The organism is Stenotrophomonas sp. 112478_Sma, assembly GCF_056479905.1.
This window is the reverse complement of sequence record NZ_CM151072.1, coordinates 3,200,442-3,315,040: the sequence shown is the minus strand read 5'-3', so window position 1 is coordinate 3,315,040 and position 114,599 is coordinate 3,200,442. Positions and strand designations below refer to the sequence as shown.

Genomic DNA, 114,599 nt, shown 5'->3' with positions numbered 1-114,599 from the left:
CCATGACAAGGCCGCGGGCGGCCTGCTCAAGGTCGGCCTCTCGCAGTATGGCGAGGGCAAGGTCGATCAGGCCCAGCAGACGCTGGAGACCGTCGTGGCGCAGTACCCCGGCTCGGACGCCGCGCGCACCGCGCAGGACCGCCTGCAGTCGATCCGCCTGGGCCAGCAGATCCGCTGACCGGGCGTACAATACGTGTCCCGTAGCGCCGAGCTCATGCTCGGCTGCTTTCGTTTCCGGATCGGCCAACCCGCCCGGATCCGGTAGCGCCGGGCCATGCCCGGCGGCTCGCATCACCGGCTGGGCCATGCCCGTCCGGTTGCTGTTGTAGAGCCGAGCCATGCTCGGCTGCTTTCGTTACCGGCCACGGTAGCCCATCCGCCACGTGTCCCACAAAGAAGCTCCCGCCATGACCGCCGTTATCCCGTCCAACGCCGTCGCCACCCCCAGCGACATCGTGCAGTCGCCCCTGCCGCGCCTGAAGATCACCGAGATCTTCACCTCGCTGCAGGGCGAAGCCGATACCGCCGGCTGGCCGACCGTGTTCGTGCGCCTGACCGGCTGCCCGCTGCGCTGCCAGTACTGCGACACCGCCTACGCCTTCCACGGCGGCACCTGGTGGGATATCGACGACATCGTGGCCGAAGTGCTGGCCCAGGGCGTGCGTCACGTCTGCGTGACCGGCGGCGAGCCGCTGGCGCAGAAGCGCTGCCTGGTGCTGCTGCAGAAGCTGTGTGACGCCGGCCTGGACGTCTCGCTGGAAACGTCCGGTGCGCTGGACGTCAGCGCGGTGGACCCGCGCGTATCACGCGTGGTCGACATCAAGACCCCGGGTTCGGCCGAGGTGGCGCGCAACCGCTGGGAGAACCTGCCGCTGCTGACCGCACGCGACCAGATCAAGTTCGTCATCTGCAGCCGCGAGGACTACGACTGGGCCAAGGCCCTGCTGGCCGAGCACGAGCTGGTGAAGCGTTGCACGGTGTTCTTCTCGCCCAGCAAGGGGGAGATCACCGCGTGCCAGCTGGCCGACTGGATTGTTGAAGACCGGCTTCCGGTACGCTTCCAGATGCAGCTGCACAAGATTCTGTGGAACGATGAGCCGGGCCGCTGAGGCCACCCTTGTTTCCTGATGCAACTCCGGCGCGGGACAGCGTGCTGGCTTTCCTCCCCCAACCGGAAGATTTTCCATGAAGAAGGCAGTCGTGCTTCTCTCCGGCGGCATGGATTCAGCCGCCGTCATCGCCATGGCCCAGGAACAGGGCTTTGCCGTGCATGCCCTGAGCGTGCGCTATGGCCAGCGCCACACCTCCGAACTGGACGCGGCCGCGCGCGTGGCCAAGGCCCAGGGCGTGGTCGCGCACAAGACCGTGGATGTGGACCTGCGCAGCATCGGCGGATCGGCACTGACCGATGACATCGACGTGCCCGAGGCCGGCGGTGCCGGCATTCCGGTCACCTACGTGCCGGCACGCAACACCATCATGCTGTCGCTGGCCCTGGGCTGGGCCGAAGTGCTGGGCGCCAACGACATCTTCTGTGGCGTCAATGCCGTGGATTACTCCGGCTACCCGGACTGCCGCCCCGAATTCATCGCCGCCTTCCAGACCCTGGCCAACCTGGCGACGAAGTCCGGCGTGGAAGGCGCGGGCATCAAGGTGCACGCGCCGCTGCAGTTCCTGAGCAAGGGCCAGATCGTCAGCGAGGGCGTGCGCCTGGGCGTGGACTTCGGCCTGACCGTGTCCTGCTACAACGCCGATGCCAACGGTGCCGCGTGCGGCCACTGCGATGCCTGCCGCCTGCGTGCACAGGGCTTCGCCGACGCCGGCGTGGCCGACCCGACGCTGTACGCCTGAGGTGATGGGGGCTGATGCCCCAATGGTGGGTGCCAACCTTGGTTGGCACTGTGCGCCGGGCATGGCCCGGCGCTACCGCTGCTGCAACCAACCCGAAGCTTCGATGAAGGCCCGCACCGCCTTGGGATCGGCGTAGTCCAGCTCGATCATCCGCGCGATCCCCGCCTTCTCATCGGCCTGCCGGCGCATGTACTCCTGCGCGATGCGATAGCCGGCGTAGTAGCCCACGTCGCTCACGCCGAACGGATTGCGGGCACTGTTGTACAGCCAGTTGTCCAGGTCATCGCCGTCCATCTCGGCGATGAACCGGGTGCGTATCTCCGCCTCGTGCAGCGGGCCGTAGTCATAGAGCGGCAGGGCAGGGCGCCTGCCGCTGATGCGCTCGGCGATGTACTCGGCCACACCCTCGCGCACCGCGTACTGCGCCAGATTGCCGGTGGTCTCGCGTTGCTGGGTGTGCACATACTCATGCAGGTTGTTCTGCGCGTTGTTCGCGCCGGGGCGGCTGTCATAGAAGATGCGCAGGCGGCTGCGCATCGGCTCCGGCAGTTCGCTGACATCCACGCGCTCGTCGCCCAGTGCCAACTCCGCACCGATCAGCACCTGGTCGCCCAGCGTGGTGCCGCCGGTACGCAGCACGCCCACCGCATAGGTGATCGTGGCCGGGCGCAGGGCGGGGTAGAGCGTGCGGAAGGCCATGAGATCCTGTTCCAGCGTCGCGCTGGCACTGCGGGCGTTGGCTGTCAGTGGCCTTACCGAGTTCCAGAAGCGCGGCCACGCGCGCATGGCATCGGCATACTCGCGCGCGGTGTAATTGCGGACCTGCATCAGCGCATGCAGGCCGGGACTGCCCGGGTCGACGTAGCGCTGCTGCACGAGCGCCACCCGGCGCTCGGCATCGGGTTCGGCGCGCACCGCATCGTAGGTGGCCCAGAAGCGGGCGATGTCGTCGCTACGCACCGGGGACGGCGCTGCCAGCGCGGCGCCGGGCAACAGCAGTGCGGCGATCAGGGGCAGGCAGCGGCGCATCCAGGCTCTCCAGTGGGGATCAGGGATGGGATGCGCGGTGCGGGCGGAAGGTTTAAGCCGGTTCAAGCCGGCTGCCCGGGCGCTTGATTGCCCGGGCTGCGGGTATGGGGTTTCGCGTCGCGTGGCAAAGTGGGGTAGAATGCCCACCCCCGCCACGCGGCTGGGGCAGTGCACCGGGCCGTTAGCTCAGTCGGTAGAGCAGAAGACTTTTAATCTTTTGGTCGTAGGTTCGAATCCTACACGGCCCACCATTGCACTCAGAGACTTAGGCGTCCTTGGGGCGCCTTTTTTCTTTGGATCGTCCTCCGCCTCAAGGCCAGAGGCAACGCGCTTCATTCTCCATCTGCGCCCCATTCTGCGGCTGCGCGCAGACGTTGCATGGGGCTGACGATTGCGTGTCGCTCACGACTTCACTTTCTGGCTTCGGAACAGCACATAGGCAAGGACAGCGGCGATCCCGGCCGGGATCAGCACGGCCGCAAGCACGATCATCCAATGCCAGAAGCTGAAGCTGCTCATACGGTTGGACCCTGGACTGGTGGCTTGAATCCTGGCACCGCGCAGTCAACGCTGCGGCGGCCTGTTTTGATGCATGTGCGGCATGGAGCGGAGATGCTGGACGAAAATCCGACGCAGATCGCGGAGCATTCCAGGGCCGTACAGGAGTGCAAAGCGGAACTGGACTAGTTCATGCTCTCGGGGCTGAAGCCGCGCTTGAAGTGATACTCAACCAGCATCCACCCGCTGTCGATCCCTGTATGGGCCCAGGTTTCGATGGAGCCATCTGCCTGGCGATTCGTGATCGTGATCGCCTCGCCCTGCCGCCCTGAGGCGGGCAGCTCCACAGTTGAGCCGCTGGATGTTCGAGTCAGCGGCTGCGGCTCAATCTGCCTGCGGACAATAGAAATCTCTCCCCCAGAGGTGATGGGCGCATGGCCGGGAAACCGTGCCTTGACCCACGCCAGAATGGACGCGGCCTCGACGGAGCCTGCCGGCCAGGTCGTCCGCGATTCCACGGTGGTGCGCGCCTTTACGGGGGCGGCTTGTGCACCGGCCAGTGCCGGGCCGACAGACACACTCGTCAACAGCGCGATGCCGAAAGCAAGCGACTTCATCTGCATGGGAGTTCCATTCCTTGGACAACAATCAGCGGACGCGTTCTGCGCGTCCTGTGGAGGCTACTTCGCCGTCGCAGCCTTGGCCTCTGCTGCCTCGCGTTCCGCCGCCACGGTGGCAGCCACATTCGCAGCGCGAGCGGCAGCATTCGCGGCCCGCTCTGCCGCGGCACGATCTGCATCGAACCGCGCCTGCCGTTGGACGCTGTATCTGCGCTCCAGTTCCACCGATGCAGCGAAGCTGTCGGGATGCTTCGCGGCGCAGGCCTGCTGCACCAGTTGCACCGCACGGTCGGACAGCCCGGGCTGGAGGTTAGCGAGCAAGCAGTCGCCATACGGAGCGGATGCGGTTGGGCCTGCGGCCAGTGCGACGACGATCATTGCATTCAACATGCGTACCTCCTTGTAGGTTTGAACATGACGATGGACCGGTCCGGCCCGAGTATGGACCGCTTTGCGGCAGCGGGCTACTCGGCCCGCACATCCCGGCACACCAGCTCGGCCAAACTGCGGCAGGCGAAGAACAGCCCTTCCACTACCCCGGCGTCCAGATGCCGGTCCGGCGTGGCCATTTCCCGGCAGCGGTCGGCGGCGTGCAGCATTTCCGCCACGGTGAGCATGCCGATGGCCGCCCGCTCCACCCGCGACAGGGAAACCCCACGCCCCGGGGAAACGTCGGCCTCAGGCCAGGGCAGACCATCGGCACCTTCACCCGCGCGGATGCGTTTCAGGCAGCCCAGGAAGGTGCTCAGTTCGGGCGATGGGTTGTCGTCGTCATCATCGATGCTGGCGGCGTGTGAAGCATAGGGCGGACGTTCGGTCATCTCGGCTTCCTCGGCTCTTGCGTGGACGTGCCACCGCGCAGCGCGGGTGGCGGGCGATGCGTGGCTGCAAGCCGGAATGACATCACGCAGTAACCGGCGGATCCGAAAACCCCCACGCACCGCCCGCCATAACGGCCGACGGATCACCCGCCGGCACCATCCAAAGACGGCGTCGGCCGGTGAGCGCAAACAACAGCGTGAATGTCATTACGAGCTTGCAGGCCCGGTGCCACCCGTTGTCGGTGGCGCTGCATGGTGTTCACGCACGCGCTTGGATTTCAATGAGGATTCTCCGAAGAGAAATGCGGAACCAAGGCGCGCGACGATGGTGTCGCAGGCGCATCTGATGCGGCAAGCGACAGCACGCGACGTGTTGATGCTTACGCCCGGTTTATCGCGTTGGAAGTTGTCGAGAACAGCGGGTGGCGGCGACCATGCCGTGATGTGTCGCGTGGAAAATGGGCGTGACTTTCGCCTGCAGCGGTGGCAAGGCCTGCGAGTCGTACCCTCGAAAATCGGTGCATTTGCGACGACCGAGATGTTGGCGTCTGCGCCGGGGCGAGGTGTTGTAGAGCCGAGCCATGCTCGGCTGCGGCTCGCGTCAGGGCCAAGCCGAGCGTGGGCTCGGCTCTACAGTGATCCATCCACGCTTGGCGTGGATCTACAGCGACCTCGCGCTATGCTTGGCCTCTTTCCCAGGACGGGTTCTCCCATGCGTCTCATCGTGCTGTCGCTGTTGTTGTCCGCCGTCTCCGCCGCGCCACTGATGGCCGCCGAACCCGCGCCGTCCGCGCAGACAACGCCGGCCGCGCCGCTCGTCATCGGCGAGACCTTCACCGTGCAATCGAAGGCGCTGGGCGAGACCCGCCGCATCAATGTCTACCGCCCGCAGCCCTGGGGGCTGGACCCGAACACGCCGCTGCCGGTGCTCTACATGCCCGACGGCGGCATCGGCGAGGATTTCCTGCATGTGGCGGGGCTGGTGCAGGTGCTGACCGGTAACGGCAGCATGCGCCCGTTCCTGCTGGTTGGCATCGAGAACACCGAGCGCCGCCGCGACATGACCGGCCCCAGCAAGGACCCGCAGGACCAGAAGATCGCGCCGCGCATCGGCGGTTCGGCGGCCTACCGCACCTTCCTGCGCGATGAACTGATGCCGCAGGTGCGCCAGCGCTACCCGACCACCGACGAGCGTGCGTTGATCGGCGAATCGTTGGCCGGCCTGTTCGTGGTTGAAACACTGCTGCAGGAACCGACCCTGTTCAACAGCTACATCGCGCTCGATCCCAGCCTGTGGTGGAACCGTGGCACCTTGCTGGCCGGCGCAGCCATGCAGCTGCCGGCGGTGACGCAGGCAAAGCTACGCGTGTTCCTGGCCAGCAGTGGGCAACCGGAACTGGCCAGTTCCACGGCGCAGCTGGCTACATTGCTGCAACAGGCGTCGCCGTCGCCCCTGGTGAAGTACCTGCCGCTGCCGGAAGAAACCCACTCCACGATCTATCACCCGGCCGCATTGCAGGCGCTGCGCACGCTGTTCCCCGCGCCGCCAGCTTCGCCCTGACCGCACTGGCACCGGCGTGCACCGCATGCAAGGATGCGGCAGCGGCGCCATCGGGTGCGCCGCCCGTAACGGGAGCGTGTGGATGCAGCGTGTGCGTGGATGGAGTGTGGCGGCCTGTCTGGCCGTAAGTGGCTGTGCGATGTCGGTGGCGCCACCGGCGGCGCAGAGTGAGGCAAAGCAAAGCGCGTCTACCGTCGCGCCGGGTGTGGTGCTGCCGGATACCGAGGCGCTGCGCGTGCACGATCCGGTCGGCCGCGATTACCCGGTGTGGGTGGCGTTGCCGGCCGACTACGCCGCACATCCGGAAAAGCGCTATCCGGTCCTGTACGTGACCGACGCGCTGTACAGCTTCCCGCTGGTACGCAGCGTGCGACACATGGTGGGGCAGCAGGGCGTCAACATCGAAAACTTCATCCTGGTGGGGCTGCCGCCGCAGGAGGGGCTGACCTCCAGGCAGAGCCGCTCGCGCGATTACACGCCCAGCGACCCGGCACGTACCGATCCGCGGGACTACAGTGATGACGTCAGCTACGGCGGTGCCGCGCACTATCGCGACTTTCTTGCCGAACAGGTGCTGCCGATGATCGATGCGCGCTACCGCACCGATCCGGCGCGGCGTGCCTATGCAGGCCATTCCTATGGTGGCCTGTTCGGTGCCTATGTGCTGACCACGCGCCCGGACATGTTCCGTAGCTATATCCTGTCCAGTCCGTCGCTGTGGTTCGATGATCATCGCGTGCCGCGCATGCAGGCGGAGGCCAAGGCGCCGACGCAGCCGACCACGGTGGTGCTGTCGGTAGGCAGCTTTGAAACGGTCAAGCCCGAGCCGCGTTATTTCACCCGCAACGACATGCTGCGCGACAACGCCGAGTTCGCCGAGCAGCTGCGCAGCAGCGGGCGTTCGTTGAAGGTGGAGAACATGGTGATCGATGACGAGGACCACTTCACGGTCTACCCGGACGTGATCACGCGCGCGCTGCTGAGGGTGTTCCCGGGCACCGGGCCGTACAGCAGCGGTTGACGGCGGAGGTCATCCACGCAGGGCGTGGATGGATGCTTCACGCCGCCTGTGCATCCGGCCCGGTCAATACGCCCACATCCGCGTGGCGGAAGCACAGGCGGATCGCATCGAGCAACTCGCTCATGTTGTACGGCTTGGGCAGGAAATGGATGCCGTCGCGCAACTGCGGCAGGACGGCGTGCTGGTCCATGCCCGATGTCACCAGGATCGGCAGCTGGGGATGCAGGCCGCGGACCCGGTTGGCGGCTTCGATGCCGCTGATCGGGCCCAGATTGACGTCGGTGAACAGCAGGTCGAAGCGCTCGCCGGCGGCCAGCAGGCCCAGTGCCGCTTCGGCAGAGCTCACCCCCACCACGTGGCAGGCCTGGCTTTCCAGCGCCATGCGGCTCAGTTCGCGGGTCTCCTCCGCGTCCTCGATCAGCAGGACGCGCGGTTCAACGTGGCGCTTGGACAGCAACATGACGCGACAACTCCGGACAGCGACGGTGAAAAGGCGCGCAAGTATGCGCAATCCGGTAGTGATCCCAGCGTGCACGGCAAGCCACGTGGATGTTACAGACGGCGGCGCCGGCGCATGTCCCAGGCCAGGACCGCGACCGCCAGCAGAGCCGTGCCGATGCGCAGGCTGGTGGCCTGCCAACCCAGCGCCACGGCGTCGTCCAGGCTGAACACGTTCCAGGCCAGGTTCATCGACACATGCAGCACCAGGCCGCACCACAGGGTGTTGCCATCCAGGCGGTCCAGCCAGGCGAAGACGAAGCCGCCCAAGGCGATCACCGTACCGACGAACAGCGCCACCCCGCCGCCATCGAAACCGCCGAATCCAAGCCAGTGCACCATGCCGAACAACAGGGCCTGCGGCAGTGCGAGCATGGGCCACGGGCCGCGCACGATCTTCACCAGCAGAATGAAGCCCAGGCCGCGGAACAGAATCTCTTCGGCCAGCGGAAACAGAACGGCCAGCATCGTCGCATCGAGGGCGGTCAGCGCCGTGTTGGGTCGGCCGAGCACGGCCAGACCCACCCAGCAGGGCAGGCTGGCCAGCAGCACCCATAGCGGTCCGCGCATCCCATTGCCGCGCAGGCCGAGGCTTTCGGCCAACCCCATGTGGCGCGGACGCAGCAGCAGGGCCAGCAGCACGGCCACCAGCACCGCCAGGGCGTTGTCGAGCAGGCTGCCGCCATAGGGGATCGGCAGGCCGGGGATGGGCCGCCCCAGCGCCGCCGCGATGTCACGTACGTTCAGCCCCAGGCCCGTTCCCAGCAGGACCAGCAGGATCCGGGCGGCAGTCGGCAGGCGGGACAGGACACTCATCAGCGCATTCCATGCGGGACCAGGCCACAGTGTGCGAGGCGGCGTGACGCAGGGCACGCGCCGGAAGTCCCCCTGCCATCGGTCATGCGTTGCCGGACAGTCATCGCAGAGCAGGTAGAGTCCAGAGCAGACCTGACAGGAGCAATGCCGATGCTGTGCCCCGTGTGCAAGACCCAGACCCTGCAGATGGCCGAGCGCCATGGCATCGAGATCGACTACTGCCCGAATTGCCGTGGCGTGTGGCTGGATCGTGGCGAACTGGACAAGATCATCGAGCGCGCCAATGCCGGTGCGGCGGTGCCGCCACCGCCGCCAGCACAGGCACAACCGGCGGCAGTGCCACCGCCGGTGATGCACCGCGATACCCGCCACCTTGGCCAGCGTCACGACGAAAACCGTGGCCAGCACGGTTACGGCTACAAGAAGAAGAAGAAGGAAAGCTTCCTGTCCGACCTGTTCGATTTCTGACAGGCCCACGGGGCAGCGGCGATCCCGGGGGCGTCAGGCCCGGCGCAGGATGAACTCGCGATCGCGGCTGTCGCCGACGATGAAGTCGTATTCGCCGGCCTTGCTGCAACCGTAGCGCGCGTAGAAGCGCTGTGCGCCGAGGTTCTCCTCCCAGACGCCGACCCACAGGGTGCGGCGCTGCGGCGTATCCAGCCAATGCAGGAACGCCTCCATCAGGCGCGCCCCGTGGCCGCCGTTCTGGTACGCCGCCAGCACATACAGGCGCTTGAGTTCGATGTCGCCGTCGCGGGCGTCGACATGCGGCAGGGTGTTGGCTCCTGCGGCCAGATAGCCAACCACCGTATCGCCATCGAGCAGCAGCCAGACCGCGCTGCGTGGATCGGACAGCTCGATGCGCTGCGGCTGCGTGCTGTAGTGTGCGTGCAGGAACGCATGCAGATCCTGCGGCGGATAGGAGTCGCCCCAGGTTTCGGTGTAGGTGGCGATGGCGATCGCTGAGAGCGCTTCAGCGTCGGCGAAGGTGGCGCGGCGGATCTGCAAGGCCATGATGCAAGCTGCGAAAGAACGTGCCGCAGTGTAGCCGGCCCCGGTCTGAACCGGGGCCGGCTGCTGCACGCAGTGTGCCGACTAGAACCACATGCGCACGCCCGCTACCCAGCGCGTGTCGCGCGCGTGGTCGCCGGCATAGTCGGCGGTATCGCCGAAACTGCGCTCATGGGTGATACCGATGTAAGGCGCGAAGCGGCGGCTGAACTCGTAGCGCAGGCGCAGTCCGGCCTCGACCTTGTTCAGGCCGCGCCCGATGCCGTACTCCGGTTCGTCCTTGCTGGCCACGGTGGCCTCCACCAGCGGCTGCAGGATCAGCCGGTTGGTCAGCAGCACGTCGTACTCCACTTCGGCCTTGGCCAGCAGCTGTCCGCCGGAGCCGGCATAGAGCGTGGCCGAACTCTCGAACTTGTACGGCGCCAGGCCCTGGATGCCGATGGCCGCCCAGGTTCGGGAATCGGCGGGGCGGAAGTCCTGGCGGACACCCACCAGTAGATCCCACCAGGGCGACACGCTGCGCCCGTACAGTGCTTCCACCGCCGAGGATTCGGTGCGGCCCTCACTGCGCTCGCCATCGGTGCGCAGCCACAGGCGGTTGATGTTGCCGCCGATCCAGCCGGTGGCCTCCCAGGCCTGGCCGTTGCTGTTTTTGCCGTCCCAATGCTCCAGGCGGTCGATCAGCAGCAGGCTGTTGATCTCCGGCGCATGCTCCATCGCGCCATGGGCGATGGGCGGGAACGCGGCGGCACGATCGGCGTCGGTGGGCACTGGAATCGGCTCGCGCGGCTCGGTCGGTGCGGACGTGCCGTGACCCATCGCCGCGTGATCCATCTGCGAGTGATCCATCTGCGAGTGATCAACCGCGTCTTCGGCAGTGGGCTGCTTGGTCTTCGGCGCCGGTGCCGGCGCCGGTGCCGGTGCGGGCGTGGGCATGTCATGGCCCGCGTGCGACTGTGCGAAAGCAGGCAGTGCGACAGTCAGGGCCATTGCCAGCAGGCTGGGGGAGAAAAGGGAGCGTCTCATTCTTCGATCCTCACTTCGCGCATCATCCCCGCTTCCATGTGGTAAAGCAGGTGGCAGTGATAGGCCCAGCGGCCGAGCGCATCGGCGCGCACGCGGTAGCTGCGGCGGGTGCCCGGCGGCATGTCCACCGTGTGCTTGCGCAGCTGGAAGTTGCCCTGCGCGTCCTCCACATCGCTCCAGACGCCATGCAGGTGGATCGGATGCTGCATCATCGTGTCGTTGACCAGCACGATGCGCATGCGCTCGCCGTAGTTCAGCCGCAGTGGCTCGGCGCTGGCGAATGGAATGCCGTCGAACGACCAGGAGAACTTCTCCATGTGGCCGGTCAGGTGCAGCTCGATCTCACGGCTGGGCTCGCGGCCATCGGGGTCCTCGAACAGGCTGCGCATCGCGCCGTAGGTCAGCACCTGGCGGCCGTTGTCGCGCAGGCCGATGCCGGGATCGTCCAGCTTGGGATCGGTGGCCGAGCTCTGCATGTCCACCAGCGGATTGTTGCGTTCGCTGGCCGGGTGCTGCGGTGCCTTGCCGGTGGTCGTCGCGCCGCCATGCGCGCCGTGCCCCATGCTGGCGCCGCAGCCGCCTTCCATGCCTTTCATCGCGGCCATGTCATGACCGCCGTGACCGCCGCCCATGTCGTGACCCATATCGCTCATCGTCAGCAGCGGGCGTGGGTCGCGGGCGGGAACCGGCGCCTGCAGGCCGTGGCGCACGGCCAGGGTGCCGGCCGCGTAGCCGGTGCGGCCCATGTCCTGGCAGAAGATGGTGAACGCATCCTGCCCGCTGGGTTCGACCAGCACGTCGTAGGTCTCGGCGGGGGCGATGCGGAACTCATCGATGCTGACCGGATGAATGTACTGGCCATCGGCAGCGACCACGGTCATCTTCAGGCCGGGAATGCGCACGTCGAAGTAGGTCATCGAGGCGCCGTTGATGAAGCGCAGCAGCACCTTCTCGCCAGTGCGGAACAGCCCGGTCCAGTTGCCGGCCGGCGCGGTGCCGTTCATCAGGTAGGTGTACGTATGCGCGTTGATGTCGGAGATGTCGGTGGGTGTCATCCGCATCCGTCCCCACATGCCGCGGTCGGACAGCGCCGCAGACCAGCCATCGCGGCGCACATCGCGCACGAAGTCGGGCAGGGTGCGCTTGTAGTAGTTGTCGTGCTCGGCGAGCTTCTTCATGCGCCGGAACAGTGCACCCGGGTCCATGTCGGTCCAGTCCGACAGCATGATCACGTGCTCGCGGTCGTGCCGGTACGGGGCCGGCTCGGCCGGGTCGATGATCAGTGCGCCATACAGGCCGGCCTGCTCCTGGAACATCGAATGGCTGTGATACCAGTACGTGCCCGACTGCTTGAGCTGGAAGTGGTAGTGGTAGGTCTCGCCGGGACCGATGCCGTTGAAGCTCAGGCCCGGGACGCCGTCCATGTTGGCCGGCAGCAGGATGCCGTGCCAGTGGATCGAGGTCGGGTGGCGGTCCAGCGTATTGCGTACGAACAGATCCACGGTCTGGCCCTCGCGCCAGCGCAGGATCGGTGCCGGCAGTGAGCCGTTGACGGTGATCGCCGGCCGGGTGCGACCGGTGAAGTTGGCCAGCGATTCGCCGATGGCCAGTTCCAGGCGGGTATCGGTCAGCACGGCCGGTGCGCCGGCCAGGCGCGGGGCGGCACTGGCCGCAGCGAGCGCGCGCTGCGGCACGCCGACCGCGGCGATGCCGGCAACCACGCCGCCAGCGGCGAGACCCTGAACGAACAGGCGGCGCGACGGCATGGGCAGGGCGCCCGGGCCGGGGGGAATGCGGGTATTCATGGTGGTGACTCCAGACACGGTAGGACGCCGGCAGCGGGCCGGCTTGAGTGCGCGTGGCGCACGACGCGTGTGGATCAGGCGATGGGGGGGCGGGAAAGTGGCGGCAACGGCGGCGCCGGGCGGCCGTTGGCCGGCATCGGCTGCGGTGTCAGCGACAGGCCGGGACCGGCCATGAAGGGCAGCGCCTGCACCGCCAGCAGGGGATGCTGGGCACAGCTGCGCAGGCAGTCCTTGATCTGGCAATGCGCATCGTGGGCCGCCGGTTGGGCCTGCGGCGCCTCGTCGGCGGACATGGCGGCGTGGTGATGGCAGTCGGCGTCGCCCGCCATCGTCGCCATCATCACGTGGGCCATGCGGCCCATCTCCTCATGACCGCTGGCCATGGCCGCGTTCAGCCCGTTGAGCAACAGGCTGAGCATGAGCACGACGCGGAGCAGGGTCGAGGCCAGGGACATGGCGCTAATCTAGCCGCAAGCGGGCCCGGATGCACTTCCGGCTGAATGGCCGGTTCAAGATTGGAGCGGCACCAATGTAGAGCCGAGCCCGCGCTCGGCTGCTTCTGCGGCAACAGCCGAGCGTGGGCTCGGCTCTACAGGAGGCCCGGCGCTACCCCTCTTCGCGCACGATTTCCACCAGGCGCGGACCATAGCGGCTCAGCTTGGTGCCACCGATGCCGCCGACCCGGGCCAGCTCGTCCAGGCTGGTGGGGCGCTGTTCGGCGATGTTGCGCAGGGTACTGTCGTGGAAGATCACGAAGGCCGGCACGTTCTGCTCGCGGGCCAGTTCGGCACGCAGGCCGCGCAGGGCATTGAACAGGGCCAGATCCTGCGGGGGGACCGACAGGCCGGTGCGCTGCGCGCTGCGTTCGCGGCCGGCGCTGGTCGCAGCCTCGCGGCGCATGTTCACCGTGCGGCGGCCCTTCAGTACGTCGCGGCTGGCATCGGTCAGGCGCAGGCCGCCGTGGCCTTCGCTGTCCACTTCGAGCAGGCTGGCGGCCACCAGCTGGCGGAACACGCTGCGCCAGGTCCTTGCATCCAGGTCGCGGCCGATGGCGTAGGTGCTGAGCTGGTCATGACCTTGCTGGCGCACCTTCTCGTTCTCGCTGCCGCGCAGGATGTCGATCAGGTGGCCGACGCCGTAGCGCTGGCCGCTGCGGTAGACGCAGCTCAGCGCCTTCTGCGCGGGAACCGTCGCGTCCCATGCCGCTGGCGGGGTCAGGCAGTTGTCGCAGTTGCCGCAGGGGCGGGGATAGGTCTCCCCGAAGCCGGCCAGCAGCACCTGGCGGCGGCATTGCATGGATTCGCAATAGCCGAGCAGGTGGTCGAGCTTGGACCGCTCCAGCTGCTTGCGTTCCTCGCCGGCTTCGGACTGCTCGATCATCTGCTTGAGCAGCACGACGTCGCCCAGGCCGTAGCACAGCCATGCTTCGGCCGCTTCGCCATCGCGGCCGGCGCGGCCGGTTTCCTGGTAGTAGCCTTCCATCGACTTGGGCAGGTCGGTATGCGCAACGAAGCGCACGTCCGGCTTGTCGATGCCCATGCCGAAGGCGATGGTGGCGCACATGACGATGCCGTCCTCGCGCAGGAAGCGGCGCTGGTTGTCCGCGCGGACGTCGGCGGGCAGGCCGGCGTGGTAGGGCAGGGCGTTGAAGCCCTGTCCGCGCAGGTACTCGGCGGTTTCCTCGACCTTGCGCCGCGACATGCAGTAGACGATGCCCGCCTCGCCGCGATGGCCGCGCAGGAAATCGGTCAGCTGCTTGCGTGCGTTGTCCTTCTGCACCACGGTGTAGCGGATGTTGGGGCGGTCGAAGGAGCTGACGAAATGGCGGGCATCCTGCAGGTCCAGGCGCTCGGCGATCTCGCGCTGGGTCGGCGGATCGGCGGTGGCTGTCAGGGCAATCCGGGGAATCTGCGGCCAGCGCTCGTGCAGCACCGTCAGCTGGCGGTACTCGGGGCGGAAGTCATGGCCCCATTGCGACACGCAATGGGCCTCGTCGATCGCGAACAGGGCGATCCGGCTGCGCGAGAGCAGGGACAGGAAGCGACCCGTCAGCAGGCGCTCGGGTGCGACATAGAGCATGTCCAGCTCACCGGCCAGCAGTTCGCGTTCGACGCGGCCGGCAGTGTCCGCGTCCAGCGTCGAGTTCAGGTATTCGGCGCGCACGCCCAGCTGGCGCAGGGCTTCGACCTGGTCCTGCATCAGTGCGATCAGCGGTGAGATGACAATGCCGCACCCGTCACGCAGCAGGGCGGGCACCTGGTAGCACAGCGACTTGCCACCGCCGGTGGGCATCAACACCAGGGCGTCGTGACCGGCAGCCACGTGCTCCACGATGTCCTGCTGCGGACCACGGAAATCGTCGTAACCAAAGACGCGGTTGAGCAGGTCGTGCGCGGGACGGGAAGCCATCGCGCTAGTTTACCCCGGAGGGAGGGGTAGGGGTTCGGCAGGGCTGCGCCCTGCACCTGCTGCAAGCCAGTGCAACGTCAAAGGCAACAGCCGGCTCTGGGCTGATCCGCGGTCTGGTGGGGCGGTGTCGGAGTGCGGGGACGCCGCAAGTACGTCCGTGTAGGCTTGGCAGCCGCATCCATGCGGCTGACACCCCGCACTCCGACACCGCCTCACCTTCGACAGTTTCCCGGTGACGGTGGGGCCATCCACGCCCTGCGTGGATGAAATCTGTCAGATATCGACAAACAGAATGGGGTCGGATCCGTTTTCCTGCGGAAAACGGATCCGACCCCAAGGCATGTCCTGACAGCTCGCGGAGATCTATCGAAGGCGGGGTGGGTCCGGTTGCGGGGGCGTGAGCGCCATGGATGGCGCGACCGAGCCTACAGGGACGTACTTGCGGCGTCCCCCGCAACCGGACCCACCCCGCCAACCCACAGGAAACCCGCTTTTGCTCCGGCCGTTGCCGTTGCCGTTGCAGTTGCTTCTGCGGGTGCAGGGCGGAGCCCTGCCGAACACCCCCCAACCCTTACTGGAGCAGGGAGCGCAACATCCACGCATACTTCTCGTGGGTCTGCAGGCGCTGGGTCATCAGATCCTCGGTCGGGGCATCATCGCCCTTGGCCGCCACCTCCAGCACTTCACGCGCCGTACGGCAGACCGCTTCGTTGGCGACCACCAACTGGCGTACCATTTCCCGCCAGTCCGCACTGTCGGTCAGGCCCGGCTCCTCGGCGATCGAGGTCAGCGCAGCGAACTCCCGGTAGGAGCCCGGGGCATTGAAGCCCAGCGCGCGGATGCGCTCGGCCACATCGTCCAGGGCCGCCCATTGCTCGGTGTACTGTGTTTCAAACATGGTGTGCAGCGAGTTGAACATCGACCCGGTCACGTTCCAGTGGAAGTTGTGCGTCTTCAGGTAGAGCGTGAACGCGTCAGCCTGGAAGCGCGACAGACCGTCGGCGATCTTCTTGCGGTCGCCCTGGGTGATCCCGATATCGATATTGGGGGCCGACGGCGCCGCAGCGGCAAGCTTCTGCTTGCCGGTCTTGGCCTTGGTCGGGCTCTTGGTCTTCGCCATGGGTTTCCTCCTTGTGGAATCGTTGGTCTTCACAATAAATCAGTCTTGACGACTGTTTGCTTTCAAAGTTTTAAACGAACCGATTGATGAACGCTATCGACAAAATGCCGCAGTCTCGCCTGCGCCAACTGCGCGCCGCCATCGACGGCGCAATGAGCCGCGACCGGGGCCGTTTGCTGGGGATGCTCTCGCGTTGCCAGGCCAAGCCACAGGATGCGGCACTGGCTGCTACCTTCGAGCAGGCCTTGCAGGCGTCGGTGCAGCGCCGGCAGAAACGGGCGCAGCAGCAACCAGCCATTACTCTGGACCCCCAGCTGCCGATTGCGCGTGAAGCCGATGCCATCATCGCGCTGATCCGGGATCATCAGGTGGTAGTGATCGCGGGCGAAACGGGCTCGGGCAAGACCACCCAGCTGCCCAAGCTGTGCCTGGCCGCCGGCCGTGGCCAGGCCGGCATGATCGGTTGCACCCAGCCGCGCCGGATCGCCGCACGCGCGGTGGCCAGCCGCGTGGCACAGGAGCTGCACAGTGAGCTGGGCCAGCTGGTCGGCTACCAGGTGCGCTTCAACGACAAGGTCAGTGAGGACAGCCGCATCAAGTTCATGACCGACGGCATCCTGCTGGCGGAGATCGCCAGCGACCGCTGGCTGTCGAACTACGACACGATCATCGTCGATGAAGCGCATGAACGCAGCCTCAACATCGACTTCCTGCTCGGCTATCTGAAGCAGCTGCTGCGCAAGCGGCCGGACCTGAAACTGATCGTCACCTCGGCCACCATCGACACCGACCGTTTCGCCCAGCATTTTGACGACGCGCCGGTGATCAGCGTGGAGGGCCGTACCTATCCGGTCGAGGTGCGCTACCGCGCGCTGGAAGGCGAGGGCGAGCAGGAGGGCGAACGCACCGTCAACGATGCGATCGTGTCGGCGATCGACGAGATCACGCGCCTGGACGCGCGGGGCGATGTGCTGATCTTCCTGCCGGGTGAACGTGAGATCCGCGACGCCCACCAGTCGCTGGAGCGACGCCGGTACCGCAATACCGACGTGCTGCCGTTGTATGCACGGCTGTCCAACCAGGACCAGGACCGGGTGTTCAACCCCGGGCCGAACCGGCGCATCGTGCTGGCCACCAACGTGGCCGAGACCTCGCTGACGGTGCCGCGTATCCGTTATGTGGTCGATCCGGGCTTCGCTCGCGTCAAGCGTTACAGCCCGCGCAACAAGCTTGACCGCTTGCACATCGAGCCGATCTCGCAGGCCAGCGCCAACCAGCGCAAGGGCCGCTGCGGCCGTATCGCCGAGGGCATCTGCTACCGCCTGTATGCGGAGGCCGATTTCCAGGCCCGGCCGGAGTTCACCGATCCGGAAATCCGCCGCTCCAGCCTGGCCGGGGTGATCCTGCGCATGCTGCAGTTGGGTCTGGGCCGCATCGAGGATTTTCCTTTCCTGGAAGCACCGGACGAACGTGCGGTGGCCGATGGCTGGCAGCAGCTGACCGAGCTGGGCGCGATCGACAGCGAGCGGCGCATGACCGCGATCGGCAAGCAGATGGCGCGCCTGCCGGTGGATGTGAAGCTGGCACGCATGCTGGTGGCGGCACAGGCGGCCGGCTGCCTGCGGCCGATGCTGGTGATCGCCTCGTTCCTGGGCATCCAGGACCCGCGCGAGCGACCGGCCGAGGCACGGGGGGCCGCCGACACCGCGCATGCCCAGTTCGCCGACGGCCGCTCCGAGTTTGTCGGCGTGCTGCGCCTGTGGGATGCCTACCGGCAGGCCCATGAAGACCTGACCCAGTCCAAGCTGCGCGACTGGTGCGGGCGGCATTTCCTTGGATTCCTGCGCATGCGCGAGTGGCGCGAGCTGCATCGCCAACTACGCCTGCTGTGCGAGGAGCTGGGCTGGAAGGAAGAGCCCGTGGAAGCATCGATGGCACCGTTGCTGGCGGGCAGCAGTGCGCCGGCGGCCGCACGTGATGACGCGGCAGCGGTGAAAGCCACGCGGGGCCAGCTGCACCGCGCTGCCCGCCTGGCCCGCGAGAGCAAGGCAGACGCCGTGCCGGCGCCGGTGGCGGCGCGGGCGCAGAAAGAGCAGGCGCCTGCCGGCGGCGGCTTCAGTGAACGCGTGCGGGCTTCGGCCTATCAGACGCTGCATCGTGCACTGGTGGCGGGCCTGCCTACGCAGATCGGCCATCGCACCGAGAAGGGGGATTTCCTCGCGCCGCGCCAGCGCCGCTTCCTGCCGTTCCCCGGTTCCGTGCTGTCCAAGCGGCCACCCCCCTGGTTGCTGGTGGCCAACCTGCTCGACACGCAGAAGGTGTGGGGCATGACCCTGGCGGCGATCGAGCCGGACTGGGTGATTGCCGAGCTGCCGCACCTGCTCCTGCGCAAGCACTTCGACCCGCATTGGTCGCGTGCGCAGGGCCAGGTGCTGGCATCGGAACAGATCAGCCTGTTCGGTCTGGTGCTGGCGCCGAAGAAGCCGGTGCATTATGGACGCATCGCACCCGGCGAGGCGCACGACATCTTCGTGCGGCAGGCGCTGGTGACCGGCGAGATCAACACCCGCGCCAGTTTCGTGGCAGACAACCAGAAGGTGCTGGAGGTGGCGCGCGAGGAAGAAGCGAAGCTGCGCCGGGCTGGCATCGTTGCCGATGAAAACTGGCAGGCGCGCTGGTATCTGGACCGGGTTCCCCCCCACATCCATTCGGCATCCGGCCTGGACGCGTGGTGGAAGGAACTGCCGCCCGCACAGCGCAAGGGGCTGCACTGGACGCTGGCGGACCTGCTGCCGGGCGAAGGCAGCGAACAGGAGCGTTATCCGAAGTATCTGCCGCTGGGCCAGGCAAGGCTGCCGCTGCACTACCGTTTCGAGCCAGGTGCCGAAGATGATGGTGTCACCCTGGAGGTGCCGCTGCACCTGCTCAACGCGCTCGATCCAGTGCAGTTGGGCTGGCTGGCGCCAGGCTTCGTCGCCGACAAGGCGGCAGCGCTGATCCGCAGCCTGCCCAAGGCGATGCGCCGCAATTATGTGCCGGCCCCGGATTTCGGCCGTGCGTTCCATGAGGCGTTCCCCAATGCCAGTGCCGATGCGATCACCGGCGAACTGGCACGCTTCCTGTCGCGCGCGACCGGCGCCCCGGTCGCGGCGACTGATTTCGAGCCGGATTCCATCGAGCCGCATCTGCACATGAATCTGCGCCTGCGCGATGAGCAGGGCAAGGTGCTGGCCACCTCACGTGACCTCGACGCGTTGCGGGCGCGATTCGGCGGCCGTGCCGGCGATGCCTTTGCCGCGCGTGCCGGTCGCGAAATGGCGGCCGATGGGCTGCGCACCTTCCCGGCTGCGCCGATTCCACTGCAGGTACCCGGTGAGGCGGGCGTGCCTGCCTATCCAGCGCTGCTGGACGAGGGTGACAGTGTGGCCCTGCGCATCTTCGCCGACCGCCAGCAGGCTGAAGAGGCCCATCCACTGGGCGTGCGCCGGCTGCTGGAGATCGCCCTGGCCGACAAGGTCAAGCAGGCCCGCAAGCAGCTGCCGGTCGGTGCCAAGACGGGCCTGTTGTATGCGGCGATCGAATCGCAGGAGCGCCTGCGAGGCGATCTGGTGGATGCGGCGATGAACGCCGTGCTGGCCGAAGGACTGGAAGACATCCGCGATGCGGCGGCCTTCGAACAGCGCCGCGAGCATGCAGCCAAGGCCCTGTTTGGCGAGGCGATGTCGCGGCTGAAGCTGGCCGAGACCATCCTGGCGCTGGTGGCGGAACTGAAGCCGATGCTGGAAGCGCCGTTGATGGGCTGGGCACGGGGCAACCTGGACGACATGGAAGCGCAGCTGGCGGGATTGATCCACCCCGGCTTCCTGCGCGACACACCGGCCGATGCGCTGGCCCAGTATCCCCGTTACCTGAAGGCGATGATCCTTCGCACCGAACGCGCCAAGCGTGACCCGCCACGTGACCAGGCGCGCATGCTGGAACTGCATCCGTTCCTGGAGGCGCTGGCGGCCGGTGAACAGCAGGGCCTGCGCGAGCGGCCACAGTGGCAGGCGCTGCGCTGGGATCTGGAGGAGCTGCGGGTTTCGCTGTTCGCCCAGGAACTGGGGGCGCGCACCGGCATCTCGGCCAAGAAGCTGGCGCAGCGGGTGGCGGCACTGCGCCAGGCATGAAGCGTGCAGCCGGGCAGTGCCCGGCTGCATTCGGACGGATTGCGCGTTACTTGGTGCGACGGACCTTGGGCTGGGTATTGACGCCCTCGACCTTCAGGTACCACACACCCATCACGCCCGGGGTGATGCTGACCTTGGGTGATTGCCTGCGGACACCGGAAATTGACGTCGTGTCGGTCTGTTCCCATTGCTGGCCGTTGTCCAGCGAATAGACGCGGCCCTTGCCAAAGCCGCGGAACTCGCCCTGCAGCACACCGGTGATCGGCTCATTGCTGCCGAAGTCGAAGAAGCCACGGTTCTTGCGGATCACTTCCTGTCGCCCCTCCTCGCGCGCTTCCTCGCGCACGGCGGCAACCGCCTCGGTGGCAGCGGCTTCGACCTTGCCCTGCAGCCAGCGGTTGAGCGAGGCCAGTTCGGCGGCGCTGAGCTTGTCCAGGCCGGCGGCCTTGAACTCGGCCGGTGACATCTGCTGCTGCAGATCGCCCTCCACCACGCGCTGCGCCAGGGCGGGCGCGGACAGGGACAACAGCACGGCGGCACAGGCCAGCAGCCGTGGACGGGCGCGCAGGACAATGGAAGGCATGACAGGTCTCTCCGGGGTTTGCCCGCGAGTGTAGCGGCATGTGCTCATGCCCGGCGATGCAGCGGTGGCGATTGTCCCTGAACGGTGCCGGCGCTAGTGTAGGGGCCTCTGTCTTGCCTGCTCGATGCTGTGAACCGCGCTTCCGTCCCCGGCCTGGATGCCTTGTTGAACCGTCCCTCGGCAGCGGTGCTGCCCGCTCCGCTGCGCCAGGCCCTGCGCGAGTACTGGGAAGCTGACGGGACTGACACGCAGATGCGCGCCAGCTGGTCGGTGCTGGGCGACACCCTCGATGCCCTGTCAATGCTCTCGGCGGACGAAGGCGCGGTGGTCGCGGCCCTGCTGTTCGACCTGCCCGGCCTGCGCGCCCACCTGGAGCAGTTGCCGCTTGGCAGCCACCGGGCGGCGGTGATCGGCCTGCTCGACGGCCAGGACGCGGCCGACCCGGTATGGGCGCTGCACGCCGGTCGCGAGGCAGGACGCAACAGTGAGGGCCTGCGCCGGCTGCTGCTGGCGATCATCCGCGACCTGCGGGTGGTGCCGATCCTGCTGGCGCGGCAGCTCGCGCGCATGCGCGCGGCCGACAGGCTGGAGGAGGAGCAGCGCCGCGCGCTGGCCCAGCTGACCCGCGACATCCATGCCCCGCTGGCCAACCGCCTGGGCATCTGGCAGCTGAAGTGGGAGCTGGAAGACCTGGCGTTCCGCCATCTGGAGCCGGACACCTACCGGCGCATCGCCCGCGAGGTGGATGAAACGCGCATCGCCCGCGAACGTTACGTCGAGAACGTCAAGAAGGTGCTCTCGCGCGAACTGTCGGCCCAGGGCATCAAGGCCGAGGTCAGCGGGCGGCCGAAGCACATCTACAGCATCTGGCGGAAGATGCAGAAGAAGCGACTGGCGTTCGACCAGCTGTATGACATCCGTGCGGTGCGGGTGATGGTCGACGACGTCGCGGCCTGCTACGCCGTGCTGGGCGTGGTGCACGCGCTGTGGGCGCCGGTGCCGAGCGAGTTCGATGATTACATCGCCCGACCCAAGGCCAACGACTACCGTTCGCTGCACACCGCCGTCGTCGGCCCGGAAGGGCGCACCATCGAAGTGCAGATCCGCACCCACGAGATGCATGCGCAGGCCGAACTGGGCGTGGCTGCGCACTGGAAGTACAAGGAAGGTGGCAAGGGCGCCGAAAAGTCCTTCGACCGCAAGATCACCTGGATGCGCCAGCTGCTGGAGCAGGCGCAGGACGGGCAGGGCAATGAACTGGCCGGGGCACTGGATGCGGAGCTCACCGAGGACCGCGTCTATGCGCTGAGCCCGAAGGACGAAGTGCTGGATCTGCCGCAGGGGGCCACGCCGCTGGACTTCGCCTACCAGGTGCACACCATGGTGGGACACCGCTGCCGCGGCGCCAAGGTGAACGGCCGCATCGTGCCGTTGACCTACCGCCTGCGCAGCGGCGACCGCGTGGAGATCCTTACCGGCAAGGAGGCCGATCCGCGCCGCGACTGGCTGATACCGGCCAACGGCTTCCTGGCCAGCAACCGCTCGCGCGAGAAGGTACGCAGCTGGTTCCACAAGCTTGACCGCGCGCGCAACGTGCAGGCCGGCCGCGAACTGCTGGAGCGCGAGCTCAAGCGGCTCGGGCTGCAGCATTCGGATCTGGCGGCCGCGGCGAAGAAGTTCCATGCCGACAGCGTCGACGACCTGTACATCCAGGTGGCGCTGGGCGATACCGGCCCCAACCAGATCAGCCGCGCGCTGCTGGAGGCCGAACGTGCGGCCAGCCAGCCAGCGCCGCCGCCGACCCTGCCACGCCCGACCGCACGGCGCGAGAACCTGGGCAAGTCCAAGTTCACCGTGCAGGGCGTGGGCAACCTGCTGGTGCAGCTGGCACGCTGCTGCCAGCCGGTGGCGGGCGAACCCATCGTCGGCTACCTGACCCGTAGCCGGGGTGTCACGGTGCATCGCGCAGACTGTGCAGCGCTGGCCCGCCTTGCCGCGGCCAGCCCGCAACGCATCCTGCCGGTGGAATGGGGGCAGGCGGGCGGCGGTTACGAAGTGGACGTGGTGGTCGATGCGGTCGATCGCCGCTGGCTGCTGAAGGACATCACCAACCTGATCGCCCAGGAAGACGCCTACGTGCTCGACATCCACAGCGACAACGTGCGCAACAGCGGCCGCGCCCACCTGCGCCTGCGGCTGAAGGTGAGCGATTACGGACAGCTGTCGACGCTGCTGGGCAAGCTCGATGCCTTGCCCGGTGTCAGCGAGGCACGTCGCCTCGGCTGAGCTTCACGCCACGCCGGCTACCCTGCACGCATGGAACGCGAGCCTCCGCATCGCCCTCACGGCGCCGAACATCCTGCGCTGGACCGCGTCCGCCGTGAAGGCCGTTGGTGGTGGCTGCAGGCGCGGCATGCGCGCCGGGTCTGGCGCTGGGCGCTGGTGGCGGCGATGGCGGTGTTCGTGCTGCTGGTGCTGCTGCGCAAGCCGCTGGCGGACTGGTTCTGGGACGAACCGCAGATCGAACAGCTGCTGGCCGAAGGTGATCGTGCGCTGGCGGCAGGACGGCTGAGCGCCATCGATGGCAGTGGTGCGCGCGAGCGCTACCAGGCCGCGCTTGCGCTCGACGGCGATCGCCCGCAGGCGCGCGAGGGCCTGGCACGGACCGGTGCCGCTGCGTTGCAACAGGCGCGGGACCGGCTGCAGGCCGGGGATCTGGACGCCAGTGCGCAGGCCTTGGCGCTGGCACGCGAGCTGCAGGTGCCGCAGAGCCAGACCGATGCGCTGGCGCGCCAGCTGCAGGCACGTCGCACGGCCGGGGCAGGGATTGGCGCGATGCTCGCGCAGGCGCGCAACGCACTCGCCGCCGGGCGCCTGGATGACGGCGACAGCAGCGCCCTGCCGATGTTCCAGCGCATTCTGGCCCTGCAGCCGGACAACCTATCGGCGCTGGAAGGTCGCGAGGATGCACTGAGTGACCTGCTGCAGCAGGCGCGTGCCCTGGCCGCGCGAGGTGATCTGGCCGACGCGGCCGCGGTGGTGCAGCGGGCACGTCAGTTCGATGCCGGGCACGCCGACCTGCCGGCCAGCCAGGAAGCATTGGCGCAGGCGATGGATCAGCGATTGCGGCAGGCGCAGCGTGCGTTGAAACGACAGCAGCTGGAAGCGGCGGCGGCGGGCTTCCAGGCGGTCCTGGCGGTGGCGGCGGACGATCCCAGTGCCCAGCGCGGCCGGGAGCAGACGTTGCAGGCGGTCCTCGCACGCAGCCAGAAGCGGGCCGATGATTTCCAGTTCGAGGCGGCGCAGCGCGATGCCGCATTGGCAGCGTCGCTGGGGGCCTCGGCAGCGGCACGGCAACAGCTGGAGCAGCGCTTGCAGCGTGCACGGCAGGCGCAGCAGGCCCTGCAGCAGCCGTCGATCAGCAACAGCCAGCGCGAGCGCCAGCTGCGTGATCACCTGCGGCGGGTCGAACGCGCCGAGCGTGCAGGGCAATGGATCAGCCCCCCCGGGCACAGCGCCTTCGATGCGCTGCGCGAAGCGCAGTCGCTGGCCCCACGGGACACCCGCGTGAAAGCGGCCGCCACGCGGCTGCTGCCGGCCAGCCGCCAGTGCTTCGACGACAACCTGCGCCAGAACCGGGTGCAGGCCGCCGGCGCCTGTCTGCAGGCGTGGCAGACGCTGGCGCCGACCGACGCCGGGTTGCCGACCGCACGGCTGCGCCTGGCCCAGCGCTGGCTGGCGATCGGCAGCGAACGGCTCGGCAGCGGCGATCTGGCATTTGCCTCGCATGCCGCCGAGCAGGCGCGGCGGCTGCAACCGGACCTGGCCGAACTGCCGCCATTCGAGGAGCGGCTGCGGCGCGCAGGTGGCGAGCCGCAGCCGCGCTGATGCGACGACCATTCGTGCCGGTGGTGCCAGTCGGGTATAGTCCAGCCGCTCCGGCCGCTCCCCAGAACATGTCCAGCGTCGCACCCACCGTCTCCGTTGCCTTGTGTACCTGGCAGGGTGAGCGCCATGTCGCCGCCCAACTGCGCAGCATCGCCGCGCAGAGCGTACTGCCGACACAGGTGGTGGCGGTCGACGATGCTTCTGTCGATGGTACCTGGGCCGTGCTCCTGCACGAGGCCGAAGCACTGCGCGCGGCCGGCATCGAGGTGGTGCTGCGGCAGCAGGAGCAGAACGTCGGTTACGTGCGCAATTTCGAAACCGCGTTGTCGGCCTGCAGCGGCGACATCGTCTTCCTGTGCGACCAGGACGATGTGTGGCATGCGGACAAGGTCGCCACCTTCCTGCAGGCGTTCGCCGTGCGGCCCACGGTACAACTGCTGCACAGCGATGCACGGCTGGTCGATGCGCAGGGCCGGCCGCTGCCGGCGACCCTGTTCCAGGCGCTGTCGATCAGCCGCCGCGACCTGGACCGGGAACACCGCGGTGAAGGCTTCGAGCTGCTGATGGGCCGCAATCTGGTGACCGGCGCCGTGACCGCGCTGCGGCGTGGCCTGATCACGCAGGCGCTGCCGGTGGCCAAGGGCTGGATCCATGACGAATGGCTGGCGCTGGTGGCGGCGGCAAGCGGTGGACTGGACAGCATCGAAGCGATCACCACCGACTACCGGCAGCATGGCGACAACCAGGTGGGCGCGCGCCAGCGCGGGCTGCTGGAGCGGGCCGTGGGCAGTGGTTCCGCGCGCCGCACCTATCTCGCGGCGGCGTTGGCCCGCCTGCGCTCGTTGCAGGAGCAGGCGCGGCTGGGCCGGCCGGCACTGGATGCCGCACAGTTGGCGACACTGGACCAGCGTCTGCGCCATGCCGAGGCGCGGGCCTGCGCGCCAACCCGGCTGCCGTCCCGCATGCTGCACATCGCCCGTGAGCTGGGCAGTGGCCGCTATCATCGTTTTTCCAACGGCCTGCGTTCGGCGGCCAGCGACCTCGTGCAGGGAATCCAATGACTTCGCAGATGCCGGCAGCGCGTGCTGCCTTCGACGCGCACCGCGTCTGCGCCGTGATCGTTACTTATGGCCCCGATCCGGAGTTGCTGCGGCGGGTGGTCGACAGCGTGCTGCAGCAGGTCGGGCATCTGGTGGTGTTCGACAACGGCAGCCGTGGTGTGGATGTGGAAGCGCTGCTGGGCGCGGCGCCCGGCATCAGCCTGTTGGCCTCGCCGCACAACGTCGGGCTCGGCAGTGCGCTGAACCGGTCGTATGAGCAGGCCCAGTCATTGGGGTTCGACTACGTGCTGCTGATGGACCAGGACAGCGTGCTGGAGCCGGGCATGGTCGACGTGCTGGGCACCGCGCTGGTCGAGCTGGCGGGCAATGAGCGGATCGCTGCGGTGGGACCGCAGTTCCGCGACGCACGCAGCGGCATGCTCGCCCCGTTCGTCCGCTTCGGCTTCCCCTTCAACCACAAGCTGCGTGGCGGCCCGGGCCAGCGCATCTCCTGCGACTTCCTCATCACGTCCGGATCGCTGGTGCCGATGTCGGCGCTGCGTGACATCGGTGCGATGGACGAAAGCCTGTTCATCGACAACCTGGACATGGACTGGTGCTTCCGCGCCAAACGCAGTGGCCACGCGCTGTACGGAATCTGCGATGCGCAGATGAGCCACAGCATCGGCGAGGAACTGCTGCCGTCGCGGGCGAAGCCGGACGGCGTGATCGTGCACAAGCCGTTCCGCCTGTATTTCATCATGCGCAACCGCGTGCTGCTCTACGGGCGCGCCTATACGCCGCGGGTCTGGATCGCGCAGGACGTGCCACGCCTGCTGCTGAAGCTGGTGGGCAACGGGCTGTTCCTGGCGCCGCGCTGGATTCGGTTGCGGTTCATGTTGAAGGGGCTGTGGGACGGCATCCGCGGCCGGGCCGGTCCGCTGCCGCCGGGCCATCGCTGAACGGACGACCGATCGAACCTGTCTTGGGGAAAGGGCTGGGGTAGACTCCGCTGACGCCCCTGCCATGCTTTTCCCGTGCCCCGACGCTACGATTCCGACGACCACGACGATTTCGACGACGACGACCAGGAGGGCGGCAGCTCGCCCTGGCGACGCAGGCTGATCACCTGGAGCATGGCAGCGGTCGCACTGGGACTGGGTTTCCTGATCCCGTACACCCTGTACCTCAACCAGCAGGTGACCCAGCGTTTCGGAGAGCTGCGCTGGCAGATCCCGACCCGTGTCTACGCCCGCCCGCTGGTGCTGACGCCCGGCAAGGCGATGGATGCGGCGACCCTGAAGACCGAACTGGCCGCGTCCGCCTACCGCGATGACGGCGAAGGCAGGGAGCCGGCCACCTACGCGGTGAAGGGTGGCCGCTTCGTTATTGCCAGCCGTGGCTACGCCGACGTCGATGGCCGGGTGGCCGCGCGTCGCGTCGAGCTGTCGCTCGCTGGCGGCACCGTCGCGTCGCTGCGCGATGCCGACAGCCGCAAGGCGCTCAAGGCCGCCCGCCTGGATCCGGCACGCATCGCCACGCTGTACGGCCAGAAGCAGGAAGAGCGTCGCCTGATCCGCATGGACGAGGCGCCGGACCTGCTGGTGACCGGCCTGCAGGCGGTGGAGGACAAGGACTTCAACCGCCATCACGGCATCGACCTGTCGGGCATCGCCCGTGCGGTCTGGGTGACCGTCCGTTCCGGCGGGCAGAGCCGGCAGGGTGCGTCCACGCTGACCCAGCAGCTGGCCCGCAGCGGCCTGCTCGGCATCGGCAAGGAGCAGACCCTCACCCGCAAGTTCAATGAAGTGCTGTATGCGTTGATCATGGAAGCGCGTTACGACAAGCGCACCATTTTCGAGGCGTATCTGAACCAGGTGTACCTGGGCCAGCGCGGCAGCCAGGCGATCCATGGCATGTCCTCCGGCGCCGAATTCTGGTTCGGCCGCGACCTGTCGTCGCTGGAAACCGAGCACATCGCGCTGTTGATCGGCCTGGTCAAGGGCCCGTCCTACTACGACCCGCGGCGCAACCCGGAACGCGCGCTGGATCGTCGCAACTTCGTGCTGGGCAAGCTGCGCGAAGCGGCGCTGATCGACGATGCCGAATACCAGCGGGCGCTGAAGGCTCCGCTGGGGGTGCCGAAGACACCGGGCCTGGTCGCCGCCAACCGCTTCCCGGCCTATGTCGATCTGGTCCGTCGCCAGCTCGGCCACGATTATCCCGAGTCCGCACTGCAGGGCGCGGGCCTGAGCGTCATGACCGGCATGTCGCCGTCCGCGCAGGCCTACGCCGAAGGCGCTGTGACCCGTACCATCAAGTCGCTGGAGAGCAAGCGCCGTCCCGAGCTGCAGGCCGGCATGGTGCTGACCGACGTGCATAACGGCGACGTGCTGGCAGTGATCGGCAGCCGCGAGGTCTCCGAGGTCGGCTTCAACCGCGCCATCGAGGCGCAGCGCCCGGTCGGCTCGCTGCTCAAGCCGTTCGTATACCTGCTGGCGCTGGCCCAGCCAGACCGCTACTCGCTGGCGAGCTGGGTTGACGATTCGCCGGTGACCGTCCAGTTGAGCCGTGGCCGCAACTGGAGCCCGGGCAATGCGGACAACCGCAGCCATGGCACCGTGCGGCTGATCGATGCGCTGGCCAATTCCTACAACCAGGCCACGGTGCGGGTCGGCATGCAGGTCGGTCCAGAGCGTGTGACCCAGCTGATCCACGTGCTGGCCGGCATCAAGGCCGAACCGAATCCGGCCGTGATTCTCGGCTCGACCGACCAGAGCCCGTATGCGATGGCGCAGCTGTACCAGTTCCTGGCCTCGGGCGGCGAGATCCAGCCGTTGCACGCGGTGCGTGGCGTGCTTGATCCGCAGGGCAAGCTGCTCAAGCGCTATGACAAGTCGCCTGCGCCGGCACAGGAAGGCGATTCGATCGCGGCCAACCTGATCAGCATCGGCCTGCAGCAGGTGGTTGCCAGCGGCACCGCGCAGCGCCTCAACGCAGACGGCCTGGGCCGCCTGCAGCCGGCCGGCAAGACCGGTACCACCAATGATGGCCGCGACAGCTGGTATGCCGGCTACACCGGCGACCACCTGGCGGTGATCTGGATGGGCAACGACCAGAACGAGCAGGCCGGGCTGTATGGCGCCACCGGTGCGATGCGCGTGTGGTCGGGCATCTTCCAGCGCCTGCCGAGCGCGCCGCTGCGGGTCAGCAACAAGGGGCTGGACTGGCAGCCGATCGCCGCCAGCGGCACCAACAGTACCGATGAGGGCTGTCCGGGCGCGCGGCGCTTCCCGTTCGTGGTCGGCTATGCGCCGGCATATGCGCCCTGCGCGCCGGCGGTTTCGCCCGAAGCCCAGGACGGCGCCGGCAGCGAAGGCGGTGGCTGGCGCAGCTGGTTCGGCCTGGATCGCAAGCCGGAACCGGCGGAAGAACCCGCAGCCGCGCCGGCGGCGAACACTCCTCCTCCGAGTCGATGAATCCGATGACGCTTCGAACTTTCCTGCATCCGCTCACCCTGGCCGGCCTCACTGTGGTGCTGGCCGCCTGTGTCAGCAGCGCGCCGCCGGTGGTCAAGCCGGTCGCCGCTACCACCACGCCGGTGCAGCGCCTGGCTGCGGTCGAAGCGGCGGCGGGACCGGATGACAAGGAACTGTCGGTGCAGCCGCTGCGCGATCCACAGGTTGAGGATCTGCGCCAGACCGCGCTGACGCAGCGCCAGGCCAACGATCTGCCGGCCGCCGCCGCCAGCCTGGATCAGGCTCTGCAGATCGTCGCCGCAGACCCCGCAGTGCTGCAGGAGCGGGCCGAAATCGCCCTGCTGCAGGGCAAGTGGTCGGAGGCGGAGACGTTCGCGCGCAAGGCCATCGATCTGGGGTCGAAGACCGGGCCGCTGTGCCGGCGCCACTGGGCGACGATCGAGCAGTCACGGCTGGCGCGCGGGGAGAAGGAGAACGCGGTGTCGGCGCATGCACAGCTGGAAGGGTGCACGGTACCGGGCATCAAGCGGTACTGAGGTATTCCCCTCCATCGGGCGCGTCACACGCCGCGCGGGCCGCGGGCGAGAACAGAAAGATCAGAAGCCGGTCGCGCGCTCGCGATGGGGTCAGAGCCGTTTTCCGAAAGGAAACGGCTCTGACCCCTTCCAGTTCAGTCGAGCAAGCTCGACGCTACAAACGGGTGCCGGGCAGCGCCCGGCCCGGTATCCTTTCCGTCTGATGTCCGACCTTGTCCACGCCAGCCGCGAAGCACTCAGCGCAGGCGGCGCGCTTGCCTCGCACCTGGATGCCTTCGTCCCGCGTCCGGCACAGCTGCGCCTGACCGAGGCCATCGCCGATGCGCTGCAGCAGCGCGACCTGCTGCTGGCCGAGGCCGGCACCGGCACCGGCAAGACCTTCGCCTACCTGGTGCCGGTGCTGCTGTCCGGCCTGCGCACGATCATTTCCACCGGTACCCGCGCGCTGCAGGACCAGCTCTACCATCGCGACCTGCCACGCGTGCGCCAGGCACTGGGGGTCGGCCTGCGCAGCGCGCTGCTGAAGGGGCGTAGCAATTACCTGTGCCGTTACCGCCTGCAGCAGGCGCGTGGCGAGCCACGCTTCTCCAGCCCGGAGCAGGCGGCGCAGTTCCAGCGCATCCTGGCCTGGTCCGGTCGTTCCGAACATGGCGACATCGCGGAACTGGAAGGCCTGGCCGATGACTCACCCTTGCTGCCGATGGTTACCTCCACCGTCGACAACTGCCTGGGCACCGAGTGTCCGTTCTGGGATGACTGCTTCGTGGTGCGCGCGCGGCAACGCGCTCAGGCTGCGGACGTGGTGGTGGTCAACCATCATCTTCTGCTGGCCGATCTTGCGCTGAAGCAGGAGGGCTTCGGAGAGCTGCTGCCGGGCGCACAGGCCTTCGTCATCGATGAGGCGCACCAGTTGCCTGAACTGGCAGCGCAGTTCTTCGGTGAGGGCTTCGGCATGCGACCCTGGCAGGAGCTGGGCCGGGACTGTCTGGCCGAGGCGCGCGGTGTCGGTGGCGCACAGTCAGCGCTGCAGGCGTCGGTCGATCAGCTGCAGGAGGCACTGCGTGCGCTGCGCTCGGCCATGGATGGCCTGCCATCCCGTGGCACGCAGTGGCGCGCACTGGCGATGCCGCAGGTGCGCGATGGCTTTGATGCGGTCATGACCGGTCTGGTGAATCTGGAGCAGGCGCTGCAGCCGCTGCGCGAAGCCGCCGCAGGCCTCGACGCTTGCCACGCACGGGCGCGCGAGGCGGTATCGCGTCTGGGGCGCTGGCTGGGCGATGACGAACCGGCGCTTGATTTCGATGCCGACCCTGCGCAGGCGGCGAGCGCCGATGTGCTCTGGTACGAACTTACCCCGCGCGGATTCCGCTGCCAGCGCACGCCGATGGATGTGTCCGGTCCGCTGCGCGAGCATCGCGAGCGCAGTCGTGCCGCATGGATCTTCACGTCGGCGACGCTGACCGTCGGTGGTGGCTTCGATCACATCGCCCGCCGGCTCGGCCTGGATGATCCGCAGACACTGGTCCAGTCCAGTCCATTCAACTGGCCCGAGCAGGCACTGTGCTACCTGCCCGAAGGCCTGCCCGATCCCGCCGCGCGGGGGTTCGGCACCTCGCTCATCCAGGTCCTGCGGCCGGTGCTGCAGGCCTCGCAGGGCCGAGCATTCCTGCTGTTCGCCTCGCACCGGGCCCTGCGCGAAGCGGCTGAGGCGCTGCGCGATGGGCCGTGGCCGCTGTTCGTGCAGGGCGAGGCGCCACGCGCCACCTTGCTGCAGCAGTTCCGCGATTCCGGCAACGGCGTGCTGCTGGGCTCGGCCAGTTTCCGCGAAGGGGTGGACGTGGTCGGCGAAGCATTGAGCGTCGTAGTGATCGACAAGCTGCCCTTTGCCGCGCCGGACGATCCGGTCTACGAGGCGCGGCTGGAGGCGATCCGCAGCCAGGGGGGCAATCCGTTCCGCGACGAGCAGCTGCCGCAGGCCGTGATCGCGCTGAAGCAGGGCGTCGGCCGGCTGATCCGCAGTGAGAGTGATCGCGGCGTGCTGGTGCTGTGCGACCCGCGGTTGCTCAACCGTGGCTATGGCCGGGTCTTCCTCGACTCGCTGCCACCTTTCCGCCGTACCCGCAGTCTGGCCGATGTGCAGTCCTTCTTTGCGCCACAATGGCACCCCGCGACCGATGCTGGAGCGCCGGACGCCCCTGTGGCGGCCACGCACCCCGCCCCGGGTGGCACGTTCCCCCTGTTCTGATCCGACCCGATGAAACTGCTCGCCTTTGAAACCGCCACCGAAGCCTGTTCCGTTGCCCTGCACGTAGACGGGCAGGTCCTGGAACGCTTCGAGATCGCCCCGCGCCGGCATGCCGAGCTGAGCCTGCCGTGGGCCGACGCGCTGCTGGCCGAGGCCGGTATCAGCCGCCGCCAGCTCGATGGCATCGCACTCAGTCGTGGTCCGGGTGCCTTCACCGGGGTGCGCCTGGCGATCGCCCTTGCCCAGGGCATCGCACTGGCGTTGGACCGTCCGCTGCTGCCGGTATCGACCCTGCAGGTGCTGGCGCTGCGTGCGCCGGCAGAAGAAAGGCAGATCCTGTCGGCGATCGATGCACGGATGGGCGAACTCTACGTCGCGCGTTTCGAGCGCGTGGACGGCCTGCCGATGCCGTGCGATGCAGAGCGGGTGTGCGCACCGGCCGCAGTAGCGTTGCCGGACGATCTGTCGGTGTTCGGTGTCGGCACTGGATTTGGTGCGGCCGAGGGCGCGCTGGTCACGCAGCTGGGGGCGGGCCTGCGGGGGTTCGACGCCGCGGCGCTGCCGCGGGCATCGGACGTGCTGGCGTTGGCGGTGCCGGCCTTGGCACGTGGCGAGGGCATCGCGCCGGAGAGGGTGGAACCGGCCTACCTGCGCGACAACGTGGCCTTGACCCTGGTCGAGCAGCAGGCCGCGCGCGAGGCCAAGGCGAAGGCCAACGGCTGAGCCTGCACAGACGTACCTGCGGCGTCCCCGCCGCCCGACACCGCCCCGCCAGGCGTCACTACACTGACCGCCGCTTTTGCTGTTGACGTTGCTGTTGCCGTTGCCTTCAGCGGGTCCCGGGCCGCAGGCCCGGGCAATATCCCTACCGGTCGTCGCGCAGTTCGCCGCCGGGCAGGAACACCCACGTGCGGGTGACCTGCAGGATGTCGATCCCGTCCTCGGTACGCGGCAGCGGCGGGAACGGCTGTGCCAGCGTCACTACCCGCAGCGCGGCCTCATCCAGCAGCGGTGTTCCGCTTGAACGCAGGATGCGGCTGCTTTCCACACTGCCATCGCGACGCACGCCAACGCTGATGACCACCTGGCCGCCGAGACGGCGTTGCCGTGCCTCGTCCGGATAGTTCAGGTTGCCCACCTGCTCGGCGCGGTCGACCCAGGCGCGCAGGTAATTGGCATAGGCATACTCGCGCGTGCTGGCCGAGACGAATTTGCGGTTCGGTCGCTTGGCGTACTGCGCCGAGCGCAGGTGGACCTCGGCCGCCAGCCGCGCCATCTCCGCATCGCGCTGCTCGCGTGCGGTCATCGGTGCGTCCGGCACCGGTTCCAGTGGCGTTGGCTGGGCCTGCGCACGTGCCACCGTGTCCTGGCCATTGCGGCTGCTGACCACCCGGGCCTGCGGCGGTGGCACGGGCGCTGCGGATTGCTGCTGCTGTGGCACCGGGCTGACCCCGGCCTGGGCCTGCGGCACGATCCCGGCCTGGTTGTCGCGCGGACGCTGCGCGCGGTCGTGGTCACCGCCGCCTTCCTGGCTGGCGGCGGCCAGGAAGTCCGCCTGCTTCGGCGTCAGTGCGGTGCGGGTCTGGCTGAAGATCACTTCCAGCGTGGGCACCAGTGGGGCCTCGCCCTTCACGGCGAAACCCACCCCCAGGATCAGCAGGACGTGGACCAGCACCGACAGGGTGAGGGTGGCACCCAGCCGCTGCGCTTCGCGCGGCGGCGGTGGCAGGACGGCGGGTGCGGCGGGCATCAGCGCAGGCCGGCCTCGAGCGCGTCGAACAGCGTGCCGGCGATGTTCAGGCCGTACTGCGCGTCCAGTTCGCGCACGCAGGTGGGGCTGGTGACGTTGACTTCGGTCAGGTAGTCGCCGATCACATCCAGGCCAACGAAGCGCATGCCGCGGCGCTTCATTCCCGGTCCCACCTGCGCGGCGATCCAGCGGTCGCGCTCGCTCAGCGGACGGCCTTCGCCGCGCCCGCCAGCGGCCAGGTTGCCGCGGAACTCGTCGCCCTGCGGAATGCGCGCCAGGCAGTAGTCGACCGGCTCGCCGTCAATCAGCAGGATGCGCTTGTCGCCAGCACTGATGTCCGGGATGAACTTCTGTGCCAGCGCCAGCCTGCGTCCGCCATCGGTCAACGTTTCCAGGATCACGTTCAGGTTCGGGTCGCCCTGGCCGCTGCGGAAGATCGAGCGGCCTCCCATGCCATCCAGGGGTTTCAGCACGGCCTGGCCATGTTCCAGCGCGAAGGCCTTCAATGCCTTGGCGTCGCGGCTGACCAGGGTCGGCGGGCAGCACTGCGGGAACAGCAGCGCGGCCAGTTTCTCGTTGTAGTCGCGCAGGCCCTGCGGATTGTTGACCACGCAGGCGCCGGCCGCAGCGGCCACGTCCAGCACCTGGGTGTCGTAGACGTATTCGGCATCGACCGGCGGATCCTTGCGCATCAGCACGATCTGGCCGGGACCGAACTCGGTCCGGCTGAACCCGCCCAGCTCGTACCAGCCGGCGGGGTCGTCGCGGACCCGCAGCGGGGCGGTCTGGGCCACCGCCACGCCACCTTCCAGGGCCAGTCCGCCCGGCCGCACGTAGTGCAGGGCATGGCCGCGGCGCTGGGCTTCCAGCAGCATGGCGAAGGTGGTGTCCTTGGCGATCTTGATGTGGGCGATGGGGTCCATCACCACGATGACGTTCAACGGCATGGGCGCACCTGTCAGGCAAGGCGTTGATGGTAGCGGCAACGCCCGCCGTGCGCCTCCCTGCCGCAATGCAACGCTGCGTCCGTCCGCCGGGCCGCGCACCGTATGCGAACCCCGTCACGTTCAGCCCGGTAGCACGGCCCGCGTGATGGGCCGGCCTTGAAGCGGGCGCGGAAAGTGCGATATAGATACGCTTTCGTAGCGGCCCCCGCCTGAGACCGGGCCGTGCGCTTGGGGATAGGCAATGACTGAAAACACGACTGCGGGCGGGGAACTCGCAGGACTCCGGGTGATGGTCATCGATGATTCGAAGACCATCCGCAGGACTGCGGAAACGCTGCTCAAGCGCGAAGGCTGCGAGGTGGTCACCGCCACCGACGGCTTTGAAGCGCTGGCGAAGATTGCCGACCAGCAACCGCAGATCATCTTCGTCGACATCATGATGCCGCGTCTGGATGGCTATCAGACCTGCGCGCTGATCAAGGGAAACCAGCTGTTCAAGGCGACCCCGGTGATCATGCTGTCGTCCAAGGATGGCCTGTTCGACAAGGCGCGGGGGCGCATCGTCGGGTCGGAGCAGTACCTGACCAAGCCTTTTACGCGCGAAGAACTGCTGGGTGCCATCCGCACATACGTCAACGCCTGACCAGGGGGGAAAGGCACAATGGCTCGTATCGTCCTGATCGAGGATTCACCGACCGACCGCGCGGTGTTCACCCAGTGGCTGCGCCGTGCCGGCCACGAGGTGCTGGAAGCGGACAACGCCGAGGATGGCCTGCAGCTTGTCCGCGACCAGGTGCCGCAGCTGGTGCTGATGGACGTGGTCCTGCCGGGCATGAGCGGTTTCCAGGCCACCCGGGCGATGGCCCGCGACGCCGCGACCCGGCACATCCCGGTCATCATCGTCAGTACCAAGGCGATGGAGACCGACAAGGCGTGGGGGCTGCGCCAGGGTGCGGCCGACTACATCGTCAAGCCGCCGCGCGAGGATGAACTGATCGCGCGGATCAACGAACTGGTGGCCTGATGCGCTCGCCTTTCGACATTCTCGAAGCCTACGAACGGCGCAGCCTGGCCCATGCGGTGCAGCTGCCGGGCCGGCAATTCGTCCAGGACCTGTGGCGAGGCGTCGGCTATCGCGTCGGCCAGCGCCGGCTGGTGTCCGATTTCCGCGAAGTGGTGGAGATCGTGCCGATGCCGCCGGTCACGCCCGTGCCCTGCGCGCAGCCCTGGCTGCTGGGCGTGGGCAACCTGCGCGGCAACCTGTTCCCGGTGGTCGACCTGAAGTACTTCCTGGAAGGCACACGCACCGTGCAGCAGGAAGGGCAGCGCGTGCTGATCATGCGCCAGGCCGGCGGTGACGTCGCACTGACCATCGACGAACTGTTCGGCCAGCGCAGCTTCGAAGCCGACCAGCAGATCGAGGCCGGCAGCCTGGCCGAGGGTCGTTACGGGCACTTCGTCGAGCGCGGTTTCCATGCTGACGGCCAGGACTGGGGCGTGTTCTCGCTCTCGCTGCTGTCGCGCACTCCTGAATTCCGGCAAGCCGCGGCCTGAGGCCGGGCATCGCCCCCTGCACTGAAGATCGAGGTTGAACGATGAGTACTGCTTCGGACGCCACCAAGACCGGCAAGCTTCGGCTGGGCGGCAGCAACCTCTGGCTGGCCCTGCTGCTGGCATCGATGATCCTGTTCGGCGTCAATACCGGCGTGGCGACCTGGCAGGGCAGCCGCCTGGCCGATGCCGGTTCCAAGGCCGCGGACCTGCAGGTGCTGTCGCAGCAGCTGGCCAACCAGGGGCGTGACGCGGTGGGCGGCAATGCCCAGGCGTTCACTGCCTTCAAGGCCACCCGCAACGCGATCGAACAGAATGTCTCGACGCTGCAGGGGCGCTACGGCAAGGAACCGGGCGTGTCGCGGGCGATCTCGACGCTGGGTGAAACCTGGGCGCCGCTGGGCAAGCAGGCCGGGCAGCTGGTCGCCAGCGAGCCGGCGGTGCTGGCCCTGGCCGGCAATGCCAACAACTTCACTGGCGCGGTGCCGGGGCTGCAGGCGCAGCTGAACGAGGTGGTGCGCGCGATGTCGGCTTCGGGTGCACCGGCCGCGCAGGTATACAGCGCGCTGCAGCAGGTCGTGGTGGCCGGCTCGATGGCCCGACGGGTCACCGAAATGCGTGCGGGCGGCTCTTCGGCGGCCGCCGCGGGCGACGCACTGGCGCGTGACATCACCGTGTTCTCGCAGGTGCTCGACGGCCTGCGCAACGGCAACGAGGAACTGGGCATCACCGCAGTGCGTGGCCCGGCCGCCGTGGCCGCGCTGGAGCAGTCGCACACCCAGTGGCAGGCGATGAAGGCCGATGCCGATGCGATCCTGGCCAGCTCGCGCCAGCTGTTCGCCGCGCAGTCGGCGGCTACCGCGCTGGGCCAGGGCTCGGCGCACATGCTGGATGACAGCCGCAAGCTGTTCGAAGCCTTCTCTTCGTTCGGCTCGGTGTCCGATACCCGCCTGTTCCCGAACTTCTGGATCGGTGTAGCGTCCGGTGCGCTGTCGCTGATCGCGATCATCGGTTTCGTCTCCACCAACGTGCGCAGCCGCTCGCGTGAGCAGGAGCTGCGCTACCAGACCCAGGTGGAGTTCAACAGCCGCAACCAGCAGGCGATCATGCGCCTGCTGGACGAAATCTCCTCGCTGGGCGAGGGCGACCTGACCGTCAAGGCGTCGGTGACCGAGGACATGACTGGCGCCATCGCCGACGCGATCAACTACGCCGTCGACGAGCTGCGCCACCTGGTGACGACCATCAACGACACCTCGGCCAAGGTCGCGCTGTCCACCCAGGAAACCCAGGCGACGGCCATGCAGCTGGCAGAAGCAGCCGGCCACCAGGCCAACCAGATCACCTCGGCCTCGGACCGCATCGGCGAAATCGCAGCGAGCATCGAGCAGGTTTCGCGCAACTCGGCCGAATCGGCCGACGTGGCACAGCGCTCGGTGGTGATTGCCGCCGAGGGTGCCGGCGTGGTCCGCGAGACCATCCAGGGCATGGACCAGATCCGCGACCAGATCCAGGAAACTTCCAAGCGCATCAAGCGCCTGGGTGAGTCGTCGCAGGAGATCGGCTCGATCGTGGAACTGATCAACGACATTTCCGAACAGACCAACATCCTGGCATTGAATGCAGCGGTGCAGGCCGCGTCGGCGGGCGAAGCGGGCCGCGGCTTCGCGGTCGTGGCCGACGAAGTGCAGCGCCTGGCAGAGCGCACATCGGGCGCCACGCGCCGTATCGAGAACCTGGTGCAGGCCATCCAGGCCGACACCAACGAGGCCGTCACCTCGATGGAACAGACCACCGCCGAAGTGGTGTCCGGTGCACGTCTGGCCGAAGACGCCGGTACGGCACTGACCGAGATCGAGCGCGTGTCCAATGCACTGAACACCCTCATCAAGAACATCTCCATCGCGGCCCAGCAGCAGTCCGCAGCCGCGTCGGACATCACCCGCACGATGGGCGTGATCCGCCAGATCACCGGCCAGACCTCACAGGGTGCCGGACAGACCGCGGAGTCGATCGGCCACCTCGCGCAGCTGGCTGCCGACCTGCGTCGTTCGGTCGCCGACTTCAAGCTGCCGGCGTGACGCGGGCAGGGCGAAGAGCAAGGAACCCGTCGATGAAGCATTTCCATTCCCCACGCCAGATCCAGCGCGGCCTTCGCGCGGCGGCGACCGGAGCCTGTCAATGAGCACTCTGCGCGATGCGATGAGCCACGCAGCGCTGGGTTGGGTCAAGCCCGAGCTGGACGAGACCCTGCGCCAGGTGCGCAACGAGGTCGAGTACTACGCCGAGGATCCGTCCGATGCCAGCCGCATGCGTATCTGCGCCGGCCACCTGCACCAGGTGCAGGGCACCCTGCGCATGGTCGAACTGTACGCCCCGGCAATGGTGGCCGAGGAGCTGGAGCAGCTCGCCAATGCGATCGGCAGCGGCCAGGCGTCTGATCGCGACGAGGCCTGCGCCACGCTGATGCGCGGCAGCGTGCTGCTGCCCGACTATCTGGAGCGCCTGCAGAACGGCCACCGCGACATTCCGATCGTGCTGCTGCCGCTGCTCAATGACATCCGCGCCGCGCGCGGTGCGGCCGGCATCAACGAGAGTGTCCTGTTCGCGTTCGCTCCCGACAGCGTCACCGCCACCGAAGCCGAGCTCGACCATGCTCGCGGCAGCCTGAGCGGGCGCAACCGCGAACTGCTCGATACGGTCGGCAGCGCGGTGAAGGAAGAGCTGCTGCGCATCAAGGATGCGCTGGACCTGCATCTGCGCACCGGCGGTGCAGCAGAACAGCTGCAGACGCAGGCCGACGAACTGGGGGCCGTGGCCGATACGCTGGGCATGATGGGCCTGGGCGTGGCCCGCGGCGTGGTCGTGCAGCAGCGCGACGCGCTGCGCGGCGTGGTCGAGGGCCGCCAGCAGATCGACGAGAACCTGTTGCTGGACATCGCCGGCGCGCTGCTCTACGTCGATGCGTCGCTGGATGACCAGGTTGCCCATCTGGGTGCGGATGGCAGCGGCGAGGATGACCCTGCCGCCGTGGAAAACCGCCGTACCGTCGAGGTGCTGGCACACGAGGCCATCGCCAATTTCGCTGCGGCCCGCGAGCACTTTGTCGCGTTCATCGAAACCAGCTGGAACCACGCGGAACTGCAGGACGTGCCGCGCCTGCTCGGCGACGTCGCCGGTGCACTGCGGATGCTCGACCTGGGGACTGCCGCCGACTACCTGCGCGGCGTCCAGCAGTACATCGACGCCGAGCTGATCGGTCGCCGGCGTGTGCCCAGCGGGCGCCAGCTGGATACGCTCGCCGACGCCATGGCCAGCCTGGAGTACTACCTCGAAGCCCTGCGTGATCGTCGTCCGGGCCGTGAGGACATTCTGGAGATCACCCGCAGCAGCCTGGAAGCGCTGCGCTACTGGCCGCTGCCGGAGCGCGCCGCGATCGACGAGGCGCCGCAGGGCGTGCAGGCGGTCGAGCGCGAGGCGGTAGACCTGCAGGTGATGCCATTGCAGCCCGGCCACGTCGACATCGATGTGAGCACGGCCGCGCCCGCCGCCGGCAGTGTGGCTGCCGCCCTGCCGGACTTCGTCTTCGATCCGCCGCTGGCACCGCCAGTGACCGACAACGGGCTGATGTTCGGTGGGTTGTCGGTACCGGTCGCGGTACCCGGGACGACGCCCGATGCCGTTGGCTCGCTGGTGTTCGCCGCGTCCAGCGCACCGGCCCCGGCCGTGCCGCAATGGGACCTGGCCGCTGTGGAGGTCGGTGCCGGGCACGCGGACGATGCACATGCGCCGGCCTTGGCCAGCGACGAAACGATCGATCCGGTACCGGCCGAGGTGCCGCAGTGGACGCTGTCCCAGGTGGACGACATGGCGGATGCACTGTCGGTCTCCGGCGACAACACGGTGGCGTTCGCGTCCGGATCCGGTACACCGGACATCACGTCGGCGCCGGTATTCGATCCGGTGGCCGCCGAGCATGGCGCCGCGGACGTGGCGGCTGATGAGGTCGTATTCCGTTTCGACGCCGGTGCACTGGACAACGCCGACGACGTGCTGTCCTTGCATGCGATGGAAACGCTGGTGCTGGAAGACGACGCAGACCTGCATCCGGTGCTGGACAGCGTTGATGCGGAGCCAACGGATCCGGTCACCCTCGCCGCGGACGCGTCGCCTGCCGCAGATGCAGCACCGGCGGTGGCCCTGATCGAGATCGACACCATCGCACCGATCGATTTCAGCGAGGCCGATGCCCGGTTCTTCGCTGAACTGAGCGCCGCCGCGGAGGACTTCAACCCGCGGGCGATGCCATCGGCCGCCGACGCGCCGGTCGCGATCACGGCTGCGTCCGAAGCGGGCTTCGATGCCGGCTTCGACGATGATGCGGAGAACATCGACGAGGACATCCGCGAGGTGTTCCTGGAAGAGTTCGACGACGAGCGTGCCAACCTCGGAACGCTGCTGCCGGCATGGCACGCGCAGCCGGACAATCTGGACCGGCTGCGGCCGATCCGCCGCATCTTCCACACCCTCAAGGGCAGCGGCCGCTTGGTCGGTGCGCGGACGCTTGGCGAGTTCGCGTGGAAGATCGAAGGCATGCTCAACCGTGTGCTTGACGGCAGCCGTCCGGCCACGCCGGCCGTGCTGGCGATGGTTGATCACGCGCATGCCGCCTTGCCGCAGCTGAGCGACGCACTGCGTCATGGCCAGCGCATCAGTGTCGATCTGCAGGCGATGCAGGCCGTCGCCGATCGCGTGGGTGCCGGCGAAGAGACGTTCTACGTGCCGCTGCCGGCTGCGGCGCCCGCACCGGTGGCGCCGGCGGCGGAAGAGGGCGAGGACGAGATCAGCCGCATTCTCGAAGCGGAAGCGACGACGACAGCCGACGCCGGGAACGCGACCGCGGTCGAGGGGACTCCGGCCAATATCGACAGCGTGCTGCGCGAGATCCTCGAAGCCGAGGTGGAGGTCCACCAGGCAACCCTGCAGGCGTGGCTGCGCTCGGCGCAGCAGGCACCACAGCCGGTGAGCGATGCGCTGCTGCGCGCCGTGCACACCATGAATGGGGCCTTCGCGATGACCGAGGTGCCGGAGATCACGGCGGTCACGGGCGGCGCCGAATCCTATATCAAGCGGGCCCTGGCCGCCGATGTGGTGCCGGGCGACGACGGTGTTGCTGCGCTCGATGCGACCGCGCAGGCCATTACCGCGACCATGGAAGCATTGCAGGCGGAGCAGCCGCGCATTGCGCCTCAGCCTGCGCTGGTACAGCGCCTGCAGGCCCTGGCCGGCGAACTGCCGGAAGCGCGCTGGCCGCTGGTGGGGCTGGATGACGAAGAGGCGCTCGCGACCGATGGAGAGCCTGCGCACGAGGTGGACGCGCAGCTTCCTGCCGATGCGCAGAGCGACATCGACGCCGAAATCAACGCCGGGATCGACAGTGCACCTGCTGACACCGATGGCGTGGCCACAGCCGATCCGGCGAAGGACGGCCTGGACGTGGCCGAGCTCACGGCCAGTGATGACCTTTCGCGCTACTTCGACGCCGGTTGGCCGTCGCTGGGAGCTACCGGGCAGGAGGCGGCGGCCACGCTGCCACCGGTCGCTGCCGCTGCCGATGAATCCGCAGCGGTCGTGTCGCCGGTGGTCGCCGATGCGCTCCCCGCGCTGGCCGAAGACGCTGCGCTGACAGGCGCGGACGACCTGTCGCCGTACCTGGACGCCAGCGCGCTGCCGGTCGACGACCGTGATGCGGATGAGGCGGCGGACGCCGCCGCGTTCACAGAAACGATCGACCTGAATACGTCATGGGATGACGTGGAAGGGTTCGATGCGAGTGATGACGCTGCTGCACTGCCACTCGACAGCACGCTGTCGAGCCTGCAGGATGACATGGCTGCGCCGGGTTTTGCGGAACCGGTCACATTGGAAGCTGCGCTCGAAGCCGGCCTGCATGTGATCGACGAAGAGCAGACTCCGGCCGACGACGGGCAGTGGTCCGTGCTCGGCCTGCAGGCCAGCGAACTCGCGCCGGGCGAGGCAGAGGCCTTCGCCGAGGATGCGGACGTCGGCGGGGAGACGGCGGTCGGTGAAGGAGAGAGCGCCGACCCGCCGTCCCCGGCGACGGTGAATGCCGGGGAATCCCTTGCAGAGCCTGCGGTCGATCCGCAGCCGGCAGCCGCGCCGCCGTCACCGTTCTTCGAGATGGAAGACGCGCCGGGCCAGGGCAGCGGCGCTGCCGGACCGGACGGTTCCACGCCGGTCGATGGTCCGGTTGCCGAAGATGACGTGCCGGCGCACCAGCCGATCGAGCCGATGCCGGAACCGGAACCGGAAGGCAGGGTGGGCGAGGAGCCTGCCGATCTGCTTGACTTCACCGTGTATGACCGCGAGCTGGTCGACATCTTCGTCGAAGAAGGCAAGGACCTGCTTGATCACTGCGATGGCCTGATCAGCGAGCTGCGCGATGCGCCGCAGGACCGCGAAGTGCTTGCCGGCCTGCAGCGTGACCTGCATACGCTGAAGGGCGGCGCACGCATGGCCGGCATCAACGCCATCGGCGACCTCGGCCACAGCATCGAATCGCTGCTGGAGGTGGTCGCGGCGGGGCGCACCGAGATCGAGCGCCGCGACGTCCAGCTGCTCGAGCGCGGTTTCGATCGCCTGCACCAGTTGCTGACCCGTACCGGCGAGCATCGTGTGGTGGAACCGGCGCAGGACCTGGTCGATGCTTTCGAGGCACGTACCGCCACCGATCCGGCAGCGGCTGCCGCCGTCGGCACGGCTGGCCCGGTGGAGACTGAAACCACCATCGTACCCGCGACCGTTGCCCTGGTCGATGCACCGCTGTCCGCGCCGTTGCCGGTCGAAAGCACGGTCGAGGACGATCCGCTGGCACGTCCCCAGCAGGAGCAGGTGCGCGTCCGCGCAGATCTGCTCGACCGGCTGGTCAATCACGCAGGTGAGGTGGCGATCTACCGGTCGCGCCTGGAGCAGCAGCTCGGTGCCTTCCGCGGCGCGATGGGCGAGCTCGAACGTACCAACGCGCGTCTGCGCGACCAGCTGCGTCGCCTCGACCTGGAGACCGAAGCGCAGATCGTTGCCCGCTACCAGCGTGAGCAGGACCAGGCCGATCAGAAGTTCGATCCGCTGGAACTGGACCGCTTCTCCACCCTGCAGCAGCTCAGCCGTGCGCTGAACGAGTCCGCCGCCGACCTGGGCGGCCTGCAGGGCGTGCTGGACGATCTCTCGCGGCAGTACGATGCCCTGCTGCAGCAGCAGTCGCGCGTCAGTTCGGAACTGCAGGATGGCCTGATGCGTGCACGGATGGTGCCGTTCGACGGCCTGGTGCCGCGTCTGCGCCGCGTGGTGCGCCAAGCCGGCATCGACACCGGCAAGCAGGTCCACCTGACCCTGGAAGGCACCCATGGCGAACTGGACCGCAACGTCCTCGACCGCATGGTCGCGCCGCTGGAACACATGCTGCGCAACTCGGTGGCCCATGGCCTGGAGGCGCCGGAGCAGCGCCGTGCCGCCGGCAAGCCGGAAGAGGGCGAGATTGCCATCCGCCTGCATCGCGAAGGCTCGGAAATCGTGCTGGACGTGGCCGATGACGGCGCCGGCCTGGATCGGGAGGCGATCCGTCGCCGCGCGATCGACCGTGGCCTGCTGGCCGCCGACGCGCAGCCTGCCGATCACGAACTGGACAACCTGATCTTCGCATCGGGCTTCTCCACCGCCGACCAGGTCAGCCAGCTGGCAGGCCGCGGCGTGGGCATGGACGTGGTGCGCAATGAAGTGCGCCAGCTGGGTGGTTCGGTCGATATCCAGTCGGTGCGTGGCCAGGGCGTGCGTTTCACCCTGCGCCTGCCGCAGACGCTGGCCGTTACCCAGGCCGTGTTCGTGCAGATCGGCGAAACCACCTTTGCCGTGCCGGTGGCTTCGGTCAGCGGTATCGGCCGCCTCTCGCGCGAGCGCTTCGAGGCCGCCGACAGCAGCTATCGCTACAGCGGCGAAGACTATCCGCTGTACGACCTGGGCAGCCTGGTCGGCCAGGCACCGGCACGTGCCGAGGGCCAGGCGCAGGTGCCGCTGCTGCTGGTCCGCGCCGGCGACCTGCGAGCTGCCGTGGCGATCGACCAGGTGCTGGGCAACCGCGAAATCGTGGTCAAGCCGGTCGGCCTGCAGATCGCGTCGGTACCGGGCATCTACGGTGCCACCATCACCGGCGATGGCCGTGTGGTGGTGATCCTGGACGTGGCGCCGCTGGTGCGTCGTTACCTGGCCAACCCGACGCCGCCGGTGCTGGTCAACGCGCCGCGTCAGGAACGGCAGGTGCCGCTGGTGATGGTGGTCGACGACTCGCTGACCATGCGCAAGGTCACCGGCCGCATCCTGGAGCGCCACAACTTCGAGGTCAGCGTCGCCCGCGATGGCGTGGAAGCGCTGGAGCGGCTGGAGGAGCGTGTTCCCGACCTGATGCTGCTGGATATCGAGATGCCGCGCATGGACGGCTACGAGCTGGCCACCGCGATGCGCGCCGACCCGCGTTACCGGGACGTTCCGATCGTGATGATCACCTCGCGCAGCGGCGACAAGCACCGGCAGCGCGCTTTCGAGATCGGCGTCCAGCGCTACCTGGGCAAGCCTTATCAGGAGCTGGACCTGATGCGTAACGTGTACGACCTGCTGGGGATCGCCCGTGTCCGAGAGTGAAGCCAACCCGGCCGTCGCCCTGCTGGCCCGGCCTGGCGCGGCGCGTGAGCGCCTGCGCGAAGCACTGGCGCACGCCGACGTGCAGATCGTGCTGGAAGACGACCCGAATGGCCTTGAACCGCAGGCGCTGCATGACGCGCGGCCGCAGTTCGTGGTGATCGCACTGGAAGCGGCGATCGAGGACGCACTGGAACGCCTGGAGCCCGTGCTGTCGGCCCCCGGCCTGACCCTGGTGTTCGACGAAGCCGAGCTGGCCGCGCGCCGGAACGGCTGGGAGGCGCAGCGCTGGGGGCGTCACCTGGCCGCCAAGCTGCATGGACACCAGCAGGTGCTGCCGCCGGGCGCCGAGGACGAACCGGCCCTGCAGCTGGAGCCCGGTCGTCCTGCGCCGCCGCCTGCACCGCAGGAGGCAGCGCTGCAGACGCACCTGCAACAGGCACACCACTGGGCCGACGACGTGCCAGCCGATGGCCTGTACGCACCGCCGGCGCAGCTGCATGAACCGGTCGCGTTCGAACACGCTCTGGCCGCGCTGCAGCCGATCGTGCCCGAACCGCCGGAAGCGCCGGTCGCACGGACAGAACCCCCCGCGGCACCGTCGGTGACGTTCGATCACACCGCGTGGTCGCTGGTGGACGAGTCGGCCGATGCCGCCACCCCGGCGTACGCCGCAGCGGAGGTCGAGGCGCGCTCATCGTCGTTCGATACCGACCACCTGAGCCTGGTCGACCTGGATGCGGCCGCCCCGCCCGGAGCACGCGCGGGCGCGCTGCTGGTGCTGGCCGGGATCGGTGGCCCTGATGCGTTGCGTCGCCTGCTGGGCGCGCTGCCTTCGGCATTGGCGGTGCCGGTGCTGGTGCACATGCGCCTGGATGGGGGCCGCTACGGCAATCTCGTCAAGCAGATGGCGCGTGTCTCGCCGCTGCCGGTGCAGCTGGCCGAAGCCGGCCAGCGCGCCACCCCCGGGCAGGTGCATGTGCTGGCCGATGACATCGGCGTCCGCGCGGCCAGCGACGGTCTGCATTTCCTGACCGACGCGCAGGGCATCTCGATTGCCGCGTTGCCGGCCCAGTACACCGCACTGGTACTGCTCAGCGGTGCCGATCTGGGCCATGTCGGGCCGGCGCTGGACCTGGCTGCCGCCGGCGCGTGGGTGGCCGGACAGGTGGGGGAGGGATGCTACGACCCGGCCGCCGCCACCGCCGTGGTGGCCGCCGGCATGGCCGCTGGCGAACCGCAGGAACTGGCGCAGATCATCGCCGCGCGCTGGGGCGAGGGTGACCACAACGGAGAGGCTCCATGAGTTACGCCAGCAACGATGAAATCCGTGGTGTCCTGATCCAGGCCGGCAACGAACGCGTGCTGCTGCCCAATGCCACGGTGGCTGAAATGATGTCGCGGGTGCCGGTGCAGTCGGTGGCCGACGCCCCCCGCTGGCTGGTCGGCGAGATCGCCTGGCATGGCTGGCAGGTGCCGCTGGTGTCATTCGCACGGCTTTCGGGGCTGGGGGACGAGGCAGCCGGTGTCCACAACAAGGTGGTGGTACTGAAGGCGCTCAGCGGCGATCAGCAGCGGCCGTATTACGCGTTGCTGACCCAGAACTTCCCGCAGTTGATCTCGGTGCCGCGCGATGGCCTGCTGGCCGATGCGTCGGAGGAGACCCTGCCGCAGATCGTGCACATGCGCGTACTGCTGGGTGAGCAGAGCGCGCTGCTGCCGAATCTGGACGCACTGGAAAGCGCGCTGGCTTCACTGGCGGCCTGAGGCCGCCCCCCGGACACAGGCCGCCGGGCATGGCCCGGCGCTGCCGTTGGCGTGCAGGTTGTCGGTGGACCTAACCGAGATCACCCAGCCGCGCCTGCAACGCGGCGATCGCGGCCAGCCCGGCGGTTTCCGTGCGCAGGATGCGCGGGCCCAGCTGCAGGCCCTGGAAGCCGGCGGCAGCCAGCTGCTCGCGGTCGCGTGGCGACCAGCCGCCCTCCGGGCCAATCGCGATCACGATGCCGCCCGCGGGCGCCGCTGCCAATGTCGACAGCCGGTGCGAACCCATCGGGTCCAGGGTCAACCGCAGCGTATCGGCGGGCAGCGAAGCGGTTGCCTGCGCCAGCGACAGCGGCGCACCCACCCGTGGAATGCGCGCGCGCCCGGACTGGCCACAGGCCGACTGCACGACGTTGTTCCAGTGCGCCACGCGCTTTTCGGCGCGGGCCGCGTCCAGCTTCACCTCGGTGCGTTCCGCGTTCACCGGCAGGATGCTGCTGACGCCGAGTTCGGTGGCCTTCTGCAGGATCAGGTCCATCTTTTCGCCGCGCGCGATGCCCTGCATCAGGGTGATGGCCAGCGGCGATTCGATGTCGATGGCCTGCACGCTGTCGATGCGTGCCTGCACTTCGCGCTTGCCGACCACGGTCAGCGTCGCAGCGTAGTCATGGCCATCGCCGTTGAACAGGACGCAGCCATCGCCTTCGCGCAGGCGCATCACCCGCACCAGGTGGTTGGCGGTCTCCTCGGGCAGGGTCACGGTCTGGCCGCTGTGCAGCGGCAGGTCGATGGGACAGCGGGTCACGCGCATGCAATCGCCTCGTCGATGGCAGCCAGCGTGGTATGCGCCAGCAGATCCAGTTGTTCGTCGTCCACGCAGTACGGTGGCATCCAGTACAGCACATCGCCCAGCGGGCGAAGGACCACGCCGCGCTTCAGTGCTGCCTTGTACGCGTGCAGGCCGAGCCGCAGTCCGGGGTCGAAGGGCGTGCGCTTGTCGCCGCCGCGCGACAGTTCGAATGCCACCACCATGCCGGCCTGGCGCACATCGGCCACATGCGGGTGGTCGGCAAACGGTGCCGCGAGGGTGCCCATCACCGATGCGGTGCCGCGGTTGCGCGCGATAACATCGTCGCTGCCGAAGATGTCCAGCGTCGCCAGCGCCGCAGCGCACGCCAGCGGATTGCCGGTATAGCTGTGCGAGTGCAGGAACGCACGCTCGCGGGAGTCGTCGAGAAAGGCGTCGTACAGGGCCTGCGTGGCCAGGACCGCGGCCAGCGGCAGGAACCCGCCGGTCAGGCCCTTGGACAGGCACATCAGGTCCGGCATCACCCCGGCCTGTTCGCAGGCGAACATCGTGCCGGTGCGACCGAAGCCGGTGGCGATCTCGTCGGCGATCATGAACGCACCGTGCGCGTCGCACAGCTCACGCACGCGCTGCAGGTACACCGGATCATGCATGCGCATGCCCCCGGCGCACTGCAGGCGGGGTTCCAGGATCACCGCGCATACTTCACCGGGGTGCTGGTCGAACAGCGTCGCCAGGCCATCGGCGGCCTGGCGCGCACGCTCGGCGGCGCTCTGCCCTGGCTCGGCCAGGTAGGCGTCGGGCGAGGGTGCGAACAGCCCTTCGGCCAGCAACGGCGCGTACACCCGCCGGTACAGTGGGATGTCGCCCAGCGCCAGCGCACCGAGCGTTTCACCGTGGTAGCCGTTTTCCAGCGCGATGAAACGCGTACGCCGGGTCTCGCCGCGGTTATGGAAGTAATGGAAGGCCATTTTCAATGCCACTTCCACCCCGGCCGAGCCGTTGTCGGCGTAGAACACCTTGGCCAGCGGATCGCGCCCGGCCTGCCGCGGGGCCAGTGCCAGCAGGCGTTCGGCCAGGGTGATCGCCGGCTCATGGCTGAAGCCGGCCAGCATCACCTGTTCCAGCTGGCCGGCCTGGGCCGCGATGGCGCCGCCGATGCGGGGCTCGGCGTGGCCGAACAGATTCGTCCACCAGCTGCTGACGGCATCCAGATAGCGGTTGCCGTCATGGTCGATCAGCCACGCACCCTCGCCGCGCGCGATCGGCACCAGCGGCAGGGTGTCGGGATGCTCGCGCATCTGTGTGCACGGATGCCACAGCACCTGCAGGTCGCGTTGCCGCCAGTGCAGGGCCAGCGGGGAGGGGGTTGGGTCTGCTAGCATTTCGGGCTCATGAACATGTTGCTGCCTGCACATTCTATCGGCCCCGGCGCCCGCGTCGGCCGCCGCGGAGATTCCGCATGAACGATGACCGTGCCAGCCGTCGCCTGCCGATCATCCATCGGATCACCGATGAAGAGAACGGTCCCTTCCAGCGCCAGCATCTGGATCTGGAATTCTCCAATGGTGAACGCCGCCGCTTCGAGCGTCTGGTCAGTCGTGGCCACGGTGCGGTGGTGGTGGTGCCCATGCTCGACGACGAGACGGTGCTGCTGGTGCGTGAATACGCCGCCGGGGTACATCGCTACGAGCTTGGCCTGGTCAAGGGCCGGATCGATGCCGGCGAGACCCCCGAGCAGGCCGCCGATCGCGAACTGAAGGAAGAGGCCGGCTATGGCGCGCATCGGGTCGATGTGCTGCGCGCCATGACGCTGGCGCCGACGTACATGAGCCACCAGTCGTGGCTGGTGGTGGCGCGCGACCTGTATCCGGAAAAGCTGATCGGGGACGAGCCCGAGGAGCTGGAGGTGGTGCCCTGGAAGCTGTCCGAGCTGGACCGGTTGATGCTGCGCGAGGACTTTTCCGAGGGCCGTTCGCTGGCGGCGTTGTTCATCGCCCGCCAGTGGCTGCAGGGAGCCCGATGATCAAGCTGACCACGGATCTGCGCGAGACCGCGATCGCCATCGCGCAGGAAGCCGGCCAGGCCATCATGCAGGTCTACGCCGAAGGATTCGACGTGCGGATCAAGGACGACAACAGTCCGGTGACCGCCGCTGACCTGGCCGCCAACCAGGTCATCGAGCAGGGTCTGCGGCAACTGACCCCGGATCTGCCCATCCTGTCTGAAGAGTCGGCCCAGGTGCCCTGGGAACTGCGCCGCCATTGGGGCGCCTACTGGCTGGTCGATCCGCTTGACGGTACCCGCGAGTTCGTCAAGCGCAACGGCGAATTCAGCGTCAACATCGCCCTGATCTACCAGGGTGCCCCGGCGTTTGGCGTCGTGCTGGCGCCGGTCACCGGCATTCTGTGGCACGCCATGCGCGGCGAACTGGCGTACCGCCGGCAGGGACTGCACGACACCGTGCTGCGCACGCGCAGCCCGGCGACCGCTCCGCTGCGGGTGGCGGCAAGCCGCTCCCACCGCTCGCCGGAAACCGAAGCGCTGCTGGCGCGCATGGGCCGCATCGAGACCATCGCCCAGGGCTCGTCGCTGAAGTTCTGCCGCATTGCCGAGGCGGGCCTGGATGTGTACCCGCGGCTCGGCCCGACCTCCGAATGGGATACCGCCGCCGGCCAGTGCGTGCTGCACGCGGCGGGCGGCGCGGTCCTCTCGGCGGCGACCGGCAAGCCCTTCCGCTACAACCGCCGCGAGACGCTGTTGAACGGCGATTTCATCGCCCTTGGCGATACCAGCCTGCCGTGGCGCGACTGGTTGTCCGACTGACCTGGAGGCCGCATGAGCGCGCACGACACCCCCACCGCCGGCAGTGCCGCCAGCACCGAACTGGAACGCCTGCTGGCGATCATGGCCCGCCTGCGTGATCCGCAGGGCGGCTGCCCATGGGACCTGGAGCAGGACTTTGCGACCATTGCCCCGTACACCATCGAGGAAGCCTACGAAGTCGCCGATGCGATCGATCGTGGCGACCTCGATGATCTCTGCGACGAGCTCGGCGACCTGCTGCTGCAGGTGGTATTCCATGCTCGCATGGCCGAAGAGCAGGGGGCGTTCGCTTTCGCAGAGGTTGCCCGCGCGATCAGCGACAAGATGCAGCGCCGCCATCCGCATGTCTTCGCCGATGTCAGCGTCGATGATGCCGATGGGGTCATGCGCAACTGGGATGCGATCAAGCGCGCGGAGCGGGCAGCCAAGGGCGAACAGGACCATTCCGCCCTGGCTGGAATCTCGCGGGGCCTGCCGGAGTGGCAACGCGCGGTGAAGCTGCAGTCGCGCGCGGCCAAGGTGGGCTTCGACTGGCCGGGCCCGCTGCCGGTCCTGGACAAGGCAGCCGAGGAACTGCAGGAACTGCGCGAGGAGTTCGAGCGCGGCGACATCGCCGGCAACAAGGCGCGGCTGCAGGAGGAACTGGGCGACCTGTTGTTCGTCTGCGCCAACCTGGCGCGCCACGCCGACATCGACCTGGGCGCCGCGCTGCGCGGTGCCAACCACAAGTTCGAGCGTCGCTTCCGGGCGATGGAGGCACAGGCCGAGGCACAGGGCACATCCCTCGCCTCGCTGGACCTGGACGCGCAGGAAGCGCTCTGGCAGCACGCCAAGGCCGCCGAGAAGGAATGAAGACACTCGGCCTGTTCCTGCTGACCGCGCTGGCCGAGATCGTCGGCTGCTACCTGCCGTGGCTGTGGCTGCGCAAAGGAGGCAGCGTCTGGCTGCTGCTGCCGGCGGCGGCCAGTCTGGCCCTGTTCGCCTGGCTGCTGACCCTGCATCCGACCGCCAGTGGCCGCGTCTATGCCGCCTACGGTGGCGTGTACATCGGCACCGCGCTGTTCTGGCTGTGGCTGGTCGATGGCGTCCGGCCCAGCCGCTGGGATCTGCTGGGTGCTGCACTGTGCCTGGCGGGCATGGCGGTGATCATGTTCGGGCCGCGCCAGCCGGGCTGACCGCCGGCAGTGCCAGGCCCGCCGGAAAGGGGCATGATGGGGCGGATCGTGGCGTTGGGAGTGCGCACATGTCCCGTTTCTCCAGCTTCCGTGACTTCTATCCGTTCTATCTCAGCGAGCACCGCCATCCGGTGTCGCGGCGCCTGCACTTCATCGGCAGCTGCGGCGTACTGCTGCTGGTCGCTGCGGCGATCCTGCGCGGCCAGCCGCTGCTGCTGTTGACGGCATTGGCCTGTGGGTACGGGTTCGCGTGGGTGGGGCACTTCTTCTTCGAGAAGAACCGCCCGGCCACGTTCCGCCACCCGCTGTACTCGTTCCTGGGCGACTGGGTGATGTTCATCGACATCCTGCGCGGGCGGGTGCGGTGGTGAGAACGTGTGCACGCCGCATTCACACGCTATGCTCGGGGTTGGACGTCTACCGATAAGGAAAGCCTGATGTTCCCGACCATGTTCTTTACCGTGGTACTGGCCTTCGTGGCCGTGGTCATCCTGTTCAAGGCCGTGCGCATGGTGCCGCAGGGATATGAATGGACTGTCGAGCGGTTCGGCCGCTACACCCACACCATGACCCCCGGCCTGCACTTCCTGATCCCCATCGTGTACGGCGTGGGGCGCAAGGTGAACATGATGGAGCAAGTGCTGGATGTACCCAGCCAGGAAGTGATCACCAAGGACAACGCCGCCGTGCGCGTCGACGGGGTGGTGTTCTTCCAGGTGCTGGACGCCGCCAAGGCCGCCTATGAGGTGGCCAACCTGGAAGTGGCCATGATCGCTCTGGTCCAGACCAACATCCGTACCGTGATCGGCTCGATGGACCTGGACGAATCGCTGAGCCAGCGCGAGGTGATCAATGCCCAGCTGCTCAGCGTGGTCGACCATGCCACCAACCCGTGGGGCGTGAAGGTGAACCGCATCGAGATCCGCGACATCCAGCCGCCCCGCGATCTGCTCGACGCGATGGCGCGGCAGATGAAGGCCGAGCGCGAGAAGCGTGCGCAGATCCTGGAGGCGGAAGGCTCGCGGCAGTCGGAGATCCTGCGCGCCGATGGCGAGAAGCAGGCCACCGTGCTGGAGGCGGAAGGGCGGCGCGAGGCAGCGTTCCGCGATGCGGAGGCACGCGAGCGCCTGGCGGAAGCCGAAGCGATGGCGACCAAGGTGGTGTCGGCGGCGATCGCCGAGGGCGATGTGCAGGCGATCAACTACTTCGTCGCCCAGAAGTACGTGGAAGCGTTCAAGGAACTGGCCAGCTCGCCGAACCAGAAGCTGGTGCTGATGCCGATGGAGGCCAGTGGGGTGATCGGCTCCATCGCCGGCGTGGCCGAGCTGGCCAAGCAGGCACTGGCCAGCCAGGACAACAAGGCGGCCGGCAAGCGACCGCCGCCGATCGGAGGCTGACATGCGCTGGGACGTCGTCGCCTGGGGGGCGCTGGCCCTGCTCCTGTTCGCTGCGGAGGCTCTGCTGCCCGGCGCGTTCATGCTGTGGATCGGCATCGGCGCTGCAGCGGTGTTCGTGCTGGTGGCGATCTTTGCCGGCATCCCGCTGCTGTGGCAGGTGGTCGCCTTCGTCGTGCTGAGCGTGCTTTCGATCCAGTGCTACCGGCGCTGGGGCAGGCCGCGGGCACGCGCCAGCGACAAGCCGTTGCTGAACCGCCGCGCCGAGCAGCTGATCGGTCGGGTGGTGCCATTGCAGCAGGGCATCACGGACGGGCAGGGTCGGGTCAGCATCGACGATGCGTACTGGCAGGTCAGCGGTCCGGAACTGCCGGCCGGGGCACGGGTGCGGGTGGTCGCGGTGCAGGGCAGCACGCTGGTGGTTGAAGCGGCCAGCTGAGCCTGCGGGCGGTACGTGCGCGAACCGCTGCGGTGCGGCACGCCCGTGGGCGATCGATCTGGGATAATGGGGGTTCTTGTTTCCTCTGCTGCCGGAACGGTCATGACCCAGAAGACGCTGCTCAACGATACCCACCGCGCCCTCGGCGCCAAGATGGTCGATTTCGGGGGTTGGGACATGCCCATCCACTACGGCTCGCAGCTGGACGAGCACCATCTGGTGCGTCGCGAGGCCGGCGTGTTCGACGTCAGCCACATGACCGTGGTGGACCTGCGCGGCGAGCAGGTCAAGCCGTTCCTGCGCCGCCTGCTGGCCAATTCCATCGACAAGCTGAAGGTGCCGGGCAAGGCGCTGTACTCGTGCATGCTCAATGCCGAAGGCGGCGTCATCGATGACCTCATCGTCTATTACCTGGGCGAGGACTTCTTCCGCATGGTGGTCAACGCCTCCACCCGCGAGAAGGATCTGGCCTGGCTGCGTACGCAGGCCGCTCCGTTCAACGTGTCCGTTGAACAGCGCCCTGACCTGGCCATCCTCGCCGTGCAGGGGCCGCAGGCGCGCGAGCTCGTCATTGGTCTGGTCGGCGCCGCCGACCGCGAGGCGCTGGGCAAGCTCGGCCGCTTCGCCGCGCTGCAGGTGCGGTCCGATGAGGGCGTCGAACTGTTCGTTGCCCGTACCGGTTACACCGGTGAGGACGGTTTCGAGATCCTGCTGCCGCAGGAGGCCGTGGTCGGGTTCTGGAACCGCCTGCTGTCTGCAGGCGTGAAGCCGGCTGGCCTCGGTGCCCGCGACACCCTGCGCCTGGAGGCCGGCATGAATCTGTACGGCCAGGACATGGACGAAGCCATCAGCCCGTACGAAGCCGCACTGGCCTGGACGGTGTCGCTGGACGAAGGCCGTGACTTCATCGGTCGCGACGTGCTGGAAGCGCAGAAGGCCGCCGGCAATGCGCGGCAGATGATCGGCCTGGTGATGGACGAGAAGGGTGTCCTGCGCCACGGCCAGGTAGTCACCACGGCCGGCGGCCAGGGCGAAATCCTGTCCGGCACCTTCTCGCCGACGCTGGCCAAGGGCATCGCCTTTGCCCGAGTGCCGGCAGGTGACCTCGGCCAGGTCACGGTCGATATCCGTGGCCGGCAGGTGCCGGTGCGCGTGGTCAAGTTCCCCTTCGTGCGCGAAGGCCAGGCCCAGCCCGGCGTGCTCGCCGACGCCTGATCCGAACGTGCCGGACGTCACTGACAGCAGTGGCGGCCGGTTGGTTACACTAGCCCCGTTTTTTCCACCCCCTGCAAATCCTGGAGCAGTCCCATGAGCGAGATCCCCGGCGACCTCAAGTTCCTCAAGTCCCACGAGTGGGCCCGTGTCGAAGGCAATGGCCGCGTTACCGTCGGTATTTCCGACCACGCCCAGGGCCTGCTGGGTGACCTGGTCTACGTCGAACTGCCGGAGGTCGGCGCCGACGCCAAGGCCGGCGAGCAGATCGCTGTCGTCGAGTCGGTGAAGGCGGCCTCGGACGTCTACAGCCCGATCAGCGGCAAGGTCGTCGAGGTCAACTCGGCGCTGTCCGACAAGCCGGAAACCATCAACGAAGATGCCTACGGCGAGGGCTGGATGTTCGTGGTCGAACTGTCCAACGCCGAAGAGATCAACGAGCTGCTGGACCCGGACGCTTACGCCGAAGTCCTGGAGAACGACGACCACTGAGTCGTTGTTTCCTGGTTTGAGAACGGCCACCTTCGGGTGGCCGTTTTCGTTCCGGCGACCGCGCCGGACTCATGACGCCCGGTTCGCTGCACACCCACGACGCGGCATCAGACGCTTCGGAAGGGTGTCTTCGGACGCGCGCAGTTTTGCGCAAATCCGCGTTTCCACCCCGCGCCGGCGCGTTCAAATGTGAAAACTTTTCCTGCCTCGTTGCGGCCCCGTTGTGGTGGCGCGGCAGGCCGCTGCGATACGTAGCCCGGGTGCGCGCGCGAGGTGGCGCAGGAATGGCACGCATCTACGCAGAGTGCTTATTTCAAGTGTTTTTTCTTGAGCGCGCGCGCACGCAGTGGCGCGCGTGGCGGTCGTGTTGTGCACGCCAGCGGTGTCTGCGGAAGCGAAACGAGGACGCTGGAGGCGGTGTCCGGGACGGCGCCAATGTGAAAATTTTTCGCGGGGGTTGTTGACAGTAAAAAAAAGCGTGATTAGGTTTCGCCTCAGCAGACCTTGCCTGCCCAACCGAGTGCGCAGAATCAATCGTCCGATGCGAAGCAGCCCCTCGAAAGCCACCGCGATCCCCAAGACGGTGGACATGGCCCCGCTTCCCCCGGAGAAATGCAAGGAAACTCCCGTTCCGATGCCTGCTCCGCCGATCGAGGCAGGCATTGCCGCATCCGTAACGGCGCGCCTGACGCGCCGGCGGTCCCCGCACGCAGCATCCGCGGGTTTGATCCACCTGGGCGTTTCAACTCCCTATCACTGACGAGGAGCCATCCCATGGCAACCAAGAAAGCTGCGAAGAAAAAGCCCGCCGCCAAGAAGGCGGTGAAGAAGGTCGCTAAGAAGGCCGCTGCCAAGAAGGCAGTGAAGAAGGTCGCAAAGAAGGCGACCGCCAAGAAGGCGGTGAAGAAGGCTGCGAAGAAGGTCGCCAAGAAGACCACTGCGAAGAAGGCAGTGAAGAAGGCGGCAAAGAAGGTAGCCAAGAAGCCGGCGAAGAAGACCGCGAAGAAGGCAGTGAAGAAGGTCGCCAAGAAGGCAGCGAAGAAGACTGCAAAGAAGGCCGCCAAGAAGACCACTGCCCGCAAGCCGGCCAAGAAGGTCGCCAAGAAGGCGACCAAGAAGGCCGTAAAGAAGGTTGCGAAGAAGGCGGCCAAGAAGGCGACCAAGAAGGCTGCCCCGAAGAAGGCAGCGAAGAAGGTCGCCAAGCGCAAGCCGGCCGCCCGCAAGAAGAAGGCCGCTCCGGTCGCTCTGCCGGCAACCCCGGCGCCGCTGATCTAAGTACTTCCCGATAGCCGTACCCTGAAACCCCTTCCTCGGCTGCCCAGCGAGGAGGGGGTTTTTTTATCCCCTGCCTGCAGCCCGCAAGAAAAAAGGGCGACCGATGGGCCGCCCTTCCGGTGATGCCAGGGAGTGCCGGTTCAGCGCGGCGAGGCGACCGCGCGGTTGCTGGATGCACCCTTGCCCTTGCGCTTGTCCTGCTGCGCCGGGCTTGCGCCCTCGGCCATCAGGTTGTCGCTGCCGAAGTCGGTATCCACGTCCAGCCAACGTTGCGAGGGAAGGCCAAGCGCGGAGTCGAGCACGGTCGGCAGCAGGCCGCTGGGCAGGCCGCTTTCGCCGTTCCACATGATCGCGATGCCGAGATCACGCTCCGGGACCAGAGCGACAAGGCCACGGTAGCCCTGCACGGCGCCGGCGTGGAACACCACGTCATGACCGGCGTAATCGAAGGTGCGCCAGCCGAGCGCGTAGCCGGCCGAATGCAGACGCTCGCGGCGCCAGCCCGACCGCATTTCGCCCGGCGTGTTGATCAGGCTCGAATGCAGGGTGGCCAGCAGCGGTGCCGGCAGCACGTCGGGGCGATGACCGGTGTGGGCCAGCAGCCACTGTGCCATGTCGCTGGCACTGGCGTTGACGCCGGCCGCCGGCGCGACCCGGTAGTAGGTCGGTTTCGGCGTCAGCGACACCCAGCCATTACGGCTGCGCACATGCGGACGTGCCCACCGCGAACTGGCCTGGATGCCGGCCAGGCCGAGGCTGGCATCGTTCATGCCCAGCGGCTTGAAGATGCGGCGCTCGACCGCCTGCTCGTAGAAGCTGCCGGAGGCGGCGTAGACGACGTCGCCGATCAGGCTGAAGGCCACGTTCTGGTAGGCGTAGCAGTCGCCTGGCAGGCACTTGAGGCTGGTGTTGGCCAGCTTCTGGGTCAGTGCGTAGTACTCGGCGTTGCCTTCGATGTCACGGTCGTAGGCGTTGTAGGGCAGGCCGACGCGGTGGCTGAGCACGTCGGCGACGGTCAGACGCTCGGTGGCTTCCGGCGAGTTGAGGCGGAAGCCGGGCACATAGTCGGTGACCTTGCTGTCCCAGCGCAGCGTGCCGTCATTGACCAGCAGGCCGGCCATGGTGCCCGCGAAGGCCTTGGACAGCGAGGCCAGCCGGAACACGGTATGGGCATCGACCGGCAGCGGATTGTTGACGTCGGTGACGCCGTAACCGCGCGCACTCAGCACGCGTCCGCCCTGCACGATCGCCACCGCCATGCCCGGCACGCGCTCGCCATAGGTGAGCTGCTGCGCCATCGATTCGATGTTGGCAACGTTGAAGCCGGGGGCGGGTGCCTGCACCTGCGGCATCAGGCCGGTACGGTAAGCGGCCGGCTGGGTATGAGCGACGGCCGGCGCGGCCGCGGTCTCGATGTTGGCCGGCATCGGCGGCAAGGCCGGCGGGGTCTGCGCGGTGGTGGACAAGGCAACGGGCATCAGCATGCCCAGCAAACCGGTGGCCGCCGAACGGATCGGACGACGCAGGCTGTTCTTTTTCATCGGTTGGACCCGTGCGCGACTGCTGATGGCGATTCTAGCGCCGCTTTTCGCCTGTGCACAAACAAAGCGAAGATGAATGCGCATCTCGTTGAAAAAGTTGGAATTTTGACGCTGCCGGATTGTGAATCCGAACGTATCGGCGGTTGCCCGTGCGAGTCCCCTGCGGTGCCACCTGCGTGCCGCGCTGGCGATGTTGCAGTGCATTGGCTAACGTACGCGCTTTGCCGCCCCCCCGGAGCCTGCCATGCCGCTGTCCAACCGCTGCCTGCTGGCGTGGGGCGCCGCATGAGTTCGGTGCAGGACGGGAGGCCGTTGCGCGGGCTGCTGGCAGCGCTGCGCGAGTCCCCGGCACTGTGGTGGTCGTTCCTCTACTTCTTCTGCCTGCTGAGCGGCTACTACGTGCTGCGACCGGTACGCGAGGCGATGGCGGCCTCGGCCGACCTGGAGACGGTGTTCCCGCCAATGCTGATCGCCTGGTTCGCCAGCCACGGCATCGCACTGAAGGATTTCGTCCTGCAGTTCCTGTTTTCCTGCGTGTTCGTGATCATGCTGGTGCTGCAGCCGGTCTATGGCTGGCTGGTCAGCCGCTTTCCGCGGCGGGTATTCCTGCCGGCCGTGTATGGCTTCTTCATCGCGACCCTGCTGGGCTTCTACGCACTGTTCGACAGTGGCGTGCCGGGGCGGGGCATGGCCTTCTTCTTCTGGGTCATGGTGTTCAACCTGTTCGCCGTCGCCGTGTTCTGGAGCTTCATGGCGGATGTGTTCTCCAACGTGCAGGCCCGTGCGTACTACGGCTACATCGGCGCGGCCGGCACGCTCGGCGCGTTCCTCGGCCCGATCATCACCAGTGCGCTGGTGCAGCGGGTGGGTATCGCCAACCTGATGCTGGTCTCGGCCGGCTTCCTGATCGTGTGCCTGCTGTGCATCTGGCGCTTGCGGCACTGGGCGGTGCTGCGTGAACGCGAGCAGCAACTGGTCTCCGGCGAGCAGCCGATGGGCGGCAGCGTGCTTGATGGCCTGAAGCTGATCGCGCGCGAGCCCCTGCTGCGCTGGCTGGCCATCATGGTGGTGTTCGGCGTCGGCGTGGGAACGCTGCTGTACAACCAGCAGGCCAGCATCGTGCGCGCGTCGTTCACCGACCCTGCGGCGAGCACCGCATTTTTCTCGCGCATCGATCTGGCGGTGAACGCGCTGGCCCTGCTGATGCAGCTGGGCCTGACCCGCTGGCTGCTGTCGCGCCACGGCATCGCTCCGGCGCTGTTGATTCCCGGCTTCGCGATCCTGATCGGCTTCTCGGTGCTGGCGGCGTCGCCGATGCCGCTGATGGTGGCGGTGGTGCAGGTGATGACCCGGGCCAGCGAGTTCGCCCTGGCCAAGCCGGCACGCGAGACGATCTATACCCGTGTCGACCGGCAATGGCGCTACAAGGCCGGTGCGGCCATCGACACGGTGGTCTATCGTGGTGCCGACCTGAGCTTCACCTGGGTGCACAAGGGACTGGCATTGTTCGGTTCGCACGTGGTGTTCATCGGAGGCGTTGCGGTGGCCGCGTTCATGACGCTGGCCGCGTTCGGCGTGCTGCGCGAAGAGAAGAAGCTGCCCCGCGACCGCTGATTTTCCGGGGTCGGATCCTTTTCCGGCAGGAAAGGGATCTGACCCCATTCTCCATCCCTGTTCAAGGAACCGCCCATGTACTGGATCGCACTCGCCCTGACTCTGCTGGTCGCCCTGCTGCACGTCTACTTCCTGGTGCTGGAGATGTTCCTGTGGACGCGGCCACTGGGGCTGAAAACGTTCCGCAACACGCCGGAGAAGGCGCAGACCACACAGGTGCTGGCGGCCAACCAGGGGCTGTACAACGGCTTCCTGGCGGCCGGCATCGTGGCGGGGCTGGTGATGGCACAGCCGGTGCTGGTGACGTTCTCGCTGGCCTGCGTGGTCGTGGCGGGGTGCTATGGCGCGTACAGCGTGAGCCGCCGGATCTTCATGATCCAGGCGCTGCCGGCGATCCTGGCGCTGGTGCTGCGCGCGCTGGTGTGAGTTCCGGCCAACGGCGCAGCCCCTCGTGGGTTGGCCGCGTAGAGCGTGTCATGGGTTTGGCCAGGCAGGTTGGGTTCGCGGGGGACGCCGCAAGTACGTCCCTGTAGGCTTGGCCGCGGCATCCATGCCGCGGACACCCCCGCGAACCCAACCCGCCCGGCTCCTGACAGTTTCCGCGGGCGTCCAGCCCACGGAGAAGAAAAAAAAAGAGCAAACAGCAACACCAACAGCAAAAGCGGCCGATGGGCTGCTTTTGCTTCTGCTCTTCTTTTTTCTTCTGCGTGGGTTGGACGCCGCACAGATCTGTCAGAGGCCGGATGGGTCGGGCCGGGCGGGGTATCCGCGCCATGGTTGGCGCGGCTAAGCCCCCAGGGATGGGTTCACGGCGTCCCCGCCTGGCTCGACCCATCCGGCCCAACCGATAACCGCATGCCGCGACCAACCCACGAGGGGCTGCGCCGTTGGCCGGAACCTCACTTGGCCGGCGACATCCACATGTCGATGACGGCGCTGAACACTTCGGTCCCTGCACGGTCGCGCACGCTCACCGTCACCGGCAGCGCATAGCCCTGGGCCGCGACCACGATCGGCTGCGCCGGCAGTGCCACCGCCTGCAGCGTGCCGCGTGCCTTGGCCAGGTACTGCACCTGCATGCCCTTGGGGATCCAGCGCATGCCCTTCGGCAGTGATGCATCAACCATCAGCCCGGCCGTCAGTTCGGCCAGATTGCACATCGCGATCGCGTGCACCGTGCCGATGTGGTTGCGCACCCTGCGTCGGTCCGCCAGCGTACCTTCGCAGCGGCCGTTTTCCAGGCGGGTGATGCGCGGCGCGATGCTGGCGAAGTAGGGCGCCTTGAAGCACACCGCGCGCGAGAACAGCCAGGTGCCGGCAGGCCAGCGCTGCAGGCGGTTGTAGAGCGAGAGCAGGGGCGTGGACATGGTGGGATTCCGTTGGGCGGATAAAGCGACGGCGGGCCGAGGCCCGCCGTCGAGGCAACGCGTGTCGCGGGCGATCAGGCGGCCTGCGAGTGCGGGTCCTTGTGCTGGCGGTCGTAGTAGCTGGCCGCGCGCAGTTCGTGGGTGTCGAAGTCGTCCACGGTGATGGTGTCCAGGGTCAGCGTGCGCAGCTCTTCCAGCAGCGTGCGCTCGTCCTGGGTGATCACACCTTCGGCCACGGCTTCGTCCAGCTGGCTCTGGAAGTCCAGCGCCTCGATGCCCTTGCTCTTCAGCGCCTTCAGGAACTTGCGCTCCACCGGCTCGGCCATGATGGCCTTGGCCAGATAGCTGTTGATGCGGCCGCCCGGGTTGTTCTCGCACGGGGTCAGGAACACACCCTGTGCCAGGCGGTCGCGCGCTTCGTTCGGCGCCATCAGCAGAGCGGCGACGCGACGGCTCAGGCGATCACCCGGTGCTTCGGCGCGGCGGCCCAGCGGGAAGATCAGTGCCCACATCAGCCAGCCGATCGGACGGATCGGGAAGTTGCGCAGGGCGGCCGACAGCGATTCTTCGATCTTGTGCACGCTGTCATGGAAGGCCCACGCCAGCAGCGGCTGGTCGGCCTGCGGTGCGCCCTCATCGTGGTAGCGCTTGAGCATGGCGCTGGTCATGTAGATGTGGCTCAGCACATCGCCCAGGCGGCCGGAGAGCGATTCCTTGAACTTCAGCTTGCCGCCGAGCGTCATCATCGAGATGTCGGCCATCAGCGCCAGATTGGCCGAATAGCGGTCCAGCTTGCGGAAGTAACGGCGGGTGTAGGCATCGCCCGGGGCGGCACCGAAGCGGGCGCCGGTCAGGCCGAACCAGAACGAGCGCACGGCGTTGGAAATGCCGTAGCGGATGTGGCCGAACAGGCTGCGGTCGAATTCCTGCAGGCCGGCACGGGTATCCGGATCCTGTGCAGCCTTCATCTCCTTCAGCACCCACGGGTGGCAGAGAATCGCACCCTGGCCGAAGATCAGCAGGCTGCGGGTCATGATGTTGGCGCCTTCCACAGTGATCGCGATCGGCGCAGCCTGCCAGCTGCGGCCGGCGAAGTTGCGCGGGCCGAGGATGATGCCCTTGCCGCCGATGACATCCATCACGTCCGAGATCACCTCGCGGCTCATGCTGGTGCAGTGGTACTTGGCGATCGCCGACGGTACCGATGGCACGTCGCCGCGGTCGACGGCGGCAGCCGTGGCCTGCGACAGCGCGCTGATCTTGTAGGCCTTGCCGCCGATACGGGCCAGTGCTTCCTCCACGCCTTCAAAGCGGCCGACCGACAGGCCGAACTGCTTGCGGATGCGCGCGTAGGCGCCGGTCACCGCAGCGCCGGCCTTGGCGCCACCGCTGGCGGTGGACGGCAGCGTGATCGAACGGCCCACAGCCAGGCATTCGTTGAGCATGTTCCAGCCCTTGCCGGCCATGGCAGCGCCGCCGATGAGCTGGGTCAGCGGGATGAACACGTCCTTGCCGCGAATCGGGCCGTTCTGGAAGGTCGAGTTCAGCGGGAAGTGGCGGCGGCCGATTTCGACGCCGGCGGTATCGCGCGGCAGCAGGCCCAGAGTGATGCCGATGTCGCGGGTCTCGCCGATCAGGCCATCCGGGTCGTACATGCGGAAGGCCAGACCGATCAGCGATGCGACCGGAGCCAGGGTGATGTAACGCTTGTCGAACGTCAGCCTGACGCCCAGCACCTGCTCGCCATTCCATTCGCCCCGGCAGACGATGCCGTAGTCGGGAATCGAGGTGGCATCGGAGCCGGCAAACGGGCCGGTCAGGCCGAAGCAGGGCACTTCACGACCGTCGGCCAGACGCGGCAGGTACTGGTCCTTCTGCTCCTGGGTGCCGTAATGCACCAGCAGTTCGCCCGGACCCAGCGAGTTCGGCACGCCGACGGTCGAGCTGACCACCGAGGATACCGAGGCCAGCTTCTGGATCACCTTGTGGTGGGCCAGCGCGGAGAAGCCCAGGCCGCCGTATTCCTTCGGGATGATCATGCCGAAGAACTTGTTCTTCTTGATGAAGGCCCACAGCTCCGGCGGCAGGTCGGCGTGGACGTGGGTGATCTCCCAGTCGTTGACCATCCGGCACAGCTCTTCCACCGGGCCGTCGAGGAAGGCCTGCTCCTCGGCGGTCAACTGCGGCTTGGGATAGTTGAGCAGGATGTTCCAGTCCGGATCGCCGGTAAACAGCTCGCCCTCGAAACCGACCGAGCCGGTTTCCAGTGCGATGCGCTCGGTCTGCGACAGCGGCGGCAGCACCTTGCGGAACACCTTCATCATCGGACCGGTCAGCAGCGGCTTGCGGATGAACGGCAGCAGCAGCGGTACGGCGATCACGGCCAGCACGGCGGCGGCGACGATCGTGGCGGTCTGGTTGACGTAGGGGATGAACCAGCAGGCGACCAGCAGCGCGGCGCTGATCAGCGTCCAGGTGACCAGCCGCATGCGGTGGTAGGCGGCGAATGCACCTGCCAGCAGCAGGGCAAGGAAGGGAAGAACGATGCTCATGAGCGTGCTCCGGTGACGTGCTCGTTTGTGACGGACGAAGCTGCGGCGTCCACCGCAGGCAACACGTCCAGATAGTCCAACACAGTAGCGGTAAAGGCGTCGTTGTCGTCGCCGGCGACCATGTGCGTGGCCTGCGGCAACTGCACGTGGCGCGCGTGCGGGGCCAGCGCCAGGAATTCGGCCACGGTCTGCGGCGTGACCAGGTCACTGCGACCTCCACTGACCAGCAGCATCGGGCACTTCACCTGCCGCGCGGCATCAGCCAGCGCATCCTGGTGCTGCTCGCTGTCGCGGGCCAGCTCGGCGACCAGGCGCGGATCCCAGTGCCAGCGCCAGCGGCCGTGACCATCCTCGCGCAGCAGCGCGCGCAGCGACTGCTCGGATTTGCGAGGCCGGTGCGGCATGTAGGCGGAAATCACGTCGGCGGCCTGGGCCAGCGAGGCGAAGCCATCGGGATGGGCGGTCATGAAGGCGAGGATGCGCTCCACGCCCGCGGTATCCCAGCGCGGGGTGATGTCCACCAGCACCATCGCCGAGAACAGGCCCGGCCAGCGCGATTCGGCCAGCAGGCCGAACAGGCCGCCCATCGAGGCGGCGACCAGCACCGGCGGGCGCGACTGTTCGCCGGCCAGCACGATCAGGTCGTCGGCAAACTGCTCGCCGTGATAGGGCAGGTCGGCGGCATTCCAGTCCGAATCGCCGTGACCGCGGGCGTCGTAGGCCAGCGTCTGCAGGCCGGCAGCAGACAGCGCGCGGGCCGTGGCGTTCCAGGCATGGCGGGTCTGCCCGAAACCGTGGGCGAACAGCACCCGGCCGCGGCGGCCGTGATCGCTGGCCGTGGCGGCCAGCCGTGTGCCGTGCGCGGCTTCCAGACGCAGGTCGTGGAACGCAACGGGAGTGGGGGAAGTAACCATACTTGCTAGTATGGATCGGTTGCAGGGGATGTCAATACTGCATGGTATGGTGCGGCGCGTCAGGTGGCTGGTCTGCACAGCGGAGCCCTTCGGCTGCATCCGCGTACTGCAACGAACCCCGCCGTATGGTTAAATCACTCCATGAATCAACCTGACGCTTCTGCCGGCGAACCGCGCGCCGGCCGCAACAGCCGCCTGAGCGCCGAAGACTGGGCCCAGGCGGCCCTCGATCTGATTGCTGAACAAGGCGTGGGTGCCGTCGCGGTGGAACCGCTGGCGCGGCGCCTCGGCGTCACCAAGGGCAGCTTCTACTGGCATTTCCCCTCGCGCGACGCCCTGCTGCAGGCGGCGTTGGAGCGGTGGGAGCTGTTCGAGCAGGAGCAGGTGTTCGGCAGCCTGGAAGACGTGCCGGATCCGCGCGCGCGCCTGCGTCAGCTGTTCCAGATGGTGGCGCACGAAGTGCAGCCGCACATCATCTACAGCGAACTGCTGAAGGCGCTGGACCATCCGATGGTGCGGCCGGTGATCGACCGCGTTTCGCAGCGTCGCCTCGATTACCTCATCGCCTCGTTCCGCCAGGCAGGCCTGAGCTCCACCGACGCACGCCATCGTGCGCGCCTGGCCTATGCGGCCTATGTGGGCTTCCTGCAGCTGTCGCTGCAGCTGCAGCAGCCGAAGCAGGCGCGGGAGGATTTCGAGGCCTATGTCGAACACCTGATCGAGACGCTCATTCCGAACGGCTGACGGTTTCCGTTGCCCACGAAAAAGCCGCGACCTGATCGCGGCTTTTTTGTTGCCGGTGCAGGGTGGTACGCGCCGGCAGTGCAGAAAGAACAACGGCCCCTTGCGGGGCCGTTGCTGCAGTCATCGATCGATCAACCGATCAGAACTTCTGCTTGTACTGCATGTACATGTAGCGGCCCGGCAGGTCGTACTGCGGGTCGAACATGTTGTAGGACACCGTGTACGAGACCGGCGGATCCTTGTCCCACGCGTTGTTCAGGCCCAGCATGATGGTGCCCTTCCACGGGGTGTTGTAGCGCACCTGGATGTCGTGGTACGTGGTGGCACCAATGTGGTTCTTGCGACCTTCCGGATCCGAGCAGTAGGCACGGGTGGATGCGCCCAGCAGGCAGTCTTCGGTCATGCCCGACTTGTAGCGCAGGCCGTAGTTGACACCGAAGTCACCGTAGGACCAGTCGACGTACAGGTTGGAACGGACGCGCCAGTACGGATCCTGGTCCAGATAGCGGCCCTGACGGCCATCAACCGGAGCATCTTCGGTCGACTTGGTCTCCCACTTGCTCAGGTAGGTGCCGTCCAGGCTGACGGTGAACTGGCCGAACGAGGTTTCCGGCAGCTTGTACAGCACGCCCAGATCCCAGCCCTCCACCTTGTACGACGCCAGGTTCATCAGCGGCATGTCGACGTTGGTGATGGTGTAGCGCTCGTTGATGGTGCCGTAGTTCGGGTCACGCGTGATCAGACCGCAGTAGGCTGCCTGCTGCTGCGCGGTACCACCGTAGCAACGATCCATGATGTCGCCGATCGCCGGACGGGTGATGGCGTCTTCGATCTTGATCTGCCACCAGTCCAGGGTCACGTTCAGGCCGGAGACGAAGCTCGGGCTCCACACCAGGCCCAGCGTCTTGCTGGTCGAGGTTTCCGGCTTCAGATCCGGGTTCGACTTCCAGGTGAACGGCTCGACGGTCTGCAGTGGGCCAGACTCGCCATCGGTGTTCGGCTGGACGAAGTTCGCCGGAACGCCCTGGGCGATACACTGCGCCAGCACTGCGCCGGTCGGGTTGTTGGCCCGGGCACACGGGTCGGCGTAGGTCTCGAACGAATCGGTGTCGCCGCGGTACAGGTTGTTGATGCTCGGAGCGCGGAAGCCTTCGGAATAGTTACCACGCACCATCAGGTCTTCGATCGGCTTCCAGCGGAAACCGAACTTGTTGTTGGTGGTGTTACCGAAGTTGCTGTAGTCCGAGTAACGGGTCGCCACGCTGAAGTCCAGCAGCTGGGCGCCCGGCAGATCGGCCAGGACCGGGATCGACAGTTCCAGGTAGAACTCGTCCAGGTCGTAAGCACCCTTGGTCGGCGCAGCGCCGTTGCCGGTGCTCAGGCCCGCTGCGATGAAGGCGTCGGGGTCGAACTGGCCGCTTTCCCTGCGGTTCTCATAACCGGCAGCGAAGCCCAGCGCACCGGCCGGCAGCTGCACGATCTCACCGGAGATGTTGGCGTAGTAGCTCTTCGACACCAGGCTGGCCGAATCGTGCGCGGTGAACGAGGTGTAGTCGAGTGCCGCCTGCGAGATCGAACCTTCGCCACCCAGCGGATTGATCGGTGCGCAGCCCGGAATGACGGCTCCGCCTGCGGTCAGACAGACAGCCTGGCCATCGCGGAGCGCCGACGGACCATACGCCTCATCCAGACGCTGGATGTTGAACAGGCCGTAGGTCAGGTCGTTCTGGTCGGTCTTGTCGTAGCGGTAGCCGACATCCCAGTCGAAGTTGCGGTCGGCGAACTCGAAGAAGCCTTCAAAGCCACCGTAGAAGTGCCAGTTCTTGACGTTCTGGTTGAACGAACGGCCGCCGGTTTCATTGAAACGACGGTTCACGCCGGTCAGGTCCTGGCCGTACGGGTTGTACATGCTGTCCGCGCTGAGCGTCATGCCCGTCACCGGCATGGCCGCCAGCAGCTGCTCGGACTTGCGCTCGTTGTACATCGCCTCGGTGCGGAAGGAGATGTTGTCCGTGATGTTGTACGAACCCACAGCGAACAGCGAGGTGCGCTCGTTCGGGGTCAGCAGGTAGTTGTCCGGCGCGGTGTTGTAGCCGTGCACGTTGCTGACGAACGGGGTTTCCACGCCATTGATGATGACGTAGCGCTGATCATTGCGGACGTAGGAGCCCGGGATGCCGGTGCCGCTCTGGCCGCTGAAGAACGGCGGGCCGCCAGCGGAGATCTTGCGATTGCCGGCCATGACCTCCTTCTCGTTCACGTAGGACGCACCCAGCACCAGCGACGCACGGTCGGTGGTGGTGCCGATGGTGAAGTCATAGGCTTCACGATCGCCGTCGCCCTGGCTGTACTGGCCCTTGTAGAAGTTTGCCTCGGCGCCGTCGAAGTTCTGCTTGGTGATGATGTTCACCACGCCGGCGATGGCATCCGAACCGTAGATGGTCGAAGCGCCGTCCTTCAGGACGTCGATGCGCTCGATCATCGCGGTCGGGATGGTGTTCAGGTCGACGCTGCCGTCCAGACCGGTGGTCCAGCGACGGCCGTTGACCAGCACCAGGGTGCGCTCGGCGCCGAGGTTGCGCAGGCTGACGCCGGCCGAACCGTCACCACCGTTGTTGAAGGTGCGGTTCAGTGCGGCACCGTTGGCGGCGACGCGCTGCAGGATATCGGCAACCGAGGTCACACCCTGCTTTTCGATATCGGCGCGGGTCAGGCTCAGGACCGGCTGCGAGGTTTCGATGTCGGTGCTCTTGATGCGCGAACCGGTCACCGAAATGCGATCCAGGTTGGTCGCTTCCTGCGCCTGGGCGGTTACGGACGTGGCCGCACCCGCGATCAGCGCGACGACAACAGCGTCACGCAGCTTGTTGGACTGGAAATTCATTGGCTCTCTCTCTCCAAGAAATCTTGGCTGGGGTTATGCCCGGCGGGGAAGCGAAAGTGCGCTTCCAAATCGCGAGGCTGAGCCGATAGTAGCGGGCGCCTGCAAAGAATTAAAGCTGTGTTAATCAAAGCTGTGATTTGTGTAAATTCATGGAATGTCAATACTTTTCAACGGCTTGCAGTAGGGTTTGTGGCATGGTGCCTCGTTTGTTAAAAAAAAATGATGAAAAAAGTTTCCATTGATATGTATCGAAACATGTCGCGGCGGCGAGAAACGCACACATTGCGACAGCGCCGGAGGGGGCGCAAAAGGAAGGCGGTGCACGCAAACGCAACGGGCGCCTTCCGGCGCCCGCGATGTCACTGCATGAGGGAGGTGTGAGCGGTCAGAGATCCTGCTCGTAACGCACATACGGCACGGTGCCGTCGTCGTTGCTCTCGTTGCGTGGAGAGAAGGGGTTCTTGCCGCGGCTGATCACGTTCTCGGCGCCGACGGTGAGCTGGCCGGACCACGGCGTCCGCCAGGTCAGGCCGATGCCCAGACCTTCCCACTTGCCAGGGCGGCCGGGCACGTCGACCACGCGACCGATGATGCTGCCGGTGAAGTTGCCGTAACCGGCGCCGAGGCTGAGGCTCTTGCTGTCCCAGCGATCGACCAGGGCCGGCGAGGCATCGGCCAGCGGCACCAGGCGTGCCTTGGCGTAGGTGCCGGCAATGGACACGAATCCTTCGCGACCGATGTTCTTCTGCGCGAACACGGTCAGGTCGTTCTGCTCGGCACGCAGCGACGGCGTCTTGTTCGGGCCGGCCAGCCAGGCCGGCAGTGTTTCGCGACCGGTACCGGCGGTGATGCCCAGGCGGCCGCTGCCCCGGTTCAGGGCAGCCGTGCCGGTGAAGCGGCGGCTGCTGAGGTCATCGTCGTCGCCCAGACTGGCCAGCATGCAATGGCTGGCCAGACCGCTGATGCTGGTACTGCTGCTGTTGCTGCAGAGCAGGCCCAGCGAGTCGCCCGACGACAGGCCAAAGGCCGCATCCAGCGAATTGCGGCCGAAATGCCAGCGGGCGCCGGCGGCCTGCTCACCGGTGGGTTCCAGGTAGAGCAGGGCTTCGACCTTGCCGCTGCCCTTGTTCCACACCGGCAGCACCGTGCGGGTGTCCTTGCTCTGCGCATGCGCGCCCGCGACCGCGCCAAGGGCGATCAGCAGGGCCAGCGGTAGACGCAGATAGGTACGCATCGGACCAGTTCAGACAGGGACAGACAACGGAAGTTCCCGCAGGGGCGGGGACTCGATCCTAGGGTGTTTATGATTTCTTAACAAGCCTTGATCCTCCCCAGGTGCAAGACCGGCCGCTTACTGAAGGCGTTCAGGTGCCGGAACAGTCCCCTCGGCACCGTGGAACAGTATGCCGAACTCCGTCAACGGGAAGTGATACTCCCGTCCGCAGAATTCGCAACGGACTTCGACCTGGCCGGTCGCTTCGGCCGCCGCCCGCGCCTCTTCCTCGCCCAGCGACTGCAGCATCGAGGCAACCCGCTCGCGCGAGCAGGAGCAGGCAAAGGACAGTGGCTTGCTGCCCATCAGCTCCGCCTTCTCCTCATGGAACAAGCGGTGCAGCAGCTGCTCGGCGGGAGTAGCGAGCAGTTCGGCCCTGCCCAGGGTCTCGAACAGGGCGCTGGCGCGTGACCAGCCATCTTCGTCGCCCTCGTCGCCGGGCAGTTTCTGCAGCAGAAGGCCGCTGGCCCCCGTGCGGTCGGCGGCCAGCAGCAGTCGCGTCGGCAGCTGCTCGGACTGCCGGAAGTAATCCTCAAAGGCCTCGTCCAGTTCCGCGGCGCTGAGCCCGACCAGGCTCTGGTAGCGCTGCGGTTCGCGCGGGTCCAGCCCGGGGTTCTCGATGGTGATGGCGAGGAGGGCGTCATCGCCCAGGCTGGACAGGTCGCGCGGCGCGTCGGCGCCCTCGCTGAGCTGGGCGATGCCGCGCAGGGTGCCGGCGGCGGTGCATTCGGCGAACAGCGTGCGCAGCGTGGTGCTGCTGCGCAGCTGGATGGACAGGCGGCCGTCGACCTTGGTGTGGCCGGTGAACAGCGCCGAGGCCACGCAGGCTTCGCCGAGCAGCTCGGCTGCGGCGTCCGGGTAATGGGCATGGGACAGGATTTCCTGCCAGGTGGCCTGCAGGCGCACGTGTACGCCGCGGACACCCGCGTCGGGAAGCAGGAAGCGGATCAGGGAATCAGGTTGGGCGGTCATCGGCTCACATCGCGCGGAAACAGGGGTGGTTGCCGGATAATGTGCCGACAGCCAGGCAGAAGAAGGATGCACCACTAATGGGGGCAGGGGGAGAGCAGGACAAGGTGAAGGTGGCCGGGGACGTTCCGCGCCGCCGGCGTTGGCACTGGAAGCGGCTGCTGTGGCTGCCGGTGCTGTTCGTGGCCTTCAGCTGCCTGCAGGTGCTGGTGCTGCGCTTCGTGGATCCGCCCATTTCCAGCGTGATGCTGTGGCGCTACGGGGAGGCGCTGGGTGCGGGCGACTGGGCCTACCGGCTGCACTACCAGTGGCGGGATCTGGACCAGATGGCGCCGAGCCTGCCGATTTCGCTGGTGGCGGCCGAGGACCAGCGTTTCCCCGAACACAGTGGGTTCGATCTGCAGGCCATCGAGAAGGCGCGTGACCACAACGCGCGGGGCGGCCGGCTGCGCGGGGCCAGCACCATCAGCCAGCAGGTGGCCAAGAATCTGTTCCTCTGGCAGGGCCGCAGCTGGATCCGCAAGGGCCTGGAGGTCTGGTACACGGTGCTGATCGAAACGTTGTGGCCCAAGCAGCGGATCCTGGAGATGTACGCGAACATCGCCGAGTTCGGTGACGGCGTGTACGGTGCGCAGGCGGCGGCGAAGACCTTCTGGGGCAAGGACGCCGCGCGCCTCAGCCCGGCCGAGAGCGCACGGTTGGCGGCCGTGTTGCCGGCACCGCGGCGCTACAGCGCGGCCTCGCCCGGTCCCTACGTACAGCGTCGCGCCGCGTGGATCCAGCGCCAGGCCCGGCAGCTGGGCGGCGCTGCGTACCTGGCCGAGGACTGAGGCGGGCGTCTGCGCCGCTCCGCACTGGCGACGTACAATCCGGGCATGATCCGTGAACGCCTCACCGTCGTCATTGCCGCCTGCAACGAAGCTCTGGCGCTGCCGGTACTGCACCCGCGCCTGTGCGCGGTACTGGATGCGATGCCGGACATCGATGGCCACATCCTTTACGTTGACGACGGCAGCCAGGACGGAACCTGGGAGGTGATCGCCGCGCTGGCGCAGTCCGAGCCACGCGTGTCGGCGCTGAAGCTGTCGCGCAATTTCGGCAAGGAGGCCGCGCTGACCGCCGGGCTGGATCTCGTCCGCGAGGGTGCGGCGATGATTCTCGATGCCGACGGCCAGGATCCACCGGAGCTGCTGCCGCAGTTCGTGGCGCGGTGGCGCGAGGGTTATGACAACGTCTATGGCACGCGCCGGGCGCGCGCGGGCGAGAGCTGGGTCAAGCGTGCGACCGCGGCGATGTTCTACCGGGTGATCGGCCGCCTGTCGCGCACGCCGATTCCCGCCGATACCGGCGACTTCCGCCTGCTGTCGCCACGCGCGCTGAGCGCGTTGCGTGAAATGCGTGAGCGTCACCGTTTCATGAAGGGGCTTTTCAGCTGGGTTGGCTTCCGCCGGGTGGCGGTGCCGTACCAGCGCCACCCGCGGGTGGCCGGCAGCAGCAAGTTCAGCCTGTGGCGGCTGTGGAACTTCGCGCTGGAAGGCATCACCGGTTTCTCCACCGTGCCGCTGCGCGCGGCCACCTATCTGGGCCTGGCCACTGCGGCGGTGGCCTTCGTGTTCGGTGTCTGGGTGATCGTGAAGGCCGCGATGTACGGCGACCGCGTGGCGGGCTGGCCGACGATGATGGCGGTGATCCTGTTCCTGGGCGGTGTGCAGCTGATCGCGCTGGGCCTGATCGGCGAGTACCTGGGGCGCCTGTATGAGGAGTCCAAGCAGCGTCCCCTGTACCTGGTTGACGCCTGGCTAGCATCGTCCGTGGCAGACTCCGTCGTGCAACCCACCCTGGGAGGGCAGGCAGATGACGTCGGTACGGCAACTGTTGGACGGCAAGTCCCCTGAAGTGCATGCGGTCGCGCCCGGCGCGGCGGTGATCGATGCGATCCGGCTGATGGCCGAAAAGGGCATCGGTGCGGTGCTGGTGATGGAAGGGCCGAGACTGGTCGGCATCCTGTCCGAGCGTGATTACGCCCGCAAGATCGTGCTGCGCGATCGTTCCTCACGCGATACGGCGGTGGCCGAGATCATGACTGCGAAGGTGGTGACGGTGGCGCCCGGCGAACAGGTCGAACATTGCCTGCAGCTGGTCACCGATTACCGTATCCGCCATCTGCCGGTGGTGGAGGGGGGACAGGTGCTGGGCGTGATCTCCATCGGCGATCTGGTGAAGTCGGTGATCGATGCACAGCGTCGGGAGCTGGACCAGCTGCAGCAGTACATCGTGGCGGGATGAGTTTTCGCTGGCGGGCCTGCGGCCCGCCGGCCCGCTGTTCGGAGCCGAAGCCGAAGCCAAAGCCAAAGCCAAAGCCAAAGCCAAAGCCAAAGCGGCGCCTTGCTGATGCGCCGGAAGGCGGAGGGCATGGCCGTGCAGGACACGCCGTAAACCCATCCATGGGGGCTCGATGGCGCCATCCATGGCGCCAACGGTCCTGCACGGCCATGCCCTCCGCTTCTGGATACATTGCGGCGAGCGCGGTGGGTAGCGGCCAATCTGGGTTGGCAACACTTTGTCGTTCCGCGCCCCTCAATTCGCGATCCAACAAACGTGCCTACTTCGCGTACTGCCCGCCGCAGTCGGCGTCCTTGCCGGGGCCCAGTTCGATCGTGGCCAGCAGTGCGGCCGGTGGCGCGATGCTTCCCAGCGCCAGGGCGACCGCACCGCGGACGCCGAGCGCCTTGAAGTCCGGGCGGAACGAAGGATCCTTGAACGTTCCCGCGATGTGCAGCGGCGAGCGCAGCACGAGGATGCTGCGGTCCTTCGGCCGTGGCTTCAGCAGCAGGTCCAGCGACTCATCGCGCAGGCTGACGGTGCCTTCGCCAAGAATCAGCGTGTCGGTGGTATCGACGGCGAACGTGCGGCTGGTCATCAGCCCCTCACGTACGCCGAAGTCGGCGAAGGCGCAGCGCAGCGGAATCTGCTTGTCGCCGGTCACCAGGAACTTGACTGCCTCGGTGATGTCCAGCCCGGCCAGTTCCATCACCAGATTGCCGACGTGGCCACGTCCCATTGCCAGGCCCACATCGCCATTGCTGCTGCCCAGCATGGCGGCGATCGAATTGCCGCGGCCGCTGAGGTCGATTTCGCCGCCGATGCCGCCCTTGGCCTGCTCGGCCAGCTTCGCATCCGGGAACAGTTGGCCCAGCTGCACGCCGCGCACGCTGGCCTTGAGCGCGGTGGCGATCTGCGGCTGCCGCGCATCCATGCGGATCGTGCTGCGGATGTCACCACCGGCCACACCGAAGTTCAGCGGGTCCAGCCGCAGCACGCCATCGTCCAGCAGCAGATGCGCATCCATATCGTCAAGCGGCAGCGATGGTGCGTTGATGCGATGTGCCTTCCAGCGCACATCGGCATCCATCGCGCGCAGCTTGCCCAGGTTGTACGGCGTGTCAGGCAGCACCCTGCTACTCGCGGCCACACGTGCGGCCTCGGCCTTCTGCTCGGCGTTGGCGGTCTCGCCGCCACCGGTTCTGGGCGGGGCGCCGACAAAGCCGGCCAGGTCGTCGAAGTCCAGCCGGCGGGACTCCAGCGTGGCCGTCAGGCGCGGGCGCGCACCACCTGTTTCGAACTTCACATTGCCGCCGAGATCGCTGTCGCCGACCTTGCCGGTGAACTGCTCGTAGCGCCACACGTTATGGTCGCGCTTCAGGCGCCCCTCCAGGGCATAGGGCGGCGAAGGCGGAATGGCGATGCCCAGCAGGGGATACAGGTCGGCCAGATCCTGGCCACTGAGCGCGAAAGCGAGGTCGAGCACCTGCAGCTGGAAGGGATTGGTCAGGGTGCCACGGGCGACGGCATGGGTGGCACCTGCACGCCCATCAAGATGGATGCGGAAGGGATGATCGCTGTCGGTCAGTTCCAGCGGAGATTCGGTGCCGCCGCGAAGGGTGAAAGGATTGCCCTGCCAACGGCCCTTGCCCTGCACCAGCAGGGGCGGCGCGGCATCCGCCTGCCTGGGCCGGCCACTACGCACATTGACATGGATGTCGGTGCGACCCGCCGCGTCGATGAACTGCAGGCGGCCGTCATCGATACGCAGCCGCTTGAGCTGGGGCGTGGCGCCGCCGCGGCTGTCACCCAGGAAATCCCAGTTGCCCGGCTCGCCCTTGCGTGGGGCGGTTTCCAGCAGCACGTCGGGACGGGTCAGGCGGATCTCGGGGAGCTGCACGCTGCCCCGCAGCAGGGGCCACACCCGCAGGTCGATTTCGACCCGGTCGGCACTGGCCATGTTCGGCTGCTTCGCCCATGACGCATTGGCGAACGTGACGGTGTCGGCGCGGATCGTGCTGGTACGGCCGAGGTCGACATCCAGGTGGCCGATCTGCAGCACGCGGCCGGTCCGCGCCTGTACCGCCCGCTCGACCGGCCCCTTGAACCAGTTCCAGTCCCAGAGCGCGATCAATACCAGGATGGCCGCCAGCAGGAACACCAGCACCGCCAGCCAGCGCTGGCCTCGCGGGCCAGGGCGGCGGAAGCGCCAGCGCGACGGACGCGGCGGAGCAGGGGAGGCAGTCGCATTCACGCTGCCATGGTTGCCCTGCGCGGGTGGACGCAGCGCGAAGCGTTCATGTGCGCGGTGTGCACATGAACGCGTGTGGCACGGATATCTACAGCACCTGCATGGTCACCGCGACGAAGTGGCAGACACTGCCGCCGATCACGAACAGGTGCCAGATCGCATGCGAATAGGGGATCGATTCGCGGTGATAGAAGTAGGTTCCCAGCGTGTAGGAGATACCTCCGGCCAGCAGCCAGCCCAGCGTCCAGCCATCGATGGAGGCCAGCATGGGCTTGACCGCGACGATCACCAGCCAGCCCATGGCCACGTAGATGGCGGTGGACAGGCGCTTGAAGCGGCCGGTATAGAACAGCTTGAACACCACGCCGGCCAGGGCCAGCGTCCAGATCGCGGCGAACAGACCCCAGCCCCACGGGCCACGCAGGCCGATCAGCGTGAACGGCGTATAGGTACCGGCGATCAGTACATAGATCGCGCAGTGGTCGAAGACCTTCAGCCTGCCCTTGGCAACCGGATGCTGGATGGCGTGGTAGAGGGTGGAGGCGGTGTACAGCAGCAGCAGCGCGATGCCGAACACGATCGCACCTGCCAGTTGCCAGCCATCGCCGTAGATGGCGGCCAGGGTGATCAGCACGGCACCCGCACCGAGCGCCAGTACGGCGCCGAGACCGTGGGTCAGCGCACTGGCGATTTCTTCGCGGATCGAAGCAACGGAAGTCGAGGACATGGCGTAGGCATCATTCGCGGGGAGGGGGACCCGCGCCCCCCTATCATCGCCGCGATGGCGGGCGCATGCACGCCCGCCTCCACACGGAAGTCCGATGTCCTGACTGGCCGGATTCAGCCAGCGGTTAGGGTGTGCGCGGCCTCGCGGGTGGCGGCAAAGCGCACGTCGGGCGCGCGCTCCTGTGCCAGCTGCAGGTTGACCCGGGTCGGCGCGAGATAGACCAGATGGCCGGCGGCGTCCAGCGCCAGGTTCAGTGCGTTCTTCTCGCGGAACTCTTCCAGCTTCTTCTCGTTGCTGCAGTGGATCCAGCGCGCCGTGGTGACGCTGACCGGCTCGAAGGTGGCTTCCACGCCGTACTCGTCCTTCAGGCGGTAAGCGGCCACGTCGAACTGCAGCACGCCCACCGCACCCAGGATCAGATCGTTGCTGGTCAGCGGCCTGAAGAACTGGGTCGCGCCCTCTTCGGAGAGCTGGGCCAGGCCCTTCTGCAGCTGCTTGAGCTTGAGCGGATCGCGCAGGCGCGCACGGCGGAACAGCTCCGGGGCGAAGTTGGGGATGCCGGTGAAGGTGACAGCCTCGCCTTCGGTGAAGGTATCGCCGATGGAAATGGTGCCGTGGTTGTGGATGCCGATCACATCGCCCGGCCAGGCCTCGGCGGCGATTTCACGGTCGCTGGCCATGAAGGTCAGGGCGTTGGCCAGCTTCATCTCCTTGCCGGTGCGCACGTGGAAGGTCTTCATGCCCGCGCTGAAGCGGCCCGAGCACACCCGCATGAAGGCGACGCGGTCGCGGTGCTGCGGGTCCATGTTGGCCTGGATCTTGAACACGAAGCCGGTCAGCTTGCTCTCTTCCGGGGCGATCTCGCGGCCGGTGGTGGCGCGTGCCTGCGGCGATGGCGCGTGCTCGACGAAGAAGTCCAGCAGGGGCTGCACGCCGAAGTTGTTCACGCCCGAACCGAAGAACACCGGCGTCTGCTTGCCCTCGCGATAGGCCTGCAGGTCGAACGGATGGCTGGCGCCCTGCACCAGCTCCAGTTCATCGCGCAGGTCGGCCAGCATCTGTGCGCCGATCTTCTCGGCCAGGCCGGGAGCGTCGATCGACGGGAAGATGGTCGAATCCTGGCGGGTGAAGTTGCGACCTGGTTCGTACAGGTGCACCTCGCCGGTCAGCAGGTGGACCACGCCCTTCAGGCGCTGGCCCATGCCGATCGGCCAGGTGACGGGCGCGCACTGGATGCCCAGCACGGTTTCCACTTCATCCAGCAGTTCGATCGGATCCTTGCCCTCGCGGTCCAGCTTGTTGATGAAGGTCATGATCGGGGTGTCGCGCAGGCGGCACACTTCCATCAGCTTGATGGTGCGCTCTTCCACGCCCTTGGCCACGTCGATCACCATCAGTGCCGAGTCCACCGCGGTCAGCACGCGGTAGGTGTCCTCGCCGAAGTCGGCGTGGCCGGGGGTGTCGAGCAGGTTGACGATCTTGCCTTCGTACGGGAACTGCATCACCGAGGAGGTGACGGAGATGCCGCGTTCCTTCTCCAGCGCCATCCAGTCGGAGGTGGCATGGCGGGCCGCCTTGCGGCCCTTGACCGAACCGGCCATCTGGATCGCGCCTCCGAACAGCAGCAGCTTTTCGGTCAGCGTGGTCTTGCCGGCGTCAGGATGGGAGATGATGGCGAAGGTGCGGCGACGCGACGCTTCGGTGGCGACTTCGGACATGGCAGTGGCGCCCGCCCGGGGCGCTTTTCAAAGAGATAAGCGCCTGATTATACCGGCCGTGGCCGGTCAGCGCCCGGCCGCGCCCTCGGCATCACCCTGGCGGGCGAACTGCAGCTGTCCCTGGGAGGCGAAGATGCGCACGGGTACCGAGCGCAGCGCCATGCCGCGGTTGACCTGCACCACGAAATGCAGGTGCGGGGCGCTGCTGTAGCCGCTGTTGCCGGACAGGCCGATCGGCTGTCCGGCCTGCACGGCCTGGCCACGACGCACGCGCATGCCGCCTGCCTGCAGATGGCCGTACAGCGCCATGCTGCCGTCGCTGTGCAGGACACGGATGAAATTCGCCCTGCCGCCGTCGCGCTCGCGGTCCTGGCCGTTGCCGCGGAAGCCGTCCTGGATCTGCATCACGGTTCCCTCGCGCGCGGCCAGCACCAGCGTCGCCTCGGGCAGGGCGAAGTCCACGGCGTCGCGGTTCTCCTCGTCATCGTGGCTGAACCGGCCCTGCGGCGCCTGGTCCACGCGCAGGCGTGCCGCGTCGAACGGCAGGCGGTAGGCCACGTCTTCGGCGCGGGCGTCGGGACGACCCGGTACCGACTGCAGACGTACGTCGAGCGTGCTGCCGCCCACGGGCGAGGGCAGGTGACCGACCACGAAGCTGCTGTCGCCCTGCACCAGCGACCGTACCGGCAGGCCCTCGATGGGGCGCCCGGGTCCAGCGCGCAGTTCAACCTGTAATGGGCCGGCCAGGGTGTTGTCGATCCGGGCCTGCCAGTATTCGCCCACCTGCTGCAGCCGCAGCTGCGCCATGGGGACCGCCTGGCCAATGCCCTTCGTGCCGGGGGCGGGGGCCGGTGAGGGCACCAGGCCCCAGCCCTGCCGCCAGTCGGCAGCTCCGGCGGTGGTGCTGACCAGCAGCGGCAGCAGCAGGCAGGACAAGGGCAGGCGCGGCATCGGGCGTTCCGGACAGGGGGACCGCCGCGACTGTACCTGATCCGCGAAAGGTGGGCCGCAGCGATCGCTCCGGGCATTCATCGCTTTATCCGCATGAAGGGATTGACATGGGCGGAAAGCGATGGCATCGTGGCTCCACCATCGAGACCGGCAGAGGGACAGGCCCTTTGAAGCCGGGGCAGCCCGCAGGCGCGCAAGTGCCGGCGTAGGTGCCAAATCCTGCGGGGACCGTGGCGTCCACCGGAAGATGGTTCGAACCATGCACCGCAGGTGCATCTCGAACGCGAGCCCCGCGAAGGCTCGATGGCCGATTCCCCTAACGGATCCCGCCATGAGCTTCGCCCCCAGCACCACGCTTCGCCCCGAACCCTTTGTCCCCGTCAGCGTGCCGGTCGAAGACCGCGTGCACGCCGAGCGCGGCGAGTTCGCCGCGGTGCTGTCGATGCGCCACGCCGGCGCGTGCCCGGTACGCGTTCGCTACGAATGGGTGGGACCGGTCGATGCACCGGTGGTGGTACTGGCTGGCGGCATCTCCGCCCATCGCCATGTGGCGTCCAACGCGCAGTTCGCCGAGAAGGGCTGGGCCGAGGAACTGGTCGGCAGTGGCCGTACGCTCGATCCGCAGCAGCTGCGCGTTCTGGCGTTCGACTTCATCGGTGCGGATGGCGCGCTGGACGTGCCGATCGACACGGCCGACCAGGCCGACGCGCTGGCCCTGCTGCTGGATCACCTGGGCATCCGCACACTGAAGGCGTTTGTCGGCTACTCCTATGGCGCCCTGGTCGGGCAGCAGTTCGCTGTCCGCCATCGCGCCCGCGTGCGCCAGCTGGTGCTGGCCAGTGGTGCGCACCGTCCGCACCCCTATGCCGCGGCGTGGCGTGCGTTGCAGCGCCGGGCGGTCGCCCTGGGACAGCTGCAATGCGGTGAAGACCATGGCCTGGCACTGGCCAGGCAGTTCGCGATGCTCAGCTACCGCACGCCGGAAGAGTTCGGCGAGCGCTTCGACGCTCCGCCCGAGGTGGTCAACGGCCGCGTCCGTGTGGCCGCCGAGGACTACCTCGACGCGGCGGGCGCGCAGTACGTCGCGCGCACCCCGGTGACCGCCTACCTGCGCCTGTCCGAATCGATCGACCTGCATCGCGTGGATCCCACCGCCATCCTGCCGCCAACCGTGGTGGTGGCCGTGGAAGGCGATCGGCTGGTGCCGTTGGCCGACCTGGTCGGCCTGGTCGAGGGGCTGGGTCCGCGCGGCAGCCTGCGCGTGCTGCGCTCCCCATACGGCCACGACGCCTTCCTCAAAGAAACCGATCGCATCGACGCGATCCTCGCTACCGCCTTCCGCACTTCTGGAGAGTCCGCATGAGCCTGCACGCCGCCGAGCCGTCCTGTTGTCGCACCACTGCCGCCGTCCGCGCCGGCATCGATCGTGACACCGCCCATGGCGCGGTCACTCCACCGATCGTGCTGTCGTCGAACTTCAGCTTCGAAGGCTTCGGCAACAAGCGCCAGTACGACTACACGCGCAGTGGCAACCCGACGCGCGACCTGCTGGGCGAAGCACTGGCCGAACTGGAAGGCGGAGCCGGTGGCGTGGTCACCGCTACCGGCATGGGCGCCATCAACCTGGTGCTGAATGCCCTGCTGCAGCCGGGCGACACGCTGGTGGTACCGCACGATGCCTACGGCGGCAGCTGGCGCCTGTTCAACGCGTTGGCGAAGAAGGGGCATTTCGAACTGGTCACCGCCGACCTCACCGACCCGCGCACGCTGGCGCAGGCCCTGGCCACCCAGCCACGGCTGGTGCTGGTGGAAACCCCGTCCAACCCGCTGCTGCGCATCACCGACCTGCGCTTCGTCATCGAGGCGGCGCACAAGGCCGGGGCGCTGGTGGCGGTCGACAATACGTTCCTGTCGCCGGCGCTGCAGCAGCCGCTCTCCTTCGGTGCCGACCTGGTGCTGCATTCGACCACCAAGTACATCAACGGCCACAGCGATGTCGTCGGCGGTGCGGTGATCGCACGTGATCCCGCGCTGCACGAACAGCTGGTGTGGTGGGGCAACGCACTCGGGCTGACCGGCTCTCCCTTCGATGCTTTCCTGACTCTGCGCGGCCTGCGCACGCTGGATGCACGCCTGCGTGTGCACCAGGAGAACACGGCCTCGATCGTCGCGCTGCTGGACGCGCACCCCGCCGTGGCCCGGGTGTATTACCCCGGCCTGGCCGACCATCCCGGTCATGCCATCGCCGCACGCCAGCAGAGCGGCTTCGGCGCGATGCTGTCGTTCGAGCTGGCCGACTGCGCCGGCGAGGATCCGCACGCTGCCGTGCGCGCGTTTGTCGATGGACTGCGCTGCTTCACCCTGGCCGAATCGCTGGGCGGCGTGGAAAGCCTGGTCGCGCATCCGGCGACCATGACCCACGCAGCGATGAGCGTTGAGGCGCGTGCTGCCGCTGGCATCAGCGAAGGGCTGCTGCGCCTGTCGGTCGGCATCGAGGCCGAGCGCGACCTGCTGGCCGATCTGGGTGCGGCGCTGGCCCGCGCCGAAGCGGTGATCGACGCTGCCGCACGTCGCAAACAGGTGGTGGACGCATGAGCGCGCTGGCTGCCGAGATTCCGGCGCTGGGCGGCGGTCGCCTGGCACTGCTGGGCACCGGGACGGTGGGCTCTGCGTTCGTGCAGCGCTACCAGGCCCTGCAGGCGCGCGGCCTGGAACTGCCCAGCGTGCAGTGGCTGGCCAACTCGCGTACTGCGCTGGCCATTGACCGCGATCTGGCCCTGCCGCTCGAACTGGCGCGGCGCGCACCGCGTGGCGGCCAGAGCGTGCCACCGTGGGCCGGTGCCGAAGGGCTGGAGCGTGGCGATGTGGTGGTTGATGCCACCGCCAGCGAAGACGTGGCCGCCCGCCATGCGCAGTGGCTGGCGCGCGGGGTGCATGTAGTGACGGCCAACAAGCTGGGCCGGGGCGGGCAGCTGTCACGCGCGAAGGCCATCGCCGAGAGCTGCGCCGACAGCGGCGCCCGGTACGGCGACAGTGCCACCGTGGGAGCGGGACTGCCGCTGTTGAGCAGCCTGCGCGCGCTGGTGGCCGGGGGGGATCGCATCCACGCGATCGAGGGGGTATTGTCCGGTTCCCTGGCCTGGTTGTTCCATCGCTATGACGGCCGTTCGCCGTTCTCGGCTGCAGTGCGCGAGGCGCTGGCCGCGGGTTACACCGAACCGGATCCGCGCCTGGATCTGTCCGGCGAGGATGTGCGGCGCAAGCTGCTGATTCTGGCGCGCAGCAGCGGACTGGCGCTGGATGCCGCACAGGTGCACGTGGATTCACTGGTGCCTTCGGCGTTGGCTGCGCTGCCGCTGGACGACGCATTGGCCGAACTGGAGCAGCTGGACGCACCGCTGCAGGCGCGCTGGCAGCAGGCGACGGACAGCGGCCGTGTTCTGCGCTTCGTCGGCCGGGTCGACGCTGACGGCGCACAGGTGGGGCTGCGTGAACTGCCGGCCGATCATCCACTGGCGCAGGGGGCGGGCACCGACAACCGCGTCGCGATCCACAGCGACCGCTATCGCACCCAGCCGTTGCTGATCCAGGGACCGGGAGCGGGCGCGGAAGTCACTGCTGCCGCATTGCTGGATGACGTGCTGCGCATCGTGGGATGAGCAGCGTCCCGCTGCGCCCGCCGGGCATGGCCCGGCGTTATCCGCACCGCTGCGCTCGCCGGGCATGGCCCGGCGCTACCTGCAATGTCGTGTTCGTCCCGGTAGCGCCGGGCCATGCCCGGCGGATCCGCAGTTTCAGCGCCCTTTCAACACCTTCAGCAGCGCGGCATTGAACTGCCTGGGGTCCTGTACCTGCGGCGAATGGCCCAGTTCGGCGAATTCGACCAGCGTCGCGCCGGCAATCGCCGCAGCGGCCGATTTGCCCAGCGCCGGATAGTTGCCCAACCGTGCCTTCACTTCTGCCGGTGCCAGGTCACGACCGATCGCGGTGCGGTCCTTCTGGCCGATGAACAGCGCGGTCGGCACCTTCAGATTCTTCAGCTCGTACACCACCGGCTGGTTGAACACCATGTCCGAGGCAAGTGCCTGGCTCCAGGCCACCGCCTGCCTGCCGTCGCCCTCGTACATGCCCGCTTGCATGCGTGCCCAGGTTTCATAGGCAGGCTTCCAGGTGCCGTCGTAGTACACGTCCAGCTGGTAGCGGCGGATGCTCTCGTAACTGGTTTTCAGCTCGCCGGCATACCAGGCATCGACGCTTCGCCACGGCACGCCCAGCGCCTTCCAGTCCTCCAGGCCGATCGGATTGACCAGCGACAGGCTGCGCAGGTCCTGCGGATAGGTCAGTGCATAGCGCACCGCCAGCATGCCCCCCATCGAATGGCCGACCAGGTGCACGGGCAGGCCGCCGAGCTGCAGCTGCTGCAGCAGTGCATGGGTGTTGGCGGCGAGCTGGCCGAATGAATACTGGTAGCGCTCGGGCTTGCTGGATTTGCAGAAGCCGACCTGGTCAGGTGCGATCACGCGGTAACCGGCGGCGAGCAGGGGAGGGATGGTTTCCTTCCAGGTCGCCGCGCAGAAATTCTTGCCATGCAGAAGCACCACTACGCCGATCGGCGCGGTCGTCGGCGCGATGTCCAGATAGGCCATCTGCAGCGGTTGCTGCTGCGATTCCAGGGTGAAGGTCTGTACCGGATAGCCGTAATCGAAGCCCTCCAGCCGCGGCCCATAGGCGGGAGCGGCAGCGGCGGTGAGGGGCAGGCAGGCCAGCAGTGCGGCGGCGATCACGCGCATGGGACATTCCGTGACAGGGGATGCCCGAGCCTAACCGCAATGCGGTGACGGTGTCGTCCGGAAGATGACCGTCATCAGCACTCGATGACATTCACCGCGAGGCCGCCGCGGCTGGTTTCCTTGTACTTGTCCTGCATGTCGCGGCCGGTGTCGCGCATGGTCTTGATGACCTTGTCCAGCGACACCTTGTGCTTGCCATCGCCGCGCATCGCCATGCGCGAGGCATTGATCGCCTTCACCGCGCCCATCGCGTTGCGCTCGATGCAGGGAATCTGCACCAGCCCACCGATCGGGTCGCAGGTCAGGCCGAGGTTGTGTTCCATGCCGATTTCCGCGGCATTCTCGATCTGGCTTGGATTGCCACCCAGCGCCGCAACCAGGCCGCCGGCCGCCATCGAGCAGGCCACGCCCACTTCGCCCTGGCAGCCTACTTCGGCACCGGAAATCGAAGCATTCTCCTTGTAGAGAATGCCGATCGCCGCCGAGGTCAGCAGGAAGTCGAACACGCGCTGCTCGTTCGCGCCCGGGCAGAACCGGTCGAAGTAATGCAGCACCGCGGGCAGCACGCCGGCCGCACCGTTGGTCGGCGCGGTCACCACGCGGCCACCTGCGGCGTTTTCCTCGTTCACGGCCAGCGCGTACAGATTGACCCAGTCCAGCGTGGTCAGCGGATCGCGCATCGCCGCTTCCGGCTTCGACGACAGCTCGCGGTACAGCGCCGGCGCGCGACGGCCGACCTTCAGGCCGCCCGGCAGCACGCCTTCCTCGCGGATGCCGCGCGTCACGCATGACTGCATCGCGCTCCAGATCTCGCGCAGCTGGGCGCGGATCTCGTCCTCGCTGCGCCAGCACTTCTCGTTCTCGAACATCAGCTGCGCGATGCTCAGGCCGCTGCGCGCGGTCTGCGCGAGCAGCTCGTCGCCGCTCTTGAACGGATAGGGCAGCGGGGTTTCGTCGGGCACGATGCGGTCATCGGCCGCGTCGTCCTGGTTGACCACGAAGCCACCGCCAACGGAGTAATAGTCGCGCGTGGCGATCACTTCATCGTCGGCGTTGTACGCGGTGAAGCGCATGCCGTTGGTGTGGTACGGCAGCTTCTGCCGCTTGTTCATGCCGAGGTCGCGCTTCTCGTCGAAGGCGATCTCATGCTGGCCCATCAGCTGGATGCGCTTGCTGCTGCGGATGCGATCCAGCGTGGACGGAATGATGTCCGGATCGATCAGGTTGGGGCGCTGGCCTTCCAGGCCAAGCAGGATCGCCTTGTCGGTGCCATGGCCGCGACCGGTCAGCGCCAGCGAACCGTAGACGTCGGCGCGGATGCGTGCGACCTCGTGCAGGCGGCCGGGGTCGAGCAGCCAGCGATGGATGAACCGCTCGGCGGCCTTCATCGGTCCGACGGTGTGGGAAGAGCTCGGGCCAATGCCGATCTTGAAGACGTCGAACGTGCTGACAGCCATGGATGCCAAACTGCGGGTACCGGACAAGCGGCTATTCTAGCGGCTTGCCGGGCCCTCCGATGGCTGCGGCGCAGCATTTCCGCCAAGCGAGGCAAGCCGGTGTTGACCCTGTTCCAGCGTGACGACTGCCACCTGTGCGATATGGCCCTGGCCGAACTGGCCAAGGCACGCGCGCCCGAGTTCGAATCGGTGTTCCTGGATGACCATCCAGCGCTGGAGGCGCACTACGGCGCGCGGGTACCGGTGCTGCGCGACGAGGCGGGCGGCCGCGAACTGGACTGGCCCTTCGATGCGGCGCGGGTGCGGGCCTGGCTGGCTGCGGGGTGAAGCCGCCGGGCATGGCCCGGCGCCACCCTGTATCACCGTTCCAAGGTGGAGCCGGGCATGGCCCGTGGCTTACTTCGCGTCGAACTTCACGATCGTGCTGATCGCGGTTTCGTCGGGGATGGTCTTGGTGTCGGCCCAATCGCCGGCGCCGACGCTGAAGTCCAGGCGCTTGACGGTGGCCTTGCCGGTCAGCACCGGCTGCGTGCCCGGCTTCCAGGTGAAGGTGAGCGTCACCGGCTTGCTGACACCACGCAGCTCGAGCGTGCCATCGGCGGCGAACTGGTCATTGCCGATGGCGCGGAAGCCCTTCGCGGTGTAACGCGCGGTGGCGAACTTGCCGACATTGAAGAAGTCCGCGCTCTGCAGCGTCGAGTCACGATCGCTGTTGCCGCTCCTGGCGCCGGCCAGCGGAATCACGACGTCGAGTGAGCCGGCCGCCGGATTGGCGGGATCGAAGCTGAGCTTGGTGGCGAAGCCCGGGAAGCTGCCGGTGAACACTTCGCCGTCGTACTTGCTGGCAAATACCAGGATCGAGCCCGCGCCGGGAGCCTGTGCATAGTCCGCGGCCAACGCCGGGGCAGTGGCCAGCATGCCGGCCAGGGCAGCGGCCACGGCCGCCGGGGTGGTCAGTTTCAGATTCATCGGTCAGTCCTTCTGGGGAGAGGCAAGCCAGCCACGCGGCAGCATGCGGCTCAACGTCGCGTCGCGCTGGAACAGGTGGTGGTAAAGGGCAGCGCCGGCATGGGCCAGCACCACAGCGATCAGCAGCCAGAAGCCGTACTCATGGATCGCATGCGACACGGCGACGACCTGCGGATCCGGTCCGCTGAGCTTGGGCACATCGACCAGGCCGAACCAGCGGAAGGGCCGCAGCCCGCTGGCAGAGTCGTACAGCCAGCCCGAAAGCGGAATGGCGAACATCAGCACGTACAGCAGCACGTGGGTGGCGCTGGCGATGCGCTCCTGCCAGCTGGGCACACCCGGCACCGGCTTGGGCGCACCGGCGTAGAGGCGCCAGACCAGGCGCAGCAGCACCAGGGCCAGCACGGTGATGCCGATCGACTTGTGCGCGGTGTAGACCCAGAAGTATTTGGGCGTCCTGGGCAGTTCGCCCATGGTCAGGCCGATCACACCCAGGGCGAGGATCAGTAGTGCGATCAACCAGTGCAGCGTCTGGCTGACACTGCCCCAGGCGGCAGGGGAGTTCTTGGCGGTCATGCGGGGTCCTTGGGGGCCGTCTTGCTGTCGGAGTGGGGAACCGGGGCAGGAGTTCCCGGCCTGTCGCTGCGGTCGAGGAAGGCCTCGGCCTCGATCCGTACCTGTACCGCGTCGCCGATCACCCCGGGCCAGGCGGTGATGCCGAACGCGCGGCGGCTCAACGTGGTGCTGGCGGAAAAACCGGCGGTGCGGCGGAACGGCGGCAACGGATAGCGTTTGATGGCATTGAGGGTCACATCCAGCGCGACCTCCTGGCTGACCCCGCGCAGGGTCAGCGTGCCGAACACACGGGCGTGGTTGGCATCGATCGGTTCGACCCGCGACGATACGAACCGGGCGCTGGGAAACCGCTCGCCATCAAGCAGGCTGCGGGCCAGCGTGGCCTGGTTCCATTTGGCATCTCCCAGATCCAGCCGGGCGACCGGCACATCGACCTGCAGGGTTGCCTCGCGCCAGTTGTCGGGATCGAACTGAAGGTGGCCCTCACTGCCCGATACCGTCCCCATGGCCTGCGAGTAGCCGGCATGATCGATCGTGAACAGCACCCGCGTGTGCACCGGATCCAGCCGGTAGGTATCGAGCTGTGCCCAGGCGGGCGCAGCGGCGAGCAGCAACGGCAGCAGGAGCAGGCGGGGTCGCATCGATGGCGGGCTCCGGGAGGGGACGCTGCGATCATACGCACAGCCCCCTGACAACGCTGCGTGCATGGCTGCAACAGTTCGTGGTGGTGATGCCACTGGAAACGGGCTGTTGCAGTCGTGAAGCCTGGGCTGTGTGACAATCGCGGCTGGATCGGGGGTTCAGGATGACGAGTGGCTGGCGTCTGTGGTGCCGAGGCATCGCAGTAACGGGTCTGCTGCTGCTGGCAAGCGCCACGGTGGCCGCGACTCTGGACATGGCTGGGGAGACACCACGGCTGCGCCGCTTCGGCGCCGCCGACGGCTTGCCGTCGCGCATGGTCGTGGCCCTGGCCGAGGACCGCCAGGGGTACATCTGGGCGGCCACCGATGGTGGGCTGGCCCGCTACGACGGCACGACGCTGCGGGTCTGGCAGCATGAACCGGAGCGGCCGGGTTCGCTGCCGGGCAACGAGATCGAGACCCTGCTGGTGGATCCGCTGGACCGGGTGTGGGTCGGCATCAACGGCAAGGGCATCGCCCGGCTGGACGCGGATCGCGAGCGTTTCTCCAGCTTCGCCGCGGTGAACAATGAATGCCAGAGCCAGTTCTGGACACTGGCCTATGCGGACGATGCGCTGTGGATCGGCACCAGCGGCCATGGCGTGTGCCGCTTCGGCGAGGATGGCAGCCTGCGCTTCTTCCAGCATGATCCGCAGCGCCCCGGCGGCTTGCCCAGCAACACCATCTTCAGCAGCCTGGTCGACGCGCAGGGCCGCCTGTGGGTCGGTACCGAGGCCGGTGTCGCCCGCTGGAACGGCAACAGCTTCGAGGCCATCGCGCCGCGCGAGCTGGGCAGGGTCAGCGTGCTGCGTCTCAGCCGCGACCCCGATGGATCGATCTGGGTCGGCAGCCAGAACGAAGGCCTGTTCCGCATCGATGCCCAGGACCGCGTCAGCCGTCCACGCTGGTCCGGCAGTGATCGCTTTCGCTCGGCACTGGTGCTGGCGGATCGGCAGGGAGGCTACTGGGCAGGTACCTCGGATGGGCTGCTGCGCGGTGATGCGCAGACACTGCGGCGCCTGGAGGGCGATCGCGGCAGCGGCTTCCTGACCGCGCACAGTGGCGTGCTCGATCTGCTGCAGGACCACGAAGGCGGGGTCTGGGTGGCCCTGCTGAGCCAGGGGTTGGCCTATCTGCCGCCGGACTGGCGCCGCTTCTCCACCTGGAACCAGCTCGACGGCAAACCGCTGGACAGCCAGTACCTGCTCAGCGCGGCCACCGATGGCCGGAATTACTACGTGAGTTCGGCACACGGCGTGTACCGGATCGATGCGCAGGGCGTGCTGAGTCTGCTTGCCAGTGATCGCGAGCTGGGCAGTGGCGCGGTCTGGTCGGTATTGCCGCGGCCGGACGGCCGCCTCTGGCTGGGCCGCGCCGGGCGCATCACCGTCTATGACCCGGCCACCCGCGCAACCCGGGAGTGGCGCATCGACGGCGGCTCCGATCTGCGCCAGCGCATCGACCTGATGCGGCAGGCGCCGGATGGCACCGCCTGGGTGTCGGTGATGAACGTCGGCGTGCAGCAGCGTCTGGACGATGGCCGGGTGCTGCGCAGCTTCCCCGTCGAGGGATTCCGCGGCCTGGGCGATGCGCCGATCGAGCAGATTCGATTCGATCCGCGCGGGCAGGCCTGGGTGATGGGGGACATGGGCCTCTGGCGCCAGCAGGGTGAGCGCTTCGAGGCGGTTCCTGGCGTCTCGCGGGGATCGATCTACGACCTGGTGTGGATCGATCCGCAGCAGCTGTGGCTCGCCCGCCAGGGCGCCTTCGAGCGCTACCAGTGGGACGGCATGAGCCTGCGCCTGGTGCAGCGCGTCGATGCTGCCGCCGGCGTGCCACCCCTGAGCATGGGTGGGCTGGCCTTGGCCGACGATGGCCGCCTGTGGGCCACCACGCCGCGCGGTCTGCTGCGCTGGGATCCGAAAACGAAGCGGCTGAGGCAGTTCACCGAGCGCGACGGACTGCCCGATGCCGAATTCACCGGCCGGCCGCCTGCGGTGAACGCCGATGGCCGCGTGCTCGCGGTGACCCAGACCGGCGCGGTCGGTTTCGACGTCAATGCCGCCGACACCCCACTGCCATCCTCCGCGCTGGTGATCGCGCAGGTGCGCGTACGTCGCGACGATGCGCGCGGCTGGCAACCCCTGCCGACCACCGGGGTGCTGCTGCTGGGTCCGGATGACCGTGATCTGCAGATCGACGCGCGGCTGCTCTCGTACGGCAACCCGCAGGGCAACCGCTATCGGTTCCGGGTGCAGGGCTATGACCAGAACTGGGTGGAGCAGGGTGGCGACGGCCAGCGCACGCTGTCGCGCCTCGCGCCCGGTGCCTACGTGATCGAAGTACAGGCGGCCACCGACAGTGGTCCGTGGACGCCGTCGCAGCAACTGCAGGTGAAGGTATTGCCGCCCTGGTGGCGCAGCGGCATGGCGATCTTCGGCTACCTGCTGCTGGGCTCGTTGCTGCTGCTGGTGCTGGCATGGGCGATCCGCAGCCGTCTGAGAAGGCGCCAGCAGTGGCAGCTGACCGTGCACAAGCAGCAGCTCGCCGAGCAGGCCTCGCAGGCCAAGAGCCACTTCCTGGCCACGCTGGGTCATGAGGTGCGCACGCCGATGACCGGCGTACTGGGCATGAGCGAACTGCTGCTGGCCACATCACTGGATCCGGTACAGCGCAGCTATGCCGGATCGATCCAGCAGGCGGGCAGCCATCTGCTGCGTCTGGTCAACGATGCCCTGGACCTGGCCCGGATCGAAGCCGGGCGATTGGAGCTGGACCTGCGTCCGTTCGATCTTGCCGCGCTGCTGGACCAGGTGCAGATGCTGATGCGGCCGATGGCGCAGCAGCGCCAGCTCGATTTCGTACGCGAGGATGCCTTGCCCGGCCCGATCAGCGTCAGTGGCGATGAAATGCGCATCCGCCAGATCCTGCTGAACCTGCTCGGCAATGCCATCAAGTTCACCGAGCGCGGCCAGGTCGGCCTGGGCGTGCGGCTGCAGGAGGATGGCGGCGGGGTGTGCTTCGAGGTGTTCGATACCGGCCCCGGCATCAATGCCGAACAGCAGCAGCGTCTGTTCCATCGCTTCGAGCAGGCCGATGGCCCGCGGACAGCATCGCGCTATGGCGGCAGCGGTCTGGGCCTGGCGATCTGCCAGGAACTGGCCGTGGCGATGGGTGGGCGCATCGATGTCGACAGCCAGCCGGGCAGGGGCGCACGGTTCCGCGTGCAGCTGCCGCTGCCGTGGACCCGCCAGGCTGCCCACAGTGGTTCCGACAGGGCGTCGCCACCGCCGCTGCCGCCGCTGCGCATCCTGCTGGTCGAAGATGACGCCACGGTAGCGGACGTCATCGCCGGCCTGCTGCGCGGTCGTGGCCACGACGTAGTGCACGTGCTGCACGGCCTGGGGGCCTTGTCGGAGATCGCGACCGAGGGGTTCGATGTCGGTCTGCTCGACCTGGATCTGCCGGCCCTGGACGGAACGGCGATCGCCCGTCAGCTGCGCGCCATGGGCTATGAGCTGCCACTGGTGGCGGTGACCGCGCGGTCCGATGCCTATGCGGAGGCGCAGGTGCTGGCCGCCGGTTTCGACGGCTTCCTGCGCAAGCCGGTCACGGGCGACATGCTGGTGGCGGCCATCGTGCAGGCTCGCAGCAAGCGCCAGGGTGAGGGCTGATTGCGCCGGCGCCGGGCGTGAACGGCGCGACTTTCGGTTTACCATGCCGACGCCCGCACGACGGGCACCATCTGGGAACGCGTGAGGAGGCGATCAGTGGCGTATCTGCGGGCGGCGATGCTGCTGATGCTTCTGCTGTGCTGCCTGGCGCCCGCTGCCGCACAGCCGGTACCGCCCACGCCCCGGCAGGTGACGGTGTTCGATGGCCTGCCGTCCAACACCGTCAACCGCATGGCGGAGGACCGCTACGGCTACCTGTGGATCGCCACCAATGACGGGCTGGCACGATACGACGGCCGCAACTACCGGGTCTGGCGCTCCGAGGATGGCCTGCGCGACAACCGAATCTGGACCGTGCTGGTCGATACCCGCAACCGCTTGTGGATCGGCACCGAGAATGCCGGCCTGGTAAGGATGTCGGCCGACCGCCGGCAGCTGCGGTTCTTCGACCGCAGCAGCCAGCCGCTGATGAGCACCAATACGATCTGGAGCCTGGCCGCCACCCCCGATGGCTCGATCTGGTTCGGTACCCACGAAGGCGGGCTGTACCGGGTGGATGGCAATGATCGGGTGCAGCGCTTCCTGCCCGAGGCGAACAATCCGCGCAGCCTGCCGGCCGCTGCGGTGCCCTATCTGGCCACGCTGCCCGACGGCAGCCTGTGGGTGGGCACCAAGCATGGCGTGGCGCGTTGGACCGGCAGCGATTTCGAGCGGGTCGGCGACGAGCAGGTGCCCGGCCAGCTGATCAACGGTCTGACCGCCGAACCTGACGGCAGCCTGTGGATCAGCACGCTGGCCGGCGCATTCGTGCGCCGGCCGGATGGTCGCTTCGAGCGGCAACCCTGGTCGGTGCCAGCCGGCGACGAGGTGCTGGGCATGATGCTGCGCGATGAGCAGGGGGGCTACTGGCTGGACACCCGCAGCGGACTCGGTCGCGCGGTCGATGGCCAGTACCAGACGGTGCCGCTGTACAGCGCGATCGCGCGCGGCCAGGTGCGGCCGAACTGGACCGGCGCCTACGAGGATCGCGAGGGCGGCATCTGGCTGGCCAGCACCAATGCCGGTCTCTGGCATTTGTTGCCACGGTGGTGGCAGTTCTCGGTGTTCTCGCGTCTGGAGGACGATGCATCGTCACTGCGCAACGCCTACGTACTCGGCACCAGTGCGTCCAGCAACGGAGGTGTCTGGACGGTCGGCAGCCACGGCGCGCTGGATCGCTTCAATCCCCGTACCGGCCGGATCGAGCAGTTCCGGCGCGGCGTCAATGGCATCCACTGGCTGACCTCGGTTCGCGAGGACCGCCATGGCCGGGTCTGGATCGGTTCGTCCGGAGCGCTGCTGCGCTATGACCCGGCACGCGACGAGCTGCGCCGCTGGGGACGCGACGCGCCTGCCGATGCCGCGATGGAGGGCGATGTCGACGCACTGATGATCTGCGACAGCAACAGCCTGTGGTTGATGATGCCCGCCGGCCTGCAGCAGCGCGATCTGGAAGGTCGGCTGCTGCTCGAACTGGACAATGGCCAGAACGGACTGCAGACCGGCCAGCTGAACCAGGATCTGGTATGCGGTCCGCAGAACCAGCTGTGGCTGGCCAGCAGCCGCGGGCTGCTGCAGTGGCAGCCTGAGCAGCAGCGCTTCCAGCCGGTGCCCGGCGCGCCGGCAACGGCACTGTACGCGGCGTATACCGGCAGCGACGGCCAGGTGTGGCTGTCCGAGGACGGCCGGTTGTCGCGCTATCGATGGAGCCAGGGGCGTCTGGAGCGGCAGGGGGTCATTGGTGCCGAACAGGGATATCCGGCGGTTTCCGCCACCGGTCTGGTGGTCGATGCGCAGGGTGTGGCCTGGGCCACCAGCGCACGCGGCCTGGTGCGGGTCGGCGCGGACGGCCAGAGCGTGCGCCTGTATGGCGTGCACGATGGCCTGCCCAGCCAGGAGTTCCGCGCGCATACCTTGATCGCGACGTCTTCGGGACGGCTGGTGGCAGGCACGCCGGCCGGCGTGGTGGTGTTCGATCCGGAACAGGTGCGGCCTTCGGTGCGCCGCGCACCGCTGGTGATCGAGCGGGTGGAGGTGCGCCGCAACGAGCAGGTGCTGGACCTGACCCACGACGCACCGTTGCTGATCGCCGACGGCGACCGCGATCTGCGCATCGTGGCGCGCCTGCTGTCCTTCGCCGATTCGGCCTCCAATTCGTATCGCTACCGCCTGGCCGGCTATGACCCGGACTGGGTCGAGGTCGGGCCCGCCGGTGAACGCCTGTTCTCGCGGCTGCCGCCGGGCAGCTATCGGCTGGAAGTGCAGGCGCGCTCGGCCGACCACGTCTGGTCGCGGGTGCAGACCCTGGAGTTCCGCGTGCAGCCGCCGTGGTGGCGCAGCCTGTCGGGCCTGCTGGTGCTGACGTCGATCGCGTTGCTGCTGACCAGTTGGTTTGCATGGCTGTACCGTCGCCGCCTGCAGCGTCGCCACGCCTACCAGCTGGCGTTGCACAAGCAGGAACTTGCCGAGCAGGCCTCGGCGGCCAAGACACGCTTCCTGGCCAATCTGGGCCATGAGATCCGCACGCCGATGACCGGTGTGATGGGCATGAGCGAGCTGCTGTTGTCCTCGCCGCTGGATCCTCAGCAGCGCGGCTACACCCAGTCCATCCGCCAGGCGGGCGAGCATCTGCTGCATCTGGTCAACGATGCGCTGGACCTGGCGCGGATCGAATCCGGACGCCTTGAACTGCAGTCCCGGCCGTTCGCGCTCCATTGCCTGCTGCAGGACCTGGCCGCGCTGATGGGGCCGCTGGCCGCGCAGAAGGGACTGCGTTTCGTCCTGGACAATCGCTTGCCGCCCGGCCTGCAGGCCACCGGCGATGCGATCCGGGTGCGGCAGATCCTGCTGAACCTGCTGTCCAACGCGGTGAAGTTCACCAGCCGTGGCACCATCACCCTGCATGCCCGGTGCGATGAGGCGATGCGTGCACTCCAGTTCGAAGTGCGTGACACCGGGCCGGGCATCAGCCAGGAACAGCAGCTGCGCCTGTTCCGCCGGTTCGAGCAGGCTGACGGTGCACGTACCGCGGCGCAGTATGGTGGCAGTGGCCTGGGGCTGGCGATCTGCCGCGAGCTGGCGCAGGCGATGCAGGGCCGGATCCAGGTCGAAAGCCAGTTGGGGCGCGGAACCTGCTTTGGAGTGATGCTGCCCCTGCCGCTGGAAGTGGACGCCGACGCCGATGCGGACAGCGCCGCGCGGAGCGAGGATGCAGTAGCGAACATGCCCCCCCTGCGCGTGCTGCTGGTGGAGGATGACGCGACGGTTGCCGATGTCGTGCAGGGTCTTCTGAGTGCGCGCGGCCATGAGGTGGTGCATGCCGGGCATGCGTTGGCGGCGCTGCGCGAGATCAGCGGGAGTGATTTCGATGTGGCCCTGCTTGACCTGGACCTGCCGGGCCTCAGCGGCTTCGAGCTGGCCGAGCATCTGCGCAACCAGGGGTACACGCTGCCGTTGCTGGCGGTGACCGCGCGCACGGACCCGGACCTGCAGAAGCAGGTGGAAGCGGCCGGGATCGGCGGTTTCCTGCGCAAGCCGGTCACGGGCGAGCTGCTGGTGGAGGCCATCGCCAAGGTGTTGGGGCGCTGAGGCCGGGCACAGTCCGGCAGGCTACTCCGCGACGTGTTCGACCTGGCGGGGTTCGGGCTTGGTGTCCGGCAACTGCCAGAAGATCATCGTCGAAGTCAGTGTGATCGCGCCCACGCACAGGAACGTGGCGTGCAACGCCGCCGTCGCGCCGTGGCCCTCCAGGTGCGTGCCGAAGGCGGCCAGCAGGCTGCCCGCCGCCGCCGCGCCGAAGCCGGCAGCCAGCATCATCACCATCGACAGCAGACTGTTGCCCGAACTGGCGAACTCCCGATCCAGATCGCGCAGGGTCACGGTGTTCATCACGGTGAACTGCAGCGAATTGACCGCACCGAAGAAGGCCAGCTGCAGCAGGCGCCAGCCCAGGTGCTGGCCCGGCGTCATCAGGATGAAGCTGGCCATGGCCAGGCCCACCAGCACGGTGTTGGTCATCAGCACGCGCCGATAGCCGTAGCGTTCGACCAGCTTCACCGCCAGCCGCTTGGAGACCATGCCGGCCGCGGCCACCGGTACCATCATCAGTCCGGCGTTCATCGGTCCCAGGCCAAGGCCCACCTGCAGCAGCAGCGGAATCAGCATCGGCATGGCGCTGCTGCCGATGCGTGAGAACAGGTTGCCGAGGATGCCGATGCGATAGCTGGGCACACGGAACAGCGCCAGCGAGAACAACGGCGCGGTCGAGTTGGCCGCGTGCAGCCAATAGCCCACCAGTGCGGCCAGCCCCGCCACGGTCATCAGCATCACCAGCGCGTGCGGCGTACCCAGCCCGGAGATGCCGTCCAGCGCCAGCGACAGCACCACCATCGCAAAGGCCAGCATGATGTAGCCGCGCAGGTCGAAGCGGGTGCGGTGGCTGGCGTAATGGTCCGGCATGATCTTCATCGCAGCGATGAAGCCGATCACGCCGATCGGAAGGTTGATCAGGAACACCCAGTGCCAGGAGGCGATCTCGACCAGCCAGCCGCCCAGCGTCGGGCCGATCAAGGGGCCGATCAGGGCGGGGATGGCGATGAAGCTCATCGCACGCAGGAAGTCCTCGCGCGGCACCGAACGCATCACCGCCAGGCGGCCGACCGGCAGCAGCATCGCACCGCCGATGCCCTGCAGCACGCGGGCACCCACCAGCTGATGCAGGTGCTGGGCCAGCGCGCAGGCCAGCGAGCCGAGGGTGAACAGGATGATCGCCACCAGGAAGGTGCGCCGGGTGCCGTAGCGGTCAGCGATCCAGCCGGAGGCGGGAATGAACGTGGCGACCGCCAGTGCATAGCTGAACACCACCGACTGCATCTGCAGCGGACTCTCGCCCAGGCTGGCCGCCATCGCCGGCAGCGCCGTGTTGACGATGGTCGAGTCCAGCATCTGCATGAAGATCGCCAGGGACACCAGCCACAGCAGGGGGCGCTGGCGGTTGTAGGTCGATGGCGATGTGGACATGGGTTGTGGCCGGTGCAACGTGGGGGCGCCATGATCGCGCACTGCGGGTCACGGCGCGATCAACACCGCGCCGCAACCGCATGCGCACTGCTCAGCGCTGGCTGTGCGCGTGCACCGCGTCGACCAGTACCTGCACGTGGGCCGGGTCCATGTCCGGTGACATGCCATGGCCAAGGTTGAACACGTGGCCCTCGCGCGACCCGCCATTGCCGGCGGCGTAGGTATCGAGCACGCGCGCGGCAGCGGTGGCGATCGCATCGGGCGAAGCGTACAGCGTGGTGGGGTCGAGGTTGCCCTGCAGGGCAACGCGACCACCGGTGCGGCGCAGCGCTTCGTCCAGGTCCAGCGTCCAGTCCAGGCCCAGTGCATCCGCACCGGTCTGCGACAGTGCTTCCAGGTGCAGGCCGGTGCCCTTGCCGAACAGGATCAGCGGCGTACGCTCGCTGCCTTCGCCACGGTCCAGGCCCTGGGCAATCCGCTGCAGGTAGCGCAGCGAGAATTCGCGGTACATCGCCGGCGACAGCACGCCGCCCCAAGTATCGAAAACCTGCAGGGCCTGTGCGCCCGCTGCGCGTTGCGCGCCCAGGTAGGCGATGACCGCGTCGGTGGTGACCTCCAGCAGGCGGTGCAGCGCCTGCGGGTGGTTCAGCGCCATGGCCTTGATGCGCGAGAAATCCTTGCTGCCGCCGCCTTCCACCATGTAGCAGGCCAGTGTCCATGGGCTGCCGGAGAAACCGATCAGCGGCACCTGGCCATCCAGCTCGCGGCGGATCAGGCGCACCGCATCCATCACGTAGCCCAGGTCCTGCTCCATGTCCGGCACCGCCAGCCTGGCGATGGCGGCTTCGTCACGTACCGGGTGGCGGAACTTGGGGCCTTCGCCTTCGACGAAGTACAGCTCCAGCCCCATCGCGTCGGGGATGGTGAGGATGTCCGAGAACAGGATGGCGGCATCCAACGGGAAACGCCGCAGCGGCTGCAGGGTGACTTCGCAGGCGATCTCCGGGTTCTTGGCCATCGCCAGGAAGCTGCCGGCCTTGGCCCGGGTCGCGCGGTACTCCGGCAGGTAGCGGCCGGCCTGGCGCATCAGCCAGACGGGCGTGCAATCCACCGGTTCGCGGCGCAGAGCGCGTAGCAGGCGATCGTTGCGGAGAGGGCTGGTCACGTTGAACGTTCCTTGGATCGAAGGTGGGCAGCGGCGTCAGTCGCCGTGCGAAAGGATCTGGAAGCCACGATGCAGTTCGGCATCGCGCGCCTTCTCGAAGGCGTGGCGGGCTTCGTCGGCCTGCAGGAACAGCTCGCGGCGCAGCTGCGAGCGGCCACCGACGCGGCCGCTTTCGCGCAGCAGCTCCCAGCCGCCGAAAAGATCCGGCTGCAGGCTCAGGCGCAGGAACCGCGGTGCCTGCGCACCGGCCTCGGGATGTTGCAGGTAGACATGCATGGCCCGATTGTAGCGGGGCCAGGGTGACCCCGGCCGCAACGCGGTAGCGCCGGGCCATGCCCGGCGGACGCTCAGGAAACCCGGGTAGCGCCGGGCCATGCCCGGCGAACGCGGAAGCGATCAACCCTGGCCCAGCACCTTCAATACCGCTGCTTCATCCACGTCCGGCACCACCTCGGCCCGACCCATGCCGCGCCAGAGCACCAGGCGCAGTCGACCGGCCACGTTCTTCTTGTCCAACCGCATGCGGCCGAGCAGGGCCTGCGGATCCAGGCCGGCCGGGATCGCGACCGGCAGCCCGAGCCTTTCCAGCAGCGCCTGCAGGCGCGCGCGGTCGGCATCGTCGGCCAGGCCGAGATCGGTGGACAGCCTGGCCGCCAGCACCATGCCCACTGCCACCGCCTCGCCATGGTTCAGCGCATCGCGGCCCGGCGCCGAATAGCCCTGTTCGGTTTCGATGGCATGGCCGAAGGTGTGGCCGAGGTTCAGCAGGGCACGCTCCCCCTTCTCGAACGGATCGCGCTCGACGATGGCGGCCTTGTGCCTGCAGCTGCGGGCGATGGCTTCGGCCAGCACCGCGTCCTCGCCAGCGGACAGCGCGTCGGCGTGGTGCTGCAGCCAGTCGAAGAAATCCGCATCGCCCAGTGCGCCGTACTTCACCACCTCGGCCAGCCCCGCGCGCAGCTCGCGCGGCGGCAGGGTGGCCAGCACCGCGGTATCGGCCACCACCGCGCGCGGCGGATGGAAGGCGCCGACCAGATTCTTGCCGGCAGGAATGTCTACGGCAGTCTTGCCGCCCACCGACGAATCGACCATCGCCAGCAGCGTGGTCGGCAGCTGCACGCAGTCGATGCCCCGCATCCAGCAGGCTGCGGCGAAGCCGGCCAGGTCGCCGACGACCCCCCCACCGAGCGCGAACACACAGGCATCGCGGGTGGCGCCCAGGGCTGCCAGCGCTTCGATGGCGCGGCCGAATTCGGCCAGGGTCTTGGAGGCTTCGCCGGCAGCCAGCACGTGTTCGCCGACGACCAGGTCCGAACGCGCGGCCAGCAGGGTCTGCTTCAGCCGCGCCAGGTACAGCGGGGCGACGTCACTGTCGCTGAGCAGCAGGACGTGGCGCCCCCGCACGTGGCGGGCGAGGGCAGGGCCATTGCTCTGGACGCCGGCGCCGATGGAGATGGTGTAAGGGCGGTCACCGCCAACGGCGACCTGCAGCGGAGTGGGGGAAGTCATGCGATCAGGTCCTGGCGCTGCCATTGCGCGGCGAGCTTGACGACCAGCTGGGCGGTGGCGTCGGCAGCGGTGTACGGGTCGGTATCAAGGGTGAGGTCGGCCAGTTCGCGGTACAGCGGATCGCGATGGGCGGCCAGGTCATGCAGCACCTGCTCGCGGTCGGGGCGCTGCAGCAACGGCCGGGCCTTGTCGCGGGCCAGCCGTTCCAGTTGCGCGGTCACGCTGACGCGCAGGTAGACCACGAAGCCACGGCGGGCGATCAATGCCCGGTTGTCCGGGTCCAGTACCGCTCCGCCGCCGGTCGAGACCAGTTGGCCGTGGCCCTGCAGGAGGCGGGCCAGCGCGTCGCGCTCGAGGCTGCGGAAGCCGGTTTCGCCGGAGTGCTCGAAGATCGTGGGAATGCTGGCTCCGGCGGCGTCGACGATGGACTGGTCGACATCGACGAAGTCCAGCGTGAAGCGCTCGGCGAGGCGGCGGCCGATGCAGGTTTTGCCGGCGCCCATCGGGCCGATCAGGATCAGGTTCGGAGCAGGATTCATGCGCCCTGATGCTAACACCTCCGTGCCCCGGCCTTTACGTCCTTCACGTCAGGGTGGGACTTCCTGCGGGGATTCCCGCGTTCAACGGAGTACAGGCCATGTCGGTTGCCAAGGTCATCGAAATCACCGCCTCTTCGCCCACGAGCGTGGAGGATGCCGTGCGCAGCGGCCTGAAGAAGGTCTCCGGAACCGTGAAGGGCATCCAGGGGGCCTGGATCAACGAGACCAAGGTGGTCACCAATGGCAGCGGTGAGATCACCGAATGGCGGGTCAATCTGCGGGTGACCTTCCTGGTGGAATGAGGGGCCTCAGCGCAGTGCCTGTATCTGGCGCTGCGCATCCAGCACCACCACCCGGTCGGCGAGGGCCGGCAGTGCATGCAGCGCCTGCCGGCTGACCCGCTCGAAGTACTGCACGAAGCGCTCCAGCTGCGGCCGGGTCATGCCATGCCGGCCGGGCTGGGCCGCCTGCAGGTTCTGCTCCTGCTGCCAGCGCCAGCGCGGTACTACCGAGAAGTCCGGCGGCTGCAGGAACCACAGGCGGTCACAGCGTTGCCACAATGCCGGGTAGTCGCGGCCCAGGGCCTGGTTGCACCAGTGGCGCCAGCGGCCATCGCTGTCGGCATCACGTTCAAGGGCGTTCAACGGCTGAGCCAGTTCGGATTCCTCCTGCGCCGGTGTGCCCAGGAACCAGCCTTCGAACACCAGCAGGTCCAGCGGCTTTTCCAGCCGTGGCCACTGCGCCTGTGGCAGGCGCTCGTCGGCCAGCTTGTCGAAGCGCGGCAGCGCCAGTGGTTCGCGCGCGGCGGCGGCATCGAGCAGCGCGTGGACCAGCGGCAGGTCGTGGGTGCCCGGCGGCCCCCGGGTGATCAACAGCGGATGGACCTGGCGTGCCAGCCGCTGCCGTTGCGCGCGGGTCAGGTAGACATCATCGATGGACAGCGTCGCGGCGTTCAGGCCCCGGTTCCGGGCGCGCGCCACCACCTGCTCGGCCAGCGTCGATTTGCCGCTCCCCTGCAGCCCGCTGATCGCCAATACTGGAACCGCCGCGCCGCTGCCCAGCGCATCATCCAGTGCCTGCTCGGCCAATGTTTCGGGAAATCCTTTCACCTGGGGCATATACGCAGCAGCGACCATGCCGCCACAATAGATCAATCCGTGTGAGAAGAACGCAATCATGAGCGACCTGTACGCCGAAGCCCTGTCCACGTTTGCGGCCCTGTTCGACGAGGCCAAACAGAGCCGCGAGGTCGAGCCCAACGCGATGACCGTGGCCAGTGCCGACCTGCACGGTCGTCCATCGGCGCGCACCGTGCTGCTGAAGGCCTTCGATGAGCGTGGCTTCGTGTTCTATACCCACCTGGACAGCCACAAGGGCCAGGAGCTGCGGGCCAATCCGCAGGCGGCCCTGCTGTTCCTGTGGCGCAGCCTGCGCGAGGCCGGCATCCAGGTGCGCATCGAAGGCCGTGTCGAACAGGTGGCCGATGCGGAAGCAGACGCCTATTTCGCCAGCCGTCCGCGCATGAGCCAGATCGGCGCGTGGGCTTCGCAGCAGTCGAAGACGCTTGCAACGCGCGAAGAGTTCGATGCGCGCGTGGCCGAGGTCGAGGCACGTTTCGAGGGCAAGGACGTGCCGCGTCCGGACGGCTGGAGTGGCCTGCGCGTGGTGCCCGACCGCATCGAGTTCTGGTACGGCGCGCAGTTCCGCCTGCACGAGCGGTGGTGCTACGAAGCCGGCGCCGAGGGGCACTGGAGCAAGCGCCTGTTGTATCCGTGAGCGGCTGCGCTGCCACGATCCGCCAGGCCACACCGGCCGATGCCGCTGCATGGTCGCAGCTGCGCGTGGGCCTGTGGCCCGACGCCGATGATCCACTGGAGGAGCTGGCGCAGTCGCTGGCCGATCCGGAAGGTGCGGTGTTCCTGGCGTGCGCGGCTGATGGTGAGGCGGTCGGTTTCGCCGAGGTGCGCCTGCGCCACGACTATGTGAACGGCACCGGTTCCTCGCCGGTCGGGTTCCTGGAAGGCTGGTATGTAACGCCGCAGTGGCAGGGCCGCGCTGTCGGCCGTGCCCTGCTGGCGGAAGTGCAGGCGTGGACGCGGGACGCGGGCTGCAGCGAGCTGGCCTCGGACAGCCGCCTGGAGGACGTAGAGGCGCACGCGGCACACCGCGCCTGTGGCTTTGAAGAGACCGAGCGGGTGGTCTATTTCCGCATGCCGCTGGACGCGGCCACGCGGGGGTAGTGCCAACCTTGGCTGGCGGCGCGCCGCGCGGTCCGCGCTGCGCCTGCCTACAGTCCTTCCGCGCGCAGCCAGCGCCACAAGGTGGTGCGTGACACGCCGAGCACCTGGGCCATGCCTTCGCGGTCATTGCGGTGTTCCCGCAGCAGCGCCTGCAGCTGGGCCCGTGCCGGGCGCCTGCCATTGCTTTCCAGCCGCAGGGACGGGGTGCTTTCGCGCGCCAGTTCCGGCGCCAGCTGCAGCAGGCGCCCAGCGTCGATCATCCCGTCTGCCGGCTGCCAGTGGATGCGCAGGCGGTCGACCAGATTGCGCAGTTCTCTCACATTGCCCGGCCAGTCGGCGGCACCCAGCACTGCCATCGCGTCCTGGTCCAGGGGGGCGTCGATACCGCGCAGCTGGCGGAAGAAGTGCCGGGTCAGCAGCGGGATGTCAGCGCGCCGGGCACGCAGCGGGGGCAGTGCGATGCGCAGTGCCGCCAGCCGGTAGTAGAGGTCGCGCCTGAAGCTGCCGGCAGCTGCGCGATGCTCCAGCGACTGCAGCGTCGCGGCCACCACCCGCAGGTCCACGGGTGTTGGTTCGGTGGCGCCGACGCGCAGCACTTCACGTTCTTCCAGCACGCGCAGCAGGCGGGTCTGCAGCGGCAAGGGCAGCTCGCCGATCTCGTCAAGGAACAGTGTGCCGCCATCGGCCGCTTCGACCAGGCCGACCCGGCCGCCACGACGTGCGCCCGTGAAGGCGCCATCGCTGTAGCCGAACAGTTCGGCTTCCAGCAGCGATTCGCTGATCGCGCCGCAGTTCAGCGCGACGAAACGACCGCGCCGGCCGCTGGCGGCGTGCAGTTGCCGTGCCACCAGTTCCTTGCCGGTACCGGTCTCGCCGGTGACCAGCACGGTGCTGTCGTGCGGTGCATAGAGCGCGATCTGTGCGCGCACCTGCGCCATCGCCTCGCTGTCGCCGAGCAGCGCGTATGCATCGCCGCGCGGGGCGGCACTGCGCCGCGTGGTGGGGCGTGGACCCACCGAGCGTGCCAGGGTCTGGGTCAGTTCCAGCGCATGCTCGAAGGCCTGCCGTACCGAGTCGGCCGAATACAGCAGCACGCCCGGCAGCCCGGCCTGCTCGGCATGGTCGATGGCCATCCCGGTGCCGACGATCACTTCGATGCCGTTGGCACGCAGATCGGCGATGCAGTCGCGCGCATCTTCGCGGGTGACGAAGCGGCGGTGCTCGATATCCAGGCCGAAGCTCTGCTGGAAGCCGCTGAACACCGGCACGTCGCTGGCATGGGTGACCAGGCCGATACGTGCGGCGATGCGGCGCGCGCGCGCCAGAGCCTCCATCAGGTCGAAGCCGTTGGCCTGGATCGGCACCAGCGGCAGGTCGAGCCGACTGCGCAGCCAGGCCGCGTTCGAGCCACCGGCAATCACCACGTCGCAGTGCTCGCGGCGCAGGCGTTGGCCGATCACCTCCACTGCCTCTTCGAAGCCGAGGTTGATCTGCTCGATGCGCGCGCGGCGGTCGAACTCGGGAATGACGTCACCCAGCAGGCCGGTCAGCCGCGAAACGCTGACCGTCCAGATCACCGGGCGGCCGGGGTCGGCATCGGCATGGCGCAGGGGCGAGCGGGGCAGGTACATGGGGCGGACACCGGCACGGGAGTGTTTCATGATACATCTGTTTCAATGTTTCATATGTTTCATCGCTGTCAGCCGGTCATGCCTTTGAAATCAATCGCTTGCAGCTTGGCATGGTGCTTGCGCCTGCCACCTGTTCCTCAACATGGATTGCCGCATGACCGCTTCCGCCCCTTCTTCCGCCGGTGCCCGCTTCCGCGAGGCCCTGGCCGCCGAATCGCCGCTGCAGGTGATCGGCGCGATCAACGCCAACCACGCACTGCTGGCCAAGCGCGCCGGCTTCCGCGCCATCTACCTGTCCGGCGGTGGTGTTGCCGCAGGCTCGCTGGGCCTGCCGGATCTGGGCATCAACACCCTGGAAGACGTGCTGGTGGACGTGCGCCGCATCACCGACGTCTGCGACCTGCCGCTGATGGTGGACATCGATACCGGCTTCGGACCCAGCGCGTTCAACATCGCGCGCACCGTGAAGTCGCTGATCAAGGCCGGCGCGGCCGCCTGCCACATCGAGGACCAGGTCGGCGCCAAGCGCTGTGGTCACCGTCCCGGCAAGGAGATCGTTTCGCAGGGTGAGATGGTCGACCGCGTGAAGGCCGCCGCTGATGCAAAGACCGATCCGGATTTCTTCCTGATCGCACGCACCGATGCCATCCAGGTGGATGGCGTGGACAAGGCCATCGAGCGCGCCATCGCCTGTGTCGAAGCGGGCGCCGATGGCATCTTCGCCGAGGCCGCCTACGATCTGGACACCTACCGCCGCTTCGTCGATGCAGTGAAGGTGCCGGTGCTGGCCAACATCACCGAATTCGGTGCGACGCCGCTGTTCAGCCGCGACGAGCTGGCCTCGGCCGGGGTCGCCATCCAGCTGTTCCCGCTGTCGGCGTTCCGCGCGGCGAACAAGGCGGCGGAGAACGTCTACCAGGCGGTGCGCCGCGACGGTCACCAGCGCAGCGTGGTCGACACCATGCAGACCCGCGAAGAACTGTACGACCGCATCGGCTACCACGCGTTTGAGCAGCAGCTCGACGCACTGTTCGCCGCCAAGAAATAAGCAGTACCCTGCACCATCAAGTTTTCGGAGGGAAACATGAACGATACGACCGCAACCCCGACCTTCAAGCCGAAGAAGTCCGTCGCCCTGTCCGGCACTGCCGCCGGCAACACCGCGCTGTGCAGCGTCGGTCGCAGCGGGAATGACCTGCACTACCGTGGCTACGACATCCTGGATCTGGCCAACACCAGCGAATTCGAGGAAATCGCGTACCTGCTGGTGCACGGCAAGCTGCCGACCCGCGCCGAGCTGGTTTCGTACAAGGCCAAGCTGAAGTCGCTGCGTGGCATCCCGGCCGCGGTGAAAGCCGCGCTGGAAGAACTGCCGCCGTCGGCACACCCGATGGATGTGATGCGCACCGGCGTGTCGGTGCTCGGCTGCGTGGCGCCGGAAAAGGATGACCACAACCATCCGGGTGCACGCGACATCGCCGACAAGCTGATGGCCTGCCTCGGCTCGATGCTGCTGTACTGGTACCACTGGAGCCACAACGGCCGCGCCATCGACGTGGAAACCGATGACGATTCCATCGGTGGCCACTTCCTGCACCTGCTGCACGGCGAGAAGCCACAGGATTCGTGGGTGAAGGCGATGCACACCTCGCTGATCCTGTACGCAGAGCACGAGTTCAATGCGTCCACCTTCACCTGCCGTGTCATCGCCGGTACCGGCAGCGACATGTACAGTGCGATCTGCGGTGGCATCGGCGCGCTGCGCGGCCCCAAGCATGGCGGCGCCAACGAAGTGGCCTTCGAGGTGCAGAAGCGCTACGACAGCCCGGATGAGGCCGAAGAGGACATCAAGGCCCGCGTCGAGCGCAAGGAAGTGGTGATCGGCTTCGGCCACCCGGTGTACACCGTGTCCGACCCGCGCAACAAGGTGATCAAGGACGTCGCCCGTGAGCTGTCCGAAGAGCAGTCGAGCATGAAGATGTACGACATCGCCGAGCGCCTGGAGACGGTGATGTGGGACATCAAGAAAATGTTCCCGAACCTGGACTGGTTCAGCGCCGTCAGCTACCACATGATGGGCGTGCCGACCGCGATGTTCACCCCGCTGTTCGTCATCGCCCGCACCGCCGGCTGGAGCGCGCACATCGTCGAGCAGCGCATCGACGGCAAGATCATCCGTCCGAGCGCGAACTACATCGGCCCGGAAGATCGCGAGTTCGTGGCCATCGACAAGCGCGCCTGACCGCCGCGTGATCCATCCATCCGGTCGGCCAGGTGCCGGCCGGATGCCTTCATTGCCGCTCGCCGGCATCCGGCCCGCCCCAAGCATTCCGCCAGCCCATGAATACCGATTACCGCAAGACCCTCCCCGGCACCCCGCTGGACTACTTCGATGCGCGCGCTGCGGTCGATGCGATCCAGCCCGGCGCCTACGCCACGCTGCCGTATGTCTCGCGCGTGCTGGCCGAGAACCTGGTACGGCGTTGCGATCCGGCGCTGCTCACCGCCTCGCTGACGCAGCTGATCGAACGTCGCCGCGACCTGGATTTTCCCTGGTTCCCGGCGCGCGTGGTGTGCCATGACATTCTCGGTCAGACCGCGCTGGTGGATCTCGCCGGCCTGCGCGATGCGATCGCCGACAAGGGCGGCGATCCGGCCAAGGTCAACCCGGTGGTGCCGGTACAGCTGATCGTTGATCACTCGCTGGCGGTGGAGTGCGGTGGTTTCGATCCGCAGGCATTCGAGAAGAACCGCGCCATCGAGGATCGCCGCAACGAGGATCGCTTCCATTTCATCGACTGGACCAAGCGGGCGTTCCAGAACGTGGATGTGATTCCGCCGGGCAACGGCATCATGCACCAGATCAACCTGGAGAAGATGTCGCCGGTGATCTACGTGCAGGACGGCGTGGCCTTCCCGGATACCTGCGTGGGCACCGACAGCCATACGCCGCACGTCGATGCGCTGGGCGTGATCGCCATCGGTGTCGGCGGCCTGGAGGCCGAGAACGTGATGCTCGGCCGCGCGTCGTGGATGCGCCTGCCCGACATCATCGGCGTGGAACTGACCGGTCGGCCACAGCCAGGGATCACCGCCACCGACGTGGTGCTGGCCCTGACCGAGTTCCTGCGCAAGGAACGCGTGGTGGGCGCCTGGCTTGAATTCTTCGGCGAGGGTGCGGCCGCGCTGACCATCGGTGACCGTGCCACCATTTCCAACATGTGCCCGGAATACGGCGCGACCGCGGCGATGTTCTACATCGACGGGCAGACCATCGATTACCTGCGCCTGACCGGTCGCGAGGAATCGCAGGTGGCGCTGGTGGAGAACTACGCACGCAGCACCGGTCTGTGGGCCGATGCGCTGGCCACGGCGCAGTACGAGCGCGTGCTGCGCTTCGACCTGTCCAGCGTGGTCCGCAACATGGCGGGCCCGAGCAATCCGCATCGCCGCCTGCCGGTGGCCGAGCTGGCCGAGCGCGGCATCGCCGACGCAGCCAAGCTCGATGCCGGCAAGGCCGAGCAGCTGCGGGGCCTGATGCCTGATGGCGCGGTGATCATCGCCGCCATTACCAGCTGCACCAACACCTCCAACCCGCGCAACGTGATCGCCGCCGGCCTGCTGGCGCGCAAGGCCAACGAGCGCGGCCTGCTGCGCAAGCCGTGGGTCAAGTCGTCGCTGGCCCCGGGTTCAAAAGCGGTGCAGCTGTATCTGGAAGAGGCCGGCCTGCTGCCGGAGCTGGAAAAGCTCGGCTTCGGCATCGTCGCGTTCGCCTGCACCACGTGCAACGGCATGAGCGGTGCGCTGGATCCGGCGATCCAGCAGGAAATCATCGACCGCGACCTGTATGCCACCGCCGTGCTGTCGGGCAACCGCAACTTCGATGGCCGCATCCATCCTTACGCAAAGCAGGCCTTCCTGGCATCGCCGCCACTGGTGATCGCCTATGCCATTGCCGGCACCATGCGCTTCGACATCGAGAAGGACGTGCTTGGCGTGGACGCCGACGGCAACGAGGTGCGCCTGAAGGACATCTGGCCGAGCGATGCCGAGATCGATGCAGTGGTGAAGGCGGCGGTGAAGCCCGAGCAGTTCCGCAGCGTCTACAACCCGATGTTCAACGTGCGCGTGGAGCAGGGTGCGGCGGTCAGTCCGCTGTACGACTGGCGCCCGCAGAGCACCTACATCCGCCGCCCGCCGTACTGGGAGGGGGCGCTGGCCGGTGAACGCACGCTGGCGGGCATGCGCGCGCTGGCGGTGCTGCCGGACAACATCACCACCGACCACCTGTCGCCGTCCAACGCAATCCTGGCCTCCAGTGCCGCCGGCGAATACCTGGCGAAGATGGGCCTGCCGGAAGAGGACTTCAATTCCTACGCAACCCACCGCGGCGACCACCTGACCGCGCAGCGCGCCACCTTCGCCAACCCGAAACTGTTCAACGAGATGGTGCGCAACGACGACGGCAGCGTGAAGCAGGGCTCGCTGGCGCGGGTGGAGCCGGAGGGCAAGGTGATGCGCATGTGGGAGGCGATCGAGACCTACATGGAGCGCAAGCAGCCGCTGATCATCATCGCCGGTGCCGACTACGGCCAGGGCAGCTCGCGTGACTGGGCGGCGAAGGGCGTGCGGCTGGCCGGCGTGGAAGCGATCGCGGCGGAAGGCTTCGAGCGCATCCACCGCACCAACCTGATCGGCATGGGCGTGCTGCCGCTGGAGTTCAAGCCGGGTACCACGCGGCTGACCCTGGGCATCGACGGTACCGAGACCTTCGACGTGGTGGGCGAGCGCACGCCGCGCGCCGACCTGACCCTGGTCATCCACCGCCGCGATGGGCAGGACATCATCGTGCCGGTCACCTGTCGCCTGGACAGCGACGAGGAAGTTGCGATCTACGAAGCGGGCGGTGTACTGCAGCGCTTCGCCCAGGATTTCCTCGAAGGTGCCCGGGTGGCATGAGACAACCGACGGCCCGGCAACGGGCCGTCTTTCATTGCAAGGAACCGTTCCATGAGCTTTCTTCCGCAACTCCGCATTGCCGCCACCTACATGCGCGGTGGCACCAGCAAGGGCGTGTTCTTCCGCCTGCAGGACCTGCCCGCAGCCGCACAGGTGCCGGGCCCGGCACGTGATGCGCTGCTGATGCGCGTGATCGGGTCGCCCGATCCCTATGGCAAGCACACCGATGGCATGGGCGGGGCCACGTCCAGCACCAGCAAGTGCGTGATCATCTCCAGTGCGTCCGTGCCCGATCACGATGTGGACTATCTCTACGGCCAGGTTTCGATCGACACCGCGTTCGTCGACTGGAGCGGCAACTGTGGCAACCTCAGCACTGCGGTGGGTCCGTTCGCCATCGCCAACGGCCTGATCGATCCGGCCCGGGTGCCGCGCGACGGCCTGTGCACCGTGCGCATCTGGCAAGCCAACATCGGCAAGACCATCATCGCCCACGTGCCGATGCGCAATGGCGAGGTGCAGGAGATCGGTGATTTCGAGCTGGATGGCGTGACCTTCCCGGCCGCCGAGATCCAGCTTGAGTTCATAGATCCCTCCGATGATGGCGACGCGGGCGCGATGTTCCCGACCGGCAACCTGGTCGATACCCTGGATGTGCCGGGCGTGGGCAGTTTCGAGGTGACGATGATCACCGCCGGCATCCCGACCATCTTCCTCAATGCGGCCGATCTGGGCTACAGCGGTACCGAGCTGCAGCCGGCGATCAACGACGACAAGGCTGCCCTGCAGAAGTTCGAGAGCATCCGTGCACACGGTGCGCTGCGCATGGGCCTGATCTCGACGCTGGAAGAGGCGGCGACCCGCCAGCACACGCCGAAAGTGGCGTTCGTGGCACCGGCACAGGACTATGTATCGTCCAGCGGCAAGGCAATCCCGGCATCGGCCATCGATCTGCATGCGCGTGCGCTGTCGATGGGCAAGCTGCACCACGCGATGATGGGCACTGCCGCTGTGGCGATCGGTACCGCTGCTGCGATTCCGGGCACGCTGGTCAACCGTGCCGCCGGCGGTGGCCAGCGCGAGGCGGTGACCTTCGGGCATCCGTCCGGCACGCTGCGCGTGGGCGCCCAGGCCGGTCTCGTTGACGGCCAGTGGACAGTGACCAAGGCCATCATGAGCCGCAGCGCCCGTGTATTGATGGAAGGCAGCGTGCGGGTACCGGCCGACACCTTGTAACGCGGGACCATGGCGGTAGCGCCGGGCCATGCCCGGCGAGCGCGGCAGGGCCCGCCCATGAACCGCCGGGCGTGGTCCGGCGTTAGCGGAGAACAGACGATGTCCGACAGCCACGCCCCGTCCAACGAACGTGCCGCGTGGGATGCGCTGCTGGAGGACATCGTCGATTACGTGCGCGACGTGCGCATCGACTCGCCACTGGCATTCCAGACCGCGCATTACTGCCTGCTGGATACCCTCGGTTGCGGCCTGGAAGCGCTGTCCTTCCCGGCCTGCAGCAAGCTGCTCGGGCCCCTGGTGCCGGGCATCAGCGTGACCAACGGCGCGCGCGTGCCGGGAACGCACTACGTGCTGGATCCGGTGCAGGCGGCGTTCAATATCGGCGCGATGGTGCGCTGGCTCGACTTCAACGACACCTGGCTGGCCGCCGAGTGGGGTCATCCGTCGGATAATCTCGGCGGCATCCTGGCCGTCTGCGATTGGCTGGGACGCAATGCCGCGGCCCTGCGTCGTCCACCGCCGACCGTGCACGATGTGCTGGTGGCGATGATCAAGGCGCACGAGATCCAGGGCGTGCTGGCCCTGGAGAATTCCTTCAACCGGGTCGGGCTGGACCACGTGGTGCTGGTGAAGGTCGCCACCACCGCCGTGGTCGCCCGCCTGCTTGGCCTGGATCGCGAGCGCATGCTCAATGCGCTGTCGCTGGCCTGGGTCGATGGCCAGGCGCTGCGGACCTACCGGCATGCGCCCAACACCGGTTCGCGCAAGAGCTGGGCCGCCGGCGATGCCACCAGTCGCGGCGTGCGCCTGGCGCTGATGGCGGCCAGCGGCGAGATGGGGTATCCCAGCGTGTTGAGCGCTCCCACCTGGGGCTTCGAAGCGGTCTCCATGCATGGTCAGGCGGTGACGCTGGGGCGGCCGCTGGGCAGCTACGTGATGGAGAACGTGCTGTTCAAGATCAGTTTTCCCGCCGAGTTCCACGGCCAGACCGCAGTGGAGGCCGCGGTCGCGCTGCACGCGCAGCTGCGGGCAGGCGGGCGCAGCGTCGATGACATCGCGCATATCGCCATCCGCACGCAGGAGGCCTGCATCCGCATCATCGACAAGCGCGGCCCGCTGCACAATCCGGCCGACCGCGACCACTGCGTGCAGTACATGGTCGCCATCGCGCTGCTGCATGGGCGGCTGGTGGCTGAGGACTACGAGGACGATGTTGCTGCTGACCCCCGCATCGATGCGCTGCGCGCGCGAATGACCTGCCACGAAGACCCGCAGCTCAGCGCGGATTACCTGGATCCGGACAAGCGCAGCATCGCCAACGGCCTGACCGTCCGCTTCAACGACGGCAGCGAACTGCCGGAGGTCCTGGTCGAGTACCCGCTCGGCCACGCCCGGCGACGCGACGAGGGCATGCCCCTGTTGATGGACAAGTTCCGGCGGCATCTGGCCCATCGGTTCCCCACCACCCAGCAGCAGCGCATCCTGGCGGCCTCGCTGGACCCGGTGGCGCTGGCGGCCATGCCGGTGACCGACTACGTGGATCTGTACCAGCCGGGGTAGGGCGCGCCTTGGTAGGTGCAAACCTTGGTTGGCACGGGCCCAACGCCAACCAAGGTCGGCCGCTACCGGGACCGCCGGGCATGGCCCGGCGCTACCGTTCCGATGTATTCCTGCCGGATCCGCGCCAACACCTTGACGCGGCGAGCCTATAATGGCCGCCTCGATCAAGGAGTGACGACATGAGCGGTCCGGCACGGCGCAAGCGGTGGGGATGGGCGGCGGCGGTACTGGCAGGAGGCCTGTTGCTGGGTCTGGCCGGTTGCCGCAACGACAGCGGGCAGCTGCCCAAGGCCAGTGGCGAGGCCATTGCCACCCAGGCCGAGCAGGTGAAGGATTTCACCCTGCTGCGCGCCTACCCGGACCAGAAGAATGACGGCCTGTCGCTGGCGCTGGAGTTCTCGCGCCCGCTGGTCGGCACGCAGGATTTCGACACGCTGGTGCGCTTCGAGGAGAAGGTCGGCACCGACGACAGCAGCTGGACCCTGTCCGATGACGGACTGACCCTGCGCTATCCGTTCGTCGAAGCCGGCAAGGAGTTCAGCCTGGTGGTATCGCCGGACCTGCTGGCCGCCGATGGCAGCCGGCTGGGCAAGGAGCTGAAGCAGAAGGTGTTCAGTGGCGAATTGAAGCCGGTGGCCGGCTTCGCCTCGCAGGGCAGCGTGCTGCCGGCCAAGGACAGCCGCGGCCTGCCGGTTGTCTCCGTGAATGTTCCCGAGGTCGACGTCGAATTCCTGCGCGTGCGCGAGAAGGATCTGCCGACCTTCTTCAGCCAGTACCAGCGCGGCGGCCGTCGTGGCAGCTGGGAACTGAGCAGCGACTACGAGCGCAGCCCGATCAATGCGTTGGCCGAGCCGGTCTACGTCAACCGCTTCATCCTCGGCGGCAAGCAGAACGAGCGGGTGCTGACCTACCTGCCAACCCAGGACATCAAGGAGCTGCAGGAGCCGGGCCTGTACTTCGCACTGCTCAAGCGCACGGGCGATTACGAGGGCGAGTTCGACACCGCGTTCTTCTCGGTCAGCGACATCGGCCTGCACACGCGCGCCTACAAGGACAAGCTGTTCGTCCACACCGCCGGACTGAAGGACGGAGCACCGCTGAAGAACGTCGAGCTGCGCGTGCTCGACGGCAAAGGCGAGGTGGTGCTCAAGGGCAGTACCGATGGCAACGGCAATGCGCTGCTGAACTACACGCTCGACGCCACCCACGTGCTGGTGGCCAGCAGTGGTCGCGACACCAGCTTCCTGCCCTTCAACCAGCCGGCCCTGGACCTGAGCGAGTTTGCCGTTGCCGGTCGTGACAATGCCTGGTTCGATGTCTACGCATGGTCCGGCCGCGACCTCTATCGGCCGGGCGAGACCGTGCGCCTGTCCGCGCTGCTGCGCGACAATGATGGCAAGCCGGTCAAGTCGCAGCCGGTGTTCCTGCGCCTGAAGCAGCCCGACGGCAAGACCTTCCGCGAGACCCGCCTGCAGCCGGGCGAGCAGGGCTACATCGCCTTCGAGCAGGTCATCCCGGCCGAGGCGCCGACAGGACGCTGGCAGGTGGAGTTCCGTACCGATCCGGCCAGCAAGGAAGCGATCCAGGGCATGACCCTGCGCATCGAAGAGTTCCTGCCCGAACGGATGAAGCTGGACCTGGACAGCCCGCAGAAGACGCTCAAGCCGGGCGAAGATCTTCGTCTGCAGGCCGATGGCGCGTATCTGTACGGCGCGCCGGCTGACGGCAACCGCTTCACCGCGCGCCTGGCCGTGGCAGCCGAACAGCAGCCGGTCGAGGGATTGCCGGGCTACTTCTTCGGCGACCCGACCCTGCAGCTTCCGCGCGAGGCCAAGGACGTGATCGACACGACGCTGCCGGCCAACGGCCAGCTGCGCGAGGACGTGACGCTGCCGGAAGAAGCGGCCAAGGCCAAGGCGCCGATCGCGGTGGTGCTGTCCGGCAGCCTGTACGAGACCGGTGGGCGGACCGTGACCCGCACCCTGAAGCGGGTGATGTGGCCGGCCAATGCGCTGGTCGGCGTGCGTCCGCTGTTCAACCCCGACGATGGTGCCGACTCCAACAGCAACGCACGCTTCGAACTGGTGCGCGTGGACGCGGCCGGCCGGCCGCAGCCGGCCAAGGGCCTGAAGATCACCCTGGTGCGCGAGCTGCGTGACTATCACTGGACCTTCAACGACAACCGTTGGGACTACGATTTCACCCGTCGGTTCGAGAACAGGGAAACCCGCACGGTCGATGCCGGCAGCAGCGCGGTGGCGTTCGATGTCCCGGTCGAGTGGGGCGAGTACCGGGTGGACGTGTTCGATCCGGGCACCGGCCTGACCAGCCGCTATCCGTTCCGTGCCGGCTGGAGCTGGGGCGATGACAATCGCGGTCTCGATGCGCGCCCGGACAAGGTCAAGCTGGGCCTGGACAAGACCGGCTACAAGGCGGGCGACACCCTGCAGGTGACGGTGACGCCGCCGCATGCCGGCAAGGGCATCCTGATGGTCGAGACCGATCGCATGCTGTACGTGCAGGACATCGACGCCAAACCCGGTGCCACCTTCAACATCCCGGTCACCGCTGACTGGGAGCGCCACGATGTCTACATCACCGCGCTGGTGTTCCGGGGCGGCAGTGCGCCGAGCAAGATCACCCCGGCGCGCGCTGTCGGCGTGGTGCACGTACCGATGGACCGCAGGGGCCGCACCGTGGCCGTCGGCCTGGTGGCGCCGAAGCAGATGCGCCCGGAACAGGATCTGCCGGTGACGGTCAGCGCACCGCAGCTGGCCGGCAAGGCCGCGCACGTCACCGTGTCGGCGGTGGATGTGGGCATCCTCAACATCACCCGTTTCCCCGTGCCCGATGCCGGCGCGCACTTCTTCGCCCAGCGCCGCCTCGGCATCGATGCCTATGACATCTACAGCCGGGTGATCGAGAGCTTCGACGGCGGCGCCGGCAAGCTGAAGTTCGGCGGTGACATGGCGCTGCAGTCCCTGCCTCAGGCCAAGCGGCCGACCGCGCGCGTGCAGACCGTGGATCTGTTCTCCGGCCCGGTACAGCTTGATGCCAAGGGCAATGCCCGCATCCGCCTCAAAGTGCCGGACTTCAACGGCACGCTGCGCGTGTCGGCGCTGGTGTACAGCGATGACCAGTACGGCAAGCGCGACGTGGAAACGGTGGTGCGCGCACCGATCCTGGCCGAGGCCAGCATGCCGCGCGTGCTCGCCCCGGGCGACCGCAGCACCGTGACGCTGGACGTGCAGAACTTCACCGGCAAGCCCGGCCAGTTCAACGTGCGCGTGGACAGCGAGGGACCGCTGGCCCTGGGCGAGGGCAGCCGCAGCGTGCAGCTCAACGCCGATGCGAAGACCACGCTGAGCTTCCCGCTGTCGGCACGCGAAGGCCACAGCGTGGCCAAGGTGCGGGTGCGTGTGGAAGGCAATGGCTTCAAGGCCGACCGCCGCTACGACCTGCCGGTGCGTGCGGCATGGCCGCAGGTGCTGCGCTCGCAGGTACGCACGCTCGACCCGCTGGCGGCGGTCAGCCTCGACAGCAGTCTGGCCGATGGCCTGATGTCCGAGTCGGTCAATGCGCGCCTGCTGGTCAGCCCGCTGCCCCCGATTCCGTTTGCCAGTGCTCTGCAGGGCGCGCTGAATTACCCGTATGGCTGCGCCGAGCAGACCACCAGCAAGGGCTACGCTGCGCTGATCCTGGACCAGGCCACGTCGTCGATGCTCGGCGCAGACGGCCTGGATGCCAAGACCCGCCGCGAACGCATGGAGGGCGCGTTCGGCCGCCTGGCGTCGATGCAGGTGGCCAACGGCAACTTCTCGATGTGGGGCGACGATGGTTATGTGAACCCGTGGCTGACCCCGTACATCGCCGAGTTCCTGCTCGATGCCCGGGATGCCGGCTTCGCCGTACCGGACAACGTGCTGCAGAAGGCACTGAACCGTCTCAGCGAGGATCTGCTGTCCGGCGGCAACCCGTTCTACGGGCAGGACGAGCGCGAGAAACTGAAGTTCGCCAACCAGGCGTATTCCGGCTACGTGCTGGCCCGGGTCAACCGTGCGCCGCTGGGTACGCTGCGCACGCTGTACGACAACGAGCGCAGCAAGGCGGTCGGCGGCCTGTCGCTGGTCCACCTGGGCGTGGCGCTGTCGCTGCAGGGCGACGCCAAGCGTGGCCAGGCCGCGTTGGAAGCTGCCTTCGCCAAGTCCAGCAGCGAGCGCCCGTCGTACTTCGGCGACTACGGCAGCGCGATCCGTGATGATGCGCTGATGATCGCGCTGACCCACGAGAACAAGCTGGCGAAGCCGGCATGGGATGCGCGTGCGGTCGATCTCGGCCGCGGCCTGGATGCGCGCCGCAAC

92 protein-coding genes, 1 tRNA gene, 2 pseudogenes and 1 riboswitch (2 of these 96 cut by a window edge) are annotated in these 114,599 nt (G+C 67.6%); of the genes and pseudogenes, 55 read left to right on the top strand and 40 right to left on the bottom strand.

Annotated features, from left to right (window positions below):
* The 3 genes from ybgF to queC form a co-directional block, all read left to right on the top strand.
* A protein-coding gene (ybgF, locus tag ACZK08_RS15160) for a tol-pal system protein YbgF (protein WP_053520245.1) crosses the window boundary here: on the top strand, window positions 1-178 show its end. It extends 638 nt beyond the left edge of the window; 178 of the gene's 816 nt are visible here — the last part of the coding sequence; its start codon lies off the left edge, out of view; it ends in the stop codon at window positions 176-178.
* Between the two features lie 229 nt (window positions 179-407).
* On the top strand, window positions 408-1,109 hold the full coding sequence (gene queE / locus ACZK08_RS15155) for a 7-carboxy-7-deazaguanine synthase QueE (protein WP_065182593.1): 702 nt from the start codon (window positions 408-410) through the stop codon (window positions 1,107-1,109).
* A gap of 76 nt (window positions 1,110-1,185) precedes the next feature.
* Window positions 1,186-1,851, top strand: a complete 666-nt coding sequence (gene queC, locus ACZK08_RS15150) for a 7-cyano-7-deazaguanine synthase QueC (RefSeq protein WP_053520243.1) — start codon at window positions 1,186-1,188, stop codon at window positions 1,849-1,851.
* Window positions 1,852-1,923: 72 nt separating this feature from the next.
* Here queC and ACZK08_RS15145 read toward each other — a convergent pair whose 3' ends face one another.
* Window positions 1,924-2,880, bottom strand: a complete 957-nt coding sequence (locus ACZK08_RS15145) for a DUF2268 domain-containing putative Zn-dependent protease (protein ID WP_065182594.1) — start codon at window positions 2,878-2,880, stop codon at window positions 1,924-1,926.
* Window positions 2,881-3,055: 175 nt separating this feature from the next.
* Here ACZK08_RS15145 and ACZK08_RS15140 point away from each other — a divergent pair.
* A tRNA-Lys gene (locus ACZK08_RS15140) sits at window positions 3,056-3,131 on the top strand.
* A 432-nt stretch (window positions 3,132-3,563) separates the two neighbouring features.
* Here ACZK08_RS15140 and ACZK08_RS15135 read toward each other — a convergent pair.
* The 3 genes from ACZK08_RS15135 to ACZK08_RS15125 all read right to left on the bottom strand — a co-directional run bounded on the left by ACZK08_RS15135 (window position 3,564) and on the right by ACZK08_RS15125 (window position 4,819).
* Window positions 3,564-4,001: a hypothetical protein gene (locus ACZK08_RS15135; RefSeq protein ID WP_065182595.1), complete on the bottom strand. Its 438-nt coding sequence runs from the start codon at window positions 3,999-4,001 to the stop codon at window positions 3,564-3,566.
* Between the two features lie 57 nt (window positions 4,002-4,058).
* Entirely contained in the window at window positions 4,059-4,388 is a 330-nt protein-coding gene (locus tag ACZK08_RS15130) for a hypothetical protein (RefSeq protein WP_065182596.1), read from the bottom strand.
* A gap of 74 nt (window positions 4,389-4,462) precedes the next feature.
* Entirely contained in the window at window positions 4,463-4,819 is a 357-nt protein-coding gene (locus ACZK08_RS15125) for a hypothetical protein (RefSeq protein WP_065182597.1), read from the bottom strand.
* Between the two features lie 712 nt (window positions 4,820-5,531).
* Here ACZK08_RS15125 and ACZK08_RS15120 point away from each other — a divergent pair.
* Both ACZK08_RS15120 and ACZK08_RS15115 read left to right on the top strand, forming a co-directional pair.
* Window positions 5,532-6,380, top strand: coding sequence for an alpha/beta hydrolase (locus tag ACZK08_RS15120; protein WP_065182598.1), 849 nt, complete (start codon window positions 5,532-5,534; stop codon window positions 6,378-6,380).
* An 82-nt stretch (window positions 6,381-6,462) separates the two neighbouring features.
* Window positions 6,463-7,401 (top strand): alpha/beta hydrolase, encoded by a 939-nt coding sequence (locus ACZK08_RS15115; RefSeq protein ID WP_065182599.1) that lies wholly within the window; start codon window positions 6,463-6,465, stop codon window positions 7,399-7,401.
* 37 nt (window positions 7,402-7,438) lie between these two features.
* Here ACZK08_RS15115 and ACZK08_RS15110 read toward each other — a convergent pair whose 3' ends face one another.
* Both ACZK08_RS15110 and ACZK08_RS15105 read right to left on the bottom strand, forming a co-directional pair.
* Entirely contained in the window at window positions 7,439-7,861 is a 423-nt protein-coding gene (locus tag ACZK08_RS15110; RefSeq protein WP_065174769.1) for a response regulator, read from the bottom strand.
* A 92-nt stretch (window positions 7,862-7,953) separates the two neighbouring features.
* The gene (locus ACZK08_RS15105; RefSeq protein ID WP_065182600.1) at window positions 7,954-8,715 is read right to left on the bottom strand and encodes a CPBP family intramembrane glutamic endopeptidase; all 762 of its coding nucleotides are present in this window, start codon (window positions 8,713-8,715) and stop codon (window positions 7,954-7,956) included.
* Between the two features lie 150 nt (window positions 8,716-8,865).
* On the opposite strand from ACZK08_RS15105, the gene ACZK08_RS15100 reads away from it, so the two are divergent.
* The gene (locus ACZK08_RS15100) at window positions 8,866-9,183 is read left to right on the top strand and encodes a TFIIB-type zinc ribbon-containing protein (RefSeq protein WP_053520162.1); all 318 of its coding nucleotides are present in this window, start codon (window positions 8,866-8,868) and stop codon (window positions 9,181-9,183) included.
* Between the two features lie 33 nt (window positions 9,184-9,216).
* Here the strand turns inward: ACZK08_RS15100 and ACZK08_RS15095 are convergent, their stop codons facing one another.
* From ACZK08_RS15095 to ACZK08_RS15070, 6 genes are all read right to left on the bottom strand, one after another.
* Window positions 9,217-9,729, bottom strand: a complete 513-nt coding sequence (locus ACZK08_RS15095) for a GNAT family N-acetyltransferase (protein WP_065174771.1) — start codon at window positions 9,727-9,729, stop codon at window positions 9,217-9,219.
* Window positions 9,730-9,810: 81 nt separating this feature from the next.
* Window positions 9,811-10,752 (bottom strand): copper resistance protein B, encoded by a 942-nt coding sequence (locus ACZK08_RS15090; protein WP_065182601.1) that lies wholly within the window; start codon window positions 10,750-10,752, stop codon window positions 9,811-9,813.
* Window positions 10,749-12,557, bottom strand: coding sequence for a copper resistance system multicopper oxidase (locus tag ACZK08_RS15085; RefSeq protein ID WP_065182602.1), 1,809 nt, complete (start codon window positions 12,555-12,557; stop codon window positions 10,749-10,751). Before ACZK08_RS15085 ends, ACZK08_RS15090 begins: the two co-directional genes overlap by 4 nt.
* Window positions 12,558-12,631: 74 nt before the next feature.
* Entirely contained in the window at window positions 12,632-13,012 is a 381-nt protein-coding gene (locus ACZK08_RS15080; protein ID WP_053520158.1) for a CopL family metal-binding regulatory protein, read from the bottom strand.
* Window positions 13,013-13,163: 151 nt separating this feature from the next.
* On the bottom strand, window positions 13,164-14,966 hold the full coding sequence (recQ, locus tag ACZK08_RS15075) for a DNA helicase RecQ (protein ID WP_053520157.1): 1,803 nt from the start codon (window positions 14,964-14,966) through the stop codon (window positions 13,164-13,166).
* Window positions 14,967-15,537: 571 nt separating this feature from the next.
* Window positions 15,538-16,086, bottom strand: coding sequence for a Dps family protein (locus tag ACZK08_RS15070; RefSeq protein ID WP_053518946.1), 549 nt, complete (start codon window positions 16,084-16,086; stop codon window positions 15,538-15,540).
* A gap of 86 nt (window positions 16,087-16,172) precedes the next feature.
* On the opposite strand from ACZK08_RS15070, the gene hrpA reads away from it, so the two are divergent.
* Entirely contained in the window at window positions 16,173-20,255 is a 4,083-nt protein-coding gene (hrpA, locus tag ACZK08_RS15065) for an ATP-dependent RNA helicase HrpA (RefSeq protein ID WP_065182603.1), read from the top strand.
* Window positions 20,256-20,301: 46 nt separating this feature from the next.
* Here hrpA and ACZK08_RS15060 read toward each other — a convergent pair whose 3' ends face one another.
* On the bottom strand, window positions 20,302-20,838 hold the full coding sequence (locus ACZK08_RS15060; protein ID WP_065174777.1) for a hypothetical protein: 537 nt from the start codon (window positions 20,836-20,838) through the stop codon (window positions 20,302-20,304).
* Window positions 20,839-20,967: 129 nt separating this feature from the next.
* Here ACZK08_RS15060 and ACZK08_RS15055 point away from each other — a divergent pair, with 129 nt between their 5' ends.
* From ACZK08_RS15055 to tsaB, 8 genes are all read left to right on the top strand, one after another.
* Window positions 20,968-23,124, top strand: coding sequence for a bifunctional (p)ppGpp synthetase/guanosine-3',5'-bis(diphosphate) 3'-pyrophosphohydrolase (locus ACZK08_RS15055; RefSeq protein WP_065182604.1), 2,157 nt, complete (start codon window positions 20,968-20,970; stop codon window positions 23,122-23,124).
* Between the two features lie 30 nt (window positions 23,125-23,154).
* A complete protein-coding gene (locus ACZK08_RS15050; protein WP_065182605.1) occupies window positions 23,155-24,726 on the top strand; it encodes an MATE family efflux transporter in 1,572 nt (523 codons plus the stop codon).
* A 68-nt stretch (window positions 24,727-24,794) separates the two neighbouring features.
* A complete protein-coding gene (locus ACZK08_RS15045) occupies window positions 24,795-25,787 on the top strand; it encodes a glycosyltransferase (protein ID WP_065182606.1) in 993 nt (330 codons plus the stop codon).
* Window positions 25,784-26,728 carry a glycosyltransferase family 2 protein gene (locus tag ACZK08_RS15040; protein WP_065182607.1) on the top strand — a complete coding sequence of 315 codons (945 nt, stop codon included), beginning with the start codon at window positions 25,784-25,786 and terminating at the stop codon, window positions 26,726-26,728. Before ACZK08_RS15045 ends, ACZK08_RS15040 begins: the two co-directional genes overlap by 4 nt.
* A 75-nt stretch (window positions 26,729-26,803) precedes the next feature.
* Entirely contained in the window at window positions 26,804-29,245 is a 2,442-nt protein-coding gene (gene mrcB, locus ACZK08_RS15035; RefSeq protein ID WP_065182608.1) for a penicillin-binding protein 1B, read from the top strand.
* Window positions 29,242-29,781 (top strand): hypothetical protein, encoded by a 540-nt coding sequence (locus tag ACZK08_RS15030; protein ID WP_065174783.1) that lies wholly within the window; start codon window positions 29,242-29,244, stop codon window positions 29,779-29,781. Before mrcB ends, ACZK08_RS15030 begins: the two co-directional genes overlap by 4 nt.
* Before the next feature lie 202 nt (window positions 29,782-29,983).
* Entirely contained in the window at window positions 29,984-32,026 is a 2,043-nt protein-coding gene (locus tag ACZK08_RS15025; protein ID WP_065182609.1) for a DNA repair helicase YoaA, read from the top strand.
* A gap of 9 nt (window positions 32,027-32,035) precedes the next feature.
* On the top strand, window positions 32,036-32,749 hold the full coding sequence (gene tsaB, locus ACZK08_RS15020) for a tRNA (adenosine(37)-N6)-threonylcarbamoyltransferase complex dimerization subunit type 1 TsaB (RefSeq protein WP_065174785.1): 714 nt from the start codon (window positions 32,036-32,038) through the stop codon (window positions 32,747-32,749).
* Between the two features lie 142 nt (window positions 32,750-32,891).
* On the opposite strand, the gene ACZK08_RS15015 is transcribed toward tsaB, so the two are convergent.
* The gene (locus tag ACZK08_RS15015) at window positions 32,892-33,776 is read right to left on the bottom strand and encodes an energy transducer TonB (protein ID WP_053518928.1); all 885 of its coding nucleotides are present in this window, start codon (window positions 33,774-33,776) and stop codon (window positions 32,892-32,894) included.
* On the bottom strand, window positions 33,776-34,723 hold the full coding sequence (gene gshB / locus ACZK08_RS15010) for a glutathione synthase (RefSeq protein ID WP_065182610.1): 948 nt from the start codon (window positions 34,721-34,723) through the stop codon (window positions 33,776-33,778). The genes ACZK08_RS15015 and gshB overlap by 1 nt, the downstream gene beginning before the upstream one ends.
* A gap of 241 nt (window positions 34,724-34,964) precedes the next feature.
* On the opposite strand from gshB, the gene pilG reads away from it, so the two are divergent.
* The 8 genes and pseudogenes from pilG to ACZK08_RS14970 all read left to right on the top strand — a co-directional run bounded on the left by pilG (window position 34,965) and on the right by ACZK08_RS14970 (window position 46,750).
* On the top strand, window positions 34,965-35,366 hold the full coding sequence (pilG, locus tag ACZK08_RS15005) for a twitching motility response regulator PilG (protein ID WP_005418455.1): 402 nt from the start codon (window positions 34,965-34,967) through the stop codon (window positions 35,364-35,366).
* Window positions 35,367-35,384: 18 nt separating this feature from the next.
* Window positions 35,385-35,747: a response regulator gene (locus ACZK08_RS15000; RefSeq protein ID WP_053518925.1), complete on the top strand. Its 363-nt coding sequence runs from the start codon at window positions 35,385-35,387 to the stop codon at window positions 35,745-35,747.
* A complete protein-coding gene (locus tag ACZK08_RS14995; RefSeq protein ID WP_053518924.1) occupies window positions 35,747-36,277 on the top strand; it encodes a chemotaxis protein CheW in 531 nt (176 codons plus the stop codon). Before ACZK08_RS15000 ends, ACZK08_RS14995 begins: the two co-directional genes overlap by 1 nt.
* Before the next feature lie 41 nt (window positions 36,278-36,318).
* Window positions 36,319-38,355, top strand: a complete 2,037-nt coding sequence (locus tag ACZK08_RS14990; RefSeq protein ID WP_053518921.1) for a methyl-accepting chemotaxis protein — start codon at window positions 36,319-36,321, stop codon at window positions 38,353-38,355.
* Window positions 38,356-38,455: 100 nt separating this feature from the next.
* Window positions 38,456-38,728: pseudogene (locus tag ACZK08_RS14985) on the top strand (Hpt domain-containing protein); the annotation flags it as partial.
* 180 nt (window positions 38,729-38,908) lie between these two features.
* Window positions 38,909-44,986: pseudogene (locus ACZK08_RS14980) on the top strand (Hpt domain-containing protein); the annotation flags it as partial.
* Window positions 44,973-46,289: a chemotaxis protein CheB gene (locus ACZK08_RS14975; protein WP_065182612.1), complete on the top strand. Its 1,317-nt coding sequence runs from the start codon at window positions 44,973-44,975 to the stop codon at window positions 46,287-46,289. The pseudogene ACZK08_RS14980 and the gene ACZK08_RS14975, both read left to right, overlap by 14 nt.
* Entirely contained in the window at window positions 46,286-46,750 is a 465-nt protein-coding gene (locus ACZK08_RS14970) for a chemotaxis protein CheW (RefSeq protein ID WP_065182613.1), read from the top strand. The genes ACZK08_RS14975 and ACZK08_RS14970 overlap by 4 nt, the downstream gene beginning before the upstream one ends.
* 70 nt (window positions 46,751-46,820) lie before the next feature.
* On the opposite strand, the gene ACZK08_RS14965 is transcribed toward ACZK08_RS14970, so the two are convergent.
* Both ACZK08_RS14965 and bioA read right to left on the bottom strand, forming a co-directional pair.
* A complete protein-coding gene (locus ACZK08_RS14965) occupies window positions 46,821-47,558 on the bottom strand; it encodes a 16S rRNA (uracil(1498)-N(3))-methyltransferase (protein WP_065174789.1) in 738 nt (245 codons plus the stop codon).
* Entirely contained in the window at window positions 47,549-48,940 is a 1,392-nt protein-coding gene (bioA, locus tag ACZK08_RS14960; protein ID WP_065182614.1) for an adenosylmethionine--8-amino-7-oxononanoate transaminase, read from the bottom strand. The genes ACZK08_RS14965 and bioA overlap by 10 nt, the downstream gene beginning before the upstream one ends.
* Window positions 48,941-49,017: 77 nt before the next feature.
* On the opposite strand from bioA, the gene nudE reads away from it, so the two are divergent.
* The 10 genes from nudE to ACZK08_RS14910 all read left to right on the top strand — a co-directional run bounded on the left by nudE (window position 49,018) and on the right by ACZK08_RS14910 (window position 56,368).
* Window positions 49,018-49,581: an ADP compounds hydrolase NudE gene (nudE, locus tag ACZK08_RS14955; protein WP_053520252.1), complete on the top strand. Its 564-nt coding sequence runs from the start codon at window positions 49,018-49,020 to the stop codon at window positions 49,579-49,581.
* The gene (gene cysQ, locus ACZK08_RS14950; protein WP_053520253.1) at window positions 49,578-50,381 is read left to right on the top strand and encodes a 3'(2'),5'-bisphosphate nucleotidase CysQ; all 804 of its coding nucleotides are present in this window, start codon (window positions 49,578-49,580) and stop codon (window positions 50,379-50,381) included. The genes nudE and cysQ overlap by 4 nt, the downstream gene beginning before the upstream one ends.
* Before the next feature lie 12 nt (window positions 50,382-50,393).
* Window positions 50,394-51,233, top strand: a complete 840-nt coding sequence (mazG, locus tag ACZK08_RS14945) for a nucleoside triphosphate pyrophosphohydrolase (RefSeq protein WP_053520254.1) — start codon at window positions 50,394-50,396, stop codon at window positions 51,231-51,233.
* Complete coding sequence (locus ACZK08_RS14940; protein ID WP_065182615.1) at window positions 51,230-51,556, top strand: YnfA family protein; 327 nt, start codon at window positions 51,230-51,232, stop codon at window positions 51,554-51,556. The genes mazG and ACZK08_RS14940 overlap by 4 nt, the downstream gene beginning before the upstream one ends.
* Before the next feature lie 68 nt (window positions 51,557-51,624).
* The gene (locus tag ACZK08_RS14935) at window positions 51,625-51,927 is read left to right on the top strand and encodes an Mpo1-like protein (RefSeq protein WP_065182616.1); all 303 of its coding nucleotides are present in this window, start codon (window positions 51,625-51,627) and stop codon (window positions 51,925-51,927) included.
* A gap of 66 nt (window positions 51,928-51,993) precedes the next feature.
* Window positions 51,994-52,953 (top strand): SPFH domain-containing protein, encoded by a 960-nt coding sequence (locus ACZK08_RS14930; RefSeq protein ID WP_053520257.1) that lies wholly within the window; start codon window positions 51,994-51,996, stop codon window positions 52,951-52,953.
* 1 nt (window position 52,954) lies between these two features.
* Window positions 52,955-53,389 carry an NfeD family protein gene (locus ACZK08_RS14925; protein WP_065182617.1) on the top strand — a complete coding sequence of 145 codons (435 nt, stop codon included), beginning with the start codon at window positions 52,955-52,957 and terminating at the stop codon, window positions 53,387-53,389.
* 102 nt (window positions 53,390-53,491) lie between these two features.
* Entirely contained in the window at window positions 53,492-54,604 is a 1,113-nt protein-coding gene (gene gcvT, locus ACZK08_RS14920; RefSeq protein ID WP_053520259.1) for a glycine cleavage system aminomethyltransferase GcvT, read from the top strand.
* Between the two features lie 93 nt (window positions 54,605-54,697).
* On the top strand, window positions 54,698-55,093 hold the full coding sequence (gene gcvH / locus ACZK08_RS14915) for a glycine cleavage system protein GcvH (protein WP_053520260.1): 396 nt from the start codon (window positions 54,698-54,700) through the stop codon (window positions 55,091-55,093).
* A 774-nt stretch (window positions 55,094-55,867) separates the two neighbouring features.
* A complete protein-coding gene (locus ACZK08_RS14910) occupies window positions 55,868-56,368 on the top strand; it encodes a histone (protein WP_065174792.1) in 501 nt (166 codons plus the stop codon).
* Window positions 56,369-56,508: 140 nt separating this feature from the next.
* Here ACZK08_RS14910 and ACZK08_RS14905 read toward each other — a convergent pair whose 3' ends face one another.
* Window positions 56,509-57,909: a serine hydrolase domain-containing protein gene (locus ACZK08_RS14905; protein WP_053520262.1), complete on the bottom strand. Its 1,401-nt coding sequence runs from the start codon at window positions 57,907-57,909 to the stop codon at window positions 56,509-56,511.
* Window positions 57,910-58,194: 285 nt separating this feature from the next.
* On the opposite strand from ACZK08_RS14905, the gene ACZK08_RS14900 reads away from it, so the two are divergent.
* Both ACZK08_RS14900 and ACZK08_RS14895 read left to right on the top strand, forming a co-directional pair.
* Window positions 58,195-59,523 carry an NTP/NDP exchange transporter gene (locus ACZK08_RS14900; RefSeq protein ID WP_478452251.1) on the top strand — a complete coding sequence of 443 codons (1,329 nt, stop codon included), beginning with the start codon at window positions 58,195-58,197 and terminating at the stop codon, window positions 59,521-59,523.
* Window positions 59,524-59,598: 75 nt separating this feature from the next.
* Window positions 59,599-59,949: a DUF1304 domain-containing protein gene (locus ACZK08_RS14895; RefSeq protein ID WP_053520264.1), complete on the top strand. Its 351-nt coding sequence runs from the start codon at window positions 59,599-59,601 to the stop codon at window positions 59,947-59,949.
* Window positions 59,950-60,422: 473 nt separating this feature from the next.
* Here ACZK08_RS14895 and ACZK08_RS14890 read toward each other — a convergent pair whose 3' ends face one another.
* The 3 genes from ACZK08_RS14890 to ACZK08_RS14880 form a co-directional block, all read right to left on the bottom strand.
* Window positions 60,423-60,890 carry a hotdog fold domain-containing protein gene (locus tag ACZK08_RS14890; RefSeq protein WP_065182618.1) on the bottom strand — a complete coding sequence of 156 codons (468 nt, stop codon included), beginning with the start codon at window positions 60,888-60,890 and terminating at the stop codon, window positions 60,423-60,425.
* Window positions 60,891-60,964: 74 nt separating this feature from the next.
* Window positions 60,965-63,442 carry an acyl-CoA dehydrogenase gene (locus ACZK08_RS14885; RefSeq protein WP_065174795.1) on the bottom strand — a complete coding sequence of 826 codons (2,478 nt, stop codon included), beginning with the start codon at window positions 63,440-63,442 and terminating at the stop codon, window positions 60,965-60,967.
* Window positions 63,439-64,356 (bottom strand): alpha/beta fold hydrolase, encoded by a 918-nt coding sequence (locus tag ACZK08_RS14880; protein ID WP_065182619.1) that lies wholly within the window; start codon window positions 64,354-64,356, stop codon window positions 63,439-63,441. Before ACZK08_RS14880 ends, ACZK08_RS14885 begins: the two co-directional genes overlap by 4 nt.
* A 141-nt stretch (window positions 64,357-64,497) precedes the next feature.
* Here ACZK08_RS14880 and ACZK08_RS14875 point away from each other — a divergent pair, with 141 nt between their 5' ends.
* The gene (locus ACZK08_RS14875) at window positions 64,498-65,100 is read left to right on the top strand and encodes a TetR/AcrR family transcriptional regulator (RefSeq protein WP_053520195.1); all 603 of its coding nucleotides are present in this window, start codon (window positions 64,498-64,500) and stop codon (window positions 65,098-65,100) included.
* Between the two features lie 139 nt (window positions 65,101-65,239).
* On the opposite strand, the gene ACZK08_RS14870 is transcribed toward ACZK08_RS14875, so the two are convergent.
* From ACZK08_RS14870 to hslO, 3 genes are all read right to left on the bottom strand, one after another.
* Window positions 65,240-67,984 carry a TonB-dependent receptor gene (locus ACZK08_RS14870; protein ID WP_065174797.1) on the bottom strand — a complete coding sequence of 915 codons (2,745 nt, stop codon included), beginning with the start codon at window positions 67,982-67,984 and terminating at the stop codon, window positions 65,240-65,242.
* Window positions 67,985-68,369: 385 nt separating this feature from the next.
* Complete coding sequence (locus ACZK08_RS14865; RefSeq protein ID WP_053520197.1) at window positions 68,370-69,218, bottom strand: XOO1806 family protein; 849 nt, start codon at window positions 69,216-69,218, stop codon at window positions 68,370-68,372.
* Between the two features lie 117 nt (window positions 69,219-69,335).
* Window positions 69,336-70,229 carry an Hsp33 family molecular chaperone HslO gene (hslO, locus tag ACZK08_RS14860; RefSeq protein ID WP_065182620.1) on the bottom strand — a complete coding sequence of 298 codons (894 nt, stop codon included), beginning with the start codon at window positions 70,227-70,229 and terminating at the stop codon, window positions 69,336-69,338.
* A 77-nt stretch (window positions 70,230-70,306) separates the two neighbouring features.
* Between hslO and mtgA the strand changes: the two genes are divergently transcribed.
* The 3 genes from mtgA to ACZK08_RS14845 are packed head-to-tail and all read left to right on the top strand — an operon-like array spanning window position 70,307 to window position 72,512.
* Window positions 70,307-71,056, top strand: coding sequence for a monofunctional biosynthetic peptidoglycan transglycosylase (gene mtgA, locus ACZK08_RS14855; RefSeq protein ID WP_053520199.1), 750 nt, complete (start codon window positions 70,307-70,309; stop codon window positions 71,054-71,056).
* A 45-nt stretch (window positions 71,057-71,101) separates the two neighbouring features.
* Window positions 71,102-72,121, top strand: a complete 1,020-nt coding sequence (locus ACZK08_RS14850) for a glycosyltransferase family 2 protein (RefSeq protein ID WP_065174800.1) — start codon at window positions 71,102-71,104, stop codon at window positions 72,119-72,121.
* Window positions 72,081-72,512 carry a CBS domain-containing protein gene (locus tag ACZK08_RS14845; protein ID WP_053520201.1) on the top strand — a complete coding sequence of 144 codons (432 nt, stop codon included), beginning with the start codon at window positions 72,081-72,083 and terminating at the stop codon, window positions 72,510-72,512. Before ACZK08_RS14850 ends, ACZK08_RS14845 begins: the two co-directional genes overlap by 41 nt.
* A 316-nt stretch (window positions 72,513-72,828) precedes the next feature.
* On the opposite strand, the gene ACZK08_RS14840 is transcribed toward ACZK08_RS14845, so the two are convergent.
* From ACZK08_RS14840 to ACZK08_RS14825, 4 genes are all read right to left on the bottom strand, one after another.
* Window positions 72,829-74,802, bottom strand: coding sequence for an AsmA family protein (locus ACZK08_RS14840; protein WP_065174801.1), 1,974 nt, complete (start codon window positions 74,800-74,802; stop codon window positions 72,829-72,831).
* Window positions 74,803-74,887: 85 nt separating this feature from the next.
* Entirely contained in the window at window positions 74,888-75,526 is a 639-nt protein-coding gene (trhA, locus tag ACZK08_RS14835; protein ID WP_053519889.1) for a PAQR family membrane homeostasis protein TrhA, read from the bottom strand.
* A gap of 113 nt (window positions 75,527-75,639) precedes the next feature.
* A complete protein-coding gene (locus ACZK08_RS14830) occupies window positions 75,640-77,244 on the bottom strand; it encodes a peptide chain release factor 3 (RefSeq protein WP_065174802.1) in 1,605 nt (534 codons plus the stop codon).
* Between the two features lie 66 nt (window positions 77,245-77,310).
* The gene (locus ACZK08_RS14825; RefSeq protein ID WP_065182621.1) at window positions 77,311-78,195 is read right to left on the bottom strand and encodes a M23 family metallopeptidase; all 885 of its coding nucleotides are present in this window, start codon (window positions 78,193-78,195) and stop codon (window positions 77,311-77,313) included.
* A gap of 135 nt (window positions 78,196-78,330) precedes the next feature.
* Window positions 78,331-78,449: riboswitch (SAM riboswitch) on the top strand.
* Window positions 78,450-78,526: 77 nt separating this feature from the next.
* Between ACZK08_RS14825 and metX the strand changes: the two genes are divergently transcribed.
* The 3 genes from metX to ACZK08_RS14810 are packed head-to-tail and all read left to right on the top strand — an operon-like array spanning window position 78,527 to window position 81,854.
* Window positions 78,527-79,558, top strand: a complete 1,032-nt coding sequence (metX, locus tag ACZK08_RS14820) for a homoserine O-succinyltransferase MetX (RefSeq protein WP_053519886.1) — start codon at window positions 78,527-78,529, stop codon at window positions 79,556-79,558.
* Window positions 79,555-80,790, top strand: coding sequence for an O-succinylhomoserine (thiol)-lyase (locus ACZK08_RS14815; RefSeq protein ID WP_053519885.1), 1,236 nt, complete (start codon window positions 79,555-79,557; stop codon window positions 80,788-80,790). Before metX ends, ACZK08_RS14815 begins: the two co-directional genes overlap by 4 nt.
* Window positions 80,787-81,854, top strand: a complete 1,068-nt coding sequence (locus ACZK08_RS14810; RefSeq protein ID WP_065182622.1) for a homoserine dehydrogenase family protein — start codon at window positions 80,787-80,789, stop codon at window positions 81,852-81,854. Before ACZK08_RS14815 ends, ACZK08_RS14810 begins: the two co-directional genes overlap by 4 nt.
* Before the next feature lie 135 nt (window positions 81,855-81,989).
* On the opposite strand, the gene ACZK08_RS14805 is transcribed toward ACZK08_RS14810, so the two are convergent.
* Both ACZK08_RS14805 and ACZK08_RS14800 read right to left on the bottom strand, forming a co-directional pair.
* Window positions 81,990-82,985, bottom strand: a complete 996-nt coding sequence (locus tag ACZK08_RS14805) for an alpha/beta fold hydrolase (RefSeq protein ID WP_065182623.1) — start codon at window positions 82,983-82,985, stop codon at window positions 81,990-81,992.
* Between the two features lie 74 nt (window positions 82,986-83,059).
* Complete coding sequence (locus ACZK08_RS14800; RefSeq protein WP_053519882.1) at window positions 83,060-84,442, bottom strand: L-serine ammonia-lyase; 1,383 nt, start codon at window positions 84,440-84,442, stop codon at window positions 83,060-83,062.
* A gap of 141 nt (window positions 84,443-84,583) precedes the next feature.
* On the opposite strand from ACZK08_RS14800, the gene ACZK08_RS14795 reads away from it, so the two are divergent.
* Window positions 84,584-84,769, top strand: a complete 186-nt coding sequence (locus ACZK08_RS14795) for a thioredoxin domain-containing protein (protein ID WP_053519891.1) — start codon at window positions 84,584-84,586, stop codon at window positions 84,767-84,769.
* A 69-nt stretch (window positions 84,770-84,838) separates the two neighbouring features.
* On the opposite strand, the gene ACZK08_RS14790 is transcribed toward ACZK08_RS14795, so the two are convergent.
* The 3 genes from ACZK08_RS14790 to ACZK08_RS14780 are packed head-to-tail and all read right to left on the bottom strand — an operon-like array spanning window position 84,839 to window position 86,628.
* Window positions 84,839-85,411: a YceI family protein gene (locus ACZK08_RS14790; protein WP_053519881.1), complete on the bottom strand. Its 573-nt coding sequence runs from the start codon at window positions 85,409-85,411 to the stop codon at window positions 84,839-84,841.
* A gap of 3 nt (window positions 85,412-85,414) precedes the next feature.
* Entirely contained in the window at window positions 85,415-85,987 is a 573-nt protein-coding gene (locus tag ACZK08_RS14785; RefSeq protein ID WP_065182624.1) for a cytochrome b, read from the bottom strand.
* Complete coding sequence (locus ACZK08_RS14780) at window positions 85,984-86,628, bottom strand: YceI family protein (protein WP_053519879.1); 645 nt, start codon at window positions 86,626-86,628, stop codon at window positions 85,984-85,986. The genes ACZK08_RS14785 and ACZK08_RS14780 overlap by 4 nt, the downstream gene beginning before the upstream one ends.
* Before the next feature lie 164 nt (window positions 86,629-86,792).
* On the opposite strand from ACZK08_RS14780, the gene ACZK08_RS14775 reads away from it, so the two are divergent.
* Together ACZK08_RS14775 and ACZK08_RS14770 are read left to right on the top strand one after the other, a co-directional pair.
* Entirely contained in the window at window positions 86,793-90,341 is a 3,549-nt protein-coding gene (locus tag ACZK08_RS14775; RefSeq protein ID WP_065182625.1) for a sensor histidine kinase, read from the top strand.
* A gap of 96 nt (window positions 90,342-90,437) precedes the next feature.
* Window positions 90,438-93,968 carry a hybrid sensor histidine kinase/response regulator gene (locus ACZK08_RS14770; protein ID WP_065182626.1) on the top strand — a complete coding sequence of 1,177 codons (3,531 nt, stop codon included), beginning with the start codon at window positions 90,438-90,440 and terminating at the stop codon, window positions 93,966-93,968.
* 21 nt (window positions 93,969-93,989) lie between these two features.
* On the opposite strand, the gene mdtD is transcribed toward ACZK08_RS14770, so the two are convergent.
* The 5 genes from mdtD to ACZK08_RS14745 form a co-directional block, all read right to left on the bottom strand.
* A complete protein-coding gene (gene mdtD, locus ACZK08_RS14765; protein ID WP_065182627.1) occupies window positions 93,990-95,399 on the bottom strand; it encodes a multidrug transporter subunit MdtD in 1,410 nt (469 codons plus the stop codon).
* Window positions 95,400-95,490: 91 nt separating this feature from the next.
* Entirely contained in the window at window positions 95,491-96,564 is a 1,074-nt protein-coding gene (hemE, locus tag ACZK08_RS14760; protein WP_065182628.1) for a uroporphyrinogen decarboxylase, read from the bottom strand.
* Between the two features lie 36 nt (window positions 96,565-96,600).
* Window positions 96,601-96,840: a WGR domain-containing protein gene (locus ACZK08_RS14755; RefSeq protein WP_053518663.1), complete on the bottom strand. Its 240-nt coding sequence runs from the start codon at window positions 96,838-96,840 to the stop codon at window positions 96,601-96,603.
* Window positions 96,841-96,960: 120 nt separating this feature from the next.
* Window positions 96,961-98,073 carry a 3-dehydroquinate synthase gene (aroB, locus tag ACZK08_RS14750; RefSeq protein WP_065182629.1) on the bottom strand — a complete coding sequence of 371 codons (1,113 nt, stop codon included), beginning with the start codon at window positions 98,071-98,073 and terminating at the stop codon, window positions 96,961-96,963.
* On the bottom strand, window positions 98,070-98,612 hold the full coding sequence (locus tag ACZK08_RS14745; RefSeq protein WP_065174808.1) for a shikimate kinase: 543 nt from the start codon (window positions 98,610-98,612) through the stop codon (window positions 98,070-98,072). The genes aroB and ACZK08_RS14745 overlap by 4 nt, the downstream gene beginning before the upstream one ends.
* A 98-nt stretch (window positions 98,613-98,710) precedes the next feature.
* Here ACZK08_RS14745 and ACZK08_RS14740 point away from each other — a divergent pair, with 98 nt between their 5' ends.
* Window positions 98,711-98,914, top strand: coding sequence for a dodecin family protein (locus tag ACZK08_RS14740; protein WP_053518657.1), 204 nt, complete (start codon window positions 98,711-98,713; stop codon window positions 98,912-98,914).
* A 6-nt stretch (window positions 98,915-98,920) separates the two neighbouring features.
* Here the strand turns inward: ACZK08_RS14740 and ACZK08_RS14735 are convergent, their stop codons facing one another.
* A complete protein-coding gene (locus ACZK08_RS14735) occupies window positions 98,921-99,748 on the bottom strand; it encodes a kinase (protein WP_065182630.1) in 828 nt (275 codons plus the stop codon).
* A 40-nt stretch (window positions 99,749-99,788) separates the two neighbouring features.
* Here ACZK08_RS14735 and pdxH point away from each other — a divergent pair, with 40 nt between their 5' ends.
* Window positions 99,789-100,388 (top strand): pyridoxamine 5'-phosphate oxidase, encoded by a 600-nt coding sequence (pdxH, locus tag ACZK08_RS14730; RefSeq protein ID WP_065182631.1) that lies wholly within the window; start codon window positions 99,789-99,791, stop codon window positions 100,386-100,388.
* Window positions 100,385-100,852 (top strand): aminoglycoside 6'-N-acetyltransferase, encoded by a 468-nt coding sequence (aacA, locus tag ACZK08_RS14725; RefSeq protein ID WP_065182632.1) that lies wholly within the window; start codon window positions 100,385-100,387, stop codon window positions 100,850-100,852. The genes pdxH and aacA overlap by 4 nt, the downstream gene beginning before the upstream one ends.
* A gap of 47 nt (window positions 100,853-100,899) precedes the next feature.
* On the opposite strand, the gene prpR is transcribed toward aacA, so the two are convergent.
* A complete protein-coding gene (gene prpR / locus ACZK08_RS14720; protein WP_065182633.1) occupies window positions 100,900-102,483 on the bottom strand; it encodes a propionate catabolism operon regulatory protein PrpR in 1,584 nt (527 codons plus the stop codon).
* 154 nt (window positions 102,484-102,637) lie between these two features.
* On the opposite strand from prpR, the gene prpB reads away from it, so the two are divergent.
* The 6 genes from prpB to ACZK08_RS14690 form a co-directional block, all read left to right on the top strand.
* Window positions 102,638-103,531 (top strand): methylisocitrate lyase, encoded by an 894-nt coding sequence (gene prpB / locus ACZK08_RS14715; RefSeq protein WP_065182634.1) that lies wholly within the window; start codon window positions 102,638-102,640, stop codon window positions 103,529-103,531.
* A 36-nt stretch (window positions 103,532-103,567) separates the two neighbouring features.
* Window positions 103,568-104,725 carry a bifunctional 2-methylcitrate synthase/citrate synthase gene (prpC, locus tag ACZK08_RS14710; RefSeq protein ID WP_053518648.1) on the top strand — a complete coding sequence of 386 codons (1,158 nt, stop codon included), beginning with the start codon at window positions 103,568-103,570 and terminating at the stop codon, window positions 104,723-104,725.
* 98 nt (window positions 104,726-104,823) lie between these two features.
* Window positions 104,824-107,442, top strand: a complete 2,619-nt coding sequence (acnD, locus tag ACZK08_RS14705; RefSeq protein ID WP_065182635.1) for a Fe/S-dependent 2-methylisocitrate dehydratase AcnD — start codon at window positions 104,824-104,826, stop codon at window positions 107,440-107,442.
* A gap of 51 nt (window positions 107,443-107,493) precedes the next feature.
* Entirely contained in the window at window positions 107,494-108,678 is a 1,185-nt protein-coding gene (gene prpF / locus ACZK08_RS14700; RefSeq protein WP_053518644.1) for a 2-methylaconitate cis-trans isomerase PrpF, read from the top strand.
* Between the two features lie 99 nt (window positions 108,679-108,777).
* On the top strand, window positions 108,778-110,238 hold the full coding sequence (locus ACZK08_RS14695) for a bifunctional 2-methylcitrate dehydratase/aconitate hydratase (protein WP_478452248.1): 1,461 nt from the start codon (window positions 108,778-108,780) through the stop codon (window positions 110,236-110,238).
* A 179-nt stretch (window positions 110,239-110,417) separates the two neighbouring features.
* Window positions 110,418-114,599: the 5' portion of an alpha-2-macroglobulin family protein gene (locus ACZK08_RS14690; RefSeq protein WP_065182637.1), read on the top strand. 726 nt of this gene lie beyond the right edge of the window; only the first 4,182 of its 4,908 coding nucleotides appear in the window; it begins with the start codon at window positions 110,418-110,420; its stop codon lies beyond the right edge, outside the window.

Bases quoted from the DNA above. Each gene is read 5' to 3' on its own strand.
- ACZK08_RS14885 (WP_065174795.1), bottom strand. From the start codon at position 63,442: ATGAGCATCGTTCTTCCCTTCCTTGCCCTGCTGCTGGCAGGTGCATTC.
- ACZK08_RS15080 (WP_053520158.1), bottom strand. From the start codon at position 13,012: ATGTCCCTGGCCTCGACCCTGCTCCGCGTCGTGCTCATGCTCAGCCTG.
- ACZK08_RS15040 (WP_065182607.1), top strand. From the start codon at position 25,784: ATGACTTCGCAGATGCCGGCAGCGCGTGCTGCCTTCGACGCGCACCGC.
- ACZK08_RS14995 (WP_053518924.1), top strand. From the start codon at position 35,747: ATGCGCTCGCCTTTCGACATTCTCGAAGCCTACGAACGGCGCAGCCTG.
- ACZK08_RS15025 (WP_065182609.1), top strand. From the start codon at position 29,984: ATGTCCGACCTTGTCCACGCCAGCCGCGAAGCACTCAGCGCAGGCGGC.
- ACZK08_RS15125 (WP_065182597.1), bottom strand. From the start codon at position 4,819: ATGACCGAACGTCCGCCCTATGCTTCACACGCCGCCAGCATCGATGAT.
- ACZK08_RS14755 (WP_053518663.1), bottom strand. From the start codon at position 96,840: ATGCATGTCTACCTGCAACATCCCGAGGCCGGTGCGCAGGCACCGCGG.
- ACZK08_RS15095 (WP_065174771.1), bottom strand. From the start codon at position 9,729: ATGGCCTTGCAGATCCGCCGCGCCACCTTCGCCGACGCTGAAGCGCTC.
- trhA (WP_053519889.1), bottom strand. From the start codon at position 75,526: ATGTCCTCGACTTCCGTTGCTTCGATCCGCGAAGAAATCGCCAGTGCG.
- ACZK08_RS15060 (WP_065174777.1), bottom strand. From the start codon at position 20,838: ATGCCTTCCATTGTCCTGCGCGCCCGTCCACGGCTGCTGGCCTGTGCC.
- ACZK08_RS14735 (WP_065182630.1), bottom strand. From the start codon at position 99,748: ATGGTCGCTGCTGCGTATATGCCCCAGGTGAAAGGATTTCCCGAAACA.
- ACZK08_RS15120 (WP_065182598.1), top strand. From the start codon at position 5,532: ATGCGTCTCATCGTGCTGTCGCTGTTGTTGTCCGCCGTCTCCGCCGCG.
- ACZK08_RS14935 (WP_065182616.1), top strand. From the start codon at position 51,625: ATGTCCCGTTTCTCCAGCTTCCGTGACTTCTATCCGTTCTATCTCAGC.
- ACZK08_RS15090 (WP_065182601.1), bottom strand. From the start codon at position 10,752: ATGAGACGCTCCCTTTTCTCCCCCAGCCTGCTGGCAATGGCCCTGACT.
- ACZK08_RS14990 (WP_053518921.1), top strand. From the start codon at position 36,319: ATGAGTACTGCTTCGGACGCCACCAAGACCGGCAAGCTTCGGCTGGGC.
- ACZK08_RS14695 (WP_478452248.1), top strand. From the start codon at position 108,778: ATGTCCGACAGCCACGCCCCGTCCAACGAACGTGCCGCGTGGGATGCG.
- mdtD (WP_065182627.1), bottom strand. From the start codon at position 95,399: ATGTCCACATCGCCATCGACCTACAACCGCCAGCGCCCCCTGCTGTGG.
- ACZK08_RS14800 (WP_053519882.1), bottom strand. From the start codon at position 84,442: ATGGCTGTCAGCACGTTCGACGTCTTCAAGATCGGCATTGGCCCGAGC.
- ACZK08_RS15115 (WP_065182599.1), top strand. From the start codon at position 6,463: ATGCAGCGTGTGCGTGGATGGAGTGTGGCGGCCTGTCTGGCCGTAAGT.
- ACZK08_RS15135 (WP_065182595.1), bottom strand. From the start codon at position 4,001: ATGCAGATGAAGTCGCTTGCTTTCGGCATCGCGCTGTTGACGAGTGTG.
- ACZK08_RS14930 (WP_053520257.1), top strand. From the start codon at position 51,994: ATGTTCCCGACCATGTTCTTTACCGTGGTACTGGCCTTCGTGGCCGTG.
- ACZK08_RS14880 (WP_065182619.1), bottom strand. From the start codon at position 64,356: ATGGTTACTTCCCCCACTCCCGTTGCGTTCCACGACCTGCGTCTGGAA.
- ACZK08_RS14825 (WP_065182621.1), bottom strand. From the start codon at position 78,195: ATGCCGCGCCTGCCCTTGTCCTGCCTGCTGCTGCCGCTGCTGGTCAGC.
- ACZK08_RS15045 (WP_065182606.1), top strand. From the start codon at position 24,795: ATGTCCAGCGTCGCACCCACCGTCTCCGTTGCCTTGTGTACCTGGCAG.
- ACZK08_RS15085 (WP_065182602.1), bottom strand. From the start codon at position 12,557: ATGAATACCCGCATTCCCCCCGGCCCGGGCGCCCTGCCCATGCCGTCG.
- ACZK08_RS14785 (WP_065182624.1), bottom strand. From the start codon at position 85,987: ATGACCGCCAAGAACTCCCCTGCCGCCTGGGGCAGTGTCAGCCAGACG.
- cysQ (WP_053520253.1), top strand. From the start codon at position 49,578: ATGATCAAGCTGACCACGGATCTGCGCGAGACCGCGATCGCCATCGCG.
- ACZK08_RS14875 (WP_053520195.1), top strand. From the start codon at position 64,498: ATGAATCAACCTGACGCTTCTGCCGGCGAACCGCGCGCCGGCCGCAAC.
- pdxH (WP_065182631.1), top strand. From the start codon at position 99,789: ATGAGCGACCTGTACGCCGAAGCCCTGTCCACGTTTGCGGCCCTGTTC.
- ACZK08_RS15070 (WP_053518946.1), bottom strand. From the start codon at position 16,086: ATGGCGAAGACCAAGAGCCCGACCAAGGCCAAGACCGGCAAGCAGAAG.
- gcvT (WP_053520259.1), top strand. From the start codon at position 53,492: ATGACCCAGAAGACGCTGCTCAACGATACCCACCGCGCCCTCGGCGCC.
- ACZK08_RS14910 (WP_065174792.1), top strand. From the start codon at position 55,868: ATGGCAACCAAGAAAGCTGCGAAGAAAAAGCCCGCCGCCAAGAAGGCG.
- pilG (WP_005418455.1), top strand. From the start codon at position 34,965: ATGACTGAAAACACGACTGCGGGCGGGGAACTCGCAGGACTCCGGGTG.
- ACZK08_RS14745 (WP_065174808.1), bottom strand. From the start codon at position 98,612: ATGAATCCTGCTCCGAACCTGATCCTGATCGGCCCGATGGGCGCCGGC.
- ACZK08_RS14870 (WP_065174797.1), bottom strand. From the start codon at position 67,984: ATGAATTTCCAGTCCAACAAGCTGCGTGACGCTGTTGTCGTCGCGCTG.
- bioA (WP_065182614.1), bottom strand. From the start codon at position 48,940: ATGCTAGCAGACCCAACCCCCTCCCCGCTGGCCCTGCACTGGCGGCAA.
- ACZK08_RS14740 (WP_053518657.1), top strand. From the start codon at position 98,711: ATGTCGGTTGCCAAGGTCATCGAAATCACCGCCTCTTCGCCCACGAGC.
- mazG (WP_053520254.1), top strand. From the start codon at position 50,394: ATGAGCGCGCACGACACCCCCACCGCCGGCAGTGCCGCCAGCACCGAA.
- prpF (WP_053518644.1), top strand. From the start codon at position 107,494: ATGAGCTTTCTTCCGCAACTCCGCATTGCCGCCACCTACATGCGCGGT.
- ACZK08_RS14830 (WP_065174802.1), bottom strand. From the start codon at position 77,244: ATGTCCGAAGTCGCCACCGAAGCGTCGCGTCGCCGCACCTTCGCCATC.
- ACZK08_RS15050 (WP_065182605.1), top strand. From the start codon at position 23,155: ATGGAACGCGAGCCTCCGCATCGCCCTCACGGCGCCGAACATCCTGCG.
- ACZK08_RS14795 (WP_053519891.1), top strand. From the start codon at position 84,584: ATGGCCCTGGCCGAACTGGCCAAGGCACGCGCGCCCGAGTTCGAATCG.
- ACZK08_RS14790 (WP_053519881.1), bottom strand. From the start codon at position 85,411: ATGAATCTGAAACTGACCACCCCGGCGGCCGTGGCCGCTGCCCTGGCC.
- hslO (WP_065182620.1), bottom strand. From the start codon at position 70,229: ATGACCGCCCAACCTGATTCCCTGATCCGCTTCCTGCTTCCCGACGCG.
- ACZK08_RS14845 (WP_053520201.1), top strand. From the start codon at position 72,081: ATGACGTCGGTACGGCAACTGTTGGACGGCAAGTCCCCTGAAGTGCAT.
- ACZK08_RS15145 (WP_065182594.1), bottom strand. From the start codon at position 2,880: ATGCGCCGCTGCCTGCCCCTGATCGCCGCACTGCTGTTGCCCGGCGCC.
- acnD (WP_065182635.1), top strand. From the start codon at position 104,824: ATGAATACCGATTACCGCAAGACCCTCCCCGGCACCCCGCTGGACTAC.
- ACZK08_RS14890 (WP_065182618.1), bottom strand. From the start codon at position 60,890: ATGTCCACGCCCCTGCTCTCGCTCTACAACCGCCTGCAGCGCTGGCCT.
- ACZK08_RS15015 (WP_053518928.1), bottom strand. From the start codon at position 33,776: ATGCCCGCCGCACCCGCCGTCCTGCCACCGCCGCCGCGCGAAGCGCAG.
- ACZK08_RS15000 (WP_053518925.1), top strand. From the start codon at position 35,385: ATGGCTCGTATCGTCCTGATCGAGGATTCACCGACCGACCGCGCGGTG.
- ACZK08_RS14925 (WP_065182617.1), top strand. From the start codon at position 52,955: ATGCGCTGGGACGTCGTCGCCTGGGGGGCGCTGGCCCTGCTCCTGTTC.
- metX (WP_053519886.1), top strand. From the start codon at position 78,527: ATGAGCTTCGCCCCCAGCACCACGCTTCGCCCCGAACCCTTTGTCCCC.
- aroB (WP_065182629.1), bottom strand. From the start codon at position 98,073: ATGACTTCCCCCACTCCGCTGCAGGTCGCCGTTGGCGGTGACCGCCCT.
- mtgA (WP_053520199.1), top strand. From the start codon at position 70,307: ATGGGGGCAGGGGGAGAGCAGGACAAGGTGAAGGTGGCCGGGGACGTT.
- ACZK08_RS15030 (WP_065174783.1), top strand. From the start codon at position 29,242: ATGAATCCGATGACGCTTCGAACTTTCCTGCATCCGCTCACCCTGGCC.
- ACZK08_RS14900 (WP_478452251.1), top strand. From the start codon at position 58,195: ATGAGTTCGGTGCAGGACGGGAGGCCGTTGCGCGGGCTGCTGGCAGCG.
- prpR (WP_065182633.1), bottom strand. From the start codon at position 102,483: ATGTACCTGCCCCGCTCGCCCCTGCGCCATGCCGATGCCGACCCCGGC.
- gcvH (WP_053520260.1), top strand. From the start codon at position 54,698: ATGAGCGAGATCCCCGGCGACCTCAAGTTCCTCAAGTCCCACGAGTGG.
- ACZK08_RS14815 (WP_053519885.1), top strand. From the start codon at position 79,555: ATGAGCCTGCACGCCGCCGAGCCGTCCTGTTGTCGCACCACTGCCGCC.
- tsaB (WP_065174785.1), top strand. From the start codon at position 32,036: ATGAAACTGCTCGCCTTTGAAACCGCCACCGAAGCCTGTTCCGTTGCC.
- ACZK08_RS15105 (WP_065182600.1), bottom strand. From the start codon at position 8,715: ATGAGTGTCCTGTCCCGCCTGCCGACTGCCGCCCGGATCCTGCTGGTC.
- ACZK08_RS14905 (WP_053520262.1), bottom strand. From the start codon at position 57,909: ATGAAAAAGAACAGCCTGCGTCGTCCGATCCGTTCGGCGGCCACCGGT.
- ACZK08_RS14865 (WP_053520197.1), bottom strand. From the start codon at position 69,218: ATGCGTACCTATCTGCGTCTACCGCTGGCCCTGCTGATCGCCCTTGGC.
- ACZK08_RS14970 (WP_065182613.1), top strand. From the start codon at position 46,286: ATGAGTTACGCCAGCAACGATGAAATCCGTGGTGTCCTGATCCAGGCC.
- ACZK08_RS15130 (WP_065182596.1), bottom strand. From the start codon at position 4,388: ATGTTGAATGCAATGATCGTCGTCGCACTGGCCGCAGGCCCAACCGCA.
- nudE (WP_053520252.1), top strand. From the start codon at position 49,018: ATGAACGATGACCGTGCCAGCCGTCGCCTGCCGATCATCCATCGGATC.
- ACZK08_RS14810 (WP_065182622.1), top strand. From the start codon at position 80,787: ATGAGCGCGCTGGCTGCCGAGATTCCGGCGCTGGGCGGCGGTCGCCTG.
- ACZK08_RS14805 (WP_065182623.1), bottom strand. From the start codon at position 82,985: ATGCGCGTGATCGCCGCCGCACTGCTGGCCTGCCTGCCCCTCACCGCC.
- hrpA (WP_065182603.1), top strand. From the start codon at position 16,173: ATGAACGCTATCGACAAAATGCCGCAGTCTCGCCTGCGCCAACTGCGC.
- ACZK08_RS15100 (WP_053520162.1), top strand. From the start codon at position 8,866: ATGCTGTGCCCCGTGTGCAAGACCCAGACCCTGCAGATGGCCGAGCGC.
- gshB (WP_065182610.1), bottom strand. From the start codon at position 34,723: ATGCCGTTGAACGTCATCGTGGTGATGGACCCCATCGCCCACATCAAG.
- queC (WP_053520243.1), top strand. From the start codon at position 1,186: ATGAAGAAGGCAGTCGTGCTTCTCTCCGGCGGCATGGATTCAGCCGCC.
- queE (WP_065182593.1), top strand. From the start codon at position 408: ATGACCGCCGTTATCCCGTCCAACGCCGTCGCCACCCCCAGCGACATC.
- ACZK08_RS14850 (WP_065174800.1), top strand. From the start codon at position 71,102: ATGATCCGTGAACGCCTCACCGTCGTCATTGCCGCCTGCAACGAAGCT.
- prpB (WP_065182634.1), top strand. From the start codon at position 102,638: ATGACCGCTTCCGCCCCTTCTTCCGCCGGTGCCCGCTTCCGCGAGGCC.
- ACZK08_RS14940 (WP_065182615.1), top strand. From the start codon at position 51,230: ATGAAGACACTCGGCCTGTTCCTGCTGACCGCGCTGGCCGAGATCGTC.
- ACZK08_RS14775 (WP_065182625.1), top strand. From the start codon at position 86,793: ATGACGAGTGGCTGGCGTCTGTGGTGCCGAGGCATCGCAGTAACGGGT.
- ACZK08_RS14780 (WP_053519879.1), bottom strand. From the start codon at position 86,628: ATGCGACCCCGCCTGCTCCTGCTGCCGTTGCTGCTCGCCGCTGCGCCC.
- ACZK08_RS14965 (WP_065174789.1), bottom strand. From the start codon at position 47,558: ATGCGCGTGACCCGCTGTCCCATCGACCTGCCGCTGCACAGCGGCCAG.
- ACZK08_RS14895 (WP_053520264.1), top strand. From the start codon at position 59,599: ATGTACTGGATCGCACTCGCCCTGACTCTGCTGGTCGCCCTGCTGCAC.
- prpC (WP_053518648.1), top strand. From the start codon at position 103,568: ATGAACGATACGACCGCAACCCCGACCTTCAAGCCGAAGAAGTCCGTC.
- recQ (WP_053520157.1), bottom strand. From the start codon at position 14,966: ATGGCTTCCCGTCCCGCGCACGACCTGCTCAACCGCGTCTTTGGTTAC.
- ACZK08_RS15110 (WP_065174769.1), bottom strand. From the start codon at position 7,861: ATGTTGCTGTCCAAGCGCCACGTTGAACCGCGCGTCCTGCTGATCGAG.